Here is a 106,141-nt window from a genome sequence, read left to right on the forward strand (position 1 = left end):
GCCGTAGCCGGGGTGGATGGCATCGGCGCCGGTCTTCTGCGCTGCGCTGATGATGTTCTCAATCAGCAGATAGGACTGATTGACCTGGGCCGGGCCGATGCATACCGCCTCATCGGCCAGCTGCACATGGCGGGCATCGCTGTCGGCCTCGGAGTAGACGGCTACGGTGCGGTAGCCAAGGTCCTGGGCGGTGCGCATCACCCGGCAGGCGATTTCCCCGCGGTTGGCGATCAGGATTTTGTTGAATGCGGGCATCTGTGTGCTCCTGCTGGTCGATCCGGATTTCGTCCGTCGGTGTTGGCGTAGGGTGGATCACGCTGTATCGATCCACCGGGCGGTGTTCGGTGGATGTAAAAAACGACATCCACCCTATGTTCTACTGGGCCCACTTGGGCGGGCGTTTCTGTATGAAGGCCATGGTGCCCTCAACGCCTTCGGCGCCGGTCACCGCCGCGGCAAACTGCTCGGCGGCGCGGTCGAGCAATGGGCCTAGGGCTTCGTGCTCACTGGCCAGCAACAGGGCCTTGGTCTGGGCATTGGCGCCGGGGGCGCATTGGCGCACCTGGCTGAGCACCTGCTGCAGGCGGGCATCAACGGCTTCGCTATTGGCTTCACTGAAATGCACCAGGCCCAGACGCTCGGCCTCGCTGCCGTTAAAGCGGGCGGCGCTCAGGGCCAGGCGGCGGGTCTGGGTCAGGCCGATGCGCTTGACCACAAAGGGCGCGATCTGCGCTGGCAGAATCCCCAGGGTGGTTTCCGGCAGGCCGAACTTGGCGTCCTGCTGACAGATGGCGATATCCGACACGCAGGCCAGGCCGAAACCGCCGCCCAGCACTGCGCCTTCCAGTACGGCGATCAGCACCTGTGGCGTGTTCTGCGCTTCTTCCAGCAGGCTGCCGAAGGCGCGGTTAAGGCTGCGGTAGGCATCCCCGCCAGCGGCACGCGCGCCGGCCATATCCTTGATATCGCCACCGGCGCAGAAATGGCCACCGGCACCACGCAGGACAATGGCGCGCACGCTTGGATCATTGCGCAGGCTTTCCAGTACGGCGCGCAGCTCCGTGACCATGGCCAGGCTCATGGCGTTGCGGCTGTCCGGGCGGTTAAGGGTGATATGCAGCACGCCGGCGTCGAGGCTTAGCAGCAGGGTTTCGCAGTTCGGTAGGTCGGCCATGGCTGGCTCCTTGATGTATGCGCAAGGGGAAGGTGGCCGTAGGGTGGGTCACGTTTTATCGACCCACCGAGCGGTACCACGGTGGACGTAAAAAGCGACGTCCACCCTACGTTTTTCCGTTCTTAGCCCTTCTTTATGGCCAGCCATCCCTGGCGGCCACCCTTCGGGCCGTCGCTACGCGACGTTAAAAATAGCTCCCGGCTATTTTTTCTTGCCCGGCAGAATGCCCATCAGCTTGCAGATAATGCCCAGCATGATTTCGTCGGCACCGCCGCCGATGCTCACCAGGCGTACGTCGCGGTAGGCGCGGGCCACCGGGTTTTCCCACATGTAGCCCATGCCGCCCCAGTACTGCAGGCAGCTGTCGGTGACTTCACGGCCCAGACGGCCGGCCTTGAGCTTGGCCATGGAGGCCAGGTTGGTGACGTCGCGGCCGCGCACATACTGCTCGGTGGCCTGGTAAACCAGGGCGCGCAGGCACTCGACTTCGGTCTGCAGCTCGGCCATGCGGAAGTGGATGACCTGGTTGTCGATCAGCGCGTTGCCGAAGGTCTTGCGCTCCTTGCAGTAGTCGATGGTGGCGTTGATGCAGTGCTCTAGGCCTTTGATCATGTTGGCCGCGCCGAACAGACGCTCTTCCTGAAACTGCAGCATCTGCATCATAAAGCCGGCGCCTTCGTGGCCGATGCGGTAGCGCTGCGGCACGCGCACGTTGTCGAAGAACACCTGGGCGGTCTCCGAGCTGCGCATGCCGAGTTTGTCCAGATGCGGGCTGACGGTGATGCCCGGGGTGTTCATTGGCACCATGATCAGCGACTTATTGACGTGGGGCTTGTCGTCGCTGGTGTTGGCCAGCAGGCAGATAAAGTCGGCGGACGGCGAGTTGGTGATCCACATCTTGCTGCCGTTGATTACATAGTCGCTGCAGTCTTTCTTGGCGGTAGTCTTTAGCCCGGCCACATCGGAGCCGGCACCCACTTCCGAGACGCCGATACAACCGACCATCTCACCGGCAATCGCAGGCTTCAGGAACTCTTCGCGCAGTTCATCGGAGCCGAAGCGCGCCAGGGCCGGGGTACACATATCGGTCTGCACGCCAATGGACATCGGGATGCCACCGCAGATGATGGTGCCGAACTCTTCGGCGGCGACGATCGAGTAGCTGTAGTCCAGGCCCATGCCGCCGAATTTCTCCGGCTTGGAGATACCCAGCAGACCCAGGTCGCCGGCTTTCTTGAAAATATCGTGGATGGGGAAGCGGCCGTCCTTTTCCCACTGCTCGACGTGGGGGTTGATTTCCTTGTCGACAAAATTACGGACCGTGCGGCGCAGCTCTTCGTGTTCTTGGGTGAAGATCATTTCTTATTCTCCGAAGGGTTACAGGCGGGCTACGCCGAAAGTGGTGGTTTTAAGCGGGCGAACAGCGGCTTCGGCACAGATATCCAGCAGGTAGCCAAGCAGCTTGCGCGTATCGCGGGGGTCGATCAGGCCGTCGTCCCACAGGCTAGCGGTGCCGTAGAGCGCGGTAGACTGGCTGTCGAGTTTTTGCGCAGTGACTTGCTCAAGCATGTCGAGCATCTTCGGGTCGGCTTCCTTGCCTTCCTTCAGGTGTTTTTCCTCGGTGACGATGCGCAGCACCTTGCCGGCCTGGGCGCCGCCCATAACGGCGGTTTTACTGTTGGGCCAGGCGAAGATAAAGCGCGGGTCCAGGCCCCGGCCGCACATGGCGTAGTTGCCGGCGCCGTAGGAACCGCCAACGACTATGGTCAGTTTCGGCACCGTGGCGTTGGCCACGGCCTGGATCATCTTCGAGCCGTGCTTGATCACCCCGAGCTGTTCCGACTCGGTGCCGACCATAAAGCCGGTGGTGTTGTGGAAGAACAAGATCGGCGTATTGCTCTGCTCGCACAGCTGGATAAATTGCGCCGCCTTGGCCGCACCCTGCGGGGTGATCGGGCCGTTGTTGCCGATAAAGCCGCAGCTCTGGCCTTCGATCTGCAAGTGGCCGCAGACGGTCTGGTTGTCGAACTCGTTCTTGAAATCGAGAAACTCTGAACCATCGGCGATACGGGCGATGATTTCGCGCACGTCGTAGGGCTTTTTGGCATCGGCCGGTACCAGACCCAGTAACTCTTCAGCAGGGTACAGCGGCTCACGGTAGACCTTGGCCGGCCGCGCCGGCAGTTGGGCATTCCACGGCAGCATGGCAAGAATTTCCCGTGCCATACGCACTCCGTCGGCGTCATTCTCGGCCAGGTATTCGGCGGTGCCGGCGACCTGGGCGTGCATCTCGGCGCCACCCAGTTGCTCATCGGTGGCGATCTCGCCGGTGGCGGCTTTCAGCAAGGGTGGGCCTGCGAGAAACATCTTGGCCTTGCCGCGCACCACCACCACATAGTCCGACAGCCCTGGCTGGTAAGCCCCGCCCGCGGTGCTGGAACCGTGCACCACGGTGATCTGCGGCAAGCCCATGGCCGACATACGTGCCTGGTTGGCAAAGCCGCGCGCGCCTTCCACAAAAATATCCGCCGCGTAGTTAAGGTTGGCACCGCCACTTTCGGTCAGCGCCACCACCGGCAGTTTGTTCTCGAAGGCGATCTGCTGCAGGCGCAGGGTTTTCTTCAACCCGGTGGGGGAGATGGTGCCGCCCTTGATCGCACTGTTGCTGGCGGTGACCAGGCAGCGCACCCCGGCGATATAGCCGATACCGGAAATAATCCCGCCGCCGGCCTGGGTGCCATCCTTGTCGTCGTGCAGCTTGTAGCCGGCCAGGGAGCAGAGTTCGAGAAAGGGCGCGCCAGGGTCGAGCAGCAGATTCAGGCGTTCACGGGGTAGCAGCTGGCTGCGCTTTTCGAACTTGGCTTTGGCATCAAGCGCCTTGTTCAGGCAGTTCTGTTCGATCTGGCGAAAGCTGGCCACGGCCGCCAGCATGGCGTCGCGGTTGTTGGCGAAGTCTTCGCCATGCACGTCGATCTCGGATTGGATAACCGGCATGGGTCTTACTCCTGATCTTTCAGCACATCGGGCAGATAGGCCCGGTGGAAGCCGTTATAGCTGTGGCTGTTTTTCGCCTTGCCCAGGGTCCAGGCGCGGGTGCCCTGGCTGGCGGCGCCGTCGATGCGGATGGTATTGCCGCTGATAAAGTTGGCGCCGGGGCTGAGCAGAAAGACGATGGCGGCGGCCACCTCGGACTCGCTGCCGATGCGTTGCAGCGGCACTTGATCCTTGAGCGAGCGGATCATGGTCTTCATCGATTCGGGGTAGGTGTCCATGCCGCTGGAGGCGATCCAGCCCGGTGCTACGGCGTTGACCCGCACCCCGGCATGGCCCCATTCGTAGGCGGCGGTCTTGGTGAAGTTCTCCATGCCGGCGCGCGCCGCACCGGAGTGGCCCATACCGGGCATGCCGCCCCACATATCGGCGAGCATATTGACGATTGAGCCGCCATGTTTGCTCATGCTCTGCAGGAAGACTTCCTTGGCGATCAGAAAGCCGCCGACCAGGTTGGTGCGCACGACGGTCTCGAAGCCTTTCTGGTTGATGCCAATCAGCGGCGCGGGGAACTGACCGCCGGCGTTGTTAACCAGATGATGGATCTGTCCGTGCTCGGCGACCACGGCTTTGACCATAGCCTTGACCGCCTCTTCATCACGGATATCGCAGACCTGAAAGCTGGCGCTGCCGCCGTCTTCAATAATCTCGCCGCAGGTGGCTTCGAGCTTTTCCAGCTTGCGCCCCACCAGCACCACATGGGCACCCAGGTTGGCCAGCTCATGGGCGGTGCAACGGCCGATACCGCTGCCGCCGCCGGTGACCATGATGGTCTGGTCGCTAAACAGGCCGGGTTTAAAGACTGAGTCGTATGGCATTGTTGTTATCGTCCTAGTCGTAGGGTGGACAACCGCGAAGCGTTGTCCACCAAGAGCTGGTGGATGGGTGAAGCGTCATCCACCCTACAAAGTCTCGGCCAGTGTCCGAGGCACCGGTATCGGGAATTCCAGCAGCTGTTGGGCGAAGGCCTTGCCCTGCGGGTCGATACGCAGGGAGGCGACGCCACCACCACCCAGGGCGTTCTCCAGCAAAAAATTCAGGCTATGACTGCCGGGTAGATACCAGCGGCTGACCTTGCCGGTTTGTGCATCGAGCGTGTGCTGCATCCATTCGGCCACGGCGCCTTCTGTGAGCGCAGCGGCGATCCAGGCCAGGTACTCGGGCTTTCTGGCCATTACACCGATATTGCTGTGATTACCCTTGTCGCCGGAGCGCGCAACGGCCAGCTTGATCAGTGGCACGCGGGTGTCGGCCTGGCCGCTGGGTAGCGGGGCGGCGATATCGGTGGCGATCTGCGTACTGTCCAGTACAGCGATCTGCGGCAGTGCGACCGGGGTACGTTCGCCGTCGATCTCCACCTGCAACTGGCAGGCGGATTTGTCGGTAAGGAAACTGAAAAGACGGATCACCGGGTAGACGGTCGGGCGGCCGCCGACGATGCCGGTCAGCCCCGGTGCCATACCGGTGGCTGCCTGGGCGATCTCGCGGGAGAACAAAATCAAGGCTTCCTTCTTCGCATGGCGCACGGCGATTTTGATCACGATCTCGCGGCTGTCGCTGCGCTGGCCATGGGGGCCATAGGTGGCTTCGGAGCCGAGCAGCTCGATGCTGACTTCCTTGTAAGACCCCCAGCCGCGCTCGGCGAACATTTCCTCGGTCTTGTTGATGATTGCCTGGCTAACACGCTGGGCTTTTTTCACCGCATCAACACCCGCCATCAGGCAGCTGGCGGTGCAGCGGAAACCGTCCGGGTAGGTGGCGCTGACCTTGTACTGATCGGTGGGCGGCAGGCCCCGTGCGCCTTTGAGTTCCACCCTGTTGTCGCCGACCTGGCTCAGTTGCACCTGGGTGAAATCGCAGAGCACATCGGGCAGGTAATAGGCCCGTGGATCGCCGATTTCATAGAGCATCTGTTCGCCCACGGTAAAAGGCGTAACCAAGCCGCCGGAACCCTCCGGCTTGGTCACGACAAAGCTGCCGTCGGCCGCCACTTCCACCACCGGGAAGCCGATATGCTCAAAATCCGGCACGCTTTCCCAGTCAGTGAAGTTGCCGCCGGTGCACTGCGCGCCGCATTCGATGATATGCCCGGCCAGCGCGGCCTGGGCCAACTGGTCGTAGTCGCTCCAGCTCCAGCCGAATTCATGCACCAGGGCGGCGCTGACCACGGCGCTGTCGACCACGCGGCCGGTGATGACGATATCCGCACCGAGCTTCAAGGCTTCGACGATGCCCGGCGCACCCAGGTAGGCGTTGACCGACACGCAGAAGGGCGGCAGCGGCGCGCCCGTGAACATTTCCACGGTGCCGGCCTTGGCCAGCTCACCGAGCTTGGGCTGCAGGTTGTCGCCATGCAGCACGGCAATCTTCAAGTCGACTCCAGCGTGCTCACAGGCAGCGGCCAGGGCGGCGGCGCAGGCGCTTGGGTTGACCCCGCCGGCGTTGCTGATCACGCGGATGTTTTTGCTGGCGATCTCGCCCAGCAGGGGCGTCAGCACTTCAACGAAATCGCGGGCATAGCCTTCATCCGGCTTTTTCATTCGCGCGCCAGCCATGATCGACATGGTCACTTCGGCCAGGTAGTCGAATACCAGGTAATCCAGTTCGGTGCCCTTTACCAGCTGGGCGGCGGCGGTGCTGGTATCGCCCCAGAAGGCGGATGCGCAGCCGATGCGTACGGTCTTGGTCATTGGAATTATCCGCAACACATAAATAAGGTGCCTTGAAGGCTACCAAGCAAGCGCTTGGTTGAAAAGCCCCGGCGTTGATCTTTCTAACCGAAAGTGTGGCCGAGCGCTTGCTTGGTTGGCCTGGGCGGCATAAATTTCACTAATAACGACAAGTACTTGGCTCAAGCGCGTAGGGCGTTGAGGGCAAGACAATAAAAGCTGGAGAACATTTAGCGTGGATGATCAACAAGCGCAGGCGGTGATGCGGGAGCTGGTGGCCAGTGGGCAGATCACCGACCCGGACAGTGCGCGCGGCAAGCTGCTGCAAACCGCAGCACACCTTTTCCGCAGCAAGGGCTACGAGCGCACCACGGTGCGCGACCTGGCCAGCGCCGTGGGCATTCAGTCCGGCAGCATCTTTCATCACTTCAAGAGCAAGGACGAGATCCTGCGTTCGGTGATGGAGGAAACCATTCGCTACAACACCGCGCTGATGCATGCTGCGCTGGCCGAGGCCAGCGATCTGCGCGGGCGCGTGCTGGCGCTGATCCGCTGTGAGTTGCAGTCGATCATGGGCGGCACCGGCGAGGCCATGGCGGTGCTGGTCTATGAATGGCGCTCGCTGTCGGAGGAGGGCCAGGCCTTTATTCTCGATTTGCGCGACACCTATGAGCAGCTCTGGCTGCAGGTGCTGGGCGAAGCCAAGGCGGCCGGCTATTTCAGGGCTGACCCTTTTATTCTGCGCCGTCTGCTGACCGGTGCGCTGAGCTGGACCACCACCTGGTTCCGTCCGGAAGGGCCCATGACCCTGGATCAGCTGGCCGAGGAGGCGCTGTCGTTGGTGGTCAAGGAAAGCTGAGCGGGCAGCCTGCGCTGATTAGTGGCTGGGTGGCTGTATGCGAGATTGAACAGGCCTTGGGAAACTGGGCTAAACTCGGGTGGCATTTTGCTAGCGTTTTGGCGTCAAGGGAGTGTCGCTGTCGTTGAAGGGGTTTATCATCACCGGCTCCACGATAACGGGTATGCCCTGTGCGCCTAGTCTGTTTATCCACCCTGTTGGCACTGTCGCTGTTGCTGCCCTCTGCATTCGCAGCGCAGGAGGTGCGTATAGGTGCCTACCATTTTCCCCCCTACGCGATAAAACCTGAGCAGGCTGAGGCCGTCGGACTGGTGGCCGAATTGCTGGTGATACTGAATCAGGCCCAGGATCAGTATCGTTTCAGTCTGGTCCCCACTTCCACCAAGCGCCGTTATCGCGATCTGCAGAGTGGGCGCTATGACCTGATTCTCTTCGAGTCCCCCGGCTGGGGCTGGCAGGACACGCCCCATGTGGCCACGGATCTGCATATCGAAGACGCCGAGGTCTATGTGGCCCTCAATGCGCCGGGTCGTGACCAGGGCTACTTCGACAGCCTGCAGGGCAAGCGCCTGGCTCTGTACAGCGGCTACCACTACGGTTTTGCCGGTTTCAATGCCGACCCGCAGTTTCTGGCCCGCGAGTTCGATGCGCTGCTGACCTATTCCCATGACAGCAACCTGAGCATGATCCTGCGTCAGCGCGCGGAAATTGCGGTGATCACCCGCTCCTATCTGAATATGTACCTGCAGCGTCATCCGGCGCAGGCCAGGGCTTTTCTCGTGTCAGAACGGGTTGATCAGATCTACCGCCATCAGGCATTGTTCAGTCAGCAGTCCGCCATTGCCCCAGAGGTGTTTGTCGGGCTGCTGGAGCAACTCAAGGATCAGGGGCTGCTGGACAAGCTGTTTGCCCGCTACTACCTGAGCCCACCGCCTGCCGAATTGAGTGAATAGGGATGTTGTACTGATGCATGACTTTCGCGTGGTGCTGCGCCTGTGCCTGCTGAGCCTGCTGCTGAGCAGCGGCAGTCTGCTGGCACAGCAGGAGGTGCGGGTGGCTCAGGTTGAGTTCCCGCCCTATGTCTTCAAGCATGAGACGGCGCAGATGCCGGGCCTGCTGGCCCAGCTGGTCGAAGCGCTGAACGGGGTGCAAGAGGACTACCATTTTGTGTTGGTGCCCACGTCCCTCAATCGTCGGTTTACTGATCTGCAGAAGGGGCGTCTGGATCTGGCGGTGTTCGAGAATCCGTCCTGGGGTTGGCGCAATATTGCCCACACCGCCTGGGATATGGGCCTGGAGGATGCCGAGGTGTTTGTCGCCCGTGCCGTACCGGGACGTGACCAGGACTATTTCGACGATCTCAAGGACAAGCGCCTGGCCCTGTTTCATGGCTTTCACTACGCTTTCGCCGATTTCAATTCCGACCCGGCTTATCTGGCCAGTACCTTCAATGCCAGCCTGAGCCATAGCCACGATGGCAATCTGTTGATGGCGTTGAATGATCGCGCCGATATCGCCCTGGTCACACGCTCCTATATCCGCGATTTTTTGCGTCGCTATCCTGACTATCAGGGACAGTTGCTGGTGTCCGAGCGTGTGGATCAGCGCTATCGTCACCAGCTGCTGCTGCGGCCGGATAGCCCGATCCAGGCCGAGCAGTTTGCCCTTATCTATGACAAGGTGCGGGAGCGGGGCGACCTGGCCCGCATCTTTACCCCCTATCAGATCGAACTGACGCCGCTGCCGCTCAGCAAGGCGGCATACAGCACGCCTTAACCCCGTTCCTTTTCCTCGCGCCTATCCTGAGCATCCAGTTCGAGCTGGCGCTGGCGTACTTTTTCCAGCTGCTCAGGGGTCAGTGGGTTGTCGTTGGCGGTGCGCAGCAGCATCACCAGCCCGCTGACGATGGAGCCCAGCACCAGCACGATCAGCAACCAGATATACCAGGGCATTGCATTCTCCTTGCATGAAGTTGTGCCAGCTTATCAGGGCGCCTGGATATAGCGATCCAGCAATTGCGGATCATCGAAGTGGGCGCGGCCGATAAAGGCTGTGGCATGTCGACCCCACTGGCGCATGGCACCGGGCGAGCGCACCCCGGAAGGCCAGAGCAGCAAGCGCTCCAGGCGCTCGGTAGCGGGTACCAGGCCGTGGGCCGCATAGAGGCTGCGCTGTCCTTGCGGATGGGGCAACTGACGCAGCTGATCCAGCGTCGCACGCTGATAGACCGTGGCCGGATAGGTCGAGCGGCGGCTATCGACCCACTGCAGCTGATGGTTCTGGGCGTCGAGCCACAGGGTGGCCGCCTGATCGCCGCCAAATGCCAGGCGTCTGGCCTGGCGTGCTTCCTCATCTGCTGGTTGTGCAAATTGCCAGGGCGAGTCTGCCGGCAGGTAGAGGCCATGCCAGCAGCCGCAAGGGTGGATGCTGTCGTAGAGCAGGGCGTTGCCCTGCTCATCCAGGGTCACGCGCCAGAGCAGGCCGTCCAGTTCACCGCCGAACAGGTCCAGGGGCTGTTGCTTCGGCCGCTGGCTAAACCACAGCTGATAGACCAGTTGCAGGTGCCAGCGGCCATCGATCCGGCTCCAGCTGCTGTGCTGGTAAAGCCGTGGCTGCACGGTTTGCAGGTCGCGCTCGCCATCTGCACGGTAATAGGGGCTGCCGATTCGGTCATGACGGCTGCTCTGAGCCACTTTCAGCCAGGGCGCATGGCGGGCAAAGAGCGCCTGCAGCTGTTCGGCATCAGCCTGGGGCAGGCCCAGGCTGTCGGTTGGCAGAGGTGCCGGGGCTTTGGCAGCAGGCTGGGCGATGGGTTGATAGCCCAGCCATTGTGGGCTGTCCAGCGGCGCTTGGGTCTGGGCCGCCTGCTGTTGCCAGGCGTCGATACCGCGGCGGTAGGCGCGTTTGAACAAGGGATACAGACCTAGCACCCTGGCCCAGCCGAGGTAGTCGTCCGGCACCTGAGCCGCTTGCAGCGCCCGGGTGAAGGCGGCCGGTTTGGCCAGCAGTGCGTCAATCTGGGCTGCGCGGCAGTTGTCCAGGGCACTCTGCTGGGCTGGCTGGCGCCAGTGTTGGCGCTGCACGGTGGGCAACTGGGCAATTTCGATGTGGCTGGCCTGTTGGTCCAGGTCGGCCAGGCGTTGCAGCCACAGGCGGCGTTGTTCGGGGCTGGCGGCGCTGTGGCCGAGCAATGCCAGGCTGCGCTCGCTGCGCAGGCCAGCAAAGCCAGGCAGCTGGTGATACTGGGCATCGCTGACCGCGGCACTGGTCCTGTGCAGCTGCGCGAACAGTGTGGTGCAGGCTGTACTGGGCGCGGGCGGGTGCACACAGCCGCTCAACAGCAGGCTCAGCAGGGTGGCGCCGAGCAGGGTTCTGAACATGGGCGATCCCGGGTGATTAACTTGTTCACCATACGCCGTGTCGGCTGCTGAAGGAATCCACTGCGGCCCTGTAACACGCTGGCAATCTGGCGCTGCTTGAATGGCGGCTTTGCAACCAAAGGGATTGACCCATGACCAGCGCCAGCGCTCTGGAACGGCTATTACGGCCAGTCGCACCCTTGCTTCCGGGGATCAGCATCGCCGATGTCGCCGACCGCTTGCTGACACCTGAGCACAAGGCCTTTCTCTCGCTGCCTATCGTCGATGGCAGTGGCAGGCCCGTGGGCCTGGTCAGCCGCAGTGCCCTGCAGGATATCTTTATGCAGCGCTTTGGCCGTGACCTGCGCGGGCGCCATCCGGTCGAGGAGGTGATGAACCCGGCGCCGCTGACGGTCAGCCTGGACACCAGCCTGGAAGAGGCGGCCAAGCAGATCACCGCGCAGCTGCAATACCCTATCACCGAGGACTTTATTCTGGTCGACGCCCGGGGCCACTACCGCGGCCTGGGCACGGTGCTGGATCTGCTCAAGGCCATGGAGGCGCGCATCGCCCAGCGCAACTTGGTGCTGCGCAAGGCCCTGGTGGAGCTCAAGGAGTCCCAGACCCAGCTGGTGCAGTCGGAGAAGATGGCTTCCCTGGGGCAGATGGTGGCCGGTGTGGCTCACGAGCTGAACACCCCCTTGGGCTATGTGCAGAACAACCTGCAGTTGCTGCGTGAACTGAGCGCGCCGCTGTTCGACCTGGCCGCCGCCCAGGCCACCCTGGCCGACTGCCTGAATGATCCGCAGTGTGACGAGGCGCGCCTGGCCCAGGCCCTGCAAACCGCCGAACAGGCCCGTCAGGATGCGGCGCCGGAGTTGCTGGCCGAAGACCTCGCCCAGCTGTTCGATGACACCTTCTACGGCCTGGGGCAGATCGCCGAGCTGGTGGTGGGGCTGAAGGACTTTGCTCGCCTGGACCGCGCCATCAGCGAGGAGGTCGATCTCAACGAGTGCATCCGCAGTGCTCTGTTGATTGCCCGCAACAATATCAAGGACAAGGCCGAAACCCTGCTGCAACTGGGCGAGTTGCCGCGCATTCCCTGTGCACCGTCGCAGATCAACCAGGTGCTGCTCAACCTGCTGAACAACGCGGCACAGGCCATCGAGGGTTTCGGCCGGATCCACATCAAGACCTGGGCCGAGGCCGAGGCGGTGTTTATCTCCCTGCAGGACTCCGGGCGCGGCATGCCGCCTGCGGTGTTGGCACGCATCTTCGACCCCTTCTTTACCACCAAGCCCGTGGGTCAGGGCACCGGGCTGGGCCTGTCGATCAGCTACAAGATCATCCAGGACCATGGCGGGCAGATCCGCGTGGCCTCCGAACCCGGGCGCGGTACGCGCTTTCTGATCCGCCTGCCGCGCCCGCAGGCGCTGCCACTGCAACGGAGTGCCTGAAGTGAGCGAGCCGATTCGTATTCTGTTTGTCGATGACGAGGAGCGCATCCTGCGCAGCCTGGCCATGCAGTTCCGCCGCCAGTATCAGGTGCTCACCGAGACGGATCCGCGCCGTGCGCTAGAGCGCCTGAAAAGCGAGAACGTGCAGATTATCGTCAGCGACCAGCGCATGCCGCAGATGAGCGGTACCGAGCTGCTGGCCCAGGCCCGGGAAATCGCCCCGGATACTCTGCGCATCCTGCTCACCGGCTATTCCGATCTGGATGCGGCGGTGGATGCGCTCAACAGCGGCGGCATCTTCCGCTACCTGAGCAAACCCTGGGACCCGCAGGAAATGGCCTTTACCCTGCGCCAGGCGGCCGAGATAGCCGTACGCCAGGCGCAGCCCAGTGCGCCGCTGGCCATGCTGCAGCCGGCGCCGCTGACCCTGTTGCTGCTGGATGACCAGCCCCAGACCCTGGAGGTGGTGGCCGAGTTCTGCGTAGCTGGCGGCCATCGCTTGCTGCGCGCGGCCAGCCTGGGTGAGGCGGTAGCGCTGCTCAACAGCCAGGTGGTGGATGTGTTGGTCAGCGACCTGCAGCTGGCCGGCGAAGACTGTACGCCCTTGCTGAAAAGCCTGGCCCAGGCCCATCCGCGCCTGCTTAGTCTGGTGGTGACACCGTTCCGTGACACCCAGGCGCTGCTCAAGCTGATCAACGAAGCGCAGATCTTCCGTTACCTGCCCAAGCCGATCCGCCGCGGGTTGTTCGACAAGGGCCTGCAGGCTGCCGCCGAACAGGTGCAGCTATGGCGTGCGCAACCGGCGCAGGTGGTGACCCGCCTGGCCCAGCCCCCGCGCGATGAGCGCGAGCGGGAGAAGGTCGGCAGTTTGCTGGGGATGCTCGGGCGTTTGCGTGAACGCCTGATTGCCTGAGTGGATCAGGGATTGATCGCGGGCATGGCCCGCTCCTACGCGCTATCTCGCTGCTAGGAGCGGGCCCTGCCCGCGAACCGGTGTCCGCGATTTTAGCGGCGCACCTGCTTAAGCGTCTCGGCGATCAGAAAGGCCAGCTCCAGGGACTGGTCGGCATTCATCCGCGGGTCGCAGTGGGTGTGGTAGCGGTCCGACAGGCTGTCTTCCGTGACCGGGCGGGCGCCGCCGATGCATTCGGTGACGTTCTGCCCGGTCATCTCGATATGGATGCCGCCGGCGTAGCTGCCCTCGGCCTGGTGCACGGCGAAGAACTGCTTCACCTCACTCAGAATCTGCGCAAAATCCCGGGTTTTGTAGCCGCTGGAGGCCTTGATGGTGTTGCCGTGCATGGGGTCGGAGCTCCACAGCACCTGGCGGCCTTCGCCCTGCACCTTGCGCACCAGGCGCGGCATATGGTGCTCGACCTTGTCCGCGCCCATGCGCACGATCAGGTTGAGGCGGCCTGGGTCGTTGTCCGGGTTGAGGATATCGATCAGGCGGATCAGCTCGTCCGGGTCCATGCTCGGGCCGACCTTGACCCCGATGGGGTTGCCGACGCCGCGCAGGAACTCGACATGGGCGCCGTCCAGCTGGCGGGTGCGGTCGCCGATCCACAGCATATGCGCCGAGCAGGCGTAGTCGCCGCCGGTCAGGCTGTCGCGGCGCACGAAGGCCTGCTCGTAGTTCAGCAGCAGCGCCTCGTGGGCGGTGAAGAAGCTGGTCTCGCGCACTTGCGAGGAGCCGTCCATGCCGCAGGCACGCATAAAGGCCAGGGTTTCATCAATGCGGTCGGCCAGGTGGCTGTACTTCTCGGCCAGGGCCGAGTTGGCGATAAAGTCCAGATTCCACTGGTGCACCTGATGCAGGTCGGCAAAACCGCCCTGGGCAAAGGCGCGCAGCAGGTTCAGCGAGGCGGTGGACTGGTGGTAGGCCTGCAGCAGGCGCTCCGGGTCCGGCACCCGGCTGGCGGCGTCGAAGCCGATGCCGTTGACGATATCGCCGCGGTAGGCGGGCAGGGTCACACCGTCGATGGTTTCATCATTGGCCGAGCGCGGCTTGGCGAACTGCCCGGCCATGCGCCCGACCTTGACCACCGGGCAGCCGGCGGCGAAGGTCATGACGATGGCCATCTGCAGCAGCACCTTGAAGGTGTCGCGGATTTTCGCCGCGCTGAACTCGGCAAAGCTCTCGGCGCAATCGCCACCCTGCAGCAAAAAGGCACGTCCCTGGGTGACCTCGGCAAACTGGCGGCGCAATTCGCGGGCCTCCCCGGCAAACACCAGGGGCGGATAGCCGGCCAGGGTCTGCTCGACACGACCCAGGTGGGTGGCGTCCGGGTATTGTGGCTGCTGCTGGATCGGTTTGGCTCTCCAGCTCTCGGGGCTCCAGGGTTGCGACATTGCGGCTCTCGGCTTAAGTCAATTCAGGCGGACGGGCATGGTAACCGATAAGCCGGACGCTTCAAGCCGATAGGCGCGATAGAGCTGCTGCATGATGACGCATGATCAGCTATGCCGTTTCCCTGTAGGAGCGGCCCATGGCCGCGATGCGTGTCGCGGGCACGGCCCGCTCCTACAGAGCGTGAACCGGCTACATTGTCAGCGTGGCGTTACGTCGCGGCTCGCGAGAAAGCGACCGAAACCCTGCTGCTGACCCAGTTCGCTGGGGAACTCGCTGCCCCGGCGGTAGGCGATCCGGCCGTTGATCAGGGTGGCATCCACCGCCGCGTCATTGCGCTTGACCACCCGCTCCAGGCCGAGCACTTCCATCGGCGCCTCGGCGATGGCGTCCAGCTCATCGGTCAGCCCTTGCGGGTTGACGATCACCACATCGGCGCGGTCGCCCACGCGGATGTAGCCGGCATCCACCCCGATAAAATCCGCCAGCTCACCAGTCAGGCGGTGGATGGCGTGGCCCAGGTCCATAAAGGGCGTGCCGGCCAGTTCGGCATCACGCACGTATTTAAGGAAACGCAGCGGGAAGTTGTACTGGGCGATGGAGCGCAGGTGCGCGCCAGAGTCGGCAAAGCCCGGTTGGGTCCAGGGGCTGGAGAGCAATTTGTGCATCACCGCCTCGCGCTGGTTGCCGTAGCAGGTGGTCCATTTCAGCGCCTCGCGGTACTGGCAGGCCAGCTCGAAGTAGGCGTCTACCGGGTCCAGGCCACGGGCGGCGCCGAGCTGCTTGAAGTTCTTGCCGACCAGACTGGCGTCCGGGCATTCGGTTACCCAGCAATCGGAGAAGTCGCGGTGCCACAGCCCCTTGGTCAGTACGGCCTTGACCTGCCTCTTGAACAGTGCGCGGAACTCCGGCTCCAGCACCTTGGCATACAGCTCGTCCGGGTCCTTGATATTGCGCAGGATCTCGCCGGCGCCGAACTCCTCGAAGGCGTTCACGTTGAGCCCTTCCAGGCGCAGGGTGAACGGCGCCGGCAGGGTCTGCCAGCGGAAGTGGCCGCGCAGCACACGATTGGCCAGCCAGCCGGAGAGACGGGTGAAGTAATGCAGCAGCGGCTGGGATTTCAGGTCCAGGGCGGTGAGCATCGAGCACTTCAACGGTTTTCTAAACCAGCCGTGGGCCTGATACAGGAAGGCGAACACATTGACCTTGGTTACCGCATCCGGCGCGCCCTGGAGCACCGCGCCACGCCGGCGCAGCACCGCAAACAGGCGCGAGAACTCGCTCCAGCTGGCAAAGGTCGAGGGCAGCGGGCAGGACCAGGCGCGGTCGCCGTCCATCTTGTCCAGCTTGGTGGTCATCACCGACAGGCCGATGCAGCCGGCGTCCAGTGCCTCTTCCAGCAGCTGTTCCATGCGCACCAGTTCGGCTTCTGTCGGTTTGATCTTGCTCGTGGCGCGTTCCAGGCCCATTACCGCCACGCGCAGTTCGGAGTGGCCGAGGAAGGAGCTGACGTTCGGCCCCAGCGGCTGCTGGTCATAGAAGGCGCGGTAGCCGGCGGCGTCGCGCCAGGTCTTCTTCTCCTTCAGGATCGGCAGCACGTATTCACGCGGCACCGCCTCGACGCGGGTGAACAGGTCGGAGCAATCCTCGGCATCGGCCAGCACCATGCTGATCGAGCAGGAGCCGATGGTCACGCTGGTGACGCCGTGGCGCACCGATTCCTTCAACGCGGGTGCGGCGATCACTTCGGCGTCGTAGTGCGAGTGGATTTCCAGAAAGCCTGGCGTCACCCACTTGCCGGCGGCATCCAGCACCTCGGGGCAGCCGCTTTCATCCAGGGGGCTGAGGCTGAGCACATCGATACGTCCATCCTTGATACCGATATGCCGCAGCGCACCGGGGGCGCCTGTTCCATCGAAATACAGACCATTCTTGATGATGATGTCGAAGCTCATGGCAGACTCCAGGGCGCAAGCAGCAGGCCGCCGGTGACCAGCAGCAACAGGTAGATGGCAATGCGGAAATGCTGTTCGTTGAAGCGCTGGTGCAGGCGCTCACCCAGCCAGACGCCGATCAGCAGCAAGGGTGCGTAACTGGCGACTTGCGGCAGCGCGGGCAGCAGGCGGCCATCGAGCAGGAAGGCGACGGTCAGCAGGCTGTTAAGGGTGAACCACACCGTGACCAGGGTGGCGCGCAGGCGCGCCTTGTCCAGTTGCGTACCGGCCAGGGCGAACACCAGCAGCGGGCCGCCGGAGGCGAACAGACCGTGACTGATACCCGCGCACAGGCTAAGCAGGCGGCTAAGCCACATGGGCCGCTCGGGCTGCACGGCCGCATGACGCAGGCGCCACAGCTCGCGGGCGGCAAACCACAGCACCAGTGCGCCAAACAGGCGCTTGGCCAGGGCGGCGTCGAGGAAGGGCAGCAGGGCATAGCCGATCAGCGTGCCGACGACCATGCCGGGCAGGATCATGCCCAGCAGCAGGCGGCGGTCGATCATCTGTCGATGCCGCCAGACCAGGTAGCCGGTCATGCAGATGTTCAGCGGCACCAGCACCGGCAGCAGCTGGTCGATGGGCAGCAGCAGGGCACCGAGCGACAGGGCAATCACGATGCTGCCGAAACCGGTGATGGCTTCCAGGGTGTAGGCCAGCAGGATAAAACCGGCCAGGGCCAGCCAGACAATCTCCATCAGCCCATCTCCCCGGCGAAGCGCGTACTCATCTTGCGGTAGTAGAACCCGGGGGCGACGCGCCAGAGCAGGCTGGCCAGCCAGCTGCCATGGTCGGGGAACAGGCGTTCGCGACCTTGATTCTGCGCCTGGAGAATCTGCCCGGCCATCCAGTCGGCGCCGCGTATCTGGCCAACGGTCGAGCGGCCGTGTTGCGCCTGCTTGCCGTCGCCGCCGAGGGCGTTCTGTTCGATCGGTGTATCGAGAAAGCTGGGGTAGACCAGCAGCATCTTGATGCCGTCGCGGGCGATTTCTGCGCGCAGCACCTCGAAGAACTGGCCGAGGGCGCTTTTCGCCGCGCAATAGCCGGCGCGCCCGAGCACCGGCATCCAGCCGGCCATGGAACCGATGGCGATGACCTGGCCACGGCTCTGGCGTAGCAGGGGCAGGGCGCTCAGGGTCAGCTCCACGGGCGCCTGGTAATCGACGGCCATGACCTTGCGAAACACGGCCGGATCGGTGTGCAGGGTGGGCGAGCGGTGGGTGATGCCGGCGTTGTTGATCAGCACGTCGAGGCGGCCGAAGCGTTCGCGGCAGGCGTCCAGTAATTGCTGGTGCAGGTGCGGGTCGGTGATATCGCCAGCCAGGCCGATTACCCGCTCGGCCCCCAGCTCATGGATCCGCGCAGCCAGGCCGGTGGCATTGATATCGGTGAGCAGCAAATGAAAGCCCTGGGCGTGGTAGGCGCGCGCAAGTTCCCAGCCGAGGCCGCTGGCAGCCCCGGTAATGATGACGGTCCGCATTATTTTTCTCCGAGTGTTGCCAGGGGCTGTGTCGGCTGTGTGCATTCGGCCAGGGGGCGGCGTGACCAGTAGTAGGCCAGCGCCATGCCCGACACCAGATGCCAGGTGCCCCAGAACGCGGCGATCAGCAGCATGCCGGTCACCTGGGGGAAGAAGGTGAAGATGATCACCAGCCCCAGGGCCGAGTTCTGAATGCCGACTTCCAGGGTGATCGCCCGGCGTTCTGCATCCGGCAGGCCCGAGAGACGCGCGCAGTAGTAGCCGGTGCCCAGTGCCAGCGCGTTATGGGCCACCACCAGCCAGAAGAACAGATTGAAGTGGCTGAGGAACTGGTCGAAATTCCTGCCGAAGGCGAGGGCGACGAAGCCCAGCATCACCGCCAGGGCGAACACTCGCAGAGGCTTTTCCACCTTGCGTGACAGGCCGGGAAAGCGTCGCCCGATAAACATGCCCAACACCAGTGGCACGCCGAGTACCAGAATCACCATCAGCAGCAGGCTCAGTGGGTCCATGGCAATTTCAGTCAGCAACGGCCGGGTGTAGGGGTTGAGCCAGGCGTACAGGCCGAAGTTGAGCGGCGTCAGCACGCTGGCCGCCACACTGGATACGGCTGTCATGCTCACGGACACGGCCACGCTACCGCGGGCCATCCAGGTCATGATGTTGGAGAAGCTGCCGCCCGGGCAGGCCGCGATCAGGGTCATGCCGAGGGCCAGTTGCGGGTCGATGCGCAGCGCCCAGCAGGCCAGGCAGGTCAGGGCCGGCAAGAGCAGAAACTGGGCAAGCAGGCCGATGACCGGGGCCTTGGGCGCGCGCGCGATACGCTTGAAATCTTCGCCGCGCAGATCCAGGGACACCCCGAAAATCATCACCGCGACGATTAGATTGATCAGCACCAGGCTGCTGGGATCGAACTGGATATGCACCGCTTCCATTAGAGATTTCCTGCTGCGCGTGCCTGGCTGCAAGGGGCCGGCGGGTTGGGCAGGTCGGCGCGTAACGCCGCACTGTGCTGGGCGATAGTCTGACGATAGCTGTCTTTGTGCACGTAGTAGGCCATGCGCTCCAGTTGCAGGTAGTGGTAGCCACCGTCCAGGCGAATGCTCGCCCGTTCACGCTTGAGCCTTTGCAGGGCCTTGGCAGCCGCTGTTCCGGCCTGCAGGCTCTTGATAAACAGCGCCACCAGTTCGGCCTGTTCATCACGCCCCTGCCAGCCGAGGCCCGAGGCCTCGACCATGCCCAGCATGAACAGGTCGTCGTACTCGGGGTGGAACACGTTGAGATAGAGCTGCGGCGCCCCGGCTGTCTGGGGCCAGTTGAGGTGGGCGCGGTCGATAAAGGGGTAGTCGAGCTTGTAGCCGGTGCCTTGCAGAATCAGGTCGTACTCGGCCTGTTCGCCATCGCTGAAGGTGACTTGCAGGGCATCCACCTTGGCCACATCACGGCGCGCCTTGATATCGCCGTGACCCAGGTAGTGCAGCACCAGGGAGTTCATCACCGGGTGCGACTCATAGAGTTTGTAATCCGGGTCGGGCAGGCCGTATTGCGAGGGCTTGCCGACCAGCGCGCGCACCAGCAGGCCGTCGAAAAACTGCTTGAGTGGGCGTGGCAGCTTGATGGCGCCGCCGAGGGTGTCGGTGGGGCGGCCCAGGGTGAATTTGGGCAGGAAGTAGTAGCCACGGCGTACCGACAGGTCCACCGAGGCGGCGCGGTGCACGGCATCCACGGCAATGTCGCAGGCCGAGTTGCCGCAGCCGATCACCAGCACACGCTTGCCCTCGAATACCGCTGCCGAGCGGTAGTCGCTGGAGTGCATCAGCTCGCCAGTGAATTCGCCAGGCAGTGCCGGCTTGTTGGGCGTGTGCAGGGTGCCATTGGCCATCAGCACGCCGTCGAACAGCCACTCGCGTTGTACACCCTCGCACTCGCTGATCAGCTTCCAGCCTTTATCCAGGCGCTGGACGTTCACCACGCGGGTATTGAACTGGTAATGGGCGTACAGGCCAAAGTGCTCGGCGTAATCGCGGAAATAGCGGCGCATTTCACTGTGATGCGGGTAGGGAGCCACCTCGGCGCGCATCGGGAATTCAGTGAACTGGGTGGTGCCCTTGGAGGAAATCAGGTGCGCCGAGTCGTACATGGTGCTGTGCGGGTTATCGATGTCCCACAGGCCGCCGACATCTGCATGCAGTTCGAAACCGACGAAGTCGATACCGTGCTTGTGCAGCTGGCGTGCTGTACACAGCCCCATGGGGCCGGCACCGATAATGGCATACATGGCAAATACCTCGACACTCGTTGTTATTGTTGTAGCCAGCGCATGATTTATTCGGCGCACCCGACTGCGACAAATTATCGCGTGACCAGGGGCATGTGCCTCAATGACAATTGGCGCCTTTCCTGCGGCCGGGATGGTCATGGATGTCACTGTGGAGACTGCTTGATGCCAGGTTTACCGCCGCCGGGACAGATGCCCGAGCCGCTTTTGATCGCCGAAGTACAGGATGAATTCGGCCTGATTCAGGTGGTGGAAATGGGGGCTTATCGCTTTCTCGAATTTGGCGAGGCGATCGAGCAGAGCTGCGTCTATATGCCCGACCCCAGCTGGCTGGAGTACGACTACACCCGCGCCATGCTGCTGGGCGCGCTGTGCCACGAACAGCCGGAAAGCGCGCTGTTTCTCGGCCTGGGTGCCGGCAATCTGACCCAGGCCTGCCTGAAGTTTCTGCCCCTGGATGATGTGGAAGTGATCGAGCTGCGCGCCGACGTGCCGCGTCTGGCCATGGAGCATATGGGCCTGGCCGATGACCCGCGCCTGACCATCCGCATTGGCGACGCCCTGCAACTGCTGGAAAGTGCGGAGAAGACCGACCTGCTGTTTGTCGACCTCTATACCGACCATGGTCCGGCCACCGGCCATCTGGCCTGGCGCTTTCTGGAAAACTGTCAGAAGCAGCTCAATCCCGGTGGCTGGCTGATCATCAACCAGTGGGCCGGCAACGACGGCAAACCCCTTGGCGCGCCGCTGCTGCGCGGCCTCTACCATCGGCATTACTGGGAGTGCCCGGTGAAGGAGGGCAATGTGGTGCTGCTGGTGCCGGCCGATCTCGATCAGCAGCTTGATCTGCAGGAACTGCAGCGCCGCGATGACCTGCTGGCGCCGCATCTGGGCTATTCCCTGCGCTCGTTGATACAGGCGCTACGCCCGGCGACCTGAGTGCCGAATAGGTAGGGTGCGCCGTGCACACCAGCGCAGGTCATAAGATCCTGGTGCGCACGGCGCACCCTACGGGGTTGGGCTGCTTCGCGCTCTTCAGCGCCCTTTAAAGTCCCCCGGGCGGCGTTCCAGCATCGCGCGCACACCTTCCTGGGCATCCTCGCTGGCCATCAAGCGGGTGACCGTGGGGTGCAGGCTGGCGGCTGCGGTGGCCTGGCCTTCGCTTACTGCCTGGCGTGCCGAGGCCAGGGTCGCCTGCACACCGAGCGGCGCCTGGGCGGCGATGCGTTCGGCCAGCCAGAGTGCCTTGGGCAGCAATTCCTCGCTGGCCACCACTTCCTGAACCAGGCCCAGGCGATAGGCCTCGTGGGCATCGAATTCATCGCCGGTGAGCAGCCAGCGCATGGCATTGCCCCAGCCGGCGCTCTGATGCATGCGCAAGGTGGCGCCGCCGAAGGGGAAGATGCCGCGCTGCACTTCCATCTGGGCGAAGCGGGTATTGCTGGCGCACAGGTTGATATCCGAGGCCAGCATCAGCTCGATGCCGATGGTGTAACAGTAACCCTGGGCCGCGACTATCACCGGCTTGCTCACCCGTGGCCCGCCAAACACGCCCCAGGGGTCGCAGCCGTCTGCTGGGATCTGCCAGCCGGCGGCAAACTGGGCCGCCACATTGGCCAGGTCCAGCCCGGCGGTAAAGTGCTCACCGTGGGCGAACACTAGGGCCACGCGGGCCTCGCTGTCACGCTCGAACTCGCCATAGGCGCGGCACAGGTCGTCGAGCATGGGCATATCGAAGGCGTTGCGCTTGCTCGGCCGCTCCAGGCCGATCAGCATGATCCGGCCGCGTTTTTCGCGGCTGACACGGCCGCTGTTGTGTTGCGTCATGGTATGGGTTCCTTCGAGGTGTGCAATCCGGGAGAGATTGGCGGAAAAACGAGTAGATGCAGGCTAGCAGAGGATGACCGTCTGGCAGCTGCCTGGCTGTGCTTGTGCTTTATTTATGCCAAATCGGGCACATCGGCCAGGTTTTCAGGTATAGTGCGCGCCGGCCAATTCTTGGCCACGTTCAGGTAGCACAACTCGCCCGAAGGTTAACTTTGGCAGTTAGTTCGCACAGCGGACTATCCTTGACGATTCATTTATCACCACGTTTTCGCAAATCCCCGCCGACATGGCTGCCAGGGTGACTCTCGGGTCTTACACGGCATGCGCAGCTTTGGAACATGGGTCTTTGCGGATGCACTAGAGGCAGACCCATGACCCAGGAAACCGGCGGCTTCGCCGCACTCGGACTCAACCCCAATATTCTCGCTGCACTGACTGCGGTCGGTTACGAAGAACCGTCGCCGATTCAGGCCCAGGCCATTCCCGTGATCCTGTCCGGTCAGGACATGATCGGCCAGGCCCAGACTGGCACCGGCAAGACCGCCGCCTTCGCCCTGCCGATCCTGTCGAAGATCGACCCGGCCAAGCGCGAGCCCCAGGCCCTGATCCTGGCGCCGACCCGCGAGCTGGCCCTGCAGGTGGCCACCGCCTTTGAAACCTATTCCAAGCAGATGCCGGGCCTCAACGTGGTGGCCGTATACGGCGGCGCGCCCATGGGTCCGCAGCTGAAAGCCATTCGTCAGGGCGCGCAAGTTATCGTCGCCACCCCGGGCCGTCTGGTTGACCACCTGCGTCGCGACGAGAAAGTGCTGTCGACCATCCAGTACCTGGTACTCGACGAAGCCGACGAAATGCTCAAACTGGGCTTTATGGATGACCTCGAAGTGATCTTCGAAGCCATGCCGGCCAGCCGTCAGAGCGTGCTGTTCTCCGCCACGCTGCCGCACTCGATTCGCGCCATCGCCGAGAAACACCTGCGTGAGCCGCAACATATCAAGATCGCTTCCAAGACCCAGACCGTCACGGCCATCGAGCAGGCGCACCTGATGGTGCATGCCGACCAGAAGCACGCCGCCGTGCTGCGTCTGCTCGAAGTGGAAGACTTCGACGCCCTGATCGGCTTCGTGCGCACCAAGCAGGCCACCCTGGACCTGGCCGCCGCTCTGGAAGCCAAGGGCTACAAGGCTGCCGCCCTGAACGGCGATATCGCCCAGAACCAGCGTGAGCGGGTGATCGACTCGCTGAAAGATGGCCGTCTGGATATCGTCATCGCCACCGACGTGGCCGCCCGGGGTCTGGACGTACCGCGCATCACCCACGTGATGAACGTGGACATGCCCTATGACCCGGAATCCTACGTTCACCGTATCGGTCGTACCGGCCGCGCCGGGCGTACCGGTCGTGCCCTGCTGCTGGTGACGCCGCGTGAGCGCCGCATGCTGCAGGTGATCGAGCGGGTTACCGGGCAGAAGGTCGGTGAGGTCAAGCTGCCGAACTCGCAGCAGGTGCTGGATGCGCGCATCAAGAAACTGACCAACAGCCTGGCGCCGCTGGTGGCCGATGCCGAAGCCAGCCATGGCGATCTGCTCGACCGTCTGACCGCCGATATCGGCTGCAGCCCCCGTGCCCTGGCCGCCGCCCTGCTGCGCAAGGCCACCAATGGTCAGGCCCTGACCCTGGCCGAAGTGGAGCGCGACCAGCCGTTGGTGCCTGGTAGCGGTGCGGCCCGTCCGCGTGGTGATCGTCCCGAGCGCAGTGACCGTCCCGAGCGTGATGGCCCGCGTGAACGTCGCGCGCCGCTGCCCCTGGCCGAAGGCCGGGCCCGTTGCCGCACCGCCCTGGGTGCCCGCGACGGCATCGCGGCGAAGAACCTGCTGGGCGCCATCCTCAACGAGGGCGGCCTGGCCCGGGATGACATCGGTCGTATCCAGGTGCGTGAAAGCTTCAGCCTGGTGGAGCTGCCGGAAGACGGCCTCGACCGCCTGCTGGGCAAGCTGAAAGACACCCGCGTTGGTGGCAAGCCGCTCAAGCTGCGTCGCTATCGCGAAGATTGATCGGCTGCGCTGATTAATCAAAAGCCCCCGCAGTGTCGTGCTGCGGGGGCTTTTTGTTGGCTCTGTATCAATCATGTGTTGCATAAAGTGCAGGATCAGGCCTGCCTATAGGTAGGGTGCGCTGTGCGCGCCACATTTGGTCGCGCAATACCGGTGCGCACGGCGCACCCTACGGATCCAGCCCTGCCTAAGTTCAGTGGAACTGAGCGAACGCAACAGGCTATTGGGACATAACCTTTTTCTTGTCTGCGGCTCTGCGCTTGCCGGGCTGCCAATCGGTTTGCTGGCGATCTGCTGTGCATGATCGCCGGCGCGTCGCGCATCAGGGCGCAGACTTCTCCAGGATCAGCTCCACCCGGCGGTTTTGCGCGCGGCCTGCGGCTGTGTCGTTATCGACCAGGGGCTGGGTATCGGCATGGCCGACGGCGCTCAGGCGCGTACTGGGAATGCCATTGGCCTCCAGGTAGCGCACCACGCTGCCGGCCCGGGCGCCGGACAGCTCCCAGTTGGAGGGATAGCGCAGGCTGCGGATGGGGCGGTTGTCGGTATGCCCGGCAATGGTCAGGCGATGTTCGCTGCTGCGCAGCACCGGCAACAGCTGGCGCAGCACGGCCAGGCCCTCCAGGCTCAGTTCGGCCTGGGCCGGGGCGAAGATGATCTCGCTGCTGATCCGGAAGCTGACGCTCTGCTCGTTGACGATGACTTCGATATCCTGACCCAGGCCGCTGGTATCCAGCCCGGCCAGCGGGTCGCTGGCGGCCTCCTCGGGCAGGCTGTCGAGCGGGGCGGGCAGGGGCGGTTCGATAAAACGCAGCGGCTCCGGGCGCTCGCTCAGCAGCGGACTGCTGGCCGCTGGGGCATGGTCATCGGCCTTGCCGGCGAAGGCCAGCATCACCACCAGCATCACCAGCAGCAGGGTGAGCATGTCCAGGTAGACAGTCAGCCAGCCATCTTCCTCGCTGTTTTCAAACACCGCATGGCTGGCCTGCTGACGGCGCAGCTGGTGCTGTGTGGCGTCACCAGCGCGCTGCGCCCGCTGCAGCTGCAACTGCAGAACCTGCACCTGTTGCTCCAGCTGGCGGTTGGCGCGGCGCTGCTCGTCGGCATCCTGATGCTCGGACATGCTTGGGCCTCAGCGTTGCAGGGCGGCGGGCTTGCCCTTGCGCCCGTCGTTGATCTCGTCCTGGTAGTGGGCCATGAACGAGTTGAGGGTTTCGCGCATCAGGGCCGGGCTGCGCTTGCGGTTCATCATGGAAATGCCCTGCATGATGGTGTTCATCAGCGCCACCCGCTCTTCGGTGCGCCGCTCCAGTTTCACCGCCACCGGCTTGAACAGCAGGTTGGCCAGCAGTACGCCGTAGAAGGTGGTCATCAGGGCGATGGCCATCTGTTGGCCGATGCTGGTCATATCGCCGTCGCCGAGCAGGAACATCAGGTTGACCAGGCCGACCAGGGTGCCGACCATGCCGAAGGCCGGGGCGTAGGTGGCCATCACGCGGAACAGCTGGGCCTCGGCGTGCTCGCGGGCGCGCAGGCGGGCGATGCGCCACTGCAGCAGGTCCATCACGTCTTCCTCGGGAGTCATGTCCACCACCAGCTGTGCACCGGTTTTCAGGAAGGGGTTGGCGACATTGTCCAGGGCGCGTTCCACGGCCTTGAGATCACCGGCCATCCACAGGCGTGACAGGCTCACCAGCTCCTCGATGTCCTTGCGCGCATACAGGCGCTCGTTACGCAGCACCGTGCCGAGCAGGCCGAAGATACGCAGCACTTCGCGCAGCGGGTAGCTGATAAAGGTGGCGGCCATGGTGCCGAACAGCACGATGCCCAGGCCCGGCAGGTTGATAAACAGGGCCGGATCTTCGGTGGAAAACAGCAGAACGGTAGCGAGCAGCATGATGCCAACGAGCATGCCGATCAGCGTGGAGGGATTCATGCAGGCTCCTTACGGGTTGTGGTCTTCATCAGCGTTTGCGTGCGGCCGTGACTGGCTCTGAGCTGCCGGCAGTGTAATGGATAGTGGCCAGGTGGGCACAGCAGACGAAATGACCTACCCAGGATGGCACTGTGCAACTAGGGTAAGACTGTGGGTTGCGCATGCCTGAGTCCTTGCTCGGCGCGCCACCCGGTTACGCAAGAGGTATTGCCATGAGCACGCCACGTCTGACCCTGGAGCTGTTGCTGCGCTTCAGCCCTTTCGATTTTCTTTCACCCACCTATCAGCAGCAGGTACTGGATGCCCTGCAGTATGTGCAGCGCAAGGCCGGCACCCGTTTGTTTCAGCGCGGGGAGAAATCCCTGGCGCTGTATTACCTGCTTGAAGGCAAGGTGGGCGTGGGCGAGGAGGGCGCGCGCAAGCCCATGCTGAGCGGCAGTCTGGAGGCCTGTCATGCCCTCAATGAGGCCCAGCCCCAGGCGCAGACGGTGGTGGCACTCAGCGATGTGACCCTGTTCGCCATCGAGCGTGGCCTGCTGGAGCGTTTGCTGAACTGGAGCCAGAGTGCCAGCTACGGGGTGGTCAGCCTGGAGCAGGAAGATGAGCAGGGTCACGATGACTGGCTCGCCTTGCTGCTGCGCTCCCCCCTGTTTGGTCGCTTGCCGCCCTCCCATCTGCATCGTCTGTTGGCTCACTTCGACTATGTCGAGGTCAAGGCCGGTGATGCGGTGGTGCGTTATGGCGAGCCGGGTGAGCATTTCTATGTACTCAAGCACGGTCGCGCAGCGGTGACCCTGCCGGCGGTGTATCAGCAGCAGGTGTTGCAGGAATTGCAGGCTGGCGATTATTTCGGCGAGGAGGCCCTGGTCAGCGGGGCGGTACGCTCGGCCACTGTGACCATGCTTGAAGACGGTGAGCTGGCGCGCCTGCCCCGGGAGCTGTTTGTCGAATTGGTGCACCCCAGCCTGATTCCCCAGGTCAGCACCGCACAGCTCAAGGACATGATCAAGAACAGCCAGCGCCAGTTCCTGCTGCTGGATGTGCGCCTGCCGGTGGAGTACCGCCTGGGCCACCAGCTGGGCAGCATCAGTCTGCCGGTGGCCAATCTGCGCACCCATGCCGAAAGCCTGGAGCGCGACACCCTGTATGCCGTGACCAGCGAGGGCGGGATACGCAGCGAGCTGGCCGTGCACCTGCTCAATCAGCTGGGTTTCGAGGCCTATCTGCTCAGCGATCCGGACGACCAGCCCACGGCGGCGGCCTGAGTCGGGCACGGTCAAAGGTCCGGGTATTGCGCAGGTAAGCAAGGTCTGCAGGGTGCGCCGCGCGCACCCACTTGAGTAGTGCGCCGCTGTTGCGCATGGCGCCCCTCAGATTGCCGTGGTGGACCGTCAGTGCACGGGCAGTTCCACGCCTTCAAACAGTTCTTCCAGCTCCATCTTGGTATGACACTGCACGGCCTTGGCCAGTACCTCGCGGGTCAGGTGCGGGGCGAACTGCTCGATAAAGTCGCACATAAAGCCGCGCAGGAAGGTGCCGCGACGGAAGCCGATCTTGGTTACGCTGGCCTCGAACAGCTGGCTGGCATCCAGCACCACCAGATCCGGGTCGAGCCTGGGGTCCACCGCCATCTTGGCCACGATGCCCACGCCCAGGCCCAGGCGCACATAGGTCTTGATCACGTCGGCATCGGCGGCGGTGAATACCACCTTGGGGGTCAGACCGCGCTGGTTGAAGGCTTCGTCCAGCTTGGAGCGGCCGGTAAAGCCGAACACATAGGTGACGATGGCGTATTCGGCCAGGGCTTCCAGGGTGAGTTTGGGCAGCTTGGTCAGGGGGTGGCCCTGGGGCACCACCACGCAGCGGTTCCAGCGGTAGCAGGGCATCATGATCAGGTCGTTGAACAGCTCCAGGCCTTCGGTGGCGATGGCGAAATCCACCGTGCCGTCGGCTGCCATCTCGGCGATCTGCATGGGGGTGCCCTGGTGCATGTGCAGGGAAACGTCCGGGTACTGCTTGATAAAGGCGCTGATCACCGGGGGCAGGGCGTAGCGTGCCTGGGTGTGGGTGGTGGCGATGGACAGGGTGCCCTTTTTCTCGTTGGAGAACTCCTGGGCGATCTGCTTGATGCTTTCGACCTTGCGCAGGATCTCCCCGGCGGTATTGATGATGCGCTCGCCGGCCGGGGTGACGCGGGTCAGGTGCTTGCCGCTGCGGGCGAAGACTTCCACGCCCAGCTCGTCTTCCAGCAGACGAATCTGCTTACTGATGCCCGGCTGCGAGGTGTAGAGGCTCTGTGCGGTGGCGGAGACGTTGAGGTCGTGATGCGCAACTTCCCAGATGTAGCGCAATTGCTGAAGCTTCATAGAAATCCCTCAAAGCAGATAGGCGGCCGTTCAGATTACCGGCGTTGTTATATAACCATCTTCATTGGTTGAGCAGTAAATTTAGATCAAAAATCAAAGTTTGCAGTTCCTCCTCATGGCTCGGCGCGACCGCGATGCTGCAACATCGGCACCAGATACACCGGAACCTCGGACAGTTGCACCAGCCTTGAGGCGGTGCGTCCCAGGGGGATATCCATATCGGTGCCATGGCTGTGGCTGCCCAGTACCAGCAAATCAACCCCCAATTGCTGCGCCTCATCGAGAATGACCAGAGGCGGATCGCCCTGCACCACGCGCACCGCACGGATCAGCTGCAGGTCCTGGCAGGTTTCGCCGATTTCATCGCGAAAGCCTTCCAGCACCCGTTGCTCGATACTGGCCATGACTGTGCTCAGGCCGTTTCTACGCAGCTCCTTGAGTCGCTCCTCATCCAGATAGGTCTGCAGCACCGATTCGGCGAACAGCCCCATGGGCTCCACGGCATGCACCACATAGAGATTGGCATTGAAGGCGCGCGTCAGGGCCAATGCGTGTTGCAGCACATAAGGCGCGTACAGCCCCAGGTCGGTTGCATAGAGAATCGAGCGGATCATCCGGCCTCCTTGACTGCCTGACGGGCGGGCCTGATTTGAGCTTAGCAGCGCCAACCATAAGTCCAAGTCGCCGCGGGTTTTGAGGACGAATGGTTATATATGCAGGTGCTCTGGCTGCCGTACGGCGGACACGCTTGCCGCTGTCCCCGGCATTCGTTAGCGTTAACCATCCAGAGTGAGACTTGGCTCACGCTGCAGCTGTTTTGTCAGGGAAGTGACCGGGTATGGCGCAGGATCGAAGCCTACAAGTGCAGGATGAGTTGAACGATCCGCTGGAGCATCGCCTGAAGGCGCGGCGTCTGCTGCAGATCGCCAATGTGCTGTTCGGGGTGCTGCTGCTGATCGGCGCACAGTCCCTGCTGGCCGGGCACTGGCTCAATACGTCCCTGGTGGCGGCCGCCTTGCTGCTGGTGGCCCTGGGGCGCTACCTGAACCGACGAGGCGCGGTGACGGCTTCGATCAACCTGGTGATCTGCTCGCTGACGGCGCTGGTGACGCTGTCGCTGTGGTTCAGTCAGGGGCTGTACAGCGGCGGCCTGTTGGCTTACCCGGCGATCCTGATTGTGACCGGCATGGTGGCCGGGTTGCGCCTGTTTATTGCGGTGCTGCTGAGCATGCTGCTGGCGGTGGCCCTGATGACCTACGCCGCCCTGAGTGGCCTGCAGAGCTTCGAGCCCCTGCCGCTGGGGCTGGGGCGGATGTTCAATGTCAGCAGTATTCTCCTGGTGTGCGCCGCGGCGGTGTGGCTGTTGGCCAGTGACTTGCGCAAGACCCTGCTGCGCCTGCGCCGTGAGATCCGCCGGGTGCAGCAGTCCGAGGCCAACTTTGCCCACCTGGCCCAGCACGATGCCCTGACCAACTTACCCAATCGGGTCTTGATCCGCGACCGTATGGAGCAGGCCATCGCCCAGGCGCGGCGTTACCAGAAGCGGGTGGCGCTGTTGTTTCTCGATCTGGACAACTTCAAGACCATCAACGACAGCCTCGGCCATGGCACTGGCGACGAATTGCTCAAGGCCGTGGCCCAGCGCCTGCAGGCCAGTGTGCGTGACATGGACAGCGTCAGTCGTCTGGGCGGCGATGAGTTTCTGATCGTGGTGGCCGATGTCGACAGCCTGGCGGCGGTTTCCGCCGTGGCGCGGCAGGTGCAGGAGAAACTGGCTCATCCCTTTGTGCTCAAGGGCATGCAGGTGGTCAGCACGCTGTCGATCGGCATTGCCCTGTATCCGGAGGACGGCGAGGACTTCGACACCCTGCTCAAACATGCCGACGTAGCCATGTACCAGGCCAAATCCTCGGGGCGTAACGCCTTCTGTTTTTTCGATGCCCAGCTCAATGACGCCAGCCATGAACGCCTGACTCTGGAGCTGGATCTGCGTCAGGCCCTCAGGCGCAATGAGTTGCTGCTGCATTATCAGCCGATTGTCGAACTGGCCAGCGGTCGCCTGCTGGCCGTTGAGGCACTGATCCGCTGGCGGCATCCGCTGCAGGGCATGATTGGTCCGGAGCGCTTTATTCCTCTGGCCGAGCAGAGTGGCCTGATCGTCGAGATCGGCGAATGGGTGCTGCAGGAGGCCTGCCGCCAGGCCATGCTCTGGCAGGCCGCCGGGTTAATGCCTTTCGTGGTGTCGGTGAACCTGTCGGCGGTGCAGTTCCGCCGGGGGGATATGGAGGCCCTGGTGCGCAAGGTGCTCGGCTCTACGGGGTTGCCGGCCGAACGTCTGGAACTGGAGTTGACCGAGTCGATCCTGCTGCAGGATTCCCAGGCCTTTATCGACCTGCTGGGTCGCCTCAAGGCCTTGGGCGTGGGGCTGTCCATCGATGATTTCGGCACCGGCTATTCCAGCCTGGCCTACCTGCAGCGCTTTCAGGTGAACAAGCTGAAGATCGATCAGTCATTTGTGCGCAACCTGCAGGGCAATCCGCAGGATCAGGCCATCGTCACCGCCATTATCCAGATGGCCAAGAGCCTGCAGCTGTTGACCACCGCCGAAGGCATCGAGGATGAAACGACTCGCGCGCTGTTGGCAGGGCTGGGCTGTGATCAGGGACAGGGCTATCTGTTTGCCGAACCCCTGACGGCCCAGGCGCTGGCAGCCTTTGCCCAGCGGCAGATGCTCGCGGTGTAACGCCTAATCAGTGCGTGCCGCCCTGGGTGGGCATGGCCAGCAGCTGCTTTTCCTGGTTCCAGTCGAAGGGTTCGCCGTCTTCCTCGGCCTGGAAGCGGCGCTCGTCGAGCAGCTGGTACATCGCGATTTCTTCGTCGGGCATATAGTGCAGGCAGTCGCCGCCAAAGAACCACAGCAGGTCACGGGGGATCAGGTGGGCGATCTGCGGGTAGCGCTGGAAGATCTGGCTGATCAGGTCCTGACCCAGGTACAGGCTGCTGTCAGGGGCATTGGGCAGATCCGCCAGCAGTTCGTCATAGCGCTCGATAAACATGGCATGGCTGTCATCGAGAATCTGCTCGGCCTCACCCAGGGCCACCAGGATGGTACGCAAGTGGTTGAGCAGGGCGAGGTGGTGGTCGATGTGGGCGTTGGCCATGGGGCTGTCCTGTAGGTAAAACGGGCGCGCAAGTATAAGGCTCGCGTCGCCCGCTGTCCTGTCTGCATGCTGTGGCTTAACAGACCGTTGAAAAATGTAGGCGAGGCAGGCAAGACAAGGCAAAAAGGGCCGAGGGAGCGGAGTTTACTGGCTGTAAATGAGCATCCCGAGGCCGTTTTTAACGCAGTATTGCCAACGCAGGTAGTTTTCCAGCGGCGCTGTTAGCGTACCTTGCCGGCGGCCAGGCTCAATTCCTCCTTGCTGAAGTCATCGACATCGATCACCACCCGCCGCGCCGCTTCGGCCTGTTGCAGGCTATGGGCCTCATCGGCGCTGAGAACATTCGCAGCCAGGGCGGCTTCGATCAGGCCTTGCCCAGGCAGTGCCTGCACCTGGCCGGACCTGACGGCTTGCTGCAGTTTTTTCTGCAGCGGCTGCGCCTCGCCCAGCAGGGTGATCGCATGCTGCAGGGCACCCACCGGGTCCTGTTCACCCTGCGGGCGGTAGCAGCCTTCAAGCAGTACCTCCAGCGCCGGGTCGCCGCTGTTGCGGCCGATAATGCCGGCCACTGCGGCGTCCAGCTCATCGCTGGGGCCTTTATGACGACGGCCCAGGGGCAAGACCAGCAGGCGCAGGGCGCAGCCGAGCGCTTTGTTGGGGAAGTTGCCGAGCAGCTCTTCCAGGGCCTGTACGGCCTTGCCCAGGCTTTCTTCCACGGCCCAGCGCAGCAGGGGCTGGGCATATTCCGGGTAGCCAAGGTCGTGGTAGCGCTTGAGCGCCGCCGAGGCCAGATAGAGGTGGCTGAGCACATCACCGAGGCGTGCGGACAGGCGCTCGCGACGTTTCAGTTCGCCGCCCAGCAGCATCATGCTGGTGTCGGCAAGCAGAGCAAAGGCCGCGGCCAGGCGATTAAGGGCGCGGAAATAGGGGCGGCTGATGCGGTCTCCCGGCACCTGGCTGAAGACGCCCAGGCCGAGGCCGAGGACCAGGCTGCTGGCGGCGTTGCTCACGGCAAAACCGATATGTTGCAGCAGTAGGTCATCGAATTCCTGCAGCGCCTGGTCCTGGTCTTCGTGATCGGCCAGGGCCATTTCCTTGAGCACATAGGGGTGGCAGCGAATCGCGCCCTGACCAAAGATCATCAGGTTGCGCGAGAGGATATTGGCCCCCTCCACGGTGATAAAGATCGGCGCACCCTGCCAGGAACGGGCCAGGTAGTTGTTGGGGCCCATGACGATGCCCTTGCCACCGTGCACGTCCATGGCGTGGCTGATGCATTCGCGACCGCGCTCGGTGAGGTGGTATTTGAGAATGGCCGAGAGCACCGAGGGCTTTTCGCCCAGGTCCACCGCATTGGCGGTGAGGATGCGCGCACTGTCCATCAGCCAGGCGTTGCCGCCGATACGTGCCAGGGCCTCCTGAATCCCTTCGAAGGCGGCCAGCGGTACGTTGAACTGCTCGCGGATCTGGCTGTACTGGCCACTGGTCAGGCTGGTGAACTTGGCCGCTCCCGTGCCGACTGCCGGCAGGGAGATGGAGCGGCCCACGGATAGGCAGTTCATTAGCATCATCCAGCCCTTGCCGAGCATCTCCTGGCCGCCGATCAGGTAATCCAGGGGAATAAACACGTCCTTGCCGGTGTTGGGGCCGTTCATAAAGGCCGCGCCAAGCGGCAGGTGGCGCCGGCCGATTTCCACTCCCGGGGTGTCGGTGGGTACCAGGGCCAGGCTGATGCCCAGGTCTTCTTCTTCGCCCAGCAGGTGCTCGGGGTCGTAAGCCTTGAAGGCCAGGCCGAGCAGGGTGGAGACCGGGCCCAGGGTGATATAGCGCTTCTCCCAATTCAGGCGCAGACCGATCACTTCCTTGCCTTGCCACTGGCCCTTGCAGACGATGCCGGTGTCCGGCATGGCGCCGGCATCGGAGCCGGCTAGAGGGCCGGTAAGGGCGAAGCAGGGGATGTCTTCACCGCGGGCCAGGCGCGGCAGGTAGTGGTCGCGCTGCGCTTCGGTGCCGTAGTGCAGCAGCAGTTCGGCCGGGCCGAGGGAGTTGGGCACCATCACGGTGGAGGCCAGGTCGCCCGAGCGGGTGGCCAGCTTCATCGCCACCTGGGAATGGGCGTAGGCGGAAAAGCCCTTGCCGCCGTACTGCTTGGGAATGATCAGGGCGAAGAAGCCATGTTCCTTGATATGCGCCCAGGCCTCGGCGGGCAGGTCCATCTGCTGGCCGATCTGCCAGTCGCTGACCATGGCGCAGAGGGCTTCGGTGGGGCCGTCGATAAAGGCCTGCTCTTCCTCGGTGAGTTGCGCCTTGGGGTAGGCCAGCAGGATGTCCCAATCCGGACGGCCGCTGAACAGCTCGCCATCCCACCACACGGTGCCCGCTTCGATGGCGTCGCGCTCGGTGGCCGACATCGGCGGCAGCACCCGCTTGAACCAGGCAAACAAGGGGGCGCTGAACAGGCGGCGGCGCTGTTCCGGCAGGGCCAGGGGCAGGGCCACGGCCAGCAGGACCAGCCAGAACAGGGCCATCAGCCAGACGGGCGGGTGGCTGAAGCTGCCCATCAGCAGCAGGTAGCCGGCTGTCACGCCGAGGACGGTCCAGGGGGCCATACGGCGGTGGGCCAGGTAGGCCACGCCAAGAAGCAGAACGAGTAACCAGATAACGAGCATGTGAATCCTCCGTGATGACAGGGTGCGGGTGCGCCCCGATTAAGCGTAGTCGCCATGGCTGGCGGCAAGCGCGCCAAACTTGGCCGAATCGTCGTGACATGGCCCTGTTCCACGCCCTTAGACTGCAAACACAGTCATGGAGGAAGTCTGATGCGTGAATACCTCGAACCCGGGCGCTTCATCGATAGTGACCACCCCGCGCTGGTGGAGTTCGCCGAGCGTGCCCGTGGGCGCAGCCGCGATCCACGTCAGCAGGCCATCTGCCTGTACCAGGCCGTGCGCGATGAGATTCGCTACAACCCCTACGCTTTTAGCCGCGATCCCCTGAGCCTAAAGGCCAGCCAGGCACTGCTGGACGGGGAGAGCTACTGCGTGCCCAAGGCCAATCTGCTGGCCGCCTGCGCCCGCCATTGCGGCATCCCGGCGCGGATCGGTCTGGCCGATGTGCGCAATCACCTGTCCACCCCACGCTTGCTGGAGCTGCTGCGCAGTGAGGTGTTCGCCATGCATGGCTATACCGAGCTGTACCTGCATGGGCGCTGGGTCAAGGCCACGCCGGCCTTCAACACGGCGCTGTGCCGGGTGTTCAAGGTGGCGCCGCTGGAGTTCGACGGCATCCATGACAGTGTCTTTCACCCCTATAACGCGCAGGGCGAGCGTTATATGGAGTACCTGCAGGATCATGGTCAGTTCGCCGATCTGCCCGAGTCGCTGTTCTTCGGCCATTTGGCGCGTTGCTATCCCCATCTGTTTGCCGAGGGGGCGCCGCTGCTGATGGGGGACTTCCGAGGCGAAGCCGGTGAGGCGATGGCGCCCTAGCTGAATCGAAGGCGTTTGCCCTGGGGCTGGCGAGAGTGGCGCCATTGAGCGCTGTATTGATGCATTCGATAGGCACCATCGAGATGCCGGGGTTTTAACTTTCGCTGGCGCTGGTAGGCTGCGCACTCTGTTTTTGCCCGTTATGCAGCCCGGCCGGGCAAGACGCTAGACTGCCATCGCCGCGCGCCGTCTTTGCTGGTGCGCGTGACGCTTCACATTTTCCAATCAGGTGCGCCCATCTTTATGAGTACCGCTCTGTCCATTCGCCAGTTGAGCAAAACCTACGACAACGGATTCCAAGCCCTGCACGGCATCGACCTGGATGTGGCCGAGGGCGATTTCTTCGCCTTGCTTGGCCCCAATGGCGCCGGCAAGTCCACCACCATCGGCATTCTTTCCACCCTGGTGCGCAAGAGTGGCGGCACGGTCAATGTGTTCGGCCATGACCTGGACCGTGAGCCGGCGGCGCTCAAACGCTGCCTGGGCGTGGTGCCTCAGGAATTCAACTTCAACCAATTCGAGAAGGCCTTCGATATCGTCGTGACCCAGGCCGGTTACTACGGCATCCCGGCGCGTATTGCCCGCGAGCGGGCCGAGCAGTACCTGACCCAGCTGGGCTTGTGGGACAAGCGCGATGTACCGTCGCGGGAATTGTCCGGCGGCATGAAGCGGCGTCTGATGATCGCCCGCGCCCTGGTGCATCAGCCGCGCCTGCTGATCCTCGACGAGCCCACTGCCGGGGTGGATATCGAACTGCGCCGCTCGATGTGGAGCTTTCTCACCGAGCTCAACCAGCAGGGCATCACCATCATCCTCACCACCCACTACCTGGAAGAGGCCGAGCAGCTGTGCCGCAATATCGGCATCATCGATCACGGCCGCATCGTCGAAAACACCAGCATGAAAGACCTGCTGAAGAAGCTGCATGTGGAAACCTTCCTGCTCGACCTCAAGGAGTCGCAGCTGGTGGCGCCTCAGTTGACCGGTTACCCGGCGCGGCTGATGGATCACCACACCCTGGAGGTGCAGGTGGAAAAGAGCCAGGGCGTGACCGAGCTGTTCCGCCAGCTGGCGCAGCAGAAGATCGAGGTGCTCAGCCTGCGTAACAAGACCAACCGCCTGGAGGAGCTGTTTGTCTCCCTGGTGGAAAAGAACCTGGCCAAGGGGGCGCAATGAACACGACCTATCTGAACAGCGAGCTGGCGGCCAACTGGGTGGCATTGCGCACCATCGTGCGCCGCGAGGTGCGCCGCTTTACCCGCATCTGGCCGCAGACCCTGCTGCCGCCGGCCATCACCATGGTTCTGTACTTCATCATCTTCGGCAACCTGATCGGCCGGCAGATCGGTGATATGGGTGGTTTCACCTATATGGAGTACATCGTGCCGGGGCTGATCATGATGTCGGTGATCACCAACAGCTATGGCAACGTGGTGTCGAGCTTCTTCGGCAGCAAGTTCCAGCGCAATATCGAGGAGCTGCTGGTGGCGCCGGTATCGCCCCATATCATCCTCACCGGCTATGTCATCGGCGGTGTGCTGCGCGGGCTGGCGGTGGGCTTTATCGTGACCTTGCTGTCGTTGTTCTTCACCAAGCTCTCGGTGCATCACCTGGGCGTGACGGTGCTGGTGGTGTTGCTGACCGCCACCATCTTCTCCATGGGCGGTTTTATCAATGCGGTGTTCGCGCGCAGCTTCGATGACATCTCGATCATTCCGACCTTCGTGCTGACGCCGCTGACCTACCTGGGTGGGGTGTTCTATTCCATCACCCTGTTGCCGCCGCTGTGGCAGACGGTGTCGATGGGCAACCCCATCCTGCATATGGTCAATGCCTTCCGCTACGGCATTCTTGGCGTCTCCGATATCCGTATCGGGGTGGCCATCGGCTTTATGCTGTTGGCGGCTGCACTGCTGTATGGCGTGTGCATTCGCCTGTTGGTCAGTGGTCGCGGCATGCGTCAGTAGCAAACATCAGGAAATACTTTGCGCGGCTGATCGGGCTGTCCAGGTCGTTAGACTCAGCTTCTACAGGATCATGGGAGTTGTATATGTTTGTCCGTTCAACTGCGCTCTGGCTGACGCCTCTGGCGCTGCTGGCCAGTCTGTGTTCTTCCTTCGCCCTGGCCCAGGGGCCCATGGTGGAAGTGGTTCAGGTGCAGCGGCAGCTGGTGCGTGATGAACTGATCACCTTCGGCTCTTTGGCCTCCGATGAGTCGGTGATGATTCGTCCGGAAATCGCCGGACGCCTGGCGCGCTTGCATTTTCGCGAGGGCCAGCGGGTCGAGGAGGGCGCCTTGCTGGTCAGCCTGGACGATTCCATCAGCCGCGCCGAACTGGCCCAGGCCCAGGCCAACCTGAACCTGGCGGAAAAGAACTTTCAGCGCGCGCAGATGCTGTTCAAGCGCGGTGCCAGCAATGCCCAGGCCCTGGACGAGGCCAGCGCCCAGCAGCAGGCGGCCCGCGCCACCCTGGCGTTGTCCCAGGCGCGTCTGGACAAAACGCAGATTGTCGCGCCCTACGCGGGCGTGCTGGGGCTGCGTCAGGTCAGCCCAGGCGATTACCTGAGCGAAGGCCAGGATATCGTCAACCTGGAAGTCCTTGATCCGCTGAAAGTCGATTTTCGTATTCCGCAGAAGGCCGTCAGCCAGATCCGTCTGGGGCAAGCCATCGAGATCAGCCTGGATGCCTACCCGGGGGAGCGTTTTGTCGGTGAGATCTTCGCCATCAACCCGCGCCTGGATGAAGCCGGGCGCAGCCAGGCCATCCGTGCCCATATTGATAATGCCGATGGCCGCCTGAATCCCGGGCAGTTTGTCAGGGTGTCGGTGATTCTCGCCGAGCGGGCCAATGCCCTGGTCATCCCGGAAGAAGCGGTGATGCCGGTCGGTGAGCAGTTGCTGGTCAATCTGGTGGTCGATGGCCAGGTCGAGCTGCGCGAGGTCAGGCTGGGCAAGCGTTTCGACGGCCAGGTCGAGGTGCGAGAGGGGCTGAATGGCGATGAAAGCGTGATCAGCGCCGGCTGGCAGAAGGTGCGCGCCGGCATGCCCGTGCGCACCAAGGCGGTGGAGCGCCAGCCATGACCCTGTCGGACATCTGCATCCGCCGGCCGGTGTTCGCCACCGTGCTGTCGCTGATCGTGGTGTTGCTCGGGCTGATGGCCTACGACCGCCTGAGTGTGCGCGAATACCCCAATATCGATGTGCCTATCGTCACGGTCAACGTCACCTATCCCGGTGCCAGTCCGGAGATCATGGAATCCCAGGTGGCGCAGCCGGTGGAGGATGTGCTGTCGGGGATCGAGGGGCTGGATTTCGTCACCTCCATCAGTCGCAGCGAAAACACCCAGATCACCGCCCAGTTCCGCCTGGGCAGCAACTCCGATGAGGCCGCCAACGATGTGCGCGACCGCCTGGGGCGGGTACGTGGCCTGCTCCCGGAGGAGATTCGCGAGCCCATCGTGCAAAAGGTCGAGGCCGATGCGCAGCCGGTGATCTGGATCGCCTTCTACAGCGACCGCTACAGCTCCATGGAAATTACCGATGTGCTGGAGCGGGTGATCAAGGATCGCCTGCAGACCATTCCCGGCGTTTCCGAGGTGCAGATCCGCGGTGGGCGCACCTACGCCATGCGCATCTGGCTGGATCCGGAAAAGCTGGCCGCCCATAACCTGACGGTGCAGGACGTGGAAGACGCCCTGCGCCGGCAGAACGTGGAAATCCCCGCCGGGCGCATCGAGTCCCGCGAGCGTGAATTTACTGTGCTCTCGGAAACCGATCTGAATACCCCGCAGCAGTTCAACGAGCTGATTCTCGATGACAGCCGCGGCTACCTGTTGCGCCTGGCCGATGTCGGTTATGCCGAGATCGGTCCCCGTGACGAGCGCAGCATCGTGCGTTTCAAGGGGCTGCCAGCCGTGTCCATGGGGGTGATCAAGCAGGCCACGGCCAACCCCCTGGAAATCTCCGATGGCCTGGAAGCCGCCATGCCCGATGTTCGTGCCCTGCTGCCAGAAGGCATCGAGATGCAGGTGGCCAACGACAACTCGCTGTTTATCCGCGAGTCCATCGACAACGTCTTTATCACCATCTGGGAAGCGGTGGCGCTGGTCATCCTGATTATCTTTATCTTCCTGCGCTCACTGCGCGCCACCCTGATTCCCCTGGTGACCATCCCGGTCTCGCTGATCGGCGCCTTCGCCCTGATGAGCCTGATGGGCTTTACCATCAATACCCTGACGCTGCTGGCCATGGTGTTGGCCATCGGTCTGGTGGTGGACGATGCGATTGTCATGCTGGAGAACATTCACCGGCATATCGAAGAGGGCATGGCGCCGCTGCAGGCGGCGCTCAAGGGCAGCCGCGAGATCGCCTTCGCGGTCATCGCCATGACCCTGACCCTGGCTGCGGTGTTTGCCCCCATCGGCTTTATGCAAGGCACCACCGGCAAGCTGTTTACCGAGTTCGCCTGGACCCTGGCCGGGGCGGTGCTGGTGTCGGGCTTTGTCGCCCTGACCCTGACCCCGATGATGTGCGCGGTGATGCTCAAGCCCCACCAAACCGGTGCACAGCACAGCAAGGTGTACAACCTGATCGAGGGTTTTCTCGAGCGCATCACCCTGGGCTACAAGCATGGCCTGGCGCGCGCCCTGAGTGCCTGGCCGCTGGTGCTTGGCGTGTTGCTGCTGGCTTTTGTGCTGTGCGCCTGGCTGTTCAGCGGCCTCAAGTCGGAGCTGGCGCCCACCGAGGACACCGGCACCATAGTTGGGGTATTCAGTGGGCCTGATGGTGCCACCATCAACTACACCGGGCGCTATGCCAGGGAACTCGAAGCCGCTTACGCCAGTATCCCGGAAACCAATCGCTACATGGTGATTGCCGGCTTCCCCACGGTGGCCCAGGGCATCTCCTTTATGAAACTGGAGGACTGGGGCGATCGCAGTCGCAGCCAGTTCGAAATCCGTAACGAGCTGCTGCCCAAGTTCCAGGAAATCGCCGGGGTGCGTGCCTTTCCGGTCAACCGCCCGCCCCTGGGGCAGAGTGCGCGCAACCAGCCGGTGAACTTCGTGATCCGTTCCTCCATGGAATATACCGAGCTGCAGGGCTATGTCGATGAGCTGCTGAACAGGGTGCGCGAGTATCCGGGGCTGGAAAGCCTGGACAGCGACCTGAAGCTCAACTCGCCCCAGCTCAAGGTCGCGGTCAATCGCGAGCAGGCAGTGGCGGTGGGCTCGGATGTGGCCACCATCGGCCGCAGCCTGGAGAGCCTGTTTGGCAGCCGCCAGGTGACCCGTTTCAAGCAGAATGGCGAGCAGTACGATGTGATGGTGCAGCTGCAGGATGTCGACCGCAGCAACCCGCAGGATCTGGACCGGGTCTATGTGCGCGGGCGTGACGGGGAGATGGTGCAGTTGTCCAACCTGATCGAGGTACGCGAAACCGTGGCGCCCCGTGAACTCAATCACTTCAACCAGCTGCGCGCGGTAACCATCAGCGCCAACGTGGGCGCCGGCTACACCCTGGGCGAGGCTCTGGAGTATCTGGAAAATGCGGCCCGCGAGGTGTTCCCGCCGGATACCCAGTATGACTTCACCGGTACCTCGCGGGATTTCAAGGAGTCCAGTGCCGGAGTGGCGTTGATCTTCGCCCTGGCCCTGGCCTTTATCTTCCTGGTGCTGGCTGCGCAGTTCGAGAGCTTCAGCGACCCGCTGATCATCCTGTTCAGTGTGCCGCTGTCCATGGCTGGCGCCCTGCTGGCCCTGAGCCTGTTCGGTGGCACCTTGAATATCTACTCGCAGATTGGTCTGGTGACCCTGATCGGTCTGATCACCAAACACGGCATCCTGATCGTCGAGTTCGCCAACGTGCTGGTGCGTCAGGGCCATGAGCTGCGCAGTGCAGTGATCGATGCTTCGGTGCAGCGCCTGCGGCCGATTCTGATGACCACCGGGGCCATGGTGCTGGGCTCGCTGCCCCTGGCCATTGCCACCGGTGCCGGTGCCGAAAGCCGCCAGCAGATTGGTCTGGTGATCGTTGGCGGCCTGCTGGTGGGCACCTTCTTCACCCTGTTCGTGATTCCCACCCTTTATATGTTGCTGCGTCGCTGGCGGCCCATGAGGTTGCCGGTGGGCGAGGTGGCCGAGGCCTGAGTGGGGTGGTTGGTGGGATGCTGAATTGATCTTGCTGATTGGTCAGGTTGGGTTTAATCACTGGGGTCAATCAATCCATCACTGGCAGCCTGATAGTGCTGCCGTTCATCTTTGCGCCTGGCTAGACTCGCTGCAGTTTCCAATCCTGTGAGGATATGCAGATGAGCTTGAGCTTCTCCGGCCGTGTGGCCCTGGTGACTGGCGGCGCTGCCGGCATTGGTCGGGCCACGGCCCTGGCCTTCGCCCAGGAAGGCCTGCAGGTGGTGGTTTCCGATGTCGACGTGCAGGGCGGTGAAGGCACCGTCGCGCTGATCCGCGAGGCCGGTGGCGAGGCCCTGTTCGTGCGTTGCGACGTGACCCGCGAGGCCGAGGTCAAGGTGTTGATGGAGCGAACCCTGGGTGCCTACGGCCGCCTGGACTATGCCTTCAACAATGCCGGTATCGAGATCGAGAAAGGCAGGCTGGCCGAAGGCAGTGAGGCCGAGTTCGACGCCATCATGGGCGTCAACGTCAAGGGCGTGTGGTTGTGCATGAAGCACCAGATCCCGCTGCTGCTGGCCCAGGGCGGTGGCGCCATCGTCAATACCGCCTCGGTGGCCGGGCTGATGGCGGCGCCGAAGATGAGCATCTACGCCGCCTCCAAGCATGCGGTGATCGGCCTGACCAAATCCGCGGCTGTCGAATATGCGAAGAAAAAGGTGCGGGTCAACGCGGTCTGCCCGGCAGTGATCGACACCGATATGTTCCGCCGCGCCTATGAGGCCGACCCGAAGAAGGGCGAGTTCGCCGCCGCCATGCACCCGGTGGGGCGTATCGGCAAGGTCGAGGAAATCGCCGCGGCGGTGCTCTATCTGTGCTGCGATGCGGCAGGCTTTACCACCGGTCATTCGCTGGTGGTCGATGGCGGCGCCACGGTGATCTGATTGCTGCTTGCCCAATAGCAAAAGGCCCCGACACTGTCGGGGCCTTTTTGCATGGATGCTGCTTATGGATGCAGATGCTCGGCGGCATGCAGGGTGTTTTCCAGCAGGCCGGCCCGGGTCATGGGGCCGACGCCACCCGGAACCGGGGTGATCCAGCTGGCGCGGGGCAGGGCGGCTTCGAAGGTCACGTCGCCCACCAGCTTGCCGTCGGCCTGGCGGTTGATGCCCACGTCGATGACGATGGCGCCCGGCTTGATCCACTCGCCCTTGACCAGCCCCGGCTTGCCGGCAGCGACCACGACGATATCGGCTTGACCCACATGGGTCGGCAGATCCTTGGTGAAGCGGTGGGTCACGGTGACGGTGCAGCCGGCCAGCAGCAGTTCCATGGCCATGGGCCGGCCGACGATATTGGAAGCGCCAACCACCACCGCATGCATGCCGTACAGGTCGGCGCCAGTGCTCTGCAGCAGGGTCATGATGCCCTTGGGGGTGCAGGGGCGCAGCAGCGGCATGCGTTGGGCCAGGCGCCCGATGTTGTAGGGGTGGAAACCGTCCACGTCCTTGTCCGGGCGGATGCGCTCCAGCAGCAGGGAGGCGTCCAGGTGCTCAGGCAGGGGCAGTTGCACCAGAATGCCGTCGATGCTCGGCTCGTCGTTGAGGCGATCAATCAGTGCCATCAGCTCGTCCTGGCTGGTGTCGGCCGGCAGGTCATAGGCCTCGGAGAGAAAGCCGACTTCTTCGCAATCTTTGCGCTTGTGCGAAACATAAACCTGCGAGGCCGGGTCGCTGCCCACCAGGATGACAGCCAAGCCCGGCACGCGCAGGCCTTGTTCGCGCCTCTCGGCGACACGTTGGGCAATCTGCTGGCGAAGCTTGGCGGCAATCGCTTTGCCGTCGATCAGTTGTGCGGTCATTGCGCTTGGTTAACCATAAGAAAGGATGGAAAAAGGTCGCGTATTCTCGCATGGCCATGCGGTGGGGCAAAGGCGGGTGCCGCTGTTTTCCTGTAACTCCTTTATATCGCTGAATTTTTTTAACTTTTTCTGTTGACGGGTGTTTGTCGCCTCTATAACATTCGCCCCGCTTGTCGAGCACAGCCAGGCGCTGGGTAAGACGGCAAAGCAGGAATCGCAAGGTTCTCGCCAAGCCGAAAGCTTTAAGTCTGCGCTTGCAGATGGATAGGCGCCCGTAGCTCAGCTGGATAGAGCATCCGCCTTCTAAGCGGATGGTCGCAGGTTCGAGTCCTGCCGGGCGTGCCACTTGGCAGCTAGGCACAAGCAACTGCAACACATGCAATATGGTGGGCGTAGCTCAGTTGGTAGAGCACAGGATTGTGGCTCCTGGTGTCGTGGGTTCGATTCCCATCGTCCACCCCATATTCCAGAACGCCAGGCCCAAGGCCTGGCGTTTTTGTTTCAAAGCCTGACCACGCGGACGTGGTGAAATTGGTAGACACACCAGATTTAGGTTCTGGCGCCGCAAGGTGTGAGAGTTCGAGTCTCTCCGTCCGCACCATCTTTTAGCTTCCCTCCGTTTGCTGCCTTCTTAGCAGGGTGACTTCTGCAAATCGACCCTCTAGAATGCATGCCCTTGATTCGGGGCCGGCAAACGGTCGGCTTATGTCTGTGCAACGAGGAATATCCATGCAAGTTTCTGTTGAAAGCACTTCTGCTCTTGAGCGCCGTATGATCGTAGGCGTTCCTGTTGAGCGCATCGAGACTGAAGTCAACAAGCGTCTGCAGCAGACTGCCCGTCGCGCCAAGGTTCCTGGCTTCCGTCCTGGCAAGGTGCCGATGAGCGTCATCCGTCAGCGTTATGAAGATGCTGCGCGCCAGGAAGCCCTGGGTGACCTGATCCAGGCGACCTTCTATGAAGCCGTTGTCGAGCAGAAGCTCAACCCCGCTGGTGCGCCGGCCGTTGAGCCGAAGTCCTTCGAGAAGGGCAAGGATCTGGAATACGTCGCCACTTTCGAAGTGTTCCCCGAGTTCACCGTTGCCGGTTTCGAGTCCATCGCCGTTGAGCGTCTGCAGGCTGAAGTCACCGAGGCCGACGTTGACAACATGCTGGATATCCTGCGCAAGCAGAACACCCGTTTCGAGAATGTTGAGCGTGCCGCCGAAAATGGCGATCAGCTGAACATCGATTTCGTCGGCAAGATCGACGGCGAAGCCTTCGCCGGTGGCAGCGCCAAGGGCACTCAGCTGGTACTGGGTTCCGGTCGCATGATCCCGGGCTTCGAAGACGCCCTGGTCGGTGCCAAGGCCGGTGAAGAGCGGGTGATCAACCCGACTTTCCCCGAGGACTACCAGAACCTGGACCTGGCCGGTAAGACCGCCGAGTTCACCGTGACCGTCAACAGCGTGGCCGCTCCGCAGCTGCCGGAGCTGAATGAAGACTTCTTTGCCCTGTTCGGTGCCAAAGAGGGCGGTCTGGACGGTTTCCGCGCCGAGGTGAAGAAGAACATGGAGCGCGAGCTGCGCCAGGCCATCAAATCTAAGGTCAAGAACCAGGTGATGGACGGTCTGCTAGCAGCTAACCCGATCGAAGTGCCGAAGGCTCTGATCAGCAACGAAGTAAACCGTCTGCGCGTGCAGGCTGTGCAGCAGTTCGGCGGCAACCTCAAGCCTGAGCAGCTGCCGGCAGAACTGTTCGAAGAGCAGGCCAAGCGTCGCGTGGTGTTGGGTCTGGTCGTTGCCGAAGTCGTCAAGCAGGGTGAACTCAAGGCCAACGAAGAGCGCGTGCGCGAGATGATCGAGGAGATGGCCTCGGCTTATCAGGAGCCCGAGCAGGTTGTGGCCTGGTACTACAAGAACGACCAGCAGATGAACGAAGTGCGTTCGGTTGTGCTGGAAGAGCAAGTTGTAGATACTGTTTTGCAGAAGGCCAACGTGACCGATAAAGCGGTCTCTTACGAAGAAGCTGTCAAGCCTGCGCAAGCCCCGCAAGCTGCCTGATTCTTACCTCGTTAGAAGCACGTCATAAGCCAGCCTCCGCGCTGGCTTATGCGTATTTGTGACATGACTATTTAGGGAGCGAGTGCACGCATGTCCCGCAATCCTTTTATGCAGCAAATGCCCGATATCCAAGCCGCTGGCGGCCTGGTGCCCATGGTGATCGAGCAGTCGGCCCGCGGTGAGCGTGCCTACGACATCTATTCGCGCCTGCTCAAGGAGCGGGTGATCTTCCTGATTGGCCCGGTTGAAGACTATATGGCCAACCTGGTGGCCGCTCAGCTGCTGTTCCTCGAAGCGGAAAACCCGGACAAGGATATTCACCTCTATATCAACTCGCCGGGTGGTTCTGTCACTGCCGGGATGTCGATCTACGACACCATGCAGTTCATCAAGCCCGACGTGTCGACCATCTGCATCGGTCAGGCTTGCAGTATGGGCGCCTTGCTCCTGGCTGGCGGCGCCGCCGGCAAGCGTTACTGCCTGCCGCATTCGCGCATGATGATCCACCAGCCTTTGGGTGGCTTCCAGGGTCAGGCTTCGGATATCGAGATTCACGCCCGTGAAATCCTCACCATCCGCGACCGTCTGAACAAGATCCTGGCCGAGCACTGTGGCCAGCCGATCGATGTCATTGCCCGCGATACCGACCGTGACAATTTCATGAGTGGCGAAGAGGCAGTCAAGTACGGCCTGATCGATCAGGTACTGAGCAAGCGCCAACTGGCCAGCTAAGTCGCTCTCGCATGGGGCGCTCGGCGATGTCGAGCCGCCCTGCGGGCTTGAAAATGCCCGCATTTGCCTTCATCTTGTGTTTCAAGCCTACCGGATTTGGATTGATCGAATGACTGACACCCGCAACGGCGAGGATAACGGCAAGCTGCTCTATTGCTCCTTCTGTGGCAAAAGCCAGCACGAAGTACGCAAATTGATTGCCGGCCCCTCGGTCTTTATCTGCGACGAGTGCGTCGACCTGTGCAATGACATCATCCGCGAGGAGGTGCAGGAAGCCCAGGCCGAGAGCACGGCGCACAAATTGCCTGCGCCCAAGGAGATCAGCGCCATCCTCGATCAGTATGTGATCGGTCAGGAGCGGGCGAAGAAAATCCTGGCGGTAGCGGTGTACAACCACTACAAGCGCCTTAACCAGCGCGAAAAGAAAGAAGAGGTTGAACTCGGCAAGAGCAATATTCTGCTGATCGGGCCGACCGGCTCGGGCAAGACCCTGCTGGCTGAAACCCTCGCCCGCCTGCTCAATGTGCCGTTCACCATCGCCGATGCCACTACCCTGACCGAAGCCGGTTATGTGGGGGAGGACGTCGAGAACATCATTCAGAAGCTGTTGCAGAAGTGCGACTACGATGTGGAAAAGGCCCAGATGGGCATCGTCTATATCGACGAGATCGACAAGATCTCGCGCAAGTCGGACAACCCTTCAATTACCCGTGATGTGTCGGGTGAGGGCGTGCAGCAGGCTCTGCTCAAGCTGATCGAAGGCACTGTGGCTTCGGTGCCGCCGCAGGGTGGGCGCAAGCATCCGCAGCAGGAGTTCCTGCAGGTGGATACGCGCAATATCCTGTTTATCTGTGGTGGTGCCTTCTCCGGTCTGGAGAAAGTCATCCAGGGGCGCTCGACCAAGGGCGGCATCGGCTTCAATGCCGAGGTGCGCAGCAAGGAAGAGGGCAAGAAGGTCGGCGAGTCGCTGCGAGCAGTGGAGCCGGATGATCTGGTCAAGTTTGGCCTGATTCCCGAGTTCGTCGGTCGTCTGCCGGTAATCGCCACCCTCGATGAGCTGGATGAAGCGGCGCTGGTGCAGATTCTCTCCGAGCCGAAGAATGCCCTGACCAAGCAGTACGCCAAGCTGTTCGAGATGGAAGGGGTGGAGCTGGAGTTCCGTCCCGATGCCCTCAAGTCTGTGGCGCACAAGGCTCTGGAGCGCAAGACCGGCGCCCGTGGTCTGCGTTCGATTCTTGAAGGTGTGCTGCTCGATACCATGTACGAAATCCCCTCGCAGACCGATGTCAGCAAGGTGGTGATCGATGAGAGCGTGATCGAAGGCAGTTCCAAGCCGTTGCTGATCTATGAGAACAGCGAACCGCCGGCAAAGGCTGCGCCGGACGCCTGATGCGTTCGTAACATGCTGTAAGCAAGGGGCCTGCGGGCCCCTTTGCTTTTCCCGCTGCAATGCTTGTTTTTTGCTTGGGCTGCCCCCATCTTAACGGCAAGGGTCCTCCCAACTGAATTAGGCCGTATGGCCGCTGTAGAGCCGAATATCATGAAGACAACCATCGAATTGCCTCTCCTGCCGCTGCGCGATGTCGTGGTCTATCCGCACATGGTCATCCCGCTGTTCGTCGGGCGCGAAAAATCCATCGAAGCGCTGGAAGCGGCCATGACTGGCGAGAAGCAGATCCTGCTGGTGGCCCAGCGCAATCCGGCTGACGATGACCCGGATGAAGCCGGGCTGTACCGGGTCGGCACCGTGGCTACTGTGCTGCAGTTGCTTAAACTCCCTGATGGCACCGTCAAGGTGCTGGTCGAGGGCGAGCAGCGCGGTGAGATCGAGCAGTTTATCGAGGCCGACGGTCACTGCCGGGCCGAAGTGCAGTTGATCGACGAAGTGGATGCCGCCGAGCGTGAGGCGGAGGTCTTTGTGCGCAGCCTGCTCAGTCAGTTCGAGCAGTATGTGCAACTGGGCAAGAAGGTTCCGGCCGAGGTGCTGGCTTCGCTTAACGGCATCGATGAGCCGGGTCGACTGGTCGATACCATGGCCGCCCATATGGTGCTGAAAATCGAGCAGAAGCAGGAAATCCTGGAAATCACCGATTTGTCGGCGCGGGTCGAGCATGTGCTGGCTCTACTGGATGCCGAGATCGACCTGCTGCAGGTGGAGAAGCGCATCCGTGGGCGGGTCAAGAAGCAGATGGAGCGCAGCCAGCGCGAGTACTACCTGAATGAACAGATGAAGGCCATTCAGAAGGAACTGGGCGATGGTGAAGAGGGTGTGGGCGAGCTGGATGAGCTGAAAAAGCGCATCGAGAACGCCGGTATGAGCAAGGAGGCTCACGCCAAGGCTACGGCCGAACTGAACAAGCTCAAGCAGATGTCGCCGATGTCGGCTGAAGCCACCGTGGTGCGCTCATACATCGACTGGCTGGTGAATGTGCCGTGGAAGGCCGAGAGCAAGGTTCGCCTGGATCTGGCCCGGGCCGAGACCATTCTGGATGCCGATCACTATGGCCTGGAAGAGGTCAAGGAGCGCATTCTTGAATATCTGGCCGTGCAGAAACGGGTGAAAAAGCTCAAAGGCCCGGTGCTGTGCCTGGTAGGGCCGCCTGGGGTGGGCAAGACCTCGCTGGCCGAGTCCATTGCCACCGCGACCAATCGCAAGTTCGTGCGCATGGCCCTGGGCGGGGTGCGTGACGAGGCGGAGATTCGCGGTCACCGCCGTACCTACATCGGCTCCATGCCGGGCCGCTTGATCCAGAAGATGACCAAGGTTGGCGTACGCAACCCGCTGTTCCTGCTCGATGAGATCGACAAGATGGGGCAGGACATGCGTGGCGACCCGGCTTCAGCCCTGCTGGAGGTGCTCGACCCGGAACAGAACCACAATTTCAACGATCACTACCTGGAGGTCGACTACGACCTGTCCGATGTGATGTTCCTGTGCACGGCCAACTCCATGAATATTCCCGGCCCATTGCTGGATCGTATGGAGATCATCCGTCTGCCCGGCTATACCGAGGATGAGAAGGTCAATATTGCCACCAAGTACCTGGCGCCCAAGCAGATCCAGGCCAATGGCCTGAAAAAGGGTGAGCTGATGTTCGAGGAGGCGGCGATCCGTGACATCATTCGCTACTACACCCGTGAGGCCGGTGTGCGCGGCCTTGAGCGGCAGCTGGCCAAGGTCTGTCGCAAGGCGGTCAAGGAGCATGCCCGGGAGAAGCGTTTCCAGGTCACGGTTACGGCCGACGCCCTGGAGCACTTTTTGGGTGTGCGCAAATACCGCTATGGCCTGGCTGAGCAGCAGGACCAGATCGGTCAGGTCACCGGATTGGCCTGGACCCAGGTGGGTGGGGAGTTGCTCACCATCGAAGCGGCTGTGGTGCCGGGTAAGGGTCAGCTGATCAAGACCGGTTCCCTGGGTGATGTCATGGTTGAGTCCATTACGGCGGCGCAAACCGTGGTGCGCAGCCGGGCGCAGAGCCTGGGTGTGCCAGTGGACTTCTACGAGAAGCGCGACATCCATATCCATATGCCGGAAGGGGCGACGCCCAAAGATGGTCCCAGCGCAGGCGTTGGTATGTGCACGGCGCTGGTTTCTGCGCTGACTCAGATTCCTGTGCGCGCCGATGTGGCCATGACCGGGGAAATCACCCTGCGTGGTCAGGTACTGGCCATTGGTGGTTTAAAGGAGAAACTCCTGGCGGCGCATCGCGGTGGGATCAAAACCGTGATCATTCCTGAAGAGAATGTGCGCGATTTGAAGGAGATTCCGGAGAATATTAAGCAGGACTTGCAGATTAAACCGGTTAAATGGATTGACGAGGTCCTGCAAATTGCGCTGCAATACGCCCCGGAGCCCTTGCCTGACGCGGCTCCGGAGTTAGTTGCAACGGATGACAAGCGCGAGACTGATTCCAAGGAGCGAATCAGCACGCATTAGCCGGAGGGCTTCCTTGACACCTTTTTAGAGCCCTTGTTATAAAGCGGCTCTTATCGTGTCGGCAGGTCGTTCAGCACCCGCTTTGCTTACACCTAAAATCAAGAAACAAACTCAACAGAAATTAAGGGGACTTAAGAGTGAACAAGTCGGAACTGATCGATGCCATCGCCGCATCTGCTGATATCCCGAAAGCTGTTGCTGGCCGCGCGCTGGACGCAGTAATTGAATCCGTCACTGGCGCTCTGAAGGCTGGCGACTCTGTTGTACTGGTTGGCTTTGGTACTTTCGCTGTTAAAGAGCGTGCTGCCCGTACCGGTCGCAACCCGCAAACTGGTAACCCGATCAGCATCGCTGCTGCCAAGATTCCAGGCTTCAAAGCCGGTAAAGCACTGAAAGACGCCGTTAACTAAGCGTCTATCGGGCCTTGCCCTCCAGGCCGCAAGGTCTGGCCGCGACCAGCGTTCAATCTGGCTCGCATGCTCTGAGAAGGCGCATCTCCGATGCGCCTTTCTTCTATCCGGACTTTACCCACGCTGCACGGCTGCCTATGCCTTTACAGCCGTTCTGGGGGAATCATGCTGCAGAATATCAGGGACAATTCACAGGGTTGGATTGCCAAAACCATCATCGGCATTATCGTTGCGCTGCTCGCACTGACGGGTGTTGATGCCATCTTTACCGGTACCAGCAACAGTCAGAATGCCGCCAAGGTCAATGGTGAAGAGATCACCCTGACCGAACTTGGTCAGGCTGTGGAAATGCAGCGTCGGCAGTTGCTGCAACAGCTGGGGCGTGATTTCGATGCCTCGTTGCTGGATGAAAAGCTGCTGCGTGATGCAGCCCTCAATGGTCTGGTCGAGCGCACCCTGCTGCTGCAAGGGGCTCGGGATGCCAAGTTCGCCTTTTCCCAGCAGGCGCTGGATCAGTTGATCCTGCAAACGCCGGAGTTCCTGGTTGACGGGCGTTTCAGTGCCGAGCGTTATGATCAGGTTATTCGCCAGCTGGGTTACAGCCGTCTGCAGTTCCGGCAGATGCTGGAGCAGGAAATGCTGATCGGTCAGCTGCGTGCCGGTCTGGCCAATAGCGGCTTCGTGACCGATGCGGAGGTTCAGGCCTTCGCCAGCCTGGAGCGTCAGACTCGCGATTTCGCCACGCTGCGCTTTAGTGCCGATACCGACGCGGTGAGCCTGAGCGACGATGACGTCAAGGCCTACTACGATGCCCAGGCTTCGGCTTTTATGAGTCCTGAGCAGGTGGTGCTGGAGTATGTCGAGCTGAAGAAGGATGCCTTCTTCGATCAGGTTGAAGTCAGCGCCGAGGCCCTGCAAGAAGCCTACGAGCTGGAGATCGCCAACCTGGCCGAGCAGCGTCAGGCTGCCCATATTCTGGTTGAGGTCGGGGACGAGTTGAATGACGAACAGGCCAAGGCCAAGCTCGATGGCATTCGTCAGCGTCTCGAACAGGGTGAGGACTTCGCTGCTCTGGCCAAGGAATTTTCCGATGATCCGGGTTCTGCGGCCGATGGTGGCGACCTGGGTTTCGCCGGCCCTGGTGTCTATGACCCAGCCTTTGAAGAAGCGCTCTATGCTCTGGGCGAAGGCGCCGTTTCCGAGCCGGTGCGCAGCGAGTTCGGCTGGCACCTGATCAAGCTGCTGGGCGTGCAGGCACCCGAGTTGCCGAGCTTTGCCAGTCTGGAAGACAAGCTCAAGCGTGAGCTCAAGGCGCGCCAGGTCGAGCAGCGTTTTGTTGAGGTGGCCAAGGATCTGGAGGATGCCGCCTTTGAAGCGTCCGATCTGGCCCAGCCTGCTCAGGAGTTGGGTTTGCAGGTGCAGGTCAGTGCGCCCTTCGGTCGCGAGGGCGGCGAGGGGCTGACGGCCAATCGTCAGGTGATCCAGGCGGCCTTCAGTGATGAAGTGCTGGAAGACGGCAGCAACAGCAGTCTGATCGAGCTGGACCCGGATACCGTGGTCGTGGTGCGGGTCAAGGAACACCTCAAGCCGGAGCAACTGGCCCTGGAGCAGGTGGCTGACAGTATTCGCCAGCAGTTGACCCAGGTGCGTGCCAGCGAGGCCGCCAAGGTCAAAGGTGAGGCGTTGCTGAGTGCACTGCGTGAGGGTCAGACGCCGGTCGAGCAGGCTGAGCTGGGTCAGGTCTGGGCCGTGGTCGAAGCGGCTACGCGCAATCAGGAAGGCATCGAGCCGCAGGTTCTGCAGGCCTTGTTCCGCATGCCCAAGCCCGAATCCGCCGACAAGCCCGTGTTCGCATCAGTAAGTCTGAACAATGGCGACTTCGTGATTCTGCGCCTCAATGGCGTCAATCAGCCCGAGCAGGCGCTGAGCGAGGAGGAGAAGGCCATGTATGCCCGCTTCCTGGCTTCGCGTAGTGGTCAGCAGGATTTCGCTGCGTTCCGTCAGCAACTGCAAAGCACGGCCGATATCGAGCGCTTCTGATAGCGCCTTGTTAGGCTAAGCTGAACAGACAATGCCCGTATCGCAAGATACGGGCATTGTCGTTTCTGCACGGCTGATGTGCTTGCTGCGATACCTCTGGCGTTGTTTTGTGCATGAGGGGGCACAGCTTGATACGGCACCTGTATGGCCAAGACCGTTCCGGTGCTCGTCTAATACTGATTTTTATGCGCGCATAAGCAAACGCCCCGAACCAGTCGGGGCGTTTGCTTGTTGCTGTAAGCTCGACCGTTGCCAGTCGAGCTAGTGCCTCAATCTATCAGGCCTGCACTACCGGGATCATGGCGTTGGCCGCCGCGTCACGGTATTCAGCCATCTGGTCGAAGCTCAGGTAGCGGTAGACGTCGGCAGCCATGCTATCGATATCCTTGGCGTACTGCATGTACTCCTCGACGCTCGGCAGCTTGCCGATGATCGAAGCGACCGCTGCCAGTTCGGCGGAGGCCAGGTACACGTTGGTGGCATCGCCCAGACGGTTGGGGAAGTTACGGGTCGAGGTGGAAACCACGGTCGAACCGGTCTGTACCCGCGCCTGGTTACCCATGCACAGCGAGCAACCCGGCATTTCCATGCGCGCGCCAGCCTTGCCGTAGATGCCGTAGTAGCCTTCTTCGGTCAGCTGGTGAGCGTCCATCTTGGTTGGCGGAGCCAGCCACAGACGGGTCGGAATGCCACCCTTGACCTTGTCCAGCAACTTGCCGGCAGCGCGGAAGTGGCCGATGTTGGTCATGCACGAACCGATGAACACTTCGTCGATCTTCTCACCGGCGACGGTGGAGAGCAGGCGGGCGTCGTCTGGATCGTTCGGCGCGCAGAGTACGGGCTCCTTGACGTCGGCCAGATCGATCTCGATCACGGCGGCGTACTCGGCGTCCTTGTCGGCTTCCAGCAGCTGCGGGTTGGCCAGCCAGGCTTCCATGGCCTTGGCGCGGCGCTCCAGGGTGCGGGCATCGCCGTAGCCTTCGCCGATCATCCAGCGCAGCATGGTGATGTTGGACTTCAGGTACTCGGCGATGGCGCTTTCCGGCAGCTTGATGGTGCAGCCTGCGGCGGAACGCTCGGCAGAGGCGTCGGACAGCTCGAAGGCCTGCTCGACGGTCAGCTCGTCCAGACCTTCGATTTCCAGGATGCGGCCGGAGAAGATGTTCTTCTTGCCCTTCTTCTCGACGGTCAACAGGCCAGCCTGGATGGCGTAGTAAGGGATGGCATGGACCAGGTCACGCAGGGTGATGCCTGGCTGCAGCTTGCCCTTGAAGCGCACCAGTACGGATTCCGGCATGTCCAGCGGCATCACGCCGGTGGCGGCGGCGAAGGCGACCAGGCCGGAGCCGGCCGGGAAGCTGATGCCCATCGGGAAGCGGGTGTGCGAGTCGCCACCGGTACCCACGGTGTCCGGCAGCAGCATGCGGTTCAGCCAGCTGTGGATGATGCCGTCGCCCGGACGCAGGGACACACCGCCGCGGGTCATGATGAAGTCCGGCAGGGTGTGGTGGGTGTTCACATCGATCGGCTTCGGATAAGCCGCGGTGTGGCAGAAGGACTGCATCACCAGGTCGGCCGAGAAGCCCAGGCAGGCCAGGTCTTTCAGCTCGTCGCGGGTCATCGGGCCGGTGGTGTCCTGGGAACCCACGGTGGTCATCTTCGGTTCGCAGTAGGTGCCCGGACGCACGCCCAGGCCTTCAGCCAGACCGCAGGCGCGACCGACCATCTTCTGCGCCAGGGTGAAACCCTTGCCGCTGTCGACCGGAGCTTCCGGCTTCTTGAACAGGGTGGACGGAGGCAGACCCAGCTCGGCGCGAGCCTTCTCGGTCAGGCCGCGACCCACGATCAGCGGAATACGGCCGCCGGCGCGTACTTCGTCGAGCAGTACGTCGGTCTTCAGCTGGAAGCTGGTGACCAGTTCGTCGCTGCCATGGCGGCGCACTTCGCCCTTGATCGGGTAGACGTCGATCACGTCGCCCATGGCCAGGTTGCTGCAGTCGAATTCGATCGGCAGGGCGCCGGCGTCTTCCATGGTGTTGTAGAAGATCGGGGCGATCTTGGTGCCGAAGCAGAAGCCACCGGCGCGCTTGTTCGGCACGTTCGGGATGTCATCGCCGAAGAACCACAGCACCGAGTTGGTGGCGGACTTGCGCGAGGAGCCGGTACCGACCACGTCACCGACATAGGCGACCGGGTAGCCCTTGGCCTTGAGTTCTTCCATCTGCTTGATCGGGCCGACCGAACCCGGTACGTCCGGGTTGATGCCGTCGCGGGCCATCTTCAGCATGGCCAGGGCGTGCAGCGGGATGTCCGGGCGGGACCAGGCATCAGGGGCCGGCGACAGGTCGTCGGTGTTGGTTTCGCCGGTGACCTTGAATACGGTCAGGGTGACTTTTTCCGGTACGGCAGGGCGGTTCTGGAACCACTCGCCATCGGCCCAGGATTGCATCACGGCCTTGGCGTGCTGGTTGCCGGCCTTGGCCTTCTCGGCCACGTCGTGGAAGGCATCGAACATCAGCAGGGTGTGCTTCAGTTGCTCGGCGGCAACGGAGGCCAGTTCGGCATCGTCCAGCAGTTCAACCAGGGTGGTGATGTTGTAGCCGCCCTGCATGGTGCCCAGCAGTTCAACGGCGCGGGCCTTGGACAGCAGTGGAGAGCTGGCTTCACCCTTGGCCAGGGCAGAGAGGAAGCCGGCCTTGACGTAAGCGGCTTCGTCCACGCCCGCCGGTACGCGGTTGGTGATCAAGTCGACGAGGAATGCTTCTTCGCCTGCGGGTGGGTTTTTCAGCAGCTCGACCAGGCCTGCGGTTTGTTCGGCGTTCAGCGGCTGGGGCACGATACCCTGAGCGGCACGCTCTGCTACGTGTTTGCGATAGGCTTCAAGCACAGTTATTACCCTCATCAGTGGTCCCAAAGGGTTGTCCGGGACGCGATCCAGAAAACAACAAACCAGGCGCTTCGTGGCTTTATGGGCCGCTTAGCCGAGGTTTCGTTGCTCCCTTCCAGAAGCTGCTTTCAAAGTTTTACGCCGGCAGGTCGGGTCTGATGAGGGCTGGTGCGGACGCTTGAAGGATGGCTCAAGGGTCGGCACCAACATCGAACCTGCAGGATAGACTGTGCTCGTGACGCTTTGAAAACAGCTTCCAACGGACATTGGCGCCTATTAAAGGCGGGCCGATTCTACTGGAAAGCTTCGTTAAAGTTAAGTCAAAGCCCCGCCTGATCCGGGGGTGATCTGCCTTAGACAAAGGGCTAAGATGCCAGCCTGTCAGCCAGTGCCCGTTGTCCTCGTTATGTCCAATCAGCGTATCAAAACCCCCTGTGTCGGCCTTTGCTCCACCGTTTACGGTGATCTGGTGTGCCGTGGCTGCAAGCGCTTTCACCATGAGGTGACCCACTGGAACGGTTACAGCGAGGACGAGAAGCAGGCGGTCTGGTCGCGCCTGGAGGCGCTGCTGGTTCAGGTGATGCAGGCCAAGGTGGAAGTGTTCGATGCCCAGCGCCTGCGCATTCAGCTGGAGCAGCGGCAGATCCGTTTCGTGCCGCAGCAGTCACCCTATTGCTGGGCTTACCAGCTGATTGCCCGGGGTGCGCGGGTAATCAGTCAGCTGGATGCCTATGGCATGGCGCTGCTGCCGGAATTTCGCGACTGGGCGCTGCCGGATCTGCGTGATGCCATCGACCGCGAGTTTTTTCTGCTCTCCGAAGCCCACTATGAACGCTACCTGGCGCCGAAGTTTCTCCGTGATGGAGCCTTGCAGCGGTTATAAACGAGAAAAGCCACCGGGTCAGGGTGGCTTTTGGCGACTCGCGAGGGCTGTCAGTGCTGCGCCACCAGTTCCTCCAGGTGAGCGATGATTTCCTCCGGCTTGAGTACCAGGATGTCACTTTCCAGGGAGTCGAGGATGACCTCGGCGGTGTTGCCGATCAGGGCGCCGGACAAACCGGTACGGGCCACGGTGCCGATCACGGTAACGCCAGCGCCGACCTTGTGCGCAACCTGGGGGATCAGCACGTCAGCCGGGCCTTCCACCACGTGCAGGCGTTCATCGGAGATGCCGTACTCGGCCTGGAAGGCCTTGCACTGCTCACGGTAGCGCGCCTCGATGGTTTCCTTGAGCTGGAAGGTCGGATCGGCGGCGGACAGCATGGGGGCCGGGTGGGCGCTGATCACATGGAGGTCGGCCTTGGCCAATGCGGCTATATCGAAACCGTGGCTGACGATGCTGGTGTGCAGTACGCGGTGGTCGGAGTCGGCGTTGCCCACATCCACTGCCGCGAGAATGGCGCTGCCCGCCCAGGGCTTGTCGGTCTTGACCAGCAAGACCGGGCCTGGGCAGTAGCGCAGCAGTTTCCAGTCATCGGGGGTGAGAATGGCCTTTTTCAGCGGGTTGTCCGGGAAGTGTTGCTTGATCACCAGGCCACAACCTTCGGCCTGCTGCACGCTGATGATGGTCTGGTGCAGGCTTTCATGCCAGGCCTGCTGGGCAGAGACGCTATAACCCTCGCCACTGAGCAAGCCGCTCAAGTCCTTGAGGAAGGCGGTGTGATCCTGTTTCTTGTCGCAAACCAGCAGATGCAGGTGCGATTGGGTGACTCCGGCGATCAGCTTGGCGCGCTTGAGGGCCAGGCCTTCCGGCTGATCGGGTTCCATTACCACCAGAATGCTACGAATCGCTTGCATGCTTAACTCCATGTGACAAGGTTGGGCTTGTGTTCACTATAGATGGCTGAATCTGTCTGTGTAGTTGACCAATGTCAACGGGCGCTCTGGTTGTTCGTGCGGGCATTCGTATAATGGCGCTTCAATCCTGCATATCGGCGTAATTGCCTTCAATTTATCGATATTTGCAGGCATGCCTAGTTTGTGCGCAGCCTGGCCGTTGCCGGCTTGCGCTTCTCAGGACAGCCATTTCCATGCAATTCCCCGAAATTCACGACTTTCTTGCGTGCCGCACACCGCATGCCTGGATCGACGCCGCCCTGGCAGATCAGGAAACCTTGCTGATCGACCACAAGAACTGTGAATTCAAGGCCGCGAGCACGGCCCTGAGCCTGATGGCCAAGTACAGCACCTATGTCGATCTGCTCAACGCCATGTCGCGTCTGGCCCGCGAGGAGCTGGTGCATCACGAGCAGGTGCTGCGCATCATGAAGCGGCGCAAGATCGGCCTGCGCCCGGTCTCGGCGGCGCGTTACGCCTCGGGCCTGCGCAAGATCGTGCGCACCCATGAGCCGCACAAGCTGGTGGATACCCTGGTGATCGGTGCCTTTATCGAGGCGCGCAGCTGCGAGCGTTTCGAGGCTCTGGTGCCGCATCTGGATGAGGAGCTGGGCAAGTTCTACTTCGGTTTGCTCAAGAGTGAGGCGCGGCACTTTCAGGGTTACCTGAAGCTGGCCTACCAGTATGGCGATGCCCAGGATGTGGGCCGCGCCGTGGAGCGGGTGAGGGCGCTGGAGCAGGAATTGATCGAGTCGCCAGATACGGAGTTCCGTTTCCACAGTGGCGTACCGACCTGAGGCAGTCAGGTAGCGCCCCAGGGCGCTACCTATGCTCGGCTTACTGCTTGATCTTCAGATCCAGCGCCAGGTCGCGGGCGGCCTTGGTCGCCAGAACCCCCATCAGCTGACCGATCTCACCCTGGCGGCTGCTGGCATCACCGGCGCCCCCCATCATCACGCTGGGTACCGGCGCCTTGGAGGCGGCATCGGCCCAGACCTGGTTGATGGCAATCAGGGCATCCAGCTTCGGCTGCAGGGCGCCGTCCGCCTTGATCACCGCTTCACGGGCATAGGCCTCGGCATCGGCGGTGATCTTCGTGGCATCGGCGGTGATGGCCGCCTTGTCGCGCAGCAGTTCGGCGGTCTGCTTCTCGATCTCGGCGCGGCCCTTTTCCCGCTCGGCGTTGATGATGGCCAGCTGCTTCTCGGTTTCCGCCTGGGTGGTGCGCTCGATCTGGTCGCGCAGGGTTTCCTGGCGGCGGGCTTCCACTTCCTTTTCACCGCGGGCGGTGACCAGCAGCTTTTCTTCCTCTTCCTTCAGGCGGTTCTGCCGGGCCACAGCCAGCTCGGCCAGGGCCTGCTGAACCTTGACCATGCGCTGCTTGTACTGCGGGTTGGGGTCGACGTTGGTGATGCGCGCCTCGACCACTTCCACGCCGTACTTGCGGAACTGCTGCTGTTTGCGCACCGGGATGCCCTTGCTGTCCATGACCTTTTCGGTGATGAACTGGCTGGCATTGTTGTCGCCGAAGTTACCCTGTTCGGTTCCGGCCTGCAGGATCGCGGTCTGGGTCGGCAGATGGCCGCGCGGGCCGCGCACTTCCTTGCGCTTGATCAGGTAAAGGCCGTCGTTGAGCTGGTTTTCGAACTCGGCGGCAAATTCGCTGCGGGCGCCGGCATAGAAATCGTCGGCGCTCATCAGCGAGGCGGTGGCCTGCAGGGTTTCCTTGATGGCCGGCACCAGGGCGGTGGTGATGAAGTTTTCCGGGTTGCGATATTCCTGGGCGATGATCAGGAACTGCTCGCCGGTGGGCAGGCGAAAGCGCGCCGAGGACTCGACCTTGGCGTCGACGTTGCCGAGAAAGACGATGGGAAAGGCTTCGATGGTAGCGCCCAGGGAGTCGTTGTCGCTGTTGTCGTTGATCGCCAAGGCTTCGGTGAGTACCGACTGCACGCTCAGGGCCTTTTTCCAGGCGGTGGCGCGGCCGAACCATTTGGTGGCGTAGCCGACGTCGTCAACGATCTTTTCTTCGCCGAAGATGGTCCGCACATGAGTGGCGAAGCCGGCCTCGTTGTAGAAGAACACGCCATTGAAGGTGACAAAGCCCAGCGCCAGGGCGGCGGCCGGGGCGATGGCGAATTTGAGAAGCTGTTCCTTGTTGATCTGCATGGCTAGTCCTTGCACGGGTGATGGGGGCGCCGATGCTGAGCGTGGCCATCACAGTCGTCAAGATCCGGGCGCATGTGGTTTTGTGCGCGGCATCAAGGAATCAGCGGATCAGAGGGCGAAGGGCGCCTGATGAAAACCCTGCTGGTCCACCTGCAGCGCCCAGCCCTGCTTGTCCCAGTCGCCCAGCACGATACGCCGGGCCGCCTGGCCGTTGATCTGCAGTATGTGGGTAGCGGGGCGGTGGGTGTGGCCGTGGATCAAGGTGCGCACGCCCTTTTCGGTCATCACCCGCAGCACTTCGTCCGGGGTGACGTCGACGATTTCGCTGGCCTTCATCCTTGTTTGCGCGCGGCTTTCACTGCGCAGCTTGCGCGCCAGCTTGTGCCGGGTGCTCAGGGGCAGGTTGCGCAGGATAAACAGCGAAATGGGGTTGCGCAGCCAGCGGCGCAGCTTCATATAGCCGACATCCAGGGTGCACAGGCTGTCGCCGTGCATCAGCAGTACCCGCTCGCTGCCCATTTCCACCAGGCAGGGATCAGGCAGCAGGGTGGCACCGGCTTCGCGGCAGAAGCGCTTGCCAATTAAAAAGTCGCGATTGCCGTGCATCAGATAGACGCGCGTGCCGGCTTCGCTCAGCTCGCGCAGGGCCTGGGCGATTTCGCGCTGGAAGGGGCTGATGGCATCGTCGCCGATCCACACCTCGAAGAAGTCGCCGAGGATATACAGGGCATCGGCCTGGCGGGCGCGGCTGGCGAGAAAATGCAGAAACGCCCGGGTAATGTCCGGGCGCTCCTGTTCAAGATGCAGATCGGAGATCAGTAGGATCACTCAACGATCTCGGCACGCTCGATGATCACATCGTCCACTGGCACGTCCTGATGGCCGGCCTTGCTGGTGGTGGGCACGCCCTTGATGGCGTTCACCACGTCCATGCCTTCCACCACTTCACCGAACACCGCATAGCCCCAGCCCTGTACGGTGGGTGCGCTGTGGTTGAGGAAGCTGTTGTCGGCAACGTTGATAAAGAACTGCGCGCTGGCCGAGTGCGGCTCCATGGTGCGGGCCATGGCGATGGTGCCGACCTTGTTGGCCACGCCGTTGTTGGCTTCATTCTTGATCGGTGCGCGAGTCGGCTTCTGCTGCATGCCCGGCTCGAAACCACCACCCTGGATCATGAAGTTGCTGATCACGCGGTGGAAAACGGTGCCGTCGTAGTGACCTTCTTTCACGTACTGCTTGAAGTTGGCCACGGTCTCCGGGGCCTTGTCTTCGAACAGGTTGAGGGTGATAACGCCATGGTTGGTGTGCAGTTTGATCATCTTTGTATCCGTTATTGGCCGCGAATGGCCCCGAACCGGCGGGTTGCTCTGTCGGGGGCTTGACAGGTTGGTTATCATACGGGCTTTGCCCAAGGCGGCCTACCCTGTGCCGCGCATCTGCCAAGCTAAGGACATCATGAGCAAGCCCACCGTCGAAAAAGCTGCCAACTTCCTGCTGCCCATCGTCCAGTCCGACCTGGACAGCGGCAAGCACGCCAAGATCATCACCCGCTTCCCGCCGGAGCCTAACGGCTACCTACACATCGGCCACGCCAAGTCGATCTGCCTGAACTTCGGCCTGGCCCAGGAATTCGGCGGCGAGTGCAACCTGCGCTTCGACGACACCAACCCGGCCAAGGAAGACCAGGAATACATCGACGCGATCAAGAGCGATGTGCAGTGGCTGGGTTTCCAGTGGGCCGGTGAGGAGCGCTACGCCTCCAACTATTTCGATCAGCTGCACGCCTGGGCCGTGGAGCTGATCAAGGCCGGCAAGGCCTTCGTTTGCGATCTGAATGCCGAAGAGATGCGTGCCTACCGCGGCAGCCTGACCGAGCCGGGCAAGAACAGCCCGTTCCGCGAGCGCTCGGTGGAAGAAAACCTCGACCTGTTCGCCCGCATGAAGGCCGGCGAGTTCGCCGACGGCGCCCGCTCGCTGCGCGCCAAGATCGACATGGCCTCGCCGAATATCAACCTGCGCGACCCGATCCTCTACCGCATCCGCCACGCCCATCACCACCAGACCGGCGACAAGTGGTGCATCTACCCCAGCTACGACTTTACCCATGGCCAGTCGGACGCCATCGAGGGCATCACCCACTCCATCTGCACCCTGGAGTTCGAGGACCATCGTCCGCTCTATGAGTGGTTCCTGACCAACCTGCCGGTGCCGGCCCAGCCGCGTCAGTACGAATTCGCCCGCCTCAACCTGAACTACACCATCACCAGCAAGCGCAAACTCAAGCAGCTGGTGGACGAGAAGCACGTCAGCGGCTGGGACGACCCGCGCATGTCGACCCTGTCCGGCTACCGCCGTCGTGGCTATACCCCGGCTTCGATTCGCAGCTTCTGCGACATGATCGGCGTCAACCGCGCCGGCGGCGTGGTGGATATCGGCATGCTGGAATTCGCCATCCGCGAAGACCTGGACGCCAACGCCGGCCGCGCCATGTGTGTGTTGAAACCGCTCAAGGTGGTGATCACCAACTACCCCGAGGGTAAGGTCGAGAACCTCGAACTGCCGCGCCACCCCAAGCAGGACATGGGCGTGCGCGTGCTGCCGTTCAGCCGCGAGATCTACATCGATGCCAGCGACTTCGAGGAAACCCCGCCGGACGGCTTCAAGCGCCTGATCCCGGGCGGCGAAGTGCGCCTGCGTGGCAGCTATGTGATCCGCGCCGATGAGGCGATCAAGGACGCCGCTGGCAATATCGTCGAACTGCGTTGCAGCTACGACGAAAACACCCTGGGCAAGAACCCGGAAGGGCGCAAGGTCAAGGGCGTGATCCACTGGGTGCCGGCCGCCGAAAGCGTGGAGTGCGAAGTGCGCCTGTACGACCGCCTGTTCCGCTCCGCCAACCCGGAGAAGGACGAGGAGGGCGGCAGCTTCCTCGACAATATCAACCCCAATTCCCTGGTGGTGCTCACCGGCTGCCGCGCCGAGCCATCCCTGGGCGAGGCGCAGCCGGAAGAACGCTTCCAGTTCGAGCGCGAAGGCTACTTTGTTGCCGATCTGAAGGATTCGCAGCCGGGTAAACCGGTGTTCAACCGCACCGTCACTCTGCGCGATTCCTGGGGAGCCTGATCCATGGCGTTGTCCATCTACAGCACCCTGAGCAAGACCAAGGACGTTTTTAAGCCCCTGGAAGGCAACAGCGTGCGCATGTACGTCTGCGGCATGACCGTGTACGACTTCTGCCATATCGGCCACGCCCGCGTGATGGTGGCCTTCGACGTGGTCACCCGCTGGCTGCGCGCGCGCGGCTATGACGTGACTTACGTGCGCAACATCACCGACATCGACGACAAGATCATCAAGCGCGCCCAAGAGAACGGCGAGCCGTTCGAGGCCCTGGTCGAGCGCATGATCGCGGCCATGCACGAAGACGAAGCCCGTCTCAACGTGCTGCGCCCTGACATCGAGCCGCGCGCCACCGGCCATATCGCCGGCATGCACCAGATGATCCAGACCCTGATCGACAAGGGCTACGCCTACGCCCCCGGCAATGGCGATGTTTACTACCGCGTCACCAAGTTCGAAGGCTACGGCAAGCTCTCAAGGCGCAAGATCGACGAGCTGAAGATCGGCGCGCGCATTGAGGTCGACGAGATCAAGCAAGACCCGTTGGACTTCGTGCTGTGGAAGGGCGCCAAGCCGGGCGAGCCGAGCTGGGATTCGCCCTGGGGCAAGGGCCGTCCGGGCTGGCATATCGAGTGCTCGGTGATGTCCACCTGCTGCCTGGGCGAGACCTTCGATATCCACGGCGGCGGCCCGGACCTGGTGTTCCCGCACCACGAGAACGAGATCGCGCAGAGCGAGGCGGCCACCGGCAAGCAGTACGCCAACGCCTGGATGCATGCCGGCGCGGTGCGCGTGGACGGCGAGAAGATGTCCAAGAGCCTGGGCAACTTCTTCACCATCCGCGAGGTGCTGGAGAAGTACCACCCGGAAGTGGTGCGTTACCTGCTGGTGTCCAGCCACTACCGCAGCCCGATCAACTACTCCGAAGACAGCCTCAAGGAAGCAAAGGGCGCCCTGGAGCGCTTCTACAACGGCCTCAAGGGGCTTCCAGAGGTTGCGCCTGCCGGTGGCGAAGCCTATGTGGAACGTTTTGGCGCGGCGATGGACGACGACTTCAACTCGCCGGAAGCCTGCGCCGTGCTGTTCGAGATGATCCGCGAGGTCAATCGTCTGCGTGAGTCGGACGAGCAGGCCGCTGCTGGCCTGGGCGCCCAGCTCAAACAGCTGGCCAGCGTGCTCGGCGTACTGCAGCTGGAGCCGGATGCGTTCCTTCAGGCTGGCGCCGCCGGCAAGGTCGATGCCGCCGAAGTGGAAGCCCTGATCGCTGCGCGCCTGCAGGCCCGCGCCGACAAGAACTGGGCCGAATCCGACCGCATCCGCGACCAGCTCGCCGCCATGGGCGTGGTGCTGGAGGATGGCAAGGGCGGCACCACCTGGCGACTGGCCGAATAAGCCGGGTGCTGGAAGTGAAAAAGCCGCTAAGTGATTAGCGGCTTTTTATTGCGTGCAAGGGGGTGGCGCAGAATAGCGGCGGGAAACCGGCAGCAAATGACCATGCGCAGAGGCGGTGGGCAAATAAATATTGCCCACCCTACGCCACCCTTGAGTTTGCGTAGGGTGGAAAGCCGTAAAGCGTTTTGCACCGCTGTATGTCCGGGCTGAATTGGTGAGGCGATTGGCAGGAAGCGGCCAGAAGCGGACATTCAAAGTGAGTGCCAAACAAGGGGTGATTCAGTGTCAATATAAAAAATCTTTTTTGTTATAAGCAGCCCAAGAAAATATCAAAAAGTCCTCACTGCAGGAGCAGCGATTCCATATCTTTAGTTAATAAATCCGCTATATGTCGGGATCAGCTGTTATTAAGAACCAGACTTTGCTTTTTTGATCAGCGAATCCAACTCTGTATCAATCGGCATCTTTTTGAACGGGCTGACATTTGATCCTCCAGTATTCCCTAATGGCACCAAACCTAGCGGAGTTACAACGGCGGCCCCGAGAATACGGATTATTTGACCAAAAAATTCTCTTATTGAGTTATTACGGAAGGCCCATATCAACATCAGAAAATGAACCTTGACATGCCAAAATGTAGACTCTTGGCCAAGTACATGGGCACGCTCAAGATGAATGAACTCAGACTGATAGTCTCCCACTGCTCTAGCATTCTTGGCTCTTGCTATTTCATATTTAATACACGAAGCTATTTTTTGTGAAAAATAATGCTGCATAAAATCTCCGAAATAACGAAAGCTGACATAGATATCTGAGCGCGAAATGCAACTGGATAAATATCCTGCCCAGATATTGTATAAAGGCGATGGCCAAAATTTACCTTTTTGATCGACAAATAGCCGGGTTGGTCATGCCAAAACTTAGTAAGTTCCCGCCATTGATAACGCATGTATAATCTTTGCCATCCCGCGCCCTTAAGGCCACATAAGTATCGGTTCCGTTAATGCGCTTATCCATAATCTGAAGCTCACTCACTGGATACCCTAATCCACCCGCTGACGTTGACAAAATGTCACTGTTACTGAGTATATTTGTGCTCGCTGCAATTGAAGAGCAACCAACCATTATTTTTGCAACCGCTATGGCAGTCACTATCATAAAAAATGAACGCACAACTTAGTCTCCATAAAATGACAAAAATGACATGGCAGTCTTCGCAGGAGACTCCACCATAGGCAAGTGGCCAACATTCTTAATTATTTCAATTTTTGCATGTGGAATTGCATTTTTTAAAGCCAAAGAACCTGACCAATGTAAAACCCTATCTCTCTCGCCCCAAGAAATAAGCACTGGTCTTTTATAAGATGCGAGGACTTTATCCAGCGGCAGTTCTGGGTGTGGCGTTCCACGCTTCATTCTATGTATCTGATCGAATGCTTTCTCATTCACATCAACGTTTAACTCAGACTCAGCAGCCAAATGATCTAGGATCGGTGAAGGAATATAGGGCGGGTTAACAAATAAGTAATCCAGTAACTCTGCAAACTCTCTGCTGGTTCTCGGCAAAATAGGTGGATGCCCACCTTTTTGGGTGAGCTCAAACATTTCGCTCAACTCTGAACCATGAATGCCAAACGGACTAATTAGCCATAAGCTCTGAACATTTTCAGGGTATTTTGCAGCGAAATTACCTGCAATATATCCACCCATTGAGTTGCCTGCCATATTAAAGTTATCTATGTTTAACGCATCAACTATCAACCTGAGCCTTTCAACCTGAGTACGAACGTCATAATCTAGATCAGGACTCTTTGTGCTATTGCCAAATCCTGGCAAATCAATCGCCACCACATCAAAGTTTTTTACAAGGTATCTCGAAATGCGATTCCAGTTATCTTTATTTGCTCCAAAGCCATGAAGCAAAATTAAAGGGCGGCCACTTCCTCCGCGAAGATACTCAACTTCCAACCCATCTAGTTCTAGTCGTTTTAGTTCAAGCCCGGCATAGACACGCTCAACGCCAACAATGTAGCTATATAGCTTTGAGTCTGGAACAACCAGATAAGCAAGAATTGCTATTACTACAATTGCCGAAGCTGAGGCTAATATATTTTTTACCATTTCACCTCCCGGCTCAGGATAAAAACCAAAAAATCAGATATGTGCGCTGAGAGCCTGATAGATCTTATTGCCCCTCAGGACAGAAAAGGCACATAATGCTGGACATTAATCAAGCACAATTATGCCTGTATCTTTCCATGGTTTTTTCATCTGGCATGGGTTGAGTCAGCACAAAATAGGGTTTCGCCAGGTTGGGATTGAAGGCATACGTATAATGTGGAACTTTATTTGTAGAGTGTATTGAATACTTTCCATACTTCTTGTCCAGTTCGATATTGAGCCTGCTCAACTCATCGCGAGTTTGAGATGGGAAAACCTGGGCAATACCCGCAACCTTCCAATTCCCAGCCGTATCAAGTTGCAATGTGAATTGTGTTTGCACACCTGCTGGTTCAAGCGTCTTTCCGATCATGCTTCTAGGTGAGCATGCTTTGCTCACTGCAGGCAACATCATAAGTATTCTATTATCAAATCGACCCTGTAAAAGTGGCATAGCCAACTCTGCCGGGTACCTTGGGTAGGTAGCATCTAATTTTCGCTTCTGGCGCGGGGATAATTGGCGACCAAATGACTCGACAGGTTCGTACCTGAACGCTTTAACCGCATTTATTGAATCCCCCAGGCAAACCCCCTCTACACATGGACGAGCTTGGGCATCGAACGGGAAAAGCACAAAAGTCATTAACGCGGCGCAATATGAAACTGCATAAGTTTTCAACTTACCAGCCCTCCATAAGCCCTTTAAGTTCATTTATGGTTCGCCTTACCTCATATACGGTAGATTTGGCTTCGCGAGCAGTCTGTGTAATATCTTGTACTGTTTCCACAGTGTCCCGAACGGTTATGCCAGCATCAGGATTATTTGATGAGCCTGCACTTTCTTCATTTAGCCTCGACTGCTGACTTTGCTCAGGCAGAGGCGCATGGTTACCAAACTGGCCGCTATTGCTGGCACAGCCACCCAGAATAAGTTGAACGCTAAAGATAAAGGCAAAAGCATGTTTTTTCATTTTAAAACTCCTTTTTTGACAAAGTTAAGCCCAAATAAATAACTTCCATTTAGAAGATATTTCTTGTGCTCTATTTATGTTTGACTGGATGCTAAATCAGACTGGCCTAGGCGTAGAGAATCAGTAATTAATTTCAGTAATTAATATTTCGCGCAATAATAAAAGTACGGAAATCTTTACCTTTACTTCCGTGGCGCTCTGCAGAAATGATCTCTAAACCAGCTTTTTTCATGGCATCCTGTAACTGCGCAGCAGTGAAACACAAAACAGGTGGAGCTTTTCCTACAACTCGCATCAGCGGCAAGGCAATTTTTGGTATAAGGGGGTTCATCTCATTCAGGCAGGGTGTCTTGGAGATTAGTAAGCCACCTGGTTTCAGAGACTTGACTACCGATTTAAGCGTCTGAGATAAACTCGACACTAAATGCAGCATGTTAAATGCTAAGACAACATCGTAAGCATTATCTTCTGATAAAGATCCATCAGCGTCTGCCAGATTGAAATCTAGTTGTGGCGCCGGGTGGCTAGCGAGTTTCTCCCGAGCGATGGCAATCATCTGTTTGGATATATCTGTGGCCACCAATCGTCGCGTGGCAGGAGCCAATCGCAGTGCGGTTGATCCTGTGCCACAACCGATCTCCAGCACCTCATACTCCGTTGACAGCGTTTCTTTTACGCGCTGCAACGTCCTTTCATAACCACCCAGGTCAGCAATAGGATCACTCGCATATTTGCGTGCAACTCGATTCCAGAAGCGTGCTTTGTTGGCCATGGCAGCAGAGGTTGTATCTTCAGAACCTCGGTCGCTGGGAGAGATGAGAGGTGAGTACATGGGCGTGCATCCTTTGCATGGATATATAGCGAAACCCGACAACAGGGTTGATACTATCCCGGCTAATCACCCGACGGTATTGAGATAAATTGCAGAGAGCATATGCATTTACGCATGGATAAGGTCGACTGGAATCAGCTACGAGCTTTTCTGGAGACAGCAGAAGCCGGCTCGTTGTCGGCAGCAGCGCGCAAGCTCGGGCAGACGCAACCCACTCTCAGTCGTCAGGTCGCCGCGCTTGAACAGAGCCTAGGAGTGACGCTCTTCGAGCGGGTAGGCAAAGCCATGGTGCTGACGTCAACGGGCAGTGAGCTATTGGTGCATGCACGTCTGATGGGAGCTGCGGCTAGAGACCTGGGTCTCTCTGCTAAAGGTCGCTCGGAATCTCTAGAGGGCGTTGTTTCGGTATCGGCTTGTGACGGGATTGCATCCTACCTGCTCCCCAAAATCTTGCTTCGGCTCCGCAAGTTCGCGCCTGGAATATTTGTGGATGTTGTTCCAACGGATGGCCTCAGTGACTTGCTTCGTCGTGAGGCAGACATTGCCATCCGCCATGTTTCGCCCACGGAACCTGAGCTAATTGGCCGATTGGTTCGCAATGCATCTGGATATTTTTATGCTTCAGAGAGTTGGGTGCGTGAAAATGGCCATCCACGCACGGCTGCTGATATCGCACAACATGATTTTATTGGCGCAGACCGATCCGGAAATTATCTGGCCTTCCTGCAAGCTCATGGTCTGCCAGTAACAGCCGCTAATTTCCGCTGTTTTGCAGATAACACCGCGACTCATTGGGAAATGGTACGCCACGGTTTTGGAATAGGTGCTCAGATTGAGGATATTGCTAATGACACCGCAGGTGTTGTCCGTGTGCTTGAGGACGTGCCACCAGTACCATTTCCGATCTGGCTGGTTACCCACAGGGAGTTACGCACAGCTCGATGCATACGTATAGTTTTTGATCTGCTTTGTGATGCTCTTGCACGCTGATACTGAAACTATATTCGCCAACATTAATTTTCATCGAATTTTGGCTGGCCTGACAGCCGCCATGAAGAGATTACCTGCTGGTCTTAGACAAGTGTGTGCCTTATAAAACTGTCGCAAAAATTTAAAATATCACCAAGCCTTCATGCTCCCTGAAACAACGCGCCAATCATCACCAAACCGATACCAGACACGTATATAACGGATCTTTTGATTTTTAGTAACCCCGTCTATGATAGATGTAACATCCATGAGAGTGGATACGACAGCAGCGTATTCAAAACACTGACTCCACCGATTAATCACATTCATCTTGGTTATAGAAAAGTTTGGCGACTTGTGCAAATTTAAATCATCCACTTTACTGACTAGCGTTCCATCGAGGGCTGTAAACGACAGGGAATTGTCGAGAAGTAGAGATAGCTCATCGGTATCTCCTTTGAGTTGAGCTATTCTCAAGCGCTCTTCGACTTTGCTAATATCGAATTCATTACTCATCTATATGCTCGTTATGTGATGCTAAACAACCCTAGGGCGGTCTGAATAAATATATAAATCAACCCAGTGCTAAACTTGGCATGCTGGAAGCAAGTAAAACATCATAGAAATCTCCTTTGCTGAGAGTTTGTTAGCGCCTATCAATCTGAATTGCAGTTGTGGTACAAAAGAACTGGTTAGCTTTGCGTATTGCGCTAATCATCTACTCGGATAAGTCAGTAGAAAACAGTCGTCATATTCCCGTGGTCAAACACCAGGCTTTGGTGTTTGTGCCGCAACCTATTCTAGGAGTTTATACGCATTAAAGCCGTGGGCAGATTACACCGCTCGCTTATAGAAGATCAGGTCTACAACACTTTGGTTGGCATGCTTGAACAGGTCTTTTCAGAAGCGCGAATTTAGTTTTAAGGAAGTAAATATTTATTTTCTGCATGATCACTATGATGATGTCGATTGAGTATGCCGAACACCTGCCTTAAGTTGATCAGAGACGTAAGCCAGCAATGCAACTGATGGTATCTCTACGAAAAACAATTTGGCATTGCTATTTTTGTAGATAACTTATGCATTTGCGTATCAATAATATCTATTTCGTAGACGCATCCGACCGTCTGCTTCTGGCCGCTTTCTGCCATTCGTTCCAGGCAGCGTCTGATCAAAAAACCTGAACCAACCGAAAATCCGATGGGTATCGTTTTACTCAACCCATCCTACGCTGCTACTGATGGCGTCAACGCCCCATACAGAGACAAAAAAGCCGCTGAATTCAGCGGCTTTTCCGTATGCGTTATCAGCTGCGTGCCAGCGGCGGGGTGCGCGGCGGGATCTGGCGTTTATTACCTAGGGACTCAAAGGCCGCCCCCAGGCTAAGCAGGTTATTGTCATCGTAGGCGCGGCCGGCGAAGGTCAGGCCGGCGGGCATGCCGATATCGGTCATGACGCCCATGGGTACGGTGACAGTCGGTACACCCAGGTGGCGGATGGCCAGGTTGCCGTTGGCCACCCAGACGCCGTTGCTCCAGGCGATATCGGCCGATTGTGGATTGATATCGGCATCGGCCGGGCCCACGTCGGCCACGGTGGGGAAGAGCACGGCGTCCAGTTTAAGTCCATCCATCCAGTCTTCCAGGTCCAGCTTGCGGGTCTTTTCCAGGCCGCGCAGGCCGTCGGGCAGGGTTTCGATCTGCTCCCAGCTCTTCAGGCCACGCTTAGCCATATTCACGTATTCGTCCATGCCGGCGGCCAGGTCGCCCTCGCGGTTGGGCAGGGTGCCCGGGTCGTGGGGGAATATCTGCGGGCCGTCGACGTCGGCCAGGCGGTTGAGCTTGGGGTCGCCATTGGCCTGTAGGAAGTCGTCGAAGGCCCAGCCGGACAGCTCCCACAGCTCGTCATGCAGGAACTCGGGGGTGACGATGCCACGGTTGAATACGGTCGGCGCGCCGGGGCGGTCGCCTTCGCAGTTGGACACCAGGGGGAAGTCCACCTCGATCACTTCGGCGCCGGCCGCTTCCAGGGTCTGGCGCGCCGCCTCCCACAGCGCGATCACGCTGGCACGGGTGTGGATGCGCTGGCCGGTGGGGCCGCCGATACCGGGGTTTTCGCTGGTGCCGGCCAGTTCGTCCTTGTTGATAAACATCTTCGGCACACCCAGGCGCTTGCCCTTGAGCGAATCGGCCGTGGCGGCCAGGGCCAGGTAGGAGGCCGGGCGTGCTTCGGAGGGTTTGGGAATCGGCACCCAGGGCTGCAGGCGCCACAGATCGCCGCGCTTGTCGGCGTCATCGGCCACCACCACATCGAGCACCTCCAGCAGGTCGGCCATGGTCCGGGCGTAGGGCACCACCACGTCCATGGTCGGGGTCAGCGGCCAGTTGCCACGCACCGAGATCACCCCGCGCGACGGGGTGTAGGCGCACAGGCCGTTGTTGGCAGCCGGGCCGCGGCCGCTGGACCAGGTTTCCTCGGCCAGGCCGAAGGCGGCAAAGCTGGCGGCGGTGGCGGTGCCGGCGCCGTTGGACGAGCCGGAGGCGAAAGGCGCGGTGAGGTAGGCGGCGTTGTACGGGCTTTCGGCGCGGCCGTAGACGCCGCGCTGCATGCCGCCGTTGGCCATGGGCGGCATATTGGTCTTGCCCAGGCAGATGGCGCCGGCGGCGCGCAGGCGCTCGACGGTAAAGGCATCGCGCTGGGCCACTAGGTCCTTGAAGGCCGGGCTGCCGGAGGCGGCGGTCAGGCCCTTGACCAGGTAGCTGTCCTTGGCGGTGTAGGGGATGCCGTCGAGATGGCCGAGGCTTTCACCACGGGCGCGGCGGGCGTCGGAGGCCTCGGCTTCCTTGAGCGCGTCGGGGTTGCGCACCACCAGGGCATTGAGGCGGGTCGGGCTGTCGGGGCCGTCGTAGGCATCGATGCGGGCGAAGTAGGCCTGAACCAGCTCGACGGCGGTGGTGCGACCCGACTCCAGCGCGGTGCGCAGTTCGGCGATGGAAACTTCGGTGACTTCGATCATGGTGCCAACTCCTGCTACAGGTGATGCGAGGCTGCGTTCAGGCGAGTGCCTGAGCTTTAATTCGATATTTATCGATAAAATATACCTGTGCGTGCATCAATGAAAAGAATTTTTTAAATTTACGCGGATTAATATCAGTTTAAGTGCCTCGCTTGCTGGAGCGGGCGCATTGCTAGGGGCGAGATCATCCTGCCACGTCCGGCATCTGCAGGCACAAGGGCACCAATCACTTAGCTTAGGCGCTGTGGTAAGGCCGGGCGGACAGAGATGGTCGACGTGGGCTGTGGGCAGATGTCGGTGCGCGCGGCGCACCCTACATTCAGGGCCGCCGAGCTAGGTGAGGGGCTCGTTACTGACGCCATGGGGCACATGGCCGGTGGGAACGACCTTGCTGGCTTTTTCGCAGTGGCCGGTCTGGTCGTCGAAGAACACGTCGGCGCCGAAGGTTTCCAGGATGGCGGCTTTCTCCAGGCCGCCGAGGAAAAAGGATTCATCCAGGCGGATATTCCATTCGCGCAGGGTGCGGATCACCCGTTCGTGGGCCGGGGCCGAGCGGGCGGTGACCAGAGCGGTGCGGATCGGGCACTGCTCCTCGGGGAACTCCTGCTGCAGGCGGTGCAGGGCGGCAAGGAAGGGCTTGAACGGGCCGCCGCCGAGCAGCTCGCGGGCGGACTGGCGTTCGTGGCTCTGGAAGGCCTCCAGGCCGGCCTGCTGGTAGACCCGCTCGGATTCGTCGGAGAACAGCACGGCATCGCCGTCGAAGGCGATGCGCAGTTCGTTGCTGGCGGCGCGGCGAGCGCCGCCGGAGAGAATGGTGGCTGCGCCAAAGCCCGAGCGCAGGGCACTGCGCACATCTTCGGCATGGGTGGAGAGAAACAGGTGGCTGCCGAAGGCGGCCAGGTAGGGGTCGGGGCTGCGCCCGCCGACAAAGGCGGCGCGGGAGATGGCCAGGCCGTAGTGCTGGATCGAGTTGAAGGCGCGCAGGCCGGTGTCGGCGCTGTTGCGCGACACCAGAATCACCTCTACCCGCTGCTGCTCCAGGGCCTTGTTCAGGGCCAGGAGCTTTTCCACCAGGGGGAAGGCGTCGCCGGGGGCGAGAATCTCGTCCTCGTGTTCGATCTGGTACTGGCGGTAGGCCTCGACACCCTGGCTTTCGTAGATTTTGTGGCTTTCGCTCAGGTCGAACAGCGCCCGGGAGGAAATCGCCAGCACCAGTTTGTCGCCTAATCCCTTGCTCATGCGGGGTTCCTATCGCGGTCGTTGTTCGAGAAAGCGTAGCGCCTGGTAGAGCATCTGGGTGCGCGGCATGGCGCAGCCGGCCTGAGCCGCGGCGGCCAGGGGCGCAGCATAGATGGCATGCAGCTCCATGGGCCGGCCCAGGGCGAAGTCGTGGTACATGCTGGGCAGGTAGTCGGGCATGCGGTCGGTGGCCGCCAGCAGCTTGCCGGCAAAGCCCGGCGGCAGGCTGTGGCCGCAGGCCGTGGCGGCGTCCACCACCTCCTGCATGATGGCTTCGATCAGGGTGCGGCTGTCGGGATTGCGCATCAGATCGGTGGTGTGGCTGTTGAGCAGCACCGACAGGCCATTATAGGGCACGTTCCACACCAGCTTCTGCCAGCGCGCCTGTTCCAGCTCGGCCATGGCGATGGAGTCCAGGCCGGCCTGCTTGAACAGGGCGACGCCGGCTTCCAATAGGCCCTGGCGCTCGTCGGCCGAGATCTCGGGGCCGGAGTGATAGCCCAGGTTGATGGCGCCCAGGGACTGGTGTTCGATCACCCCGGGGGCGCTGCGGTGCACGCAGATATAGCAGAGGCCGCCGAGCAGGTGCAGGTGATCCGGCAGCAGGGGGCGCAGTTCGTCTTCCACTGCCAGGCCGTTCTGCAGCAATACCACCTTGGCTCCGGGGGCGGCGACCTGGGCGATCAGCGGCGCCAGTTCGGCGTTGCTGGTGGTCTTGGCACCCACCAGCAGCCAGTCGCAGGGCGGCATCTCGGCGGCGCTGCGGTAGGCCTGTACCGGCTGCAGGCGCAGGGCGCCATGCACCGCGCTATTGAGTTGCAGGCCCTGACGGGCCACGGCGTCGAACTCGCTGCGCAGCAGAAAATGCACATCGAAGCCGGCCCGGGCCAGCAGCAGGCCGTAAAAGCCGCCAATGGCACCAGCGCCGATAATGCCGATGCGGGGGGATGCACTCATCAGGGAAGCTCCTCAGCCGGGCCCGCCAGGGCGTGCTCCAGCGCTTGGGTAAGGTCGGCGGCGCGCAAGCGGCAGTGCAGGGCGCCATAAAACTGTCCTTCATGGACCACGAACAGGGCAGGCAGGCTAAGTACGTCGTAACGCGTCACTAAACCGCCGTTACGCCCGGCATCAATCCAGGCCAGGCGCGCCAGCGGCAGGCTCAAGTTCGGCAGTTCGCGGCGGGCCCAGCGGCAACTGGCACAACCTATGCTCGTAAAGATCAACAGCGATGTACCGGGTAGGACCAGCAAATGGTGATCCGCATCCAGATCGGTCAGTTCCAGCTCAGTCACTATACTGTTCTTAGTGGTAGCCATTTAATGGCATCGAAGGGGGTTTGAGATGCGTCATTTTCTGCGCCATCCCAGTGATATGCCGGTGGAGCTGGTGGTGCGCAAGCAGCCGCCCGTCCCCAAGCAGCACCTGAACAATATCAGCCTCGGGGGTGTGGCGTGCAACTCCAAGCGCGCCTTTCGCCGCGGTACGGCGGTGGAATTGCGCATCCCGGTGTTTGGCGAGCATGCCCGCTACCCCGGCGTGGTGGCCTGGTGTCGCAAGCAGGAGAACGAGTACCTGGTGGGCATTGCCTTTGTCGATGAGGACACCCTGTTCCGCGCCCGCATGGTCGAGCAGGTCTGCCAGATCGAACACTATCGTCATCAGCGCGAGCAGGAGCTGGGCTGCAGCCTGTCGGTGGAGACGGTGGCCCAGGAGTGGATTGCCCAGCATGCGGCGGAGTTTTCCCAGGCACGCTTGAGCTGATACCTCTGTGCATCCCCTGGGCAATTCGCGAGCCCGCCAATAAGCGCTAATGCGCCTGTAGACGTTAAGCCCATTGTTCCGCCGGCCCTTACGCGCTAAGGTTCGGCTTCCCCGTTGTGCTCATATTGCTGTGCTCCGCCACACGGGGTTCGCTGGGGGCCGGCACCCGTGACCTGATGACTCTGAAAGATGAATAGCACGATGGCTGATTTACCGATTGATGACCTGAACGTTGCCTCCAACGAAACCCTGATCACCCCTGCCCAGCTCAAGCGCGAGATTCCGCTGACTGACGTTGCCCAGCGTACCGTGGTCAGTGGCCGTGAGGTGATCCGCAATATTCTCGATGGCAAGGACCACCGCCTGTTCGTGGTGGTGGGGCCGTGCTCGATCCACGATATCAAGGCCGCCCACGAGTATGCCGAGCGCCTCAAGGCCCTGGCCGCCGAGCTGTCGGACAGCCTCTATCTGGTGATGCGCGTGTATTTCGAGAAGCCGCGCACCACCGTGGGCTGGAAGGGGCTGATCAACGACCCTTATATGGATGACTCGTTCAAGATCCAGGACGGTCTGCATATCGGTCGCCAGTTGCTGCGCGACCTGGCGGAAATGGGCCTGCCCACCGCCACCGAGGCCCTGGATCCGATCTCCCCGCAGTACCTGCAGGATCTGATCAGCTGGTCGGCCATCGGCGCGCGTACCACCGAATCCCAGACCCACCGCGAAATGGCCTCGGGCCTGTCCTCGGCGGTCGGCTTCAAGAACGGCACTGATGGCGGCCTGACCGTGGCTATCAACGCCCTGCAGTCGGTCTCCAGCCCGCACCGTTTCCTCGGCATCAACCAGGAAGGTGGTGTCTCCATCGTTACCACCAAGGGCAATGCCTACGGTCATGTGGTGCTACGTGGCGGCAACGGCAAGCCGAACTACGACTCGGTCAGTGTGGCCATTTGTGAGCAGGAACTGACAAAAGCCGGCATCCGCCCGAACATCATGGTCGACTGCAGCCACGCCAACTCCAACAAGGACCCGGCCCTGCAGCCGCTGGTGATGGACAACGTGGCCAACCAGATCCTGGAAGGCAACCAGTCCATCGTCGGCCTGATGGTGGAAAGCCACCTGGGTTGGGGCAACCAGTCCATTCCCAAGGATCTCAGCCAGCTCAAGTACGGCGTGTCCATCACCGATGCCTGCATCGACTGGGACACCACCGAGAAGACCCTGCGCGGCATGCACGCCAAGCTCAAGGATGTGCTGCCCAAGCGCCAGCGCGGCTGATTGCAGCAGCGGTAACAAAAACGGGCTTATGCATCCGCATAAGCCCGTTTTTTATTTGCACCTGTCACTTGCTGGTTGCCTCGGTGCGCGCGGCGCACCCTACGAGCGCTACCCATCAAGCATCAGGCCCGGCGCTTGCCCCAGTTAAGAATCGCCAGGGTCAGTAGGCCCGCGACTATCCCCCAGAACGCCGAGCCCACACCGAGCAGACTCATGCCCGAGGCGGTGACCAGAAAGGTGATCAGCGCCGCTTCCCGCTCGTCCGGCTCGCTCATGGCCTGGGTCAGGCCACCAATGATTGAGGCGAACAGCGCCAATGCCGCAATGGACAGGATCAGCGCCTTGGGCAGGGCGGTGAACAGGGCGGCCAGGGTGGCGCCGAATATCCCGGCTATAACGTAGAACACGCCGCACCAGATAGCGGCGGTGTAGCGTTTTTTCGGGTCTTCATGGGCTTGCGGGCCGGCGCAGATCGCCGCACTGATGGCGGCCATATGGATGCCGTGGCTGCCAAAGGGGGCCAGCAGGATAGAAGTCAGGCCGGTCGTGGTCAGCAGTGGGCTGGCCGGCACGTCATAACCGTTGGCGCGCAGCACCGCCATGCCCGGCAGGTTCTGCGAGGCCATGGCGACGATAAACAGTGGAATGCCGATGCTGATCATCGCCGCCAGGGAGAAGGCCGGTGTGGTCCACTCAGGCGTCGCCAGTTCCAGCTGGAAATCGCTGAAATCCAGCAGGCCGAACACAGCCGCCAGCAGGCTGCCGACAATCAACGCGGCCAGCACCGCGTAGCGTGGCCACAGGCGTTTACCGAACAAATAGGCCAGCAGCATCGCTATGACGAGTACGGGCTGCTGTTCGGCGGCGCCGCAGATTTCCAGGCCGATCTTGAACAGCACGCCGGCCAGCAGGGCGGCGGCGATGGAGGCGGGGATACGGCGCATCAGGCGATCGAAGGTGCCGGTCAGGCCGATCAGCACGATCAGCGCCGAGGCGAAGATATAGGCACCGATGGCCTCGCCGTAGGTCACGCCGGGCAGGCTGGTGATCAGCAGGGCGGCGCCGGGGGTCGACCAGGCGATCATGACCGGCGCCCGGTAGCGCAGCGACAGGCCGATACAGCACAACCCCATACCGATCGATAGCGCCCAGATCCACGAAGAAATCTGCCCACTGCTGAGGCCGGCGGCCTGGCCGGCCTGGAACATCAGCACCAGGGAGCTGGTGTAGCCGGTGAGCATGGCAATAAAACCGGCCACTACCGCCGAGGTGGAGGTATCTGCCAGTGGCCGTAAACGGGGTTGAGACAGGTCGTGCATCAGAGCAATCCAGTGTCGGCGAAGATGGGGTAGAGCGAGGCCAGCAGCAGCAGGGCCATGCCGATATTGAAAACACGCAAGCGACGCGCATCCTGCAACCAGTTGCGCAGAAGGCTACCTACAACGGTCCAGACACTCATGGTCGGGCAATTGACCAACGCAAATAGCGCTGCAATCAGCAGTACGTTGGTTATGAAATTGTCTTGCGGGGTATAGGTGGTGATCGCACCAATCGCCATGATCCAGGCTTTCGGGTTGACCCATTGAAAAGCCGCGGCCTGCAGGAAACTGAGCGGTTTGCCGCTGGCAGAGGCTTGACTGCTAGGCGCGCCGGCATTGGCGATCTTCCAGGCCAGGTACAACAGGTAGGCCGCTCCGACATAGCGCAACAGGGTATAGAACACGGGCACCTGTTCAAACAACTGGCCGAGCCCCAGGCCTACCGATAGCACCAGCAGCATCAGTCCCAGGCTGATGCCCAGCATATGCGGCAAAGTCCGTCGTAGCCCGAAGTTAGCCCCAGAGGCGAGCAGCATGGTGTTGTTCGGCCCAGGCGTCACCGAGGTGACGAAGGCAAAGGCGATAAAGGCGATCAGCAGTTCTGGGGTCATGGTGGCGGCACTCGGGGACAGTGCTGATCAGCCTAAGGGGCGCGGGGCGGGGCGTCGCCGTACAGCGAGGCGGGCAATGGGCATAACAGTTTTAAAGTGTTTTTAGAAAAGATCGGTACAGTTTGTCTGGAGCAGCAGTACAGTCCGGAATTCCTGCCATGCACCTGCCTGATGCCAGGTCGAGCACTCGCAGGAGTCAGCTTGCTGGCGATCCACACCTTATAAAGCTTCGCCAGCAAGCTGGCTTCTACAGAGAAATATTCAGCGCCCGGCCAGTGCCTGGTTGACCTTGAGCCAACCCTGCACCGCTTCCTCATCCACCTCGCTAAAGGCGCGCTGCAGCAGTCTGGCCTGTTCGCGGCGCAGGGCCAGTTCCAGCTTGGCGCCCTCGCTGGTAAAGCCCAGCAGGCGCTTGCGCTTGTCGTCCTCGGCGGCAAGGCTCTGTACCAGGTTCATTTCCAGCAACTGGCGCAGCGGCGTATTGAGCGCCTGCTTGCTGACCCCCAGATAACCGAGCAGCTCTTTTATGCTCAAGCCCGGGTACTTGGCGATAAAGAACAGGATGCGGTGATGCACCCGCGACAGGCCGCGACGCGCCAGCATTTCATCAGGTTTGGCGGTAAAGGCCTGGTAGCCGAAGAAGAAGGCCTCCATGGCGGCCTGCTGGGCAGTCGGATTCTTGATCGCCTGCCACCCATGCTGGCTACTGTGCTGGTCGTCGCTGTGCGCTGTTAAAAACTTCTCGGGGAAATTTTTTAGGTCAGCCATATTGACGTATCTCCGGGCGGCATCGTAGTTTCGGTCAAACAGTTTGACCTATTTTTATTTGCCTTTGCTACCGGTGAGATCCATGGCCTTCTCCGAACGTGTTGCCCGCCTGAAAAGCTCCCTGATCCGTGAAATCCTTGCCGCGGCGCAGCGTCCGGAAGTCATGTCCTTCGCCGGTGGCCTGCCCGCTGAGCCGATGCTGCCCAAGGTGGATTGGGCCGAGATGCCGGCCAGCATGGGCCAGTACGGCATGAGTGAAGGTGAGCCGGCGCTGCGTGAGGCCATCGCCGCCGAGGCCCGCGCCCTGGGCGTGCCCTGCGAGGCCAGTCAGGTGCTGATCGTCAGCGGTTCGCAGCAGACCCTGGATCTGGCCAGCAAGTTGTTTATCGACCCGGGCACCGAAGTGCTGCTGGAGGCGCCAACCTACCTGGCCGCGCTGCAGGCCTTCCAGCTGTTCGGCGCTGACTGCATCGCCGTGCCCCAGGAAGCCGATGGCCCACAGATCGACGCCCTGCGCCAGCGTCTGCAGAACCACAAGCCGGCCTTCGCCTACCTGATCCCGACCTTCCAGAACCCCTCGGCGGTGCGTTACAGCGAAGCCAAACGCGACGCGGTGGCGGCGCTGCTCGACGAGTTCGGCGTGACCTTGATCGAGGACGAACCCTACCGCGAGCTGGTGTTCGATGAGGGCAGCGCGACCCCTATCGTCAGCCGCCTGCAGAAGGCCAGCTGGATCTACACCGGCACCGTATCCAAGACCCTGTTGCCGGGCCTGCGTGTTGGCTACCTGATCGCCACGCCGGATCTGTACCCCTACCTGCTGCGCCTCAAGCAGTCGGCGGACCTGCACACCAACCGTATCGGCCAGTGGCAGGCGCTGCAGTGGCTGGGCAGCGAGCAATACCGAGGCCATCTGGCCGAGCTGCGCGACTTCTACCGCATCCGCCGCGATGCCATGCAGGCGGTGCTGGAGGAACATTTCAGCGACCTGGCCGATTGGCAGGTGCCCCAGGGCGGGCTGTTCTTCTGGCTGACCCTCAAGCAGCCGCTGGATACCCGCACCCTGCTGGCCCCGGCCCTGGCGCAGAACGTGGCCTTTATGCCGGGCGAGCCGTTCTTTATCGACCCGGATGCCCATCCGGGCCATCTGCGGCTTAACTTCAGCCATGTGGCGCCGGAGCGCCTGGGCGAAGGGCTTAAGCGTCTGGCCGAGGTGATCCGTCAGGCGCAGGGATGATCAATCCGTAGGAGCCAGCTTGCTGCGGTCCGGCGTCCCGGCGATGTTTTCGCTCACAGCGGATCGCCAGCAAGCTGGCTCCTACAAAGAGCAGATGGACAGGAGAGATAGGAGGCACCATGTACAAGGTCTATGGCGACTACCGTTCGGGCAACTGCTACAAGATCAAGCTGATGCTGCATCTGCTCGATCAGCCCTATGAGTGGATACCTGTCGATATCCTCAAGGGCGAGACCCAGAGCGAGGCCTTCCTGGCCAAGAACCCCAACGGCAAGATCCCGGTGCTGGAGCTGGAAGACGGCACCTGCCTGTGGGAATCCAATGCCATCCTCAATTTTCTCGCCGATGGCAGCGAGTTCTTGCCGGGCGAGCCGCGCCTGCGCACCCAGGTGCTGCAGTGGCAGTTTTTCGAACAGTACAGCCACGAGCCCTATGTCGCGGTGGCGCGTTTTATCCAGCTGTATCAGGGCCTGCCCGAGGCGCGCCGCGCCGAGTATGAGACGTGCCATGCTCGCGGCTACAAGGCCCTCAGGGTGATGGAGCAGCAGCTGCAAAGCACCCCCTATCTGGTCGGTGAGCAGTATTCCATCGCCGATATCGCGCTCTATGCCTACACCCATGTGGCCGACGAGGGCGGTTTTGATCTGAGCGCTTACCCGGCCATACGCGCCTGGCTGCAACGGGTGGCCAGCCATCCACGGCATGTGACGATGCACGGCTAAGTCGCTGAAAAATATTTATGGCCGCCCCTCTGGCGGCTTTTTTTGCCTCACATACACTGGCGCATCTTTCCTGGAGTGTGTGTGATGAGTCTGATGGTGTGGGGTTACCTGATTGCCGGTTTGGTTCTGCTGGTAGCGGGTGCTGAAGTGTTGGTGCGGGGTGCGGCCAAGCTGGCGGCGCAGTTTGGTATCCCACCTTTGATCATCGGCCTGACGGTGGTGGCCTTTGGCACCAGCGCGCCGGAAACGGCGGTCAGCGTGCAGGCGGCCCTGGCCGGCAGTGGCGATCTGGCCATTGGCAACGTGGTGGGCAGCAATATCGCCAACGTCTTGCTTATTCTCGGCCTGACCGCTCTGATCGCGCCGCTGATCGTCTCGCGCCAGCTGATCCGTCTGGATGTGCCGATCATGATCGGTGCCAGCCTGCTGACCCTGGCTCTGGCCTGGGATGGCAGCCTGAGCAAGCTCGATGGGCTGCTGCTGTTTGCCGGTATCGTGGCTTACACCGGGTTCCTGATTGTCAGTGCGTACCGGGAAAAGAATATTGCCGCCGACGATGAGTTCGCCAAGGAGTTTACCCTGCATGAGCCGGCCAAACCCTATGCCTGGCTGATCAATCTGCTGCTGATTGTGCTCGGGCTGGTGCTGCTGGTGAGTGGCGCCAATCTCTTGGTGGAGGGCGCGGTAAGCCTGGCGCGTGCCCTCGGGCTGTCGGAGCTGGTGATCGGCCTGACCGTGGTGGCCGTGGGCACCTCCCTGCCGGAGCTGGCCACCTCGCTGCTGGCGGCCCTTCGCGGCGAGCGGGATATTGCCGTGGGCAATATTGTCGGCAGCAATATCTTCAACCTGCTGTGCGTACTCGGCCTGGCTTCGATGGTATCGCCTGCGCCCATTCTGGTGGCGGCCAACGCCCTGGCGTTCGACTTCCCGGTGATGATCGGGGTGGCGCTGGTCTGTCTGCCGATCTTCTTCTCCGGCTACCGCATCAACCGCTGGGAAGGGTTGCTGTTTCTGGCCTATTACGCGGCCTACACCCTGTATCTGGTACTCAGTGCCGCAGGTCGCCCTGTGGCTGAGCAGTTTGCCGCCGCCATGCTCGGCTACGTGCTGCCGCTGACCGCCATTACTCTGTTGGTGATAGCCGTGCAATCCTGGCGCAAGGACAGGCTGCAAGGCTGACCTGTGTCGCCATAGACGGGCGCCTGCAAGCACCTGTCTATGGCGAGTTGCGCTTAGATAAAGGTTTGCCGCGCAGCCCCGCGTGGCATGCGGTTCTTGCCGGGCAATTGCTCCAGGCGCTGCTGCCAGGCGGCGCGCGGACTCAGGCGCGGCTGCGGCGGCAGCGTTGCAGTCGTTGGCGATGCTGCCTTGGCGGCTTTTGCTGCGGCCCTGAGTTCCGCCAGGGTGGGCGTCTTGCGTACCGGCTCGGTTGCGCCCTTTTCCAGGGTGCGCAGGCAGAGCTTGCATGACACCTGAGTGGCATCCTGGGTGCTGTTCAGGTTCGCGCCTGTGCGTCCGCATGCAATCTTTTCCTGGGACGCCGAGTAGTGAATGGCCAAGCTGTTGTCTCCTGCATTTTCGGGCGCGGGATTTTACACAGCGATGACGGCGCTGCAAGCGCCTTGGCAGAAAACGGCTCTAGCGTTCGCGCATGGCCTCCGAGCGGGCCTTGAGCACGGGTTTGAGCAGATAATCGAGCACACTCTTGTGGCCGGTGATGATATCCACCGTGGCCACCATGCCGGGGATGATCAGCAGCGGATGCTCCACGCTGCCCAGGTGGCTTTTGTCGGTACGCACCTGAATCAGATAGAAACTGCGGCCTTCGTTGTCAGTGATGGTATCGGCGCTGATCAGTTCGAGATTGGCGCTCAGCCCCCCGTAAATGGTGAAGTCGTAGGCGTTGAACTTGACCATGGCCTTCTGCCCGGGGTGGAGAAAGGCCACATCCTGGGGCCTGACCCGGGCTTCGATCAGCAGGCTGTCTTCCAGCGGCACGATTTCCAGGATGTCGCTGCCAGGCTGGACCACACCGCCGATGGTGTTGACCTTGAGCTGCTTGACGATGCCCTTGACCGGCGAGACGACCTGGGTACGGCTGACCCTGTCCTGAATGGCGACGCTGGACACGGCGAGCTTTTGCAGCTGGGTGCGGGCGTCGTTGAGCAGCCGGAAGGCTTCGGCGCGAAAGGCCAGCTCGGATTGCTGGATGCGGCTCTGGGTTTCCTTGGCGGCGGCTTCGGCGCGGGGCAGGGCGAGGGTGGTGGCGTCCAGCGCGCCACGGATATCGACGATGCTGCGGCGCAGGCGCAGTACTTCCACGGCGGAAATGGCCCCAGTCTTGACCAGGGGTTCGGCCATGGCCAGTTCCTGCTGGATCAGGTTCAGCGAGGCGCGATATTGCTGCTGCTTGGCCTGGAACTCGGCCAGCTCCTGCTGTTTCTGGATCAGCTGTTCCTCAAGGATGCGCTGCTCGCTCTGCAGGCGTTGCTGGCGTGAGTCATACAGCGCCTGCTCATCCTCGGCCAGTTGCGGGACCAGGCGGTTGATATCTTCCGGCAGGTTCAGCGGTCGCCCTTCGGCCTCGGCGCTGAGGCGTTCGATCTGGGCCAGCAGGGCCAGGCGCTCCACCTCGGTTTCCTCCTGGCTGGAAAGAAAACGGGTGTTGTCCAGGCGCAGCAGCACGTCGCCCTTGTTCACCACCTGGCCCTCGCGCACGAAGATCTCCGCGACGATACCGCCCTCCAGGTTCTGGATCTTCTGCACCTTGCTCGACGGTATGGCCTTGCCTTCGCCGCTGGTGACTTCCTCCAGCACGGCAAATCTGGCCCAGGCAAAGGCACTGAGCAGCAGGAGAAACACCAGCCAGACCATCAGCCGGGCGATCCAGGGTGAGTCCTGGAGGATGGCCCCCTGAATTTCCGGCATAAATTCGCTGTCGCCCTTGCTGCGGCGCAGGCCGCTGTAACCGCGCAGGTCGCTGAGCAGGCGCTGGCCCAGGGTCTTGCGGCGCGGTGCAGGGCGTTGGGGCTGGATGCTGTTCATACGGCAGCCGCTCCGATCTTGCCTTTGCGCAGCGCCTCGATCACTGCGGCTTTGGGGCCGTCGGCGACGATATGCCCGGCCTCTATCACCACCAGGCGCTCCACCAGGCTGAGCATGGACATGCGATGGGTGATCAGCACCAGGGTCTTGCCCTGGGCCCAGTTCAGCAGGTGCCGGCGCAGGGTTTCTTCGGTGCTGTTGTCCATGGCGCTGGTCGGCTCGTCCAGCACCAGCAGCGGTGGGTCGAGCAGCAGGGCGCGGGCCATCTGCACCATCTGCCGCTGGCCACCGGAGAGCAGCTGGCCACGTTCACCCAGCGGGCGGTCGAAGCCCAGCGGATGCTGGCGGGCCAGTTCGTGCACGCCGGTCAGCTGGGCCACCTCCAGCATGCGTTCATCGCTGATGTAGTGGGCACCCAGGGTCAGGTTGTCACGCAGGCTGCCGGCCAGCAGGGGCATGTCGTGGGAGACATAGCCCATCTGGCTGCGCAGGTCGGCCAGGTCGATCTGGTGCAAATCCAGGCCGTCGAACAGGATCTGCCCTTCGTTGGGCGAATACAGGCCCATGATCAGGCGGGCCAGGGTGCTCTTCCCGGAGCCGCTGCGGCCGATGATGGCGACTCGCTCGCCCGGCGCGATATGCAGGTTGATGGCGCGCAGCGAAGGGCTGCTCAGGCCCGGGTAGGTAAAGCTGAGCTGTTCGATATCCAGGGCGCCATTCAGGCGGGTGTGCTGCAGCGGGCGTTGCTGGGGCTGGCGCTCCTGGGGCAGAGCCATCAGGGCGTCGGTGCTCTTCATGGTCAGACGGGCCTGTTGCAGGCGGGTGATCAGGCTGGCGATCTGCCCCAGGGGCGAGAGCACCCGGCTGCCGAGCATATAGCAGGCGACCAGGGCGCCGACGCTCAGGTTGCCGGCGATAATGGCGTAGACCCCGGCCACGATGGTGGCCATGCCGGCAAATTGCTGGATAAACAGGGTGCCGTTGATGGCCACGGCCGACAGCAGGCGGGCGTGGCTGTCCAGGCGGGTGAGGGCGCCGTGGGTGTCTTCCCAGCGGTGCTGGCGTTCGCTTTCCGCACCGCAGGCCTTGAGGGTTTCCAGGCCGCCCAGGGTTTCCACCAGCAGGGCCTGGCGCTCGGCGGCCAGGGCCAGGCTTTTCTGAATGCTGTCGCGCAGGCGGGTCTGGATGATGTAGGCAAACAGCGCCGTGAGGGGGAAGGCCAGCAGCGGGATGAGCACCAGCCAGCCACCGAGCAGGCCGATCACGGCAATTACCAGCAGGGCGAAGGGCAGGTCGATCAGGCTGGTCAGGGTCACGGCGGTGAGAAAGTCGCGCAGGCCCTGGAAGTCATGGATGCTCTGGGCAAAGCCGCCCACCGTGGCCGGGCGGGCCGTCATCTGCATGCCGGTGATGCGCTCGAACAGGGTGGCCGAGAGCACCACGTCGGTCTTCTTGCCGGCGGTATCGAGGATATAGGCGCGCAGGATGCGCAGCATCAATTCGAATGAAGTGGCGATCAACAGGCCCAGGGCCAGCATCCACAGGGTGGCGGTGGCCTGGTTGGGCACGACCCGGTCGTAGGTCTGCATGACGAACAGCGGCACCATCAGGCCCAGGGTGTTGACCAGAAAGGTCGCCAGCATGGCGTCCAGGTACAGCCAGCGCGACAGCTTCAGGGTGTCGCGGAACCAGGCATTCACGCGTGGCAGCAGGGGGCTGCGCGCATCCTCCAGGGCATGCTGCGGACGGGCGAAGAATGCCTCGCCACTGTACTGCTCCTCCAGGGTCTCGACACTGACCCATTGTTCGCCGCCATCGCTTTCGCTGGGCAGGATCAGGGCCTGGCCGTCTTCGCCCCACTGGCTCAGCACCGCGCAGCGGCCGTGCTTGAGCAGCAGCAGGACGGGCAGGTTAAGCGGGTAGATGGCCGACAGCTTGCGTCTGATCAGGCGACCCTGCAGGCCCGCGCGGGCGGCAGCACGGGGCAGCAAGGCCGGGCTCAGGCGTTGGTCCGGCAGGGGCAGCCCGGCCGTCAGGCTGCCGCGGCTGGCAACGCGATCATGCTGCTTGCAGAGAATCAGCAGGCCATCGAGCAGAGGGTCGTCATGGCTGAGGCGAGGGTCGCTGGAGGGGGCTACCCGTTCCTGAGAGGTCAAGTGCACCTCCTCACAGGCAGGTCATGGTCGCGCGGAAATGGGGGCGGCAGGTTCGACTGTCCGCAACTGGCGTGAAAAAGGGTCCGCACTCTGTATCCCCCGGCTGTTGGATAAATGGGCATCCATCCATGGAGACAGTTAAGCAGCTGTCAGCGGGTGCTGAACCGTTTGTCTTGAGTTGCATCCTATCGCGCTGCAGGCCGCGTATTCATTGATCCTGATCAGTGTGCCCGGCGTCTTATGGACTAACTTGGAGACATAAGAGGACGTTTTGCTCGGTACAAAGCCGGCGGCGAGGTGCCAGGAACCGAGGTGTTTCACGGGTTATTACAACGCTGCATTTTTGACTACAGACGGCATCGAGAGCATCTCGTGTGCCGGTATCAGCGGATACTGCGGAGGCATAAATGGCCAAGTTGATCGGAACGGTTGGGCGGGTTGTCGGTGAAGTGGTTGCGGTGGCGCTGGATGGTGGACGGCGCACCCTGGCCGCAGGAGATGCGCTGTTTGCCGGTGAACGGCTGCTGACCGGTAATGGTGCGGCGGTAGCGGTGGATCTGGTGGGCGGGGGCGAACTGACCCTGGGTCGTAACACCGACTATCAGCTTAGCGAGCAACTGCTAGCCGAGGCGCAGGGCAGTGCCGGTGAAGTGTCGCCAACCCCTGAGGTCATGGCCAGTGTGGATGAGTTGCAACGCGCCATCGCCGCAGGCGAAGACCCGACTCTGGCCGCCGAGGCGCCAGCAGCCGGTCCCGGCGCTGGAGCAGGTGGCGCCGGTGGGGGCGGTCACTCCTTTGTGCTGCTCAATGAGGTGGGTGGTGCCCTGGAACCTGTGATCGGCTTTCCCACCGAGGGGCTGGGTGGCGTGCCCGAGTTTCCCCAGGGTGAGGTAGCCGGGTTGGCCCCGTTGGACACCCCAGTACCGGCACCCGAACCGGTTAATGGCGTGCCTGTTGCGTTGGATGACACGCAGAGCCTGAGTGAGGACAGCCCTTCCGTACAGGGCAATGTGCTGCTCAACGATCTTCCCGGTAGCGACGGGGGTATCAGCGTGACCAACCCAGGTGTCTACAACGGCACCTATGGCCAACTGACCCTGAATGCCGACGGCACCTTCAGCTATGTGCTCAATAACGCGCTGGTGCAGGGGCTGGATGATGGAGAAAGCCTGACGGAGAACTTCGGCTACAACATCGCGGATCTGGACGGCGACCCGGCCTCGGCCCAGCTGAGTATCACCATCACCGGCAGCAACGACGGGCCGAGCCTGAGCGTCGAAGGCGCCGAGGTTTACGAGAGTGGCCTGTCCAGTGGTTCCGACTCAAGTGCGGGCAGCGAGTTTGCCTCGGGCACCTTTACCCTGGGCGATGCCGATGGTCTGGACGATATCCAGAGCGTGACCATCAACGGCACCACGGTGGCCATTGCCGAACTGGCCGGCAGCAGCTTTGCCGGTGCCCATGGCACCCTGACCGTGACCGGCTATGACAGCGCCACGGGGGTGGCGAGCTATCAGTACCAACTGACGGCCGCCACCACCGATATGCCCGACGCCACGGAAGCCGACAGCTTTAATGTCAGCGTCAGCGATGGCAGCGCTTCGGCCTCGGCGACCCTGCAGATCAGCATCGTCGATGATCTGCCAACCGCCCTGGACGATGCATTCAGCCTGAGCGAAGACAGCAGTGGTGTGCTCGGTAATGTGCTGAGCAACGATATCAGTGGTGCCGATACCGGCAGCAGCGTCACCACCCCGGGGTTCTACAACGGCACCTACGGCCAACTGACCCTGAATGCCAACGGCACCTTCAGCTATGTACTCAATACAGGTCTGGCTGCGGTGCAGGGCCTGGATGAAGACGAGAGCCTGTCGGAGGTGTTCCCGTACAGCATGCAGGACGCCGATGGCGACCCGGCCTCGGCCCAGCTGAGCATTACCATCACCGGCAGCAACGACGGGCCGAGCCTGAGTGTCGCAGGCGCTGAAGTTTATGAGAGTGGCCTGCCTAGCGGTTCCGACTCAAGTGCGGGCAGCGAGTTTGCCTCGGGCACCTTTACTCTGGGCGATGCCGATGGTCTGGACGATATCCAGAGCGTGACCATCAACGGCACCACGGTGGCCATTGCCGAGCTGGCCGGCAGCAGCTTTGCCGGCGCCCATGGCACCCTGACCGTGACCGGCTATGACAGCACCACGGGTGTGGCGACCTACCTGTATCAGCTGGCCACGGCGACTGCCGAGGGTGTCAACGACAGCGAAAGTTTCAGCGTCAGTGTCAGCGACGGCAGCGGGTCGGCGTCCAGCAGTCTGGTGGTTGGCGTATTCGATGACATGCCGTCCCTGGGGGCATTCAGCAATGCGGTTATGCCCAACGAAATGGGCAGCGTCAGTGGCACCTTTACGGTGGTGCCGGGCGCCGATGATCTGGCCGGTTTCCAGATCAGCGGGCCGGAGATCGGTGGCCTGGCCTACAGCACACAGCACAGCTATGACAGCGCGGGCAATTTCCTGAGTACCACCCTGACCGGCTCGACCTCGGGGTTTATCAAGGTCTTTACCCTGACCGTGAATGCCGATGGCACCTATCTGTTCAATCTGCTGCAGCCGGAGGCGGCCAGTGAGCTGACCTACGCCCTGAATAACCTGGCCCCCGGCCATGCCCCCGGGTTTGCCGAGACCTATGATGGCCTGATCGAGTTCAGCAGCCCGGGCGCGGTCAATTCCTCAACCCCAGGTTTTGGCATCAACAATCAGTTCTTCGACCGCGGTGAGCAGTTCACCATGGAGTTCCATGCCTCGGGGCAGGCGGGGGTGGACAATGTGCCTGGCGAGGATGTGCGCCTGGTGGACAAGGTCACCCTGGTCAATGATCAGGTCAATGGTCAGCTAACCATTCGCTGGACGGCGACCAACAGTATTTCTGGCGAAACCCGCACCGGTACGCTGACGATTGCGGCCGGTATGGCGCAAACGCTGATCGACCCCGATATCAGCTTCAACCAGTTGCAGCTTGAAGGCATCGATGGCAATGGCCGGGTGCGCTTTGCCACGGCCACCATCAGCACTCTGGTGTTGCCACAGGATCAGAGCCTGGCATTCAGCGTGGTGGCCGAGGATGGTGATGGCGACCTGAGTGCTGCATCTGCCCTGAGCGTCAACGTGGTGGCCCAGGGCGTCGGGGATAACTTCGTGCTCAGCGGTGGCGAAGGCAATGATGTGCTCGCGTCCAGCAGCCTGGCGGATGTGTTCGATGGGCGCGGCGGTATCGATATGGTCGATTACGGCGATGCCAGTGCCGGTGTTGCGGCCAGCCTGGCCGCGGGCGTCGGGTTGGCCGGCGACGCGCTGGGCGACAGCTACAGCAGCATCGAAGGCATTATCGGTGGCGCCGGTGATGATCAACTCAGCGGCGATGCGGGTGCCAATTACCTGGCCGGCGCTGCGGGCAACGATGTGCTGGCGGGCGGTGCCGGTGACGATGTGCTGTCCGGTGGCCTGGGCGACGATGTGCTGCAGGGCGGTGAGGGTGACGATGTGCTGATGGGCGACGCCGGTGCCGATCAGCTGGACGGCGGCGAAGGCTTCGATGTGGTCGATTACAGTGCCGACAGCGAAGGCGTGACGGTCAACCTGCAGAGCGGAATCGGTACAGCCGGTCTGGCCGAAGGTGACAGCTATTCGTCGGTTGAAGGCATCCTGGGCGGTGCGGGTGATGATCAGTTGCTGGGTGATGACCAGGCCAATTACCTCAGTGGTGGGGCTGGTGATGATGTACTGAGCGGTGGCGGCGGTGATGACGTGCTGGTCGGCGGCCTGGGCGATGACAGCCTCAGCGGTGGCGCCGGGCGTGACAGCTTCGTCTGGCGGGCCGGAGATATGGGCGGTAGCGATACCATCCATGACTTTTATATCGATCCGGACGGTGCCAACTCCGATGTGCTGGACTTGTCCGATCTGTTCAGCGGCGTGGCCACAGATGTCGGAACCTTGGATAACTACCTGAACTTCGCCTTTGGCGAGAACACCACCATTTCCATCAGCCTGACGCCAGGCGGTGCGCCGGTGCAGGACATCACCCTGGTCGGGGTGGACCTGTCCAGCGTCTATGGCACTGGGGATGAGGCAACGGTGCTGGCCAATATGATCGACGACAATATCCTCAAGGTGGATAACACCTAAGAGAGCTCACAGGACGCTTCGGCAAGGGCTTGCCGAGCGTTGCGCTACAGCCATATGGCCGCCTCCATGGAGGCGGCCATTTCTTTTTCAGAGCTGCACCTTTCTGCCGGCCATATGCTGCAGATAGCTCAGCAGGACGCCCAGTGCCTGCTCGCTTAATACCTGGGGCGTAAAGCCCGGCATGCGTCCCTGGGGCCAGCGGCGCAAGCTTTGTGGCGCGCGGATATAGCGGGCCAGAAAGTCCAGGCGAAAATACTCGGTGGGGTTATGGGGCACATTCAGATCCGGGCCGAACTGTGAGTCGCCAGCGCCATTGAGGCGGTGACAGGCCAGGCAGTGCTTCTGAAACTGGGCAAAACCGGCGTGTACCGCGTCGCTGGCATCAGCAGCCCGGAGCAGCTGAGGGTAGCGTTCGGCCAAGGGAGCCTGGGTGCGGATGCGGGCCAGTTGGAAGGGCCATTGCTCCGGGCCAATCTGGCTGGCTTCAGGGTTTTCCCAGACCAGATAGAAAGGCCCGGCGCCGGGTTTGCCTGCCGCCAGGGCCGGCCAGGGCTGGGCCGGATCTTCGATGGCGAGCCAGGCCCGGCTGCCGCTTCTGCTCAGTACCAGGGCGGTCGGCAGTTCGGCGGCAAAGCCATCACTGGCCAGCAGCTGCAGCTGGTCGCCGGCCTGCACGCCCTCCAGCAGGCTGCTCAGGGGCAATGCGCGGTACTGCATGGCGCGCTTGTAGCTGACATCCTGGGCGATCTCGATAGTCCGCACCTGCGGATGTGCCAGCAGCGTCTGAGTCGTCCAGATAACCGCTTTGGCGCCGCTTTCCACATGCAGCTCGGCGCCCCAGGCCAGGGTCCAGGGCAATAGGGCCAGCAGGCCAATCAGCATGTGGCGCATGGCGTGCCTGACTCCAGCAGGGTTTTCAGCGCCTCATAGCCGCCGGCATTGATCAGGTTGCTGTAGCCCAGCTCGCGCAGGCGTTGTTCGGCAAGCCCGGAACGTCGACCGCTGCGGCAGTAGAGGATGATCAGTTGATGCTTGTCAGGTGCCAGGCTCGCGATCTGTTCGGCGATCTGCTCATGACCAATGCGTGTGGCACCGGGCAGGGCGCCTGCGGCGAATTCCTCGGCCGTACGCACGTCGATCAACAGCCCCTGCGGGCTTTGCAGGGCACTGAGGATGGCCTGCGATTCGCTGGCGACAGTCGTCAGAGGGAGGCAGGCACAGAGGGTAAGGGCGGCTATCAGGCGGCGCATGGGTCATCTCCGGTATTCACCGGCTGAGCATAAGCCCATTTGTCGTCAGGGATAAGGACTGTGCTGCGCCAACGGCTCCACGGCGCTTGACGCAGCACAGGCTGGGAAAGGGTCAGCTGACCAAACGGGTCAGGTTGGGAAGAATCAGGATCAGGGTGGTGGCAAAGACGATCATGCCGGCCTGACGCATCTTGGTTGGGTTGGACATAGCGGTTGGCCTTGTTGTTGTTCTGGGCGTGGCATTCACCGTCCGCCAGGCTTAGGCGGGCTGCGGCGTCACACCTCGAATGGAGCATCCACGCTGTCCCGGCAAAACCCGGCGACGGCAGTTGCAGGCTGGCTGCGCCCATCACGCGGCACGGCTGGCCTGTCTTCACTTTAGGGCCGCAATGAGCCGCGCTATAGATAGGTTGATTGTTAAGCCCTGCCGGCTTGTTGCCGTTGGTTATGAGAAAGGCGCTGCCATGGCAAGCAGGCCTTGCGCTAGACGCTGTTCTTCAGCTTTGCCCAGTGTCTGACCGTTTGTCTGAGCTGAGCGGTCAATGGGCCTGAGCGCTTCGGTCATTGAGGCTGGCGCTGGGCGGCGTATGGTTGCGGTGACTCAACAAGAACAGGCGCAGCTCAATGGAGCCTGTGCCACCAGCCACCCTCCACTGGAGGTCTGAGGACGCCATGACCGAAGCATTTATTTTCGATGCCGTGCGCACGCCCCGCGGCAAGGGCAAGAAGGACGGGGCGCTGTACAGCGTCAAACCGGTTGATCTGATTGCCGGCCTGCTGGGCGCGCTGCAGGCGCGCAATAACCTCGATACCAGCCAGGTCGATGACATCGTGTTGGGTTGCGTGACTCCGGTGGGCGACCAGGGGGCCGATATTGCCAAGACCGCGGCCATGGTCGCCGACTGGGACGTCAGCGTGTCCGGCGTGCAGCTCAACCGTTTCTGCGCCTCGGGCCTGGAAGCGGTGAATATCGGTGCGATGAAGGTGCGCTCCGGCTTCGAGGATCTGGTGGTGGTCGGCGGCGTCGAGTCCATGTCCCGGGTGCCCATGGGCTCCGATGGCGGCGCCTGGGTGATGGACCCAGCGACCAATATGCACACCCATTTCACCCCCCAGGGCATTGGCGCCGACCTGATCGCCACCCTGGAAGGCTTCAGCCGCACGGACGTCGACAGCTTTGCCCTGCGCTCGCAGCAGAAGGCCGCCCGCGCCAGCCAGGACGGCTCGTTCAGCAAGTCGCTGATTCCGGTGATCGACCAGAACGGCATCGTCCTGCTCGATCACGACGAATTTATCCGCGGCGAGTCCACCCTCGAAGGCCTGGGCAAGCTCAAGCCCAGCTTCGAGATGATGGGCCAGATGGGCTTCGACAGCACTGCGCTGCGGGTCTACAGCCATGTCGAGCAGATCAACCACGTGCACACCCCGGGCAACAGCTCCGGCATCGTCGATGGTTCGGCCCTGATGCTGATTGGCTCCGAGGCCAAAGGCAAAGAACTGGGCTTGAAGCCGCGGGCGCGCATCGTCGCCACGGCAGTCACCAGCACCGACCCGACCATCATGCTCACCGGCCCGGCGCCGGCCACGCGCAAGGCCTTGGCCAAGGCCGGCCTCTCCGTGGATGACATCGACCTGTTCGAGGTCAACGAGGCGTTTGCCTCGGTGGTGATGAAGTTTATGAAGGACATGGGCGTGGCCGAGGACAAGGTCAACGTCAACGGCGGCTCCATCGCCATGGGCCACCCCCTGGGTGCCACTGGCTGCGCCATCCTCGGCACCCTGCTCGACGAACTGGAGAAGCGTCAGCTGCGTTACGGCCTGGCCACTTTGTGCGTAGGCGGCGGTATGGGTATTGCCACCATCATCGAGCGAATCTAAGGCTTTGTAGGGTGGATGACGCGAAGCTCATCCACCGAGTAGCTGCCTGGTGGAAAACCGCTCTGCGGGTTTTCCACCCTACGCGGCACCTATCGACAGGACAAATACATGACTGACGCCATCCGTTACGAAAAGGGCCAGGACAATATCGTCGTCCTGACCATGGACATGCCCGGCCAGAGCGCCAACACCATGAACGCGGTGTACCGCGAGGCCATGGGCCAGATCGTCGAGCGCCTGGAAGCCGAGAAGGATTCCATCGCCGGGGTCATCCTCACCTCGGCGAAGAAGACCTTCTTCGCCGGCGGCGACCTGAATGAGCTGATCCAGGTCACCAAGGCCGACGCGCCGGCCTTCTACCAGATGATCCTCAACATCAAGGGCCAGCTGCGTCGCCTGGAAACCCTCGGCAAGCCCGTGGTTGCGGCGATTAACGGTGCGGCCCTGGGCGGCGGCTGGGAAATCGCCCTGGCCTGCCATCACCGCATCGCCCTGAACAACTCCAGCATCCAGCTCGGCTTGCCGGAAGTGACCCTCGGTCTGCTGCCGGGCGGTGGCGGGGTGGTGCGCATGGTGCGCCTGCTCGGCCTGGAAAAAGCCCTGCCGTACCTGGCCGAGGGCAAGAAGGTCCGTCCCGATGCGGCGCTCAAGGCGGGTTTGATCCATGAACTGGCTTCTGACCAGGACGACCTGCTGGCCAAGGCCCGCGTCTGGATCGCCGCCAACCCCGGCGCCGCGCAGCCCTGGGATGTAAAGGGCTACAAGATCCCCGGTGGCACGCCATCGAGCCCCAACGTGGCACAGATGCTGGCCATTGCCCCGAGCGTGCTGCGCGACAAGACCAAGGGCTGCTTCCCCGCGCCGGAAAAGATCATGTGCGCCGCGGTCGAGGGTGCCCAGGTCGATTTCGACACCGCGCAGATCATCGAGGCGCGCTACTTCACCGAGCTGACCTGCGGCCAGGTGGCGAAGAACATGATCGGCACCTTCTGGTTCCAGCTTAATGAAATCAACGCCGGCGGCTCGCGTCCTCAGGGTTTCGAGCCTTATGTGACCAAGAAGGTCGGCGTACTGGGTGCCGGCATGATGGGCGCCGGTATCGCCTATGTCTCGGCGGCGGCCGGCATCGAGGTGGTGCTCAAGGACATTTCCCTGGAGGCGGCGGAGAAGGGCAAGGCCTACTCGGCCAAACTGCTGGAGAAGAAGGTCGCCCGTGGCCAGATGACCCCGGAGAAGCGCGATGCCTTCCTCGCGCGCATCCAGCCCAGTGCTCGCGAAGCCGACTTTGACGGCTGCGACCTGATCATCGAGGCGGTGTTCGAGGATCGTGAACTCAAGGCCAAGGTCACCGCGGCAGCCGAGGCTGCGGCTCTGCCTGGGGCGGTGATCGCCTCCAATACCTCGACGCTGCCGATCACCGGCCTGGCCACCGCGGTGCAGAACCAGGACAGGTTTATCGGCCTGCATTTCTTCAGCCCGGTGGACAAGATGCCCCTGGTGGAAATCATCAAGGGCGAGCACACCTCGGATGAGACCCTGGCGCGCGGCTTCGACTACGTCATGCAGATCAAGAAGACCCCGATTGTGGTCAACGACAGCCGTGGCTTCTTCACCTCGCGCGTGTTCGGCACCTTCACCAATGAAGGCATCGCCATGCTCGGCGAAGGCGTCAGCGCGGCGTTGATCGAGAACGAAGCGCGCAAGGCCGGCATGCCGGTGGGGCCGCTGGCGATCAGCGATGAGGTGTCCATGAGCCTGATGAACCATATCCGTCAGCAGACGCTGAAGGACCTGGCGGCCGAGGGCAAGTCCATCCCCGAACACCCGGCCTTTGCCGTGATCGACCTGATGCTCAATGAGTACAAGCGCCCGGGCAAGGCTGCAGGGGCCGGCTTCTATGACTATCCGGCAGGCGGCAAGAAGCACCTGTGGCCGGAGCTCAAGGCGCGCTTCGAGAAGAGCGATGCTCAGATCTCCCAGATCGATGTGCGCGACCGCATCCTGTTTATCCAGGCCATCGAGACCGTGCGTTGCGTGGAGGAGGGCGTGTTGAAGTCGGTGGCCGACGCCAATATCGGTTCGATTTTCGGCATCGGTTTTGCCGCCTGGACCGGCGGTGCGCTGCAGTTTATCAACCAGTACGGCGTGCAGGACTTCGTGGCGCGTGCCCAGTACCTGGCCGAGCAGTATGGCGAGCGTTTCCTGCCGCCGGCCCTGCTGCTGGAGAAGGCCGCCAAGGGCGACACCTTCTGACACTGGCATGCGGCACAAACAGCCAGCCTTCGGGCTGGCTGTTGTGTTTCTGGAGCATCGGCTGCATGCGCTTTATGGAAGGTAATCCGCCTGGCTTGGGCGGTGTGAAGGCGTATAAATGCTGTGGGTTATTACGAAGCCAGTTGATTTAGCCTTTTTTGCCGTCCAGGCCTTGTGCCTATTGCCTTACAGCCTGTCGGCAGGCAGGCTTGCGCGCTGAAAATCAACCCCCTTGCGCCTTAGGTAACCGCCCTTATGCCGCTGCAAATCTGCATCCTGGAAACCGATATCATCCGCCCGGAACTGGTCGATCAGTACGCGAGTTACGGCCGAATGTTTCAGCAGTTGTTTGCCCGTCAGCCGATTTCAGCCGAGTTCAAGGTGTACAACGTGGTGGAGGGCCATTATCCGCCGGATTCGGAGCACTACGACGCCTACCTGGTCACCGGTAGCAAGGCCGACTCCTTCGGTAACGATCCCTGGATCGAGACGCTCAAGACCTACCTGCTGGAGCGTTACCAGCGTGGCGACAAACTGCTGGGCGTCTGTTTCGGCCACCAGATTCTCGCCCTGCTGCTGGGTGGCAAGGCCGAACGCGCCGAGCAGGGCTGGGGCCTGGGTGTACACCGTTATCGCATGGTGGAGAAGCCGCAGTGGATGAGCCCGGATCTGGAAGAGCTGGACATGTTGATCAGCCACCAGGACCAGGTCACCAAACTGCCGGAGAACGCCACGCTGCTGGCCAGCAGCGAGTTCTGCCCGATTGCCTCCTACTGCATCGGCGATCAGGTGTTGTGCTTCCAGGGCCACCCGGAATTTGTCCATGACTATTCCCGGGCGCTGCTCGACCTGCGTCAGCAGCACTATGGCCAGAACCTGTATGACAACGCCATGGCCAGCCTGCAGAGCGAGCACCAGGGGCATACCGTGGCCGAATGGATGATGCGCTTTGTCGCCCAGGGTCGCGCGGGCTTGAACGACTAAGCGCTTGGCACAAAAAAAGGCGACCCGCAGGTCGCCTTTTTTATGCCGGTGATCTTAGCCGCGCTGACGCAGGGCCTCGATCCGGTCTTCCAGCGGCGGGTGGGTCATCAGCAGGCCGGCCAGGCCGTGCTTGAGGCCACCGTTGATGCCGAAGGCGGTCATGCTGCTGGGCATGTTTACCGGCACTTCCTGCTCAGCACGCAGGCGCTGCAGGGCGGCGATCATGGCGCCGGTACCGGCCAGTTGGGCACCGGCTTCGTCGGCCTTGAACTCGCGCTTGCGGGAGAACCACATGACGACAATGCTGGCCAGGATGCCCAATACCAGCTCGGCAAAAATGGTGGCAAGCATATAGCCCCAGCCATGACCTTCCTCGTTCTTCAGGATCACCTTGTCGACGAAGTTGCCGAAGATGCGCGCGAAGAACATCACGAAGGTGTTTACCACGCCCTGGATCAGGGCCAGGGTGACCATGTCGCCATTGGCCACGTGACCGATCTCGTGGGCCAGTACGGCGCGCACTTCATCCGGGGAAAAGCGCTCCAGCAGACCCTGGCTGACGGCGACCAGGGCGTCGTTCTTGTTCCAGCCGGTGGCGAAGGCATTGGACTCGTAGGCGGGGAAGATGCCCACTTCCGGCATCTTGATCCCGGCCTCGCGGGACAGCTCCTCGACGGTCTGCAGCAGCCACTGTTCATGGCGAGTGCGGGGCTGGGTGATGATCTCGGTCTTGGTGCTCATCTTCGCCATCCACTTGGACAGAAACAGCGAGATGAAGGAACCGACGAAACCGAATACGGCGCAGAAGATCAGCAGGCTGCCATGGTTCTGGCCGGTGAAGCGATCGACCCCGAGCAACTTGAGGGTGATGCCGGCGATGACCAGCACCGCAAGGTTGGTGGCCAGGAACAACAGAATACGCATTATGAAACTTCTCCTAGGGCGGAAAGACAGCAAGGTAATGCGGGGTATATAAGGGGCGCCCCGGTTATCTTCAACCGAGGCACTATTTCAAACTATGTCGCTTGCGCCATTCAGGCTGCTTTCGAACAGCAGGCGGCACAGGCGGGCGACCCGTTCGCTGTGGTGCTGGGCCAGCGCTTCGCGCAACTGGAAGGCCAGGGTGGCATGGACCCGGCGCACGCTGGGGGGCAGGGCGTCGCCTTCGCGCAGGGCATGGGGCACGCCACGGGTCAGGCGCAGAAAGCCCTTCTCGGTCAGCACTGCCTGGTCCAGGGCGTCGTAGCCGATGGTGGATTCAAAGCGCACATAGCCTTCCTCGGCCAGCCACAGCAGGGCGCCCAGGCAACTCTGGTGGCGCGGGGTGGGCAGGCCGAATTCGTCCGGCTCCTCGCGGCCGATCAGGTCTTCCACATAGAGTGCGACCTTGCGCGGAAAGGCCTGGTAGAGCAGCAGCAGGCCTGCGGCAGCATCCTTGTAGAAGTCGTCTATCTGCAGGTCCATGGCGGGCGCTTACTGTTGATAGGTCTTGAGGAAGTTGCCGATGCGGCCGATGGCCATCTCCAGTTCATCGACCCGGGGCAGGGTAACCACGCGGAAGTGATCCGGCCAGGGCCAGTTGAAGGCCGTGCCCTGGACGATCAAGAGCTTCTCCGAGAGCAGCAGGTCCAGCACGAACTTCTCGTCGTTGTGGATCGGGCAGATCTTGGGGTCGATTTTGGGGAAAGCATAAAGCGCGCCCATCGGCTTGACGCAGCTGACCCCGGGGATGTCATTGAGCAGCTCCCAGGTGCGGTTGCGCTGCTCCAGCAGGCGGCCATTGGGCAATACCAGATCGTTGATGCTCTGGTAGCCGCCCAGGGCGGTCTGGATCGCGTGCTGGCTCGGCACGTTGGCGCACAGGCGCATATTGGCCAGCATGTCGATGCCTTCGATATAGCTCTGGGCCTTGTGCTTGGGCCCGGAGATGACCACCCAGCCGGAGCGGAAACCGGCCACCCGGTAGGACTTGGACAGGCCGTTGAAGGTCAGGCACAGCACATCCGGCGCCAGGGAGGCGGTGGCAATATGCTGGGCTTCGTCATAGAGGATCTTGTCGTAGATCTCGTCGGAGAACAGCACCAGGTTGTGCTGGCGCGCCAGTTCGACGATATCCATCAACACTTCTCTGGAGTACACCGCGCCGGTGGGGTTGTTCGGGTTGATCAGTACCAGGGCCTTGGTGTTCGGGGTGATCTTGGCGCGCATATCGGCGATATCCGGGAACCAGCCGGCCTGCTCATCGCACAGATAGTGCACCGGCTTGCCACCGGACAGGGCCACGGCGGCGGTCCACAGCGGGTAGTCGGGGGCCGGGATCAGCACCTCGTCGCCATTGTTGAGCAGCGCCTGCATGGCCATCACAATCAGTTCGGAGACCCCGTTACCCAGGTAGATGTCCTCGATGCCGACACCTTCCACCTGCTTCTGCTGGTAGTACTGCATCACCGCCTTGCGCGCGCTGAACAGGCCCTTGGAGTCGCTGTAGCCCTGGGCGGTAGGCAGATTGCGGATCACGTCCTGAAGGATTTCCTCGGGCGCTTCGAAGCCGAAGGGGGCCGGGTTGCCGATGTTCAGCTTGAGGATGCGCTGGCCTTCTTCTTCCAGGCGTTTGGCGTGCTTGAGCACCGGGCCGCGAATGTCATAGCAGACGTTGGCCAGCTTGTTCGATTTGCTGAACTGCATGTTTGGAATCCCGAAAGGTGAACGCCGCTGAAAAGCCCGGTAAAAGACGCGATCTGGCAAGCCTTGGCAGGCCGGGGCGGCGGTGACAGACTGGGGTCGAATCATACGTGGCAGCCCGATCTTGGCAAAGACGCTGGTTGGGCTTTTTTAGTTTGAGGAGTGCACGCTGTGGACAAGTTGGAAAAACCCCTGGAAGCCTGGCGTGAGGAGCTTTCCGAAGAGCAGTTCCATATCTGTCGTCTGGGCGGTACCGAGCGTGCCTTTACCGGCGAGTATCACGACAGCAAGGTGCCGGGTGTCTACCACTGCGCCTGTTGCCAGGCCGAACTGTTCGATTCGGACGCCAAGTACGATTCCGGCAGCGGCTGGCCCAGCTACTTTCAGCCGGTCAGCGAGGCAGCCATTGCCAGCCTGGACGACTTCAGTCACGGCATGCACCGCATCGAAGTCAAATGCGCCAAGTGCGATGCCCACCTGGGCCATGTCTTCCCCGATGGACCGGCGCCCACAGGTTTGCGTTACTGCATCAATTCGGCGTCATTAAAGCTGATTCCACGCGAGTAGCCCGTCGGCACTAGCGTGTTTGGGGCGCGGCTACGGCCGCACCCTGTTGCGATCAGGCGAGCGGTCTTTTGCTATAAATTGCACACAATTTAATTGCGCGCTATGGTGTCGCCACTTCCCATTCGGCGTGGAGCCTACCCATGAACAACGAACTCTTCGATATCCCGGTCACCACCATCAAGGGCGAGCAGAAGACCCTGGCGGACTTCGCCGGCAAGGCCGTGCTGGTGGTCAATACCGCCAGCAAATGCGGCTTCACTCCCCAGTACAAGGGCCTGGAAAGTCTCTGGCAGCAGTACAAGGACAAGGGGCTGGTGGTGCTGGGCTTTCCCTGCAACCAGTTCGGCAAGCAGGAGCCGGGCAACGAGGGCGCCATTTCCGAGTTCTGCGAGCTGAACTTCGGCGTAACCTTCCCGCTGTTCAAGAAGGTCGATGTCAACGGCAGCGATGCCCATCCGCTGTTCGTCAAACTCAAGCAGCAGGCCCCGGGGTTGCTGGGCAGCCAGGGCATCAAGTGGAACTTCACCAAGTTCCTGATCGGCCAGGACGGTCAGCTGGTCAAGCGCTTCGCCCCGACCACCAAGCCGGAAGACCTCAGCGGCGAGATCGAAGCCCTGCTGGGTTGATGCTCATGCAGGACACCGATACCAGCCTGCTGCTGGACAACCAGCTGTGCTTCAAGCTGTATGCCGCCTCCCGGGCCATTATTCGTGCCTACAAACCGATGCTGGAGCAACTGGGCCTGACCTATCCCCAGTACCTGGCCATGCTGGTGCTCTGGGAGTGGCAGCAGTCGCCTCCGGCGCAGCCCACGGTGAAGGCCCTGGGCGAGCGCCTGCAGCTGGATTCCGGCACCCTGACACCACTGCTCAAGCGCCTGGAACAGCTGGGCCTGTTGCAGCGCAAGCGCTCGGCGGCGGATGAGCGCGAGCTGCAACTGTGCTTGAGCGATGCGGGACGGGCGCTGCGTGAGCGGGTGTGGCCTCTGCGGCAGCAACTGATCTGTGAACAGGGCGAGCAGTTGCAGGCACTGCAGCCGCTGTATCGGCAGCTTGGCGAATTGCTGGGCGATCAATCGGCAGTGTTGCCAGCGGGCAGCCACTGATCCAGCAGAGCGGCCAGCTCTTCCTTGCGGAAGGGCTTGGCCAGGTAGTCGTTCATGCCGGCGGCGCGGCAGCGTTCGCGCTCATCGGACAGCGCGTTGGCGGTCAGGGCGATGATCGGCAGGCTCTGCCAGTGAGCCTGCTGGCGAATCCGTCGGGTGGTTTCATAACCGTCCAGCACCGGCATATTGCAGTCCATCAGCACCAGATCCGGGCGCATATTTTCCAGCAGTTCCAGAGCCTCGCCACCATGCTGGGCCAGCAGCACCTGGCAGCCAAGCTTGTGCAGCATGCCCTTGGCCACCATCTGATTGACCGGGTTGTCTTCCACCAGCAGCACCAGCGCCTGGCGATCCACCGGTTGTGATGGCTGCTCATGGCTGGGGCGGGGCTGGTCGGCACCTTGCAGGTAGTGGCGCAGCGCTTCCAGCAGGGTCTGGCGCGCCAGGGGGCGAGCCAGTTGCTCGATAGGGGCCAGGGCCTTGATCTGGGCATTGGAGAGAAAGCTGCCGTAGGCGCTGACCAACAGGATCGGCAGGTTGCTGGCATCGCGCCAGGCCTGCAGGTGCTGCGCACTGTCACTGATCAGCAAATCAGCCTCGATACAGCCCAGCACGGCATCCGGGTCCACTCGCACCTGGGTCACGCCCCAGCTGCCCAGAAGGATGCCGAGTTGCTCGCTGAGCCCCGAGTTGGCCGGGCTCAGGATGACGACCCTACCCTTCAGGTTGGGCAGTGGCGGACTTGAGCTGTGCTCGCTCAGGGGCAGAAAGGCGCAGAAGCGGCTGCCGTAGTTCTCCTGGCTCTCCAGGGTCAGCTTGCCCTGCATGGCTTCGCACAGGCGTCGGGTCAGGGCCAGGCCCAGGCCGGTGCCGCCAAACTGCCGGGTGATACCGGCATCGGCCTGGGCGAAGGGCTGGAAGATGCGCGCCTGGGTTTCCGCCGCAATGCCGATGCCGGTGTCACGCACAATCAGCTGCACGCCGTTGGCCTGGCGCTGCACACTGATATCGACACGGCCCTGGCGGGTGAACTTGAGGGCATTGGCCAGCAGGTTGCTGACGATCTGCCGCACCCGGGTCGGATCGCCCAGCAGCTGTTGCGGCAGTTGTGGGTCGATCAGGCAGGTCAGCTCCACATCGGGGGCGGCGTTCTGCGACAGCAGGCTGGCGGTGTCCTCGACCAGGGTGCCGAGGTCGAAGGGGATCTGTTCCAGCTCCAGTTGCCCGGCCTCGAACTTCGACAGGTCGAGAATATCGTTGAGCAGCTCCACCAGGACCTTGCCCGAGTCGTGGGCAATGGACAGCTGCTGGCGCTGTTCGTGGGTCAGCGGGCCGTCCAGGGACAGCGCCAGCATGCCCAGCAGGCCGTTGAGCGGCGTGCGGATTTCGTGACTCATATTGGCCAGAAAAGCCGAGCGTGCCTGGGCCATGTCCAGGGCGGTGCGCCGCGCCTGTTCCAGCTCGCGGTTGGATTCGAGCAGGCGTGAGTTGGTCGCTTCCAGCTCGGCGGTGCGTGCCGATACGGCATCTTCCAGTTCGCCCAGGTAAAGCGTCAGGCGGTTCTCGGCCTGCTCGCGACGCTGAATCTCGCTGGCGATGCTGTCGAGTTGCTTGTTGGTGACGTCCACCAGCACGCCAATCTCGTCTTTCTCGTGGTTGGGTGGATAGGGCAGCTTGCCGGGGGTGGTGCTGAGCAGGTCGCGTTCACTGAGGGCCCGGATAAAGCCGGTCAGCGGCTTGGTCAGCATAAAGTAGAACAGCACCAGCAGGATCACCGAGAGCAGCAGGCTGCGGGCGAAGCCGGTCAGCAGGGTGAGCATGGAGCGGCGCAGGAAATGGCTGCCGAAGGCGTAGGTGTCGACCTCCAGGCTGAGCAGGCCCAAGGCTTCGTCCGGGGAGTGGCTGACAAAGAGCGGGGTGCTGAACGAGCGTTGCTTGCCGAACAGATAGTCGCTGAAGACCCGGTAGCGGCTGGAGCTGGGTGGGCGGCTGACGCTGGCCAGGATCAGCTCGTTGTTGTCGGTGATCTGTGCGCTGATCACGGCCGGTGAACGCAGCAGGCCGAGCACCAGTTCCTGGGCCAGTTCGGCGTCGATGTTGTAGGCGATGCGGGCGGCCGGGTTGTGGCTGATCTCGATCAGCGCGTTGATCTCGCGATTGATGGAGGCATCTTCACTGGCATAATCGATCCCCACCTGGATCAGGCTCAATGCCGTGCCAAGGATGAACGCCACCAGCACGGTCAGGCCGGCCTGTTTGAATGACAGGCGTTGGGTGAGCGCAATATCCATTTTCGCGTGATGTTCTCGTGGCCGGTTGCGTGCCTAGCATAGCCCATCAACGGGATCAGCCGAGCCTTCCACCTGCTTAGGAGTGTGTTGTGAATTCGTCTTTGACTGCTTTTTTACAGCGTGCCGAGATTTTGCTCACACGCCTGGAGCCGCTGCTGCCGGCTGCACCAGTGGTGATCGACTGGCAGCAGTGCCTGGCTGCCCGCTGGCAGCGTGAGGGGCGGCAGGGGGGGCTGCAGCCGCTCAAGGTCAGCCTGGACATGGGGCTGGATGATCTGATCGGGGTGGATCGCCAGCGTGACCAGCTGGCACGCAATACCCGCCAGTTTCTCCAGGGGCTGCCGGCCAACCATGCCTTGCTCTGGGGCGCCCGGGGAACCGGCAAGTCCTCCCTGGTGCGGGCACTGTTGGCCGAATATGCCAGTGCCGGTCTGCGTCTGATCGAGATCGAGCGCGACCATCTGGCCGATCTGCCGCGGGTGGTGGAGCAGTTGCAGGGGCTTGATCAGTATTTTCTGCTGTTCTGCGATGACCTGTCCTTCGAAGACGGGGAGGGCGATTATCGGGTGCTGAAAAGTGTGCTGGACGGCTCCCTGGAGCGGGCCCCGGATAATGTGCTGCTGTATGCCACCTCCAATCGCCGCCATCTGCTGCCGGAGAAGGAACGCGACAACCTGGACAGCCGCATGGTCGATGGCGAGTTACACCCCAGCGAGGCCATCGAGGACAAGATCGCCCTGTCGGACCGTTTTGGTCTGTGGTTGTCCTTCTACCCTTTTACCCAGACGCATTTTCTCGCCGTGGTACGCCACTGGATCGAGGTTCACGCCACGCGGGCCGGCCTGACCTGGCAATGGAGTGAGGCCTTGGAGAAGGAGGCGATTCGCTGGGCCCTGGGGCGCGGCAACCGCAATGGCCGCTGCGCCTATCAGTTTGCCCGGGACTGGGTGGGGTTGCGCTTGCTGGAGCAGCAGCCGGGCTGAGCCGGCTGCCAGGGCGTCAGATGGCTGCTCAGCGGGCGGCCATCTTGACCAGCATCTTCTGCTCGCCAGGCAGTACGCCCTGCACTGAAGCGCGCGCCAGAATGCGCTGCTGGTGCGCCGCCAGATTGGGCCAGCGCTGGGCATCCAGCTGCTCGCCGCCATGGGCCATGTTGATCAACTGGCAGGCAATGGCCAGATCCGCCAGGCTCAGCTGTTCGCCGACAAAATAGGCGGCGCTGCCCAGGGTCTTTTCCAGGTAGTCGAAGTGCGGCGGCAGTTTTTCCTGCAGGGCAGTCTGCACGGCGGCTTCATCACAGCTCTGGCCCATGCTGGGCTTGAGGGCGCGATTGCGGAAGACGGCGAAGGTGCACAGCGGTGCCAGCTCGTAATCGGCGTACTTTTCCAGCCAGCGGATGCGGGCACGTTCCTGCGCATCGCGGCCGAGCAGGGCGGGCTGCGGATGGCGCTCTTCCAGGTACTGGCAGATCACGCTGGAGTCCGCCAGGCTGAAGTCATCGTCTTTCAAGGCAGGAATGCGGCCCAGCGGGCTGAGCTCGCGGTACCAGTCCGGCTGGCCGAAAGGCAGGATGATTTCCAACTGGTAGTCCAGTGCCTTTTCCGCGAGAAACAGACGCACCTTGCGCACGAAGGGGGAAAGCGGGGCACCGTAAACAGTCAGGGACATGCGGTTCTCCTGGTCAGGAATAAAGACGATGGGGAAGCTTGGCCCGAGGCGTGGGCGAAAGGCGAGTGGTGTAGCCGATATGGCCTCAACAACGGCCTGTTAGTCGTAGATATTCTTCTTTTTCCACTCGTCTTCATCGTCCAGGTTTTTCAGGCCTTCGGTCAGTTCGCTGGGCTCGGCAGTGCTGGGCTTGGTCTGCTCCAGCACCATGGCATTGGCTTTGGCCAGCTGCGCTTCAAAGGTTTTCAGGGCCGCCTGATAGGGCGCGGGGTCCTGCTGCTTGCGCAGGTACTGAGCGCCGCGTTCGAAGGCCAGGCGCGCCTGGCCGGGTTGACCCTGCTGCAGAGCCTGCTGGCCCAGGTTGGTGAAGAACTCGATATGCACCTGGGTCAGCATATGGCGCGTTTCCTTGAGCCAGTGCTTGGCCTCGCTGGCGGGCACTACCCCTTCCTTGGCGCCACGGGTGATCTGCGCATGCAGGCCTTCAAGGAGGAAGCGAATGTCCTTGGCCTTGGCTTCATTGAGCACCGGTTGCGGTGGGTTGCTGACCGGAATCGATTCACCCAGGGCGATCAGCTTCTGCAGCTCTTCGATTCGCGCTTTGCAGGCGCTGTTGCTTTTGTCGACTTTCAGCAGACCTTGCTGGAAGTGCAGCTGCAGGCGGCATAGCAGGTGTTTGAGCTGCGGGCTCATCAGTTGCCCGGGCAGGGTCTCGGACAGCTCGGTGTTGCGGCGGATGCGGTCATTCAGATCGGCCTTGATGCGTGCCCGTTCCAGTCGATTGTTCTCGACCATATGGTTGATATAGGCAATGGCGATCAGCAAGACGATGCCACCGACAATCAACAGGGTAATCACGAGTGGGGACATGCGGGCAGCCTCTTGAACCGGCGGTTTTTCTATCGAGTGTAGTGCCTTAGCTGCAGCGCTCATAGAGTCAGGTCAAATTCAGGGCTGAAGTCTTTGATTTATAAAATTTTTTATAGGGAGGTTGACGAAGCATGAAAGGCTCCATAGAATGCGCGCCACTTCCAGCGCAATGCATGTTGCAGAGCACGGGAAGGCGGAAAAGCAGTTGCAGTTTCCGGGCTGCGTCCCCTTCGTCTAGTGGCCTAGGACACCGCCCTTTCACGGCGGTAACAGGG

At 61.6% G+C, this 106,141-nt stretch carries 90 protein-coding genes and 3 tRNA genes (1 of these 93 running past the window's edge); 42 read left to right on the top strand and 51 right to left on the bottom strand.

The window, feature by feature from the left end; all coding sequences use genetic code 11:
- The 6 genes from GJV18_RS17315 to GJV18_RS17340 all read right to left on the bottom strand — a co-directional run.
- Positions 1 to 255, bottom strand: partial view of an acetyl/propionyl/methylcrotonyl-CoA carboxylase subunit alpha gene (locus GJV18_RS17315; RefSeq protein WP_160347739.1) — the 5' portion only. Its footprint begins 1,737 nt before the window's first position; only the first 255 of its 1,992 coding nucleotides appear in the window; the start codon lies at positions 253 to 255; its stop codon lies beyond the left edge, outside the window.
- Positions 256 to 376: 121 nt separating this feature from the next.
- A complete protein-coding gene (locus tag GJV18_RS17320; protein ID WP_160347740.1) occupies positions 377 to 1,174 on the bottom strand; it encodes an enoyl-CoA hydratase/isomerase family protein in 798 nt (265 codons plus the stop codon).
- Between the two features lie 201 nt (positions 1,175 to 1,375).
- Positions 1,376 to 2,533, bottom strand: a complete 1,158-nt coding sequence (gene atuD / locus GJV18_RS17325) for a citronellyl-CoA dehydrogenase (protein WP_160347741.1) — start codon at positions 2,531 to 2,533, stop codon at positions 1,376 to 1,378.
- An 18-nt stretch (positions 2,534 to 2,551) separates the two neighbouring features.
- Entirely contained in the window at positions 2,552 to 4,168 is a 1,617-nt protein-coding gene (atuC, locus tag GJV18_RS17330) for a geranyl-CoA carboxylase subunit beta (RefSeq protein WP_160347742.1), read from the bottom strand.
- Positions 4,169 to 4,173: 5 nt separating this feature from the next.
- Positions 4,174 to 5,043, bottom strand: coding sequence for an SDR family oxidoreductase (locus GJV18_RS17335; protein WP_160347743.1), 870 nt, complete (start codon positions 5,041 to 5,043; stop codon positions 4,174 to 4,176).
- An 84-nt stretch (positions 5,044 to 5,127) separates the two neighbouring features.
- Positions 5,128 to 6,915: an acyclic terpene utilization AtuA family protein gene (locus tag GJV18_RS17340; RefSeq protein ID WP_160347744.1), complete on the bottom strand. Its 1,788-nt coding sequence runs from the start codon at positions 6,913 to 6,915 to the stop codon at positions 5,128 to 5,130.
- Between the two features lie 214 nt (positions 6,916 to 7,129).
- Here GJV18_RS17340 and GJV18_RS17345 point away from each other — a divergent pair, with 214 nt between their 5' ends.
- The 3 genes from GJV18_RS17345 to GJV18_RS17355 all read left to right on the top strand — a co-directional run bounded on the left by GJV18_RS17345 (position 7,130) and on the right by GJV18_RS17355 (position 9,529).
- Entirely contained in the window at positions 7,130 to 7,753 is a 624-nt protein-coding gene (locus tag GJV18_RS17345; protein WP_325065264.1) for a TetR/AcrR family transcriptional regulator, read from the top strand.
- Between the two features lie 326 nt (positions 7,754 to 8,079).
- Complete coding sequence (locus tag GJV18_RS17350; RefSeq protein ID WP_325065266.1) at positions 8,080 to 8,706, top strand: amino acid ABC transporter substrate-binding protein; 627 nt, start codon at positions 8,080 to 8,082, stop codon at positions 8,704 to 8,706.
- Positions 8,707 to 8,719: 13 nt separating this feature from the next.
- On the top strand, positions 8,720 to 9,529 hold the full coding sequence (locus tag GJV18_RS17355) for a substrate-binding domain-containing protein (RefSeq protein WP_160347745.1): 810 nt from the start codon (positions 8,720 to 8,722) through the stop codon (positions 9,527 to 9,529).
- Here the strand turns inward: GJV18_RS17355 and GJV18_RS17360 are convergent.
- Together GJV18_RS17360 and GJV18_RS17365 are read right to left on the bottom strand one after the other, a co-directional pair.
- Positions 9,526 to 9,705 carry a DUF2897 family protein gene (locus tag GJV18_RS17360; protein WP_160347746.1) on the bottom strand — a complete coding sequence of 60 codons (180 nt, stop codon included), beginning with the start codon at positions 9,703 to 9,705 and terminating at the stop codon, positions 9,526 to 9,528. The genes GJV18_RS17355 and GJV18_RS17360 overlap by 4 nt on opposite strands.
- A 33-nt stretch (positions 9,706 to 9,738) precedes the next feature.
- Complete coding sequence (locus GJV18_RS17365) at positions 9,739 to 11,133, bottom strand: hypothetical protein (RefSeq protein ID WP_160347747.1); 1,395 nt, start codon at positions 11,131 to 11,133, stop codon at positions 9,739 to 9,741.
- 131 nt (positions 11,134 to 11,264) lie between these two features.
- On the opposite strand from GJV18_RS17365, the gene GJV18_RS17370 reads away from it, so the two are divergent.
- Positions 11,265 to 12,569 (top strand): ATP-binding protein, encoded by a 1,305-nt coding sequence (locus tag GJV18_RS17370; protein ID WP_160347748.1) that lies wholly within the window; start codon positions 11,265 to 11,267, stop codon positions 12,567 to 12,569.
- A gap of 1 nt (position 12,570) precedes the next feature.
- Positions 12,571 to 13,482, top strand: a complete 912-nt coding sequence (locus tag GJV18_RS17375) for a response regulator (protein ID WP_160347749.1) — start codon at positions 12,571 to 12,573, stop codon at positions 13,480 to 13,482.
- 92 nt (positions 13,483 to 13,574) lie between these two features.
- Here the strand turns inward: GJV18_RS17375 and GJV18_RS17380 are convergent, their stop codons facing one another.
- The 6 genes from GJV18_RS17380 to GJV18_RS17405 form a co-directional block, all read right to left on the bottom strand.
- A complete protein-coding gene (locus GJV18_RS17380) occupies positions 13,575 to 14,921 on the bottom strand; it encodes a class II 3-deoxy-7-phosphoheptulonate synthase (protein ID WP_160347750.1) in 1,347 nt (448 codons plus the stop codon).
- A 198-nt stretch (positions 14,922 to 15,119) separates the two neighbouring features.
- A complete protein-coding gene (locus GJV18_RS17385) occupies positions 15,120 to 16,874 on the bottom strand; it encodes an N-acyl-D-amino-acid deacylase family protein (RefSeq protein ID WP_160347751.1) in 1,755 nt (584 codons plus the stop codon).
- Positions 16,871 to 17,611, bottom strand: coding sequence for a sulfite exporter TauE/SafE family protein (locus tag GJV18_RS17390; protein ID WP_160347752.1), 741 nt, complete (start codon positions 17,609 to 17,611; stop codon positions 16,871 to 16,873). Before GJV18_RS17390 ends, GJV18_RS17385 begins: the two co-directional genes overlap by 4 nt.
- Positions 17,611 to 18,393, bottom strand: coding sequence for an SDR family NAD(P)-dependent oxidoreductase (locus GJV18_RS17395; protein ID WP_160347753.1), 783 nt, complete (start codon positions 18,391 to 18,393; stop codon positions 17,611 to 17,613). Before GJV18_RS17395 ends, GJV18_RS17390 begins: the two co-directional genes overlap by 1 nt.
- Positions 18,393 to 19,328: a bile acid:sodium symporter family protein gene (locus GJV18_RS17400; RefSeq protein WP_160347754.1), complete on the bottom strand. Its 936-nt coding sequence runs from the start codon at positions 19,326 to 19,328 to the stop codon at positions 18,393 to 18,395. Before GJV18_RS17400 ends, GJV18_RS17395 begins: the two co-directional genes overlap by 1 nt.
- A complete protein-coding gene (locus GJV18_RS17405; RefSeq protein ID WP_160347755.1) occupies positions 19,328 to 20,671 on the bottom strand; it encodes a flavin-containing monooxygenase in 1,344 nt (447 codons plus the stop codon). Before GJV18_RS17405 ends, GJV18_RS17400 begins: the two co-directional genes overlap by 1 nt.
- A gap of 165 nt (positions 20,672 to 20,836) precedes the next feature.
- Here GJV18_RS17405 and GJV18_RS17410 point away from each other — a divergent pair, with 165 nt between their 5' ends.
- On the top strand, positions 20,837 to 21,610 hold the full coding sequence (locus GJV18_RS17410; RefSeq protein ID WP_160347756.1) for a spermidine synthase: 774 nt from the start codon (positions 20,837 to 20,839) through the stop codon (positions 21,608 to 21,610).
- Between the two features lie 96 nt (positions 21,611 to 21,706).
- Here GJV18_RS17410 and GJV18_RS17415 read toward each other — a convergent pair whose 3' ends face one another.
- Entirely contained in the window at positions 21,707 to 22,498 is a 792-nt protein-coding gene (locus tag GJV18_RS17415; protein ID WP_160347757.1) for a crotonase/enoyl-CoA hydratase family protein, read from the bottom strand.
- Between the two features lie 338 nt (positions 22,499 to 22,836).
- Between GJV18_RS17415 and GJV18_RS17420 the strand changes: the two genes are divergently transcribed.
- Positions 22,837 to 24,552: a DEAD/DEAH box helicase gene (locus tag GJV18_RS17420; RefSeq protein WP_178113470.1), complete on the top strand. Its 1,716-nt coding sequence runs from the start codon at positions 22,837 to 22,839 to the stop codon at positions 24,550 to 24,552.
- A gap of 322 nt (positions 24,553 to 24,874) precedes the next feature.
- Here the strand turns inward: GJV18_RS17420 and GJV18_RS17425 are convergent, their stop codons facing one another.
- Positions 24,875 to 25,675 (bottom strand): OmpA/MotB family protein, encoded by an 801-nt coding sequence (locus GJV18_RS17425; RefSeq protein ID WP_160347759.1) that lies wholly within the window; start codon positions 25,673 to 25,675, stop codon positions 24,875 to 24,877.
- Positions 25,676 to 25,684: 9 nt separating this feature from the next.
- Positions 25,685 to 26,488: a motility protein A gene (locus GJV18_RS17430; RefSeq protein WP_160347760.1), complete on the bottom strand. Its 804-nt coding sequence runs from the start codon at positions 26,486 to 26,488 to the stop codon at positions 25,685 to 25,687.
- Positions 26,489 to 26,700: 212 nt separating this feature from the next.
- Between GJV18_RS17430 and GJV18_RS17435 the strand changes: the two genes are divergently transcribed.
- Positions 26,701 to 27,753, top strand: coding sequence for a cyclic nucleotide-binding domain-containing protein (locus GJV18_RS17435; RefSeq protein ID WP_160347761.1), 1,053 nt, complete (start codon positions 26,701 to 26,703; stop codon positions 27,751 to 27,753).
- A 126-nt stretch (positions 27,754 to 27,879) separates the two neighbouring features.
- Here the strand turns inward: GJV18_RS17435 and cysB are convergent, their stop codons facing one another.
- Both cysB and GJV18_RS17445 read right to left on the bottom strand, forming a co-directional pair.
- Complete coding sequence (gene cysB / locus GJV18_RS17440; protein WP_160347762.1) at positions 27,880 to 28,854, bottom strand: HTH-type transcriptional regulator CysB; 975 nt, start codon at positions 28,852 to 28,854, stop codon at positions 27,880 to 27,882.
- Positions 28,855 to 28,967: 113 nt separating this feature from the next.
- Positions 28,968 to 29,468 carry a universal stress protein gene (locus tag GJV18_RS17445; protein ID WP_160347763.1) on the bottom strand — a complete coding sequence of 167 codons (501 nt, stop codon included), beginning with the start codon at positions 29,466 to 29,468 and terminating at the stop codon, positions 28,968 to 28,970.
- Positions 29,469 to 29,692: 224 nt separating this feature from the next.
- Between GJV18_RS17445 and GJV18_RS17450 the strand changes: the two genes are divergently transcribed.
- The gene (locus GJV18_RS17450; RefSeq protein ID WP_160347764.1) at positions 29,693 to 31,597 is read left to right on the top strand and encodes a putative bifunctional diguanylate cyclase/phosphodiesterase; all 1,905 of its coding nucleotides are present in this window, start codon (positions 29,693 to 29,695) and stop codon (positions 31,595 to 31,597) included.
- Positions 31,598 to 31,604: 7 nt separating this feature from the next.
- Here GJV18_RS17450 and GJV18_RS17455 read toward each other — a convergent pair whose 3' ends face one another.
- Together GJV18_RS17455 and GJV18_RS17460 are read right to left on the bottom strand one after the other, a co-directional pair.
- Positions 31,605 to 32,015 (bottom strand): PA2817 family protein, encoded by a 411-nt coding sequence (locus tag GJV18_RS17455; protein ID WP_160347765.1) that lies wholly within the window; start codon positions 32,013 to 32,015, stop codon positions 31,605 to 31,607.
- Between the two features lie 221 nt (positions 32,016 to 32,236).
- Positions 32,237 to 34,684: an acyl-CoA dehydrogenase gene (locus GJV18_RS17460; RefSeq protein WP_160347766.1), complete on the bottom strand. Its 2,448-nt coding sequence runs from the start codon at positions 34,682 to 34,684 to the stop codon at positions 32,237 to 32,239.
- A 150-nt stretch (positions 34,685 to 34,834) separates the two neighbouring features.
- On the opposite strand from GJV18_RS17460, the gene GJV18_RS17465 reads away from it, so the two are divergent.
- The 6 genes from GJV18_RS17465 to GJV18_RS17490 all read left to right on the top strand — a co-directional run bounded on the left by GJV18_RS17465 (position 34,835) and on the right by GJV18_RS17490 (position 42,573).
- Positions 34,835 to 35,503, top strand: a complete 669-nt coding sequence (locus GJV18_RS17465) for a transglutaminase-like domain-containing protein (protein ID WP_160347767.1) — start codon at positions 34,835 to 34,837, stop codon at positions 35,501 to 35,503.
- Positions 35,504 to 35,746: 243 nt separating this feature from the next.
- Positions 35,747 to 36,679, top strand: a complete 933-nt coding sequence (locus tag GJV18_RS17470) for an ABC transporter ATP-binding protein (RefSeq protein WP_160347768.1) — start codon at positions 35,747 to 35,749, stop codon at positions 36,677 to 36,679.
- Between the two features lie 11 nt (positions 36,680 to 36,690).
- Positions 36,691 to 37,470 (top strand): ABC transporter permease, encoded by a 780-nt coding sequence (locus tag GJV18_RS17475; RefSeq protein WP_160347827.1) that lies wholly within the window; start codon positions 36,691 to 36,693, stop codon positions 37,468 to 37,470.
- A gap of 83 nt (positions 37,471 to 37,553) precedes the next feature.
- Positions 37,554 to 38,585, top strand: a complete 1,032-nt coding sequence (locus GJV18_RS17480; RefSeq protein ID WP_160347769.1) for an efflux RND transporter periplasmic adaptor subunit — start codon at positions 37,554 to 37,556, stop codon at positions 38,583 to 38,585.
- On the top strand, positions 38,582 to 41,650 hold the full coding sequence (locus GJV18_RS17485; RefSeq protein ID WP_160347770.1) for an efflux RND transporter permease subunit: 3,069 nt from the start codon (positions 38,582 to 38,584) through the stop codon (positions 41,648 to 41,650). Before GJV18_RS17480 ends, GJV18_RS17485 begins: the two co-directional genes overlap by 4 nt.
- A gap of 161 nt (positions 41,651 to 41,811) precedes the next feature.
- On the top strand, positions 41,812 to 42,573 hold the full coding sequence (locus GJV18_RS17490) for an SDR family oxidoreductase (RefSeq protein WP_160347771.1): 762 nt from the start codon (positions 41,812 to 41,814) through the stop codon (positions 42,571 to 42,573).
- Between the two features lie 62 nt (positions 42,574 to 42,635).
- Here the strand turns inward: GJV18_RS17490 and folD are convergent, their stop codons facing one another.
- On the bottom strand, positions 42,636 to 43,490 hold the full coding sequence (gene folD / locus GJV18_RS17495) for a bifunctional methylenetetrahydrofolate dehydrogenase/methenyltetrahydrofolate cyclohydrolase FolD (protein WP_160347772.1): 855 nt from the start codon (positions 43,488 to 43,490) through the stop codon (positions 42,636 to 42,638).
- Positions 43,491 to 43,758: 268 nt separating this feature from the next.
- Here folD and GJV18_RS17500 point away from each other — a divergent pair.
- The 9 genes from GJV18_RS17500 to GJV18_RS17540 all read left to right on the top strand — a co-directional run bounded on the left by GJV18_RS17500 (position 43,759) and on the right by GJV18_RS17540 (position 52,649).
- Positions 43,759 to 43,835, top strand: a tRNA-Arg gene (locus tag GJV18_RS17500).
- Between the two features lie 41 nt (positions 43,836 to 43,876).
- Positions 43,877 to 43,952: transfer RNA gene (locus GJV18_RS17505), tRNA-His, on the top strand.
- 54 nt (positions 43,953 to 44,006) lie between these two features.
- Positions 44,007 to 44,091 (top strand) — tRNA-Leu (locus GJV18_RS17510).
- Positions 44,092 to 44,219: 128 nt separating this feature from the next.
- Entirely contained in the window at positions 44,220 to 45,530 is a 1,311-nt protein-coding gene (tig, locus tag GJV18_RS17515; protein ID WP_160347773.1) for a trigger factor, read from the top strand.
- Between the two features lie 90 nt (positions 45,531 to 45,620).
- Positions 45,621 to 46,262 carry an ATP-dependent Clp endopeptidase proteolytic subunit ClpP gene (clpP, locus tag GJV18_RS17520; protein ID WP_160347774.1) on the top strand — a complete coding sequence of 214 codons (642 nt, stop codon included), beginning with the start codon at positions 45,621 to 45,623 and terminating at the stop codon, positions 46,260 to 46,262.
- 109 nt (positions 46,263 to 46,371) lie between these two features.
- Complete coding sequence (clpX, locus tag GJV18_RS17525) at positions 46,372 to 47,652, top strand: ATP-dependent Clp protease ATP-binding subunit ClpX (RefSeq protein ID WP_160347775.1); 1,281 nt, start codon at positions 46,372 to 46,374, stop codon at positions 47,650 to 47,652.
- 150 nt (positions 47,653 to 47,802) lie between these two features.
- Positions 47,803 to 50,199, top strand: coding sequence for an endopeptidase La (gene lon / locus GJV18_RS17530; protein ID WP_160347776.1), 2,397 nt, complete (start codon positions 47,803 to 47,805; stop codon positions 50,197 to 50,199).
- Between the two features lie 137 nt (positions 50,200 to 50,336).
- Positions 50,337 to 50,609, top strand: a complete 273-nt coding sequence (gene hupB, locus GJV18_RS17535; protein WP_010490206.1) for a nucleoid-associated protein HU-beta — start codon at positions 50,337 to 50,339, stop codon at positions 50,607 to 50,609.
- 165 nt (positions 50,610 to 50,774) lie between these two features.
- Entirely contained in the window at positions 50,775 to 52,649 is a 1,875-nt protein-coding gene (locus tag GJV18_RS17540; protein WP_160347777.1) for a SurA N-terminal domain-containing protein, read from the top strand.
- Positions 52,650 to 52,926: 277 nt separating this feature from the next.
- Here the strand turns inward: GJV18_RS17540 and acnB are convergent, their stop codons facing one another.
- Positions 52,927 to 55,536: a bifunctional aconitate hydratase 2/2-methylisocitrate dehydratase gene (gene acnB, locus GJV18_RS17545; RefSeq protein WP_160347778.1), complete on the bottom strand. Its 2,610-nt coding sequence runs from the start codon at positions 55,534 to 55,536 to the stop codon at positions 52,927 to 52,929.
- 406 nt (positions 55,537 to 55,942) lie between these two features.
- On the opposite strand from acnB, the gene GJV18_RS17550 reads away from it, so the two are divergent.
- Entirely contained in the window at positions 55,943 to 56,419 is a 477-nt protein-coding gene (locus GJV18_RS17550; protein ID WP_160347779.1) for a DUF1289 domain-containing protein, read from the top strand.
- A gap of 50 nt (positions 56,420 to 56,469) precedes the next feature.
- Here GJV18_RS17550 and GJV18_RS17555 read toward each other — a convergent pair whose 3' ends face one another.
- Positions 56,470 to 57,333 carry a universal stress protein gene (locus GJV18_RS17555; RefSeq protein WP_160347780.1) on the bottom strand — a complete coding sequence of 288 codons (864 nt, stop codon included), beginning with the start codon at positions 57,331 to 57,333 and terminating at the stop codon, positions 56,470 to 56,472.
- Between the two features lie 233 nt (positions 57,334 to 57,566).
- Here GJV18_RS17555 and miaE point away from each other — a divergent pair, with 233 nt between their 5' ends.
- Positions 57,567 to 58,169, top strand: a complete 603-nt coding sequence (gene miaE / locus GJV18_RS17560; protein WP_160347781.1) for a tRNA-(ms[2]io[6]A)-hydroxylase — start codon at positions 57,567 to 57,569, stop codon at positions 58,167 to 58,169.
- Between the two features lie 40 nt (positions 58,170 to 58,209).
- On the opposite strand, the gene GJV18_RS17565 is transcribed toward miaE, so the two are convergent.
- From GJV18_RS17565 to GJV18_RS17575, 3 genes are all read right to left on the bottom strand, one after another.
- The gene (locus GJV18_RS17565) at positions 58,210 to 59,541 is read right to left on the bottom strand and encodes an SPFH domain-containing protein (RefSeq protein ID WP_160347782.1); all 1,332 of its coding nucleotides are present in this window, start codon (positions 59,539 to 59,541) and stop codon (positions 58,210 to 58,212) included.
- A gap of 108 nt (positions 59,542 to 59,649) precedes the next feature.
- Positions 59,650 to 60,369: a UDP-2,3-diacylglucosamine diphosphatase gene (gene lpxH / locus GJV18_RS17570; protein ID WP_160347783.1), complete on the bottom strand. Its 720-nt coding sequence runs from the start codon at positions 60,367 to 60,369 to the stop codon at positions 59,650 to 59,652.
- A complete protein-coding gene (locus GJV18_RS17575; protein WP_160347784.1) occupies positions 60,366 to 60,860 on the bottom strand; it encodes a peptidylprolyl isomerase in 495 nt (164 codons plus the stop codon). Before GJV18_RS17575 ends, lpxH begins: the two co-directional genes overlap by 4 nt.
- A 136-nt stretch (positions 60,861 to 60,996) precedes the next feature.
- On the opposite strand from GJV18_RS17575, the gene GJV18_RS17580 reads away from it, so the two are divergent.
- Both GJV18_RS17580 and cysS read left to right on the top strand, forming a co-directional pair.
- Positions 60,997 to 62,664, top strand: a complete 1,668-nt coding sequence (locus tag GJV18_RS17580) for a glutamine--tRNA ligase/YqeY domain fusion protein (protein ID WP_160347785.1) — start codon at positions 60,997 to 60,999, stop codon at positions 62,662 to 62,664.
- A gap of 3 nt (positions 62,665 to 62,667) precedes the next feature.
- A complete protein-coding gene (gene cysS / locus GJV18_RS17585) occupies positions 62,668 to 64,053 on the top strand; it encodes a cysteine--tRNA ligase (RefSeq protein ID WP_160347786.1) in 1,386 nt (461 codons plus the stop codon).
- A 407-nt stretch (positions 64,054 to 64,460) separates the two neighbouring features.
- Here cysS and GJV18_RS17590 read toward each other — a convergent pair whose 3' ends face one another.
- The 5 genes from GJV18_RS17590 to GJV18_RS17610 all read right to left on the bottom strand — a co-directional run bounded on the left by GJV18_RS17590 (position 64,461) and on the right by GJV18_RS17610 (position 68,016).
- The gene (locus tag GJV18_RS17590; protein ID WP_160347787.1) at positions 64,461 to 64,829 is read right to left on the bottom strand and encodes a DUF3703 domain-containing protein; all 369 of its coding nucleotides are present in this window, start codon (positions 64,827 to 64,829) and stop codon (positions 64,461 to 64,463) included.
- Positions 64,830 to 65,229: 400 nt separating this feature from the next.
- A complete protein-coding gene (locus GJV18_RS17595) occupies positions 65,230 to 66,174 on the bottom strand; it encodes an alpha/beta fold hydrolase (RefSeq protein ID WP_160347788.1) in 945 nt (314 codons plus the stop codon).
- A gap of 109 nt (positions 66,175 to 66,283) precedes the next feature.
- The gene (locus tag GJV18_RS17600) at positions 66,284 to 66,892 is read right to left on the bottom strand and encodes a hypothetical protein (RefSeq protein WP_160347789.1); all 609 of its coding nucleotides are present in this window, start codon (positions 66,890 to 66,892) and stop codon (positions 66,284 to 66,286) included.
- Between the two features lies 1 nt (position 66,893).
- On the bottom strand, positions 66,894 to 67,184 hold the full coding sequence (locus tag GJV18_RS17605) for a hypothetical protein (RefSeq protein WP_160347790.1): 291 nt from the start codon (positions 67,182 to 67,184) through the stop codon (positions 66,894 to 66,896).
- 133 nt (positions 67,185 to 67,317) lie between these two features.
- Positions 67,318 to 68,016, bottom strand: a complete 699-nt coding sequence (locus GJV18_RS17610; RefSeq protein ID WP_160347791.1) for a class I SAM-dependent methyltransferase — start codon at positions 68,014 to 68,016, stop codon at positions 67,318 to 67,320.
- Positions 68,017 to 68,118: 102 nt separating this feature from the next.
- Between GJV18_RS17610 and GJV18_RS17615 the strand changes: the two genes are divergently transcribed.
- On the top strand, positions 68,119 to 69,006 hold the full coding sequence (locus GJV18_RS17615) for a LysR family transcriptional regulator (protein WP_218572173.1): 888 nt from the start codon (positions 68,119 to 68,121) through the stop codon (positions 69,004 to 69,006).
- Between the two features lie 129 nt (positions 69,007 to 69,135).
- Here GJV18_RS17615 and GJV18_RS17620 read toward each other — a convergent pair whose 3' ends face one another.
- The 5 genes from GJV18_RS17620 to GJV18_RS17640 form a co-directional block, all read right to left on the bottom strand.
- On the bottom strand, positions 69,136 to 69,501 hold the full coding sequence (locus tag GJV18_RS17620) for a nuclear transport factor 2 family protein (protein WP_160347792.1): 366 nt from the start codon (positions 69,499 to 69,501) through the stop codon (positions 69,136 to 69,138).
- 790 nt (positions 69,502 to 70,291) lie between these two features.
- Positions 70,292 to 72,001, bottom strand: coding sequence for an amidase (locus GJV18_RS17625; protein WP_160347793.1), 1,710 nt, complete (start codon positions 71,999 to 72,001; stop codon positions 70,292 to 70,294).
- Positions 72,002 to 72,334: 333 nt separating this feature from the next.
- Positions 72,335 to 73,240, bottom strand: coding sequence for a 5'-nucleotidase (locus GJV18_RS17630; RefSeq protein WP_160347794.1), 906 nt, complete (start codon positions 73,238 to 73,240; stop codon positions 72,335 to 72,337).
- A 9-nt stretch (positions 73,241 to 73,249) separates the two neighbouring features.
- On the bottom strand, positions 73,250 to 74,197 hold the full coding sequence (locus GJV18_RS17635) for a putative 2-dehydropantoate 2-reductase (RefSeq protein ID WP_160347795.1): 948 nt from the start codon (positions 74,195 to 74,197) through the stop codon (positions 73,250 to 73,252).
- Positions 74,197 to 74,556 (bottom strand): thioredoxin family protein, encoded by a 360-nt coding sequence (locus GJV18_RS17640; RefSeq protein ID WP_160347796.1) that lies wholly within the window; start codon positions 74,554 to 74,556, stop codon positions 74,197 to 74,199. Before GJV18_RS17640 ends, GJV18_RS17635 begins: the two co-directional genes overlap by 1 nt.
- Before the next feature lie 25 nt (positions 74,557 to 74,581).
- Here GJV18_RS17640 and GJV18_RS17645 point away from each other — a divergent pair, with 25 nt between their 5' ends.
- Both GJV18_RS17645 and GJV18_RS17650 read left to right on the top strand, forming a co-directional pair.
- On the top strand, positions 74,582 to 75,001 hold the full coding sequence (locus GJV18_RS17645) for a PilZ domain-containing protein (protein ID WP_160347797.1): 420 nt from the start codon (positions 74,582 to 74,584) through the stop codon (positions 74,999 to 75,001).
- Positions 75,002 to 75,202: 201 nt separating this feature from the next.
- The gene (locus GJV18_RS17650; protein WP_160347798.1) at positions 75,203 to 76,279 is read left to right on the top strand and encodes a 3-deoxy-7-phosphoheptulonate synthase; all 1,077 of its coding nucleotides are present in this window, start codon (positions 75,203 to 75,205) and stop codon (positions 76,277 to 76,279) included.
- Positions 76,280 to 76,401: 122 nt separating this feature from the next.
- Here the strand turns inward: GJV18_RS17650 and GJV18_RS17655 are convergent, their stop codons facing one another.
- From GJV18_RS17655 to GJV18_RS17665, 3 genes are all read right to left on the bottom strand, one after another.
- Complete coding sequence (locus tag GJV18_RS17655; protein WP_160347799.1) at positions 76,402 to 77,598, bottom strand: benzoate/H(+) symporter BenE family transporter; 1,197 nt, start codon at positions 77,596 to 77,598, stop codon at positions 76,402 to 76,404.
- Positions 77,598 to 78,209: a LysE family translocator gene (locus tag GJV18_RS17660; protein ID WP_160347800.1), complete on the bottom strand. Its 612-nt coding sequence runs from the start codon at positions 78,207 to 78,209 to the stop codon at positions 77,598 to 77,600. Before GJV18_RS17660 ends, GJV18_RS17655 begins: the two co-directional genes overlap by 1 nt.
- Positions 78,210 to 78,470: 261 nt before the next feature.
- Positions 78,471 to 78,863: a MarR family winged helix-turn-helix transcriptional regulator gene (locus tag GJV18_RS17665; protein ID WP_233280217.1), complete on the bottom strand. Its 393-nt coding sequence runs from the start codon at positions 78,861 to 78,863 to the stop codon at positions 78,471 to 78,473.
- 196 nt (positions 78,864 to 79,059) lie between these two features.
- On the opposite strand from GJV18_RS17665, the gene GJV18_RS17670 reads away from it, so the two are divergent.
- The 3 genes from GJV18_RS17670 (at position 79,060) to GJV18_RS17680 (ending at position 82,115) form a co-directional block, all read left to right on the top strand.
- The gene (locus tag GJV18_RS17670) at positions 79,060 to 80,214 is read left to right on the top strand and encodes an aminotransferase-like domain-containing protein (protein ID WP_160347802.1); all 1,155 of its coding nucleotides are present in this window, start codon (positions 79,060 to 79,062) and stop codon (positions 80,212 to 80,214) included.
- Positions 80,215 to 80,333: 119 nt separating this feature from the next.
- Positions 80,334 to 80,936, top strand: a complete 603-nt coding sequence (locus tag GJV18_RS17675) for a glutathione S-transferase family protein (RefSeq protein WP_160347803.1) — start codon at positions 80,334 to 80,336, stop codon at positions 80,934 to 80,936.
- Positions 80,937 to 81,020: 84 nt separating this feature from the next.
- On the top strand, positions 81,021 to 82,115 hold the full coding sequence (locus GJV18_RS17680; RefSeq protein WP_160347804.1) for a calcium/sodium antiporter: 1,095 nt from the start codon (positions 81,021 to 81,023) through the stop codon (positions 82,113 to 82,115).
- A 53-nt stretch (positions 82,116 to 82,168) separates the two neighbouring features.
- Here the strand turns inward: GJV18_RS17680 and GJV18_RS17685 are convergent, their stop codons facing one another.
- From GJV18_RS17685 to GJV18_RS17695, 3 genes are all read right to left on the bottom strand, one after another.
- Entirely contained in the window at positions 82,169 to 82,495 is a 327-nt protein-coding gene (locus GJV18_RS17685) for a hypothetical protein (protein WP_160347805.1), read from the bottom strand.
- A 79-nt stretch (positions 82,496 to 82,574) separates the two neighbouring features.
- Positions 82,575 to 83,864 carry an HlyD family type I secretion periplasmic adaptor subunit gene (locus tag GJV18_RS17690; RefSeq protein ID WP_160347829.1) on the bottom strand — a complete coding sequence of 430 codons (1,290 nt, stop codon included), beginning with the start codon at positions 83,862 to 83,864 and terminating at the stop codon, positions 82,575 to 82,577.
- Between the two features lie 113 nt (positions 83,865 to 83,977).
- Positions 83,978 to 86,137: a type I secretion system permease/ATPase gene (locus GJV18_RS17695; RefSeq protein WP_160347806.1), complete on the bottom strand. Its 2,160-nt coding sequence runs from the start codon at positions 86,135 to 86,137 to the stop codon at positions 83,978 to 83,980.
- Positions 86,138 to 86,544: 407 nt separating this feature from the next.
- On the opposite strand from GJV18_RS17695, the gene GJV18_RS17700 reads away from it, so the two are divergent.
- Positions 86,545 to 90,318, top strand: coding sequence for a retention module-containing protein (locus GJV18_RS17700; RefSeq protein ID WP_160347807.1), 3,774 nt, complete (start codon positions 86,545 to 86,547; stop codon positions 90,316 to 90,318).
- An 87-nt stretch (positions 90,319 to 90,405) separates the two neighbouring features.
- Here GJV18_RS17700 and GJV18_RS17705 read toward each other — a convergent pair whose 3' ends face one another.
- Entirely contained in the window at positions 90,406 to 91,209 is an 804-nt protein-coding gene (locus GJV18_RS17705; RefSeq protein WP_160347808.1) for a c-type cytochrome, read from the bottom strand.
- Positions 91,194 to 91,568 (bottom strand): rhodanese-like domain-containing protein, encoded by a 375-nt coding sequence (locus tag GJV18_RS17710; RefSeq protein ID WP_160347809.1) that lies wholly within the window; start codon positions 91,566 to 91,568, stop codon positions 91,194 to 91,196. The genes GJV18_RS17705 and GJV18_RS17710 overlap by 16 nt, the downstream gene beginning before the upstream one ends.
- A gap of 672 nt (positions 91,569 to 92,240) precedes the next feature.
- Here GJV18_RS17710 and GJV18_RS17715 point away from each other — a divergent pair.
- From GJV18_RS17715 to GJV18_RS17725, 3 genes are all read left to right on the top strand, one after another.
- A complete protein-coding gene (locus tag GJV18_RS17715) occupies positions 92,241 to 93,446 on the top strand; it encodes an acetyl-CoA C-acetyltransferase (RefSeq protein ID WP_160347810.1) in 1,206 nt (401 codons plus the stop codon).
- Positions 93,447 to 93,554: 108 nt separating this feature from the next.
- Positions 93,555 to 95,699 carry a 3-hydroxyacyl-CoA dehydrogenase NAD-binding domain-containing protein gene (locus GJV18_RS17720; protein ID WP_160347811.1) on the top strand — a complete coding sequence of 715 codons (2,145 nt, stop codon included), beginning with the start codon at positions 93,555 to 93,557 and terminating at the stop codon, positions 95,697 to 95,699.
- Between the two features lie 255 nt (positions 95,700 to 95,954).
- Entirely contained in the window at positions 95,955 to 96,683 is a 729-nt protein-coding gene (locus GJV18_RS17725) for an amidotransferase (RefSeq protein WP_160347812.1), read from the top strand.
- Between the two features lie 54 nt (positions 96,684 to 96,737).
- Here the strand turns inward: GJV18_RS17725 and htpX are convergent, their stop codons facing one another.
- The 3 genes from htpX to GJV18_RS17740 all read right to left on the bottom strand — a co-directional run bounded on the left by htpX (position 96,738) and on the right by GJV18_RS17740 (position 99,368).
- Positions 96,738 to 97,610: a protease HtpX gene (gene htpX / locus GJV18_RS17730; protein ID WP_160347830.1), complete on the bottom strand. Its 873-nt coding sequence runs from the start codon at positions 97,608 to 97,610 to the stop codon at positions 96,738 to 96,740.
- 84 nt (positions 97,611 to 97,694) lie between these two features.
- The gene (locus GJV18_RS17735; RefSeq protein ID WP_160347813.1) at positions 97,695 to 98,147 is read right to left on the bottom strand and encodes a hypothetical protein; all 453 of its coding nucleotides are present in this window, start codon (positions 98,145 to 98,147) and stop codon (positions 97,695 to 97,697) included.
- A gap of 9 nt (positions 98,148 to 98,156) precedes the next feature.
- On the bottom strand, positions 98,157 to 99,368 hold the full coding sequence (locus GJV18_RS17740; RefSeq protein WP_160347814.1) for a pyridoxal phosphate-dependent aminotransferase: 1,212 nt from the start codon (positions 99,366 to 99,368) through the stop codon (positions 98,157 to 98,159).
- 168 nt (positions 99,369 to 99,536) lie between these two features.
- On the opposite strand from GJV18_RS17740, the gene msrB reads away from it, so the two are divergent.
- The 3 genes from msrB (at position 99,537) to GJV18_RS17755 (ending at position 101,037) form a co-directional block, all read left to right on the top strand.
- Positions 99,537 to 99,932 carry a peptide-methionine (R)-S-oxide reductase MsrB gene (gene msrB / locus GJV18_RS17745; RefSeq protein ID WP_160347815.1) on the top strand — a complete coding sequence of 132 codons (396 nt, stop codon included), beginning with the start codon at positions 99,537 to 99,539 and terminating at the stop codon, positions 99,930 to 99,932.
- Positions 99,933 to 100,072: 140 nt separating this feature from the next.
- Positions 100,073 to 100,558, top strand: coding sequence for a glutathione peroxidase (locus tag GJV18_RS17750; RefSeq protein WP_160347816.1), 486 nt, complete (start codon positions 100,073 to 100,075; stop codon positions 100,556 to 100,558).
- Positions 100,558 to 101,037 carry a MarR family winged helix-turn-helix transcriptional regulator gene (locus tag GJV18_RS17755; protein WP_160347817.1) on the top strand — a complete coding sequence of 160 codons (480 nt, stop codon included), beginning with the start codon at positions 100,558 to 100,560 and terminating at the stop codon, positions 101,035 to 101,037. The genes GJV18_RS17750 and GJV18_RS17755 overlap by 1 nt, the downstream gene beginning before the upstream one ends.
- Here the strand turns inward: GJV18_RS17755 and GJV18_RS17760 are convergent.
- Positions 101,004 to 103,328, bottom strand: coding sequence for a hybrid sensor histidine kinase/response regulator (locus tag GJV18_RS17760; RefSeq protein WP_160347818.1), 2,325 nt, complete (start codon positions 103,326 to 103,328; stop codon positions 101,004 to 101,006). The two genes, GJV18_RS17755 and GJV18_RS17760, sit on opposite strands and share 34 nt — an antisense overlap.
- Positions 103,329 to 103,417: 89 nt before the next feature.
- On the opposite strand from GJV18_RS17760, the gene GJV18_RS17765 reads away from it, so the two are divergent.
- On the top strand, positions 103,418 to 104,311 hold the full coding sequence (locus tag GJV18_RS17765) for an ATP-binding protein (protein WP_160347819.1): 894 nt from the start codon (positions 103,418 to 103,420) through the stop codon (positions 104,309 to 104,311).
- A 28-nt stretch (positions 104,312 to 104,339) separates the two neighbouring features.
- Here the strand turns inward: GJV18_RS17765 and GJV18_RS17770 are convergent, their stop codons facing one another.
- Entirely contained in the window at positions 104,340 to 104,996 is a 657-nt protein-coding gene (locus GJV18_RS17770) for a glutathione S-transferase family protein (protein WP_160347820.1), read from the bottom strand.
- A gap of 99 nt (positions 104,997 to 105,095) precedes the next feature.
- Positions 105,096 to 105,866 (bottom strand): hypothetical protein, encoded by a 771-nt coding sequence (locus GJV18_RS17775; RefSeq protein WP_160347821.1) that lies wholly within the window; start codon positions 105,864 to 105,866, stop codon positions 105,096 to 105,098.
- Positions 105,867 to 106,141: the final 275 nt, after the last annotated feature.

Source organism: Pseudomonas xionganensis, assembly GCF_009763245.1.
In the GTDB taxonomy this organism is placed as follows: domain Bacteria; phylum Pseudomonadota; class Gammaproteobacteria; order Pseudomonadales; family Pseudomonadaceae; genus Aquipseudomonas; species Aquipseudomonas xionganensis.

Coding starts and splice junctions, on each gene's coding strand:
- tig (WP_160347773.1), top strand. CDS start 44,220: ATGCAAGTTTCTGTTGAAAGCACTTCTGCTCTTGAGCGCCGTATGATC.
- GJV18_RS17385 (WP_160347751.1), bottom strand. CDS start 16,874: ATGAGCTTCGACATCATCATCAAGAATGGTCTGTATTTCGATGGAACA.
- GJV18_RS17770 (WP_160347820.1), bottom strand. CDS start 104,996: ATGTCCCTGACTGTTTACGGTGCCCCGCTTTCCCCCTTCGTGCGCAAG.
- GJV18_RS17595 (WP_160347788.1), bottom strand. CDS start 66,174: ATGGTAAAAAATATATTAGCCTCAGCTTCGGCAATTGTAGTAATAGCA.
- GJV18_RS17610 (WP_160347791.1), bottom strand. CDS start 68,016: ATGTACTCACCTCTCATCTCTCCCAGCGACCGAGGTTCTGAAGATACA.
- cysB (WP_160347762.1), bottom strand. CDS start 28,854: ATGAAGCTTCAGCAATTGCGCTACATCTGGGAAGTTGCGCATCACGAC.
- GJV18_RS17635 (WP_160347795.1), bottom strand. CDS start 74,197: ATGAGTGCATCCCCCCGCATCGGCATTATCGGCGCTGGTGCCATTGGC.
- GJV18_RS17650 (WP_160347798.1), top strand. CDS start 75,203: ATGGCTGATTTACCGATTGATGACCTGAACGTTGCCTCCAACGAAACC.
- GJV18_RS17660 (WP_160347800.1), bottom strand. CDS start 78,209: ATGACCCCAGAACTGCTGATCGCCTTTATCGCCTTTGCCTTCGTCACC.
- GJV18_RS17675 (WP_160347803.1), top strand. CDS start 80,334: ATGTACAAGGTCTATGGCGACTACCGTTCGGGCAACTGCTACAAGATC.
- GJV18_RS17415 (WP_160347757.1), bottom strand. CDS start 22,498: ATGACGCAACACAACAGCGGCCGTGTCAGCCGCGAAAAACGCGGCCGG.
- GJV18_RS17550 (WP_160347779.1), top strand. CDS start 55,943: ATGTCCAATCAGCGTATCAAAACCCCCTGTGTCGGCCTTTGCTCCACC.
- GJV18_RS17620 (WP_160347792.1), bottom strand. CDS start 69,501: ATGAGTAATGAATTCGATATTAGCAAAGTCGAAGAGCGCTTGAGAATA.
- GJV18_RS17680 (WP_160347804.1), top strand. CDS start 81,021: ATGAGTCTGATGGTGTGGGGTTACCTGATTGCCGGTTTGGTTCTGCTG.
- GJV18_RS17540 (WP_160347777.1), top strand. CDS start 50,775: ATGCTGCAGAATATCAGGGACAATTCACAGGGTTGGATTGCCAAAACC.
- GJV18_RS17580 (WP_160347785.1), top strand. CDS start 60,997: ATGAGCAAGCCCACCGTCGAAAAAGCTGCCAACTTCCTGCTGCCCATC.
- GJV18_RS17750 (WP_160347816.1), top strand. CDS start 100,073: ATGAACAACGAACTCTTCGATATCCCGGTCACCACCATCAAGGGCGAG.
- GJV18_RS17625 (WP_160347793.1), bottom strand. CDS start 72,001: ATGATCGAAGTCACCGAAGTTTCCATCGCCGAACTGCGCACCGCGCTG.
- GJV18_RS17720 (WP_160347811.1), top strand. CDS start 93,555: ATGACTGACGCCATCCGTTACGAAAAGGGCCAGGACAATATCGTCGTC.
- GJV18_RS17740 (WP_160347814.1), bottom strand. CDS start 99,368: ATGCAGTTCAGCAAATCGAACAAGCTGGCCAACGTCTGCTATGACATT.
- GJV18_RS17775 (WP_160347821.1), bottom strand. CDS start 105,866: ATGTCCCCACTCGTGATTACCCTGTTGATTGTCGGTGGCATCGTCTTG.
- GJV18_RS17715 (WP_160347810.1), top strand. CDS start 92,241: ATGACCGAAGCATTTATTTTCGATGCCGTGCGCACGCCCCGCGGCAAG.
- GJV18_RS17485 (WP_160347770.1), top strand. CDS start 38,582: ATGACCCTGTCGGACATCTGCATCCGCCGGCCGGTGTTCGCCACCGTG.
- GJV18_RS17425 (WP_160347759.1), bottom strand. CDS start 25,675: ATGTCCGAGCATCAGGATGCCGACGAGCAGCGCCGCGCCAACCGCCAG.
- GJV18_RS17470 (WP_160347768.1), top strand. CDS start 35,747: ATGAGTACCGCTCTGTCCATTCGCCAGTTGAGCAAAACCTACGACAAC.
- GJV18_RS17445 (WP_160347763.1), bottom strand. CDS start 29,468: ATGATCCGCTCGATTCTCTATGCAACCGACCTGGGGCTGTACGCGCCT.
- GJV18_RS17395 (WP_160347753.1), bottom strand. CDS start 18,393: ATGCGGACCGTCATCATTACCGGGGCTGCCAGCGGCCTCGGCTGGGAA.
- GJV18_RS17360 (WP_160347746.1), bottom strand. CDS start 9,705: ATGCCCTGGTATATCTGGTTGCTGATCGTGCTGGTGCTGGGCTCCATC.
- lon (WP_160347776.1), top strand. CDS start 47,803: ATGAAGACAACCATCGAATTGCCTCTCCTGCCGCTGCGCGATGTCGTG.
- GJV18_RS17755 (WP_160347817.1), top strand. CDS start 100,558: ATGCTCATGCAGGACACCGATACCAGCCTGCTGCTGGACAACCAGCTG.
- GJV18_RS17370 (WP_160347748.1), top strand. CDS start 11,265: ATGACCAGCGCCAGCGCTCTGGAACGGCTATTACGGCCAGTCGCACCC.
- GJV18_RS17645 (WP_160347797.1), top strand. CDS start 74,582: ATGCGTCATTTTCTGCGCCATCCCAGTGATATGCCGGTGGAGCTGGTG.
- GJV18_RS17640 (WP_160347796.1), bottom strand. CDS start 74,556: ATGGCTACCACTAAGAACAGTATAGTGACTGAGCTGGAACTGACCGAT.
- GJV18_RS17405 (WP_160347755.1), bottom strand. CDS start 20,671: ATGTATGCCATTATCGGTGCCGGCCCCATGGGGCTGTGTACAGCACGC.
- miaE (WP_160347781.1), top strand. CDS start 57,567: ATGCAATTCCCCGAAATTCACGACTTTCTTGCGTGCCGCACACCGCAT.
- atuD (WP_160347741.1), bottom strand. CDS start 2,533: ATGATCTTCACCCAAGAACACGAAGAGCTGCGCCGCACGGTCCGTAAT.
- GJV18_RS17400 (WP_160347754.1), bottom strand. CDS start 19,328: ATGGAAGCGGTGCATATCCAGTTCGATCCCAGCAGCCTGGTGCTGATC.
- folD (WP_160347772.1), bottom strand. CDS start 43,490: ATGACCGCACAACTGATCGACGGCAAAGCGATTGCCGCCAAGCTTCGC.
- GJV18_RS17480 (WP_160347769.1), top strand. CDS start 37,554: ATGTTTGTCCGTTCAACTGCGCTCTGGCTGACGCCTCTGGCGCTGCTG.
- GJV18_RS17465 (WP_160347767.1), top strand. CDS start 34,835: ATGCGTGAATACCTCGAACCCGGGCGCTTCATCGATAGTGACCACCCC.
- GJV18_RS17320 (WP_160347740.1), bottom strand. CDS start 1,174: ATGGCCGACCTACCGAACTGCGAAACCCTGCTGCTAAGCCTCGACGCC.
- GJV18_RS17670 (WP_160347802.1), top strand. CDS start 79,060: ATGGCCTTCTCCGAACGTGTTGCCCGCCTGAAAAGCTCCCTGATCCGT.
- GJV18_RS17430 (WP_160347760.1), bottom strand. CDS start 26,488: ATGAATCCCTCCACGCTGATCGGCATGCTCGTTGGCATCATGCTGCTC.
- GJV18_RS17665 (WP_233280217.1), bottom strand. CDS start 78,863: ATGGAGGCCTTCTTCTTCGGCTACCAGGCCTTTACCGCCAAACCTGAT.
- GJV18_RS17630 (WP_160347794.1), bottom strand. CDS start 73,240: ATGAGCAAGGGATTAGGCGACAAACTGGTGCTGGCGATTTCCTCCCGG.
- GJV18_RS17565 (WP_160347782.1), bottom strand. CDS start 59,541: ATGCAGATCAACAAGGAACAGCTTCTCAAATTCGCCATCGCCCCGGCC.
- GJV18_RS17490 (WP_160347771.1), top strand. CDS start 41,812: ATGAGCTTGAGCTTCTCCGGCCGTGTGGCCCTGGTGACTGGCGGCGCT.
- atuC (WP_160347742.1), bottom strand. CDS start 4,168: ATGCCGGTTATCCAATCCGAGATCGACGTGCATGGCGAAGACTTCGCC.
- GJV18_RS17700 (WP_160347807.1), top strand. CDS start 86,545: ATGGCCAAGTTGATCGGAACGGTTGGGCGGGTTGTCGGTGAAGTGGTT.
- GJV18_RS17340 (WP_160347744.1), bottom strand. CDS start 6,915: ATGACCAAGACCGTACGCATCGGCTGCGCATCCGCCTTCTGGGGCGAT.
- GJV18_RS17605 (WP_160347790.1), bottom strand. CDS start 67,184: ATGAAAAAACATGCTTTTGCCTTTATCTTTAGCGTTCAACTTATTCTG.
- GJV18_RS17435 (WP_160347761.1), top strand. CDS start 26,701: ATGAGCACGCCACGTCTGACCCTGGAGCTGTTGCTGCGCTTCAGCCCT.
- GJV18_RS17410 (WP_160347756.1), top strand. CDS start 20,837: ATGCCAGGTTTACCGCCGCCGGGACAGATGCCCGAGCCGCTTTTGATC.
- GJV18_RS17615 (WP_218572173.1), top strand. CDS start 68,119: ATGCATTTACGCATGGATAAGGTCGACTGGAATCAGCTACGAGCTTTT.
- GJV18_RS17575 (WP_160347784.1), bottom strand. CDS start 60,860: ATGATCAAACTGCACACCAACCATGGCGTTATCACCCTCAACCTGTTC.
- clpP (WP_160347774.1), top strand. CDS start 45,621: ATGTCCCGCAATCCTTTTATGCAGCAAATGCCCGATATCCAAGCCGCT.
- GJV18_RS17380 (WP_160347750.1), bottom strand. CDS start 14,921: ATGTCGCAACCCTGGAGCCCCGAGAGCTGGAGAGCCAAACCGATCCAG.
- cysS (WP_160347786.1), top strand. CDS start 62,668: ATGGCGTTGTCCATCTACAGCACCCTGAGCAAGACCAAGGACGTTTTT.
- GJV18_RS17655 (WP_160347799.1), bottom strand. CDS start 77,598: ATGCACGACCTGTCTCAACCCCGTTTACGGCCACTGGCAGATACCTCC.
- GJV18_RS17355 (WP_160347745.1), top strand. CDS start 8,720: ATGCATGACTTTCGCGTGGTGCTGCGCCTGTGCCTGCTGAGCCTGCTG.
- GJV18_RS17705 (WP_160347808.1), bottom strand. CDS start 91,209: ATGCGCCACATGCTGATTGGCCTGCTGGCCCTATTGCCCTGGACCCTG.
- GJV18_RS17735 (WP_160347813.1), bottom strand. CDS start 98,147: ATGGACCTGCAGATAGACGACTTCTACAAGGATGCTGCCGCAGGCCTG.
- GJV18_RS17455 (WP_160347765.1), bottom strand. CDS start 32,015: ATGGCCAACGCCCACATCGACCACCACCTCGCCCTGCTCAACCACTTG.
- GJV18_RS17335 (WP_160347743.1), bottom strand. CDS start 5,043: ATGCCATACGACTCAGTCTTTAAACCCGGCCTGTTTAGCGACCAGACC.
- GJV18_RS17450 (WP_160347764.1), top strand. CDS start 29,693: ATGGCGCAGGATCGAAGCCTACAAGTGCAGGATGAGTTGAACGATCCG.
- GJV18_RS17690 (WP_160347829.1), bottom strand. CDS start 83,864: ATGCCGGAAATTCAGGGGGCCATCCTCCAGGACTCACCCTGGATCGCC.
- clpX (WP_160347775.1), top strand. CDS start 46,372: ATGACTGACACCCGCAACGGCGAGGATAACGGCAAGCTGCTCTATTGC.
- GJV18_RS17590 (WP_160347787.1), bottom strand. CDS start 64,829: ATGCAGCATTATTTTTCACAAAAAATAGCTTCGTGTATTAAATATGAA.
- GJV18_RS17760 (WP_160347818.1), bottom strand. CDS start 103,328: ATGGATATTGCGCTCACCCAACGCCTGTCATTCAAACAGGCCGGCCTG.
- GJV18_RS17390 (WP_160347752.1), bottom strand. CDS start 17,611: ATGGAGATTGTCTGGCTGGCCCTGGCCGGTTTTATCCTGCTGGCCTAC.
- GJV18_RS17710 (WP_160347809.1), bottom strand. CDS start 91,568: ATGCGCCGCCTGATAGCCGCCCTTACCCTCTGTGCCTGCCTCCCTCTG.
- GJV18_RS17460 (WP_160347766.1), bottom strand. CDS start 34,684: ATGCTCGTTATCTGGTTACTCGTTCTGCTTCTTGGCGTGGCCTACCTG.
- GJV18_RS17725 (WP_160347812.1), top strand. CDS start 95,955: ATGCCGCTGCAAATCTGCATCCTGGAAACCGATATCATCCGCCCGGAA.
- GJV18_RS17420 (WP_178113470.1), top strand. CDS start 22,837: ATGGGTCTTTGCGGATGCACTAGAGGCAGACCCATGACCCAGGAAACC.
- GJV18_RS17365 (WP_160347747.1), bottom strand. CDS start 11,133: ATGTTCAGAACCCTGCTCGGCGCCACCCTGCTGAGCCTGCTGTTGAGC.
- GJV18_RS17555 (WP_160347780.1), bottom strand. CDS start 57,333: ATGCAAGCGATTCGTAGCATTCTGGTGGTAATGGAACCCGATCAGCCG.